A 99,826-nucleotide genomic window follows, 5' to 3' on the forward strand; every position below is an offset into this window, starting at 1 on the left:
CTGCAGCCCGACTTCGGTCAGGCGGCGCTGGTGCTCTTTGCCTGGGGCGTCATGTATTTCGTCGCCGGGGCGCCGATCACGCTGATCGTCATCATCGGCGGCATCGTCGTCCTGGGCGGCACCTTCGCCTATGGCGCCTCCGAACACTTCGCCCGCCGGATCGACGGCTTCCTCACCCCCGATCTCGATCCGCGCACCCAGCTCGGCTATGCCGCCAACGCCATCCAGGAGGGGGGCTTCTTCGGCGTCGGCGTCGGCGAGGGGCAGGTAAAATGGTCGCTGCCCGACGCGCATACCGACTTCATCATCGCCGTCGCCGCCGAGGAATACGGGTTGATCCTCGTCCTGTGCATCATCGGCCTCTACGGCACGGTCACCGTGCGCAGCCTGTTCCGGCTGATGCGCGAGCGCGATCCCTTCATCCGGCTCGGCGGCACCGGGCTCGCCTGCATCTTCGGCGTGCAGGCGATGATCAACATGGGCGTGGCGGTGCGTCTCTTGCCCGCCAAGGGCATGACGCTGCCCTTCGTCAGCTACGGCGGCTCGTCGGTGATCGCGGCGGGCATCACGCTCGGCATGCTGCTCGCCTTCACCCGCTCGCGGCCGCAGGGGCAGATCGGGGATATCCTCTTCAAGCGGGGTCGCTGAGATGGGCCAGCGCGTCGGATCGGGGCCGCTGCTTCTGATCGCGGCGGGGGGGACCGGAGGACATATGTTCCCGGCGCAGGCTCTGGCCGAGGCCATGGTGCGGCGCGGCTGGCGGGTGAAGCTCTCGACCGATGCGCGCGGCGCCCGCTACGCCGGGGGCTTTCCCCATGTGGTGAAGGTGGAGGAGGTCGCCTCGGCCACCTTCGCGCGCGGCGGTCTCCTGGCCAAGGGTCTGGTGCCCCTGCGCATCGGCGGCGGGGTGATGGCGGCGGTGGGACAGTTCCTGCGCGACCGGCCCGCGGTGGTGGTCGGCTTCGGCGGCTATCCCTCGATCCCGGCGCTGGCGGCGGCGACGCTCCTGCGCCTGCCGCGGATGATCCACGAACAGAACGGCGTCTTGGGCAAGGTGAACACCGCCTTCGCCCGCCGGGTGCAGGCCGTGGCCTGCGGCACCTGGCCCACCGATCTGCCCGTGGGCGTCGAGGGCTGGCACACCGGCAATCCCGTCCGCGCCTCGGTGCTCGAACGCGCCGGCGCCCCCTATATTCCGCCCGGCGACTATCCGATGAGCCTGCTGGTGATCGGCGGCAGCCAGGGCGCGCGCATCCTTTCCGACGTGGTGCCCGAGGCCATCGCCGGCCTGCCCGAAGAGCTGCGCGGCAACGTCCGCGTCGCGCATCAGGCAAGGGCCGAGGATCTCGACCGCGTGACCCGCGCCTATGCCGAGGCGGGCATCCTCGCCGATGTGCAGCCCTTCTTCGCCGACATCCCGCGCCGCCTCTCCGAGGCGCAGCTGGTGATCTCGCGCTCCGGCGCCTCCTCGGTCGCCGACATCTCGATCATCGGCCGTCCCTCGATCCTGATCCCCTTCGCCGCCGCCACCGGCGACCACCAGAGCGCCAATGCGCGCGGGCTGGTGGAGGCCGAGGCCGCGATCCTGATCCCCGAATCCGCGCTTGACCCCGAGACGCTGAGGTTGCACATGACCGCCGTGCTGACCCAGCCCAAGGCGGCGCAGCAGATGGCGCGCAACGCGCTGGCGCATGGCCGCCCCGACGCCACCGAAAGGCTGGTCGAGGTGGTCGAGCACCTTGCAAGGAAAGAGACCACATGAACGCCGCGACCAAACTGCCGGGCGAGCTCGGCCCCATCCATTTCGTCGGGATCGGCGGCATCGGCATGTCGGGAATCGCCGAGGTGCTGATGACGCTGGGCTACCGGGTGCAGGGCTCCGACGCCAAGGCCTCGAAGATCACCGACCGGCTGGTGCAGCTGGGCGCGACCTTCTTCGAGGGCCAGAAGGCCGCGAACCTCGGCGAGGCGGCGGTGGTGGTGATCTCCTCCGCCATCAAGAAGGGCAATCCCGAACTGGAAGAGGCCCGCCTGCGCGGCCTGCCGGTGGTGCGCCGGGCCGAGATGCTGGCCGAGCTGATGCGGCTGCGCTCCAACATCGCCATCGCCGGCACCCACGGCAAGACGACGACGACCACCATGGTCGCCACGCTCCTGGACAAGGGCGGCTTCGATCCCACCGTCATCAACGGCGGCGTCATCCATGCCTACGGCTCCAACGCCCGGGCCGGGGCAGGGGAGTGGATGGTGGTCGAGGCCGACGAATCGGACGGCTCCTTCAACCGCCTGCCCGCGACCATCGCCATCGTCACCAACATCGACCCCGAGCATATGGAGCACTGGGGCACCTTCGACGCGCTCAGGAAGGGCTTCTACGACTTCGTCACCAACATCCCGTTCTACGGTCTCGCCGTCTGCTGCACCGACCACCCCGAGGTGCAGGCGCTGGTCGGCCGGGTCACCGACCGCCGCATCGTCACCTTCGGCTTCAACGCGCAGGCCGACGTGCGCGCCATCAACCTGCGCTACGAGAACGGCTCGGCCCATTTCGACGTGGCATTGCAGGGCGAGGGCGAGGGCGCGGTGATCGAGGGCATGGTTCTGCCGATGCCGGGCGATCACAACGTCTCGAACGCGCTTTCGGCCATCGCCGTCGCCCGCCATCTCGGCATGAAGAAGACCGAGATCCGCGAGGCTCTGGCGGCCTTCGGCGGCGTCAACCGCCGCTTCACCAAGGTGGGCGAGGTGAACGGCGTGACCATCATCGACGACTACGGCCACCACCCGGTCGAGATCGCCGCCGTGCTGAAGGCCGCGCGTCAGGCCACCAAGGGCCGGGTCATCGCCGTGCACCAGCCGCACCGCTACACCCGGTTGCACTCGCTGTTCGATGATTTCTGCACCTGCTTCAACGAGGCCGATGTGGTCGCCATCGCCGAGGTCTATGCCGCTGGCGAAGAGCCGATCCCGGGCGCAAGCCGCGACGATCTGGTGGCGGGTCTGATCGCCCACGGCCACCGCCACGCCCGCGCGATCCTGTCCGAGGAAGACCTCGAACGGCTGGTGCGCGAGCAGGCGCGGCCCGGCGACATGGTGGTCTGCCTCGGCGCGGGCACCATCTCGACCTGGGCCAACGGCCTGCCCACCCGGCTCATGGGGGCCGCCGCGTGATGCGGGCCCTCTGATGAGCCCGCCGCTCGTCCTCAGCTGCGTCTGGGTGCTTGCGGCCACCGGCACGGCGCTCCTGCCGATGCGGGCACAGATAATCCCCGGCCTCGCCCTCCTTGTTGCAGCACCGCCGCTGCTCTGGGCGATCGCCGCCTCCCACGGCCTGCTTCCCACGCTGGCCGCCCTGTTCGCCGTCCTGTCGATGTTCCGTCGCCCCCTGTTCTTTGCCACAAGCCGTCTCATGCGCGCCGCCGCCGCGCGGGAGGATGACCGATGAGCCCCTCACTGATCGCCGCCTGCATCTGGGCCGTCGTCGCCTCGGTGGCGGCGATGCTGCCGCAGCGCACCCACTGGCCCGCGGCCTTCCTGCTGATCGCCTGCGGCATCCCGCTGATCGGCTGGGTCACCTACCAGAACGGCCCCTACTGGGGGATGATCGTGCTCGCCGCCGGGGTGTCGATCCTGCGCTGGCCGGTGATCTACCTGATCCGCTGGCTGCGCCGCCCCGCGGAGCGTCCTGAATGACCGACCTGTCCCTCCCCCCCGTCCGCGGCACCCTCACCGCCAACCGCCCCCTGGCCGATCTCACCTGGCTGCGCGTCGGCGGTCCCGCCGACTGGCTGTTCCAGCCCGCCGACGAGGCCGATCTCTGCGCTTTCCTCGCAGCCCTCGACCCCGCCATCCCGGTCTTCCCGATCGGCGTCGGCTCCAACCTCATCGTCCGCGACGGCGGCTTGCGCGCCGTGGTCATCCGCCTCGGCCGCGGCTTCAACGCCATCCGCGTCGAGGGCGACCGCGTCATCGCCGGGGCCGCCGCGCTCGATGCCCATGTCGCGCGCAAGGCCGCCGAGGCCGGGCGCGACCTCACCTTCCTGCGCACCATCCCCGGCGCCATCGGCGGCGCGGTGAAGATGAACGCAGGGTGCTACGGCAGCTACACCGCCGACCACCTGATCGAGATCCGCGCCGTGACGCGCGAGGGCAGGGCGGTGACGCTCTCCGCCGCCGACCTGCATCTGGCCTACCGCCAGAGCCGACTGCCCGAAGGCTGGATCATCACCGAGGCCAGCTTCCGCGCCGCCCCCGGCGATCCCGCCACGCTCGAGGCGCGGATGGCCGACCAGATCGCCAAGCGCGACGCAAGCCAGCCGACGAAAGAGCGCAGCGCCGGCTCCACCTTCCGCAACCCGGCGGGATTCTCCTCCACCGGACGGGCCGACGACGTGCAGGATCTCAAGGCCTGGAAGGTGATCGACAACGCAGGATTGCGCGGCGCCCGCCTGGGTGGCGCGCAGATGAGCGAGATGCACAGCAACTTCCTGATCAACACAGGCGGCGCAACCGCCGCAGATCTGGAAGAATTGGGCGAGCAGGTCAGAAAAAGGGTTTTCGAGACCGCCGGAATAAGGCTAGAATGGGAAATCATGCGGGTGGGCGAAGCACCCGTAACAAAACAAGAATAACGCAGCCGACAATCGGCGCGATGAGGCAGTAAATGGCGGGAATGTCTGGCAAGGCATCCCTCCGGGTGGCAGTGCTGATGGGTGGACCCTCCGCAGAACGCGAGGTTTCGCTCGTCTCCGGGCGTGAATGCGCCAAAGCCCTGAGGGACGCAGGCTATGAGGTGGCGGAGGTCGATGCCGGCCCCGACCTCGCGCAGACGCTTGTCCAGCTGAAACCCGATGCCGTCTTCAACGCGCTGCATGGCCGCTGGGGCGAGGATGGCTGCGTTCAGGGCCTGCTCGAATGGCTCCGCATCCCCTACACCCATTCCGGCGTGCTGGCCTCGGCGCTGGCCATGGACAAGGCCCGCAGCAAGGAAGTCTTCGCCGCCGCCGGTCTGCCGGTTGTGACGAGCGTGCTCGCCTCCGCCGAGGAGGTGCGCCAGCGCCACGTCCTGCCGCCGCCCTATGTGGTCAAACCCAACAACGAGGGCTCCTCGGTCGGCGTCTATCTGGTGAACGAGGCCGCGAATTCCCCGCCGCAGCTCTCGCCCGAGATGCCCGCGACCGTCATGGTCGAAACCTACGTCCCGGGCCGCGAGCTCACCGTCACCGTCATGCAGGACCGCGCGCTCTGCGTCACCGACATCGTGACGACCGGTTGGTATGACTACGACGCAAAATACAAGGCGGGCGGCTCGCACCACGTCCTCCCCGCCGACCTGCCCGCCGAGATCACCGCGGCCTGCCTCGACTATGCCGAGCGCGCCCACAAGGCGCTCGGTTGCCGCGGCATCAGCCGCACCGACCTGCGCTGGGACGAAAGCCGCGGCCTCGACGGGCTGATCCTTCTTGAAACCAACACTCAGCCCGGCATGACGCCGACCTCGCTCGCCCCCGAGCAGGCGGCCCGTGCCGGACTGTCCTTCGCGCAGTTCTGCGCCTGGATCGTGGAGGATGCATCGTGCAATCGCTGAGCGCCATTCCACCCCGGCGCGACCCCGCGCCGAGCCGTGCCGCCTACCGCATGCAGCGGCTCTGGCTGACGCCGCTGTTCCGCGCCCTCATGCGCATCGGCCTGCCCGCCTTCGGCATAGCCTTCCTCGTCGGCATCTATCTGGCCAGCGACACCCGCCGCGAGGCGCTGGCCGGGGGGCTTGCCTCGATGGTCGATGCCGTGCAGCAGCGCCCCGAGTTCATGGTCTCGCTGCTCTCGGTCGAGGGCGCCTCGCCGGGTCTGGCCGACAGCATCCGCACCGCCATGGCGCTGAAACTGCCGGTCTCCTCCTTCGACATCGACCTCACCGCCGCCCGTGCCCGGATCGAGACGCTCGACGCCGTGGCCTCGGCCGATCTGCGCGTCCGCTCCGGCGGCGTGCTCGAGGTGAAGGTGACCGAACGGGTTCCGGCCGTGGTCTGGCGCAACACCCTCGGGGTGACGCTGCTGGACGACACCGGGCGTCGCGTGGCGATGATCCCGACCCGTCAGGCCCGCGCCGACCTGCCGCTGGTGGTCGGCGACGGCGCCGATGTGGCCGCCCCCGAGGCGCTGGAGCTTCTCGCCGCCGCGAAACCCATCCTGCCCCGCCTGCGCGGTCTCGTCCGCATGGGCGAGCGGCGCTGGGATCTGGTGCTCGACCGCGGTCAGCGCATCCTGCTGCCGACCGAGGCCCCGGTGAAGGCGCTTGAACGGGCGATTGCGCTCGATCAGGCGCAGAAGCTGCTCGACCGTGACGTGATTTCCATCGATCTGCGCATTCAGGACCGCCCCGTCCTGCGGCTTGCCCCCTTCGCTCTGGGCGAGCTGCGGCGCTCGCGGGGCATAGATACAAGTGAGAGCGACCTATGACCGACCTGTACCAGTCCCAGCGGGCGATGCGGAACATGCGTCAGGCCGCCATGCAGCGCGGAGTGATCGCCATCCTCGACGTGGGCTCCTCCAAGATCGCCTGCCTCATCCTGCGCTTCGACGGGCCGGAGCGCCTGCGCGAGCAGGACGGGGTCGGCTCGATGGCCGGGCAGTCCTCCTTCCGGGTGATCGGCGCCGCCACCACCCGGTCGCGCGGGGTCCGCTTCGGCGAGATCTCGGTGATGAACGAGACCGAGCGCGCCATCCGCACCGCCGTCCAGGCCGCGCAGAAGATGGCCAACGTCCGCGTCGATCACGTCATCGCCTGCTTCTCCGGCGCCGAACCGCGCAGCTACGGCCTTGCCGGGGAATGGGAGCTGCAGGATTCGGTCGTCACCGAACAGGACGTGGCCCGCGTGCTCGCCGCCTGCGACGTGCCCGACATCGGTGCGGGCCGCGAGGTGCTGCACGCCCAGCCGGTGAACTTCGCCCTCGACCACCGCACCGGCCTCGGCGACCCGCGCGGCCAGATCGGCAACCGTCTGGCCTGCGACATGCACCTGCTGTCGGTCGAGGCCGACGTGATCCAGAACCTGCTCTATTGCATCAAGCGCTGCGATCTCGAACTCGCGGGCATCGCCTCCTCGGCCTATGTCTCGGGCATCTCCAGCCTCGTCGAGGACGAGCAGGAGCTGGGCGCCGCCTGCATCGACCTCGGTGGCGGCTCCACGGGTCTGTCGGTCTTCATCAAGAAGCACATGATCTACGCCGATTCCGTCCGCATGGGCGGCGATCATGTCACCTCCGACATTTCCAAGGGCCTGCAGGTGCCGCTGGCCGTGGCCGAGCGCATCAAGACCAAGCACGGCGGGGTGCAGGCCACCGGCATGGACGACCGCGACATGATCGAGATCGGCGCGGATTCGGGCGACTGGGAGAAGGACCGCCGCACCGTCAGCCGCACCGAGCTGATCGGCATCATGCGCCCCCGCGTCGAGGAGATCCTCGAGGAAGCCCGGGCCCGGCTCGATGCCGCGGGATTCGAACACCTGCCGAGCCAGCAGATCGTGCTCACCGGCGGCGGCAGCCAGATCCCCGGTCTTGACGGTCTGGCGGCCCGCATCCTCGGCCAGCGCGTCCGCCTCGGCCGCCCGCTCCGCGTGCAGGGCCTGCCGCAGGCGGTCACCGGACCGGCCTTCGCCTCGGCTGTCGGGCTCTGCCTCTTTGCCGCCCATCCGCAGGACGAATGGTGGGATTTCGACATCCCCGCCGAGCGTTATCCGGCCCGGTCACTCAAGCGCGCGCTCAAATGGTTCAAGGACAACTGGTAACCCCCATATCCAGCGTTGCCAGCGAAATACCGCCGAAGTCGGGCGGTGCTCACCCATATTTTGTGGGCACCTGATGTTTTTTCGTGACGTTTCCGGCGTGTCCAGATAAACTTCGAGGTAATGCGGGAAAGGCGCTTCCTGAATGCGCCGCGGGACAACAAAAAGCAGGCGGATTGGCAATGGCACTCAACCTTATGATGAATACGCAGCGCGAAGAATTGAAGCCGCGCATCACGGTTTTCGGCGTCGGTGGTGCCGGCGGCAACGCTGTGAACAACATGATCGAGCAGAACCTTGAGGGCGTGGAGTTCGTCGTTGCGAACACCGACGCGCAGGCGCTGCAGCAGAGCCATGCCACCAACAAGATCCAGATGGGCCTCAAGGTCACCGAAGGTCTGGGCGCCGGTGCGCGCCCCTCGGTCGGCGCCGCCGCCGCCGAAGAGACCATCGAGGAGATCGTCGACCATCTCGCGGGCGCCCACATGTGCTTCATCACCGCCGGCATGGGCGGCGGCACCGGCACCGGCGCCGCCCCGATCATCGCGCAGGCTGCCCGCGAGCTGGGCGTGCTGACCGTCGGCGTCGTGACCAAGCCCTTCCAGTTCGAGGGCAACAAGCGCATGAAACAGGCCGAGGATGGCATCGACGCCCTCCAGAAGGTCGTCGACACGCTCATCATCATCCCGAACCAGAACCTGTTCCGTCTGGCCAACGAGCGCACCACCTTCACCGAAGCCTTCGCCATGGCCGATGACGTGCTCTATCAGGGCGTCAAGGGCGTGACCGACCTCATGGTGCGTCCGGGTCTCATCAACCTCGACTTCGCCGACGTCCGCGCCGTGATGGACGAGATGGGCAAGGCCATGATGGGCACCGGCGAAGCCTCGGGCGAGGACCGCGCGGTTCAGGCTGCCGAGAAGGCGATCGCCAACCCGCTGCTCGACGAGATCTCGCTGCACGGCGCCAAGGGCGTGCTCATCAACATCACCGGCGGCTACGACCTCACGCTGTTCGAACTCGACGAGGCCGCGAACATCATCCGCGAGAAGGTCGATCCGGACGCCAACATCATCGTCGGCTCGACGCTCGACACCTCGATGGAAGGCATGATCCGCGTCTCCGTCGTGGCGACCGGCATCGATGCCGCCAAACCCGCCGTCGAGGCGCCGGTGACCCGCCGCTCGATGGCCGCGCCGCTGCCCGCGACCTTCACCGCGCCCGAGCCGGTGACCGAGCGTCCGCTGCCGCGCCGCGAAGCGCCGCGCCCGGCCGCTGCCGAAGCCCCCGCGCCGATGCAGGCCCCGGTGCAGCAATCCGCGCCGAGCCTCTTCGACACGCAGGAAGACACCGGCAGCGAGGACTACGCCGAGGAGCAGGGCTACGAGGAGGCCTCCGACGGTCTGCCGCCGCCGGCCTACCGTCCGCAGCCGGCGCCGCAGCCCCGCACCGCTGCCGCGCATGACAACGACGCCGCCGCCTTCGTGGCGCCGCGTCCGCGCAGCCCCGGCCAACCCTCGCCCGAGGCTCTGGCCCGCCTGCAGGCTGTGGTGAACAAGTCGCCCAACCGCCAGCCGCTCGCGCCGCAGCAGGCCCGTCCCGCCGCAGCCCCGCAGCAGGCGCAGCGCCCGGTCGCGGAAAAGCGGTTCGGCATCGGCTCGCTGATCAACCGCATGGCCGGCCATGCCGAGCCGCAACCCGAGCGGGCGCAGCCGAGCACCCGTCAGCAGCCGCCGGTGACGGCCTATGACGACGAGCCGGAGCTGAGCGCGGATCAGGAGCGGATCGAGATTCCGGCTTTCCTGCGCCGTCAGGCCAACTGAGCGCAATCACATTGTCGATGAAAAGGGCCCGGGCGACCGGGCCCTTTTTTGTTGCGCGATCAATGCCTTGAGGGGCGATCTGCGACATGCTGCCCATGTGTCGCCCCTCTGTTACAAGCGGTCACAAAGAGTGAGTTGAGATAAATCTTCACGCCCCTTACCTCTCCAGCAAGGCAGGACCACCTGTCGGCAGCAACCGGCGTCCATGAACCGGGAAAGGGTCTGAACGTGCAAAGCACCTTGAAATCCGCAGCGTCCTTCTCTGGGGTCGGTCTCCATTCCGGCGCCCCTGTCCACATGGTCGTCAAACCCGCCTCCGCCGATTACGGCATCTGGTTCCGCCGCACCGACATCACCCGCGGCGACGCGCTGATCCCGGCGCGCTGGGATGCTGTGGTGCCGTCCAAGCTCTGCACGCTTATCGCCAACACCTCCGGCGCGACCGTCTCGACCATCGAGCATGTGATGGCGGCCCTCGCCGGCTGCGGCATCCACAACGCCCTGATCGAGATCGACGGCCCCGAAGTTCCGATCCTCGACGGTTCCGCCGTGCCCTTCGTGCAGACCTTCCTCGCCCGCGGCCTCCGTGCGCAGGCCGAGCCTGTCCGCGCCATCCGCATCCTCGAGACCGTCGAAGTACGCGAAGGCGAGGCCGTGGCGCGGCTCGAGCCCTCGGACATGCTCGAGATCGACTTCGCCATCGACTTCGAGGAAGCTGCCATCGGCCGTCAGGCCAAGCACCTCAGCATGGCCAATGGCGCCTTCGTGCGCGAGCTCTGCGACAGCCGCACCTTCTGCCGCCAGTCCGACGTGGACGCGATGCAGGCCAACGGCCTCGCCCTGGGCGGCACCTTTGAGAATGCCGTCGTCTTCGACGGCGACCGGATTCTCTCGCCCGGCGGCCTGCGCCATGCCGACGAGCCGGTGCGCCACAAGATGCTCGACGCGCTCGGCGACCTTTCGCTCGCCGGCGCCCCCATCCTTGGCCGCTACACCGGCATCCGCTCCGGCCATGCGATGACCAACCGGCTGCTCCGCGCGCTCTTTGCCCGGCGCGAAGCCTTCCGCATGGTGGATTGCGGCCTGATGATGGGCTGCAAGCTGCCTGGCGTCGGTGTCCACCGCTCCGATATTCCCGCGCTTTCCTGAAGTCTCGCGCGCCGATAAAGGCGTTTTGCGCCCCGGATTTTTCTGTGCTAGGACACAGGGAAAGCGCCACAGGGCACGGCTCTCGGGTGGCAGAGGCAAGTCAGAGGTAAGCGGAACATGGCAGGCGGAAAGTCAGGCGCGCGATGGCTCGGCACGGCGCTGCTGGTGGCCACGCTTGCAGGCTGTGGCGGCGGCACCAAGGACGAGGCGCCTCTGGACAGCTTCACCGCCGAACAGATCTACCAGAAGGGCGAATTCGCGCTCGAGGCCGAGACCAAGCCCGACGCCGCGATCCGCTATTTCTCCGAGGTGGAGCGCCTCTACCCCTATTCGCAATGGGCCAAGCGCGCGCTCATCATGCAGGCCTTCAGCTATCACAAGGCCCAGAAATACGAAGACGCCCGCGGCGCCGCCCAGCGTTACCTCGATTTCTACCCGGGCGACGAGGATGCGGCCTATGCGCAGTATCTTCTGGCGCTGTCCTATTACGACCAGATCGACGAGGTCGGCCGCGATCAGGGCCTGACCTTCCAGGCGCTGCAGGGCATGCGCACCGTGATCGAACAATATCCCGACAGCGAATACGCGCGCTCGGCCATCCTGAAGTTCGACCTCGCCTTCGACCATCTCGCGGCGAAGGAGATGGAGATCGGGCGCTTCTATCTCAAGCGCGGCAATTACACCGCGGCGATCAACCGCTTCCGCACCGTGGTGCAGGATTTCCAGACCACCACGCACACCGCCGAGGCGCTGCACCGGCTGGTCGAATCCTACCTCGCCCTGGGCCTCACCGACGAGGCGCAGACCGCCGGCGCAATTCTCGGCTACAACTACCAGTCCAGCCCCTTCTACGACGACAGCTACCGCCTGCTGACCGGGCGCGGGCTGAGCATGGAAGCCAAGGGCGACAGCTGGCTCAGCCAGGTTTATCGTCAGGTGATCCGCGGCGAATGGCTGTAACGACGGGACGGAGCGCCGACGCGCATCCGACGGGGGCAATCCGTGCTGCGTTCGCTTGATATCCGCGACATGCTGATCATCGATCGGCTCTCGCTCGCCTTCCAGCCCGGGCTCAACGTGCTCACCGGCGAGACCGGGGCCGGCAAGTCGATCCTGCTCGACTCGCTCGGCTTCGTGCTGGGCTGGCGGGGCAGGGCGGAGCTGGTCCGTTCGGGCGCCGAACAGGGCGAGGTCATCGCCGTCTTCGACCTGCCGCCGGGCCATGCCGCCCGCGCCGTGCTGGAAGACGCCGGGATCGAGGCCGAGGACGAGCTGATCCTGCGCCGGGTGAACTACACCGATGGCCGCAAGACCGCTTGGGTCAACGACCGCCGTGTCTCGGGCGAGGTGCTGCGCCTCCTCTCCGACGCGCTGGTGGAACTGCACGGCCAGCATGACGACCGCGGCCTCCTGAACCCGCGCGGCCATCGCCAGATGCTCGACGTTTTCGCCGGGCTCGACCTTTCGACCTCGCGCCAGGCCTGGACGGCGCTCGCCGCCGCCCGCAAGGCACTGACCGAGGCCGAGGCGGCGCTGGCCGTGGTCAAAGCCGAGGAGGACTTCCTGCGTCACGCCGTGGCCGAGCTCGACAAGCTCGACCCGCAGCCCGGCGAGGAGGCGCTGCTCGACGCCCGCCGCCGCGCCATGCAGGGGGCCGAGCGCATCCGCGACGATATCGCCCGCGCCCATCGCGCCCTGTCGCAGGAGGGCGCCGAGACCCTGCTGATCGACTCGGTCCGCTGGCTCGAAGCCGCTTCCGACCGCGCCGAAGGCCGTCTCGAGGCGCCGCTCGCCGCCCTCGGCCGCGCGCTGATCGAACTCGGCGAGGCGCAGGAGGGCGTCGAAACCTGCCTTGCCGCGCTCGATTTCGATCCGACCGAACTCGAACATCTCGAGGAACGGCTCTTCGCCATCCGCGCGCTGGCCCGCAAGCATTCCGTGCTTCCCGACGAGCTCGGCAATTTCGCCGACGACCTGCGCGCCCGGCTCGGCGCGCTCGACGGCGGCGAGCGTCACCTGACCGATCTCGCCCGCGCCGTGACCGAGGCACAGGCCCGCTACGATGCCGAAGCCGCCGCCCTGACCACCGCCCGGCGCGAGGCCGCGCAGCGGCTCGATACCGCGATGGCCGCCGAACTGGCCCCCCTGAAGATGGAACGCGCCGTCTTCGCCACCGAGATCACCGCGGGCGATGCGGGCCCCGAGGGCCGCGATGCCGTGGCCTTCACCGTGGCCACCAACCCCGGCGCCCCGGCAGGCCCCTTGAACCGCATCGCCTCGGGCGGCGAGCTTTCGCGCTTCCTTCTGGCGCTGAAGGTCTGCCTCACCGGCGACACGCCCGGCCTGACGCTGATCTTCGACGAGATCGACCGCGGGGTAGGGGGCGCCACCGCCGATGCCGTGGGCCGCAGGCTCAAGGCGCTGGCGGGCACGGCGCAGGTGCTTGTGGTGACCCACTCGCCGCAGGTGGCCGCCCTTGGCGCGCATCACTGGCGTGTCGAGAAGCGGGTGCAGGACGAGATGACCACCTCCACCGTCACCCCGCTCGACAAGCCCTCGCGGGTGGAAGAGATCGCGCGGATGCTCGCGGGCGACACCGTCACGGATGCCGCGCGCAAGGCGGCGCGGGTGCTGCTCGCAGGCTAGCCTTCGACGGCGGTGAACTGCACGTTCAGCGCCTCCCAGTTCCGCCCGCGCGCCACCATCACCGCCGTCAGCACCGTGGCGATCCGCCCCGACTCGCGGCCCTCCTCGTCGACGATGCCCGACAGCACGTAGCGCTGGTGCAGAAGCGCCGCCTCGGCCCCGAGGGGCCGCAGCTGCATCCGCCCCGTCACCAGCCGCGAACGCACGCAGGCCCCCGCCATCTCGGCCCGCAGCCCTGTGGCAATCGCCCGCCGCCCCTCGCACCAGAGCCCGGTGATCGTCAGCATCGAGCCGTCCACGGCCAGCATCATCGCCAGCCCATCCGCCTCGCGCGCGGCCCAATGGGCGGCGAAGAGCCGGGGAAAATCTTCGGGGATCACGCTTGCGGAACCAGCTTGCCGGGGTTGAGGATGCCGCGCGGGTCGAGCGCCCGCTTGATCTCGCCCATCACCTGCCAGCCTTCGCCATGCTCCGCCGCCATGTAGCCGAGCTTGCCGAAGCCGATGCCATGCTCGCCCGTCACCGTCCCGCCAAGCGCCAGCGCCCGCTCGGCCATCCGGCCCGACAGTCGCTTGGCTTCGGCCAGCTCCGCCTCGCTCTCGGGATCGACCAGCAGGATCGCGTGGAAATTGCCGTCGCCGACATGGCCCAGAATCGGCCCCGGCACGATGCTCCCGGCCAGATCCGCCTGCGTCTCCTCCACCGCCTGCGCCAGTTTCGAGATCGGCACGCAGACATCCGTCACCCAGCCCTTCGCCCCGGGCCGCGAGGCGAGGCACGCGCGATAGGCGTTGTGCCGCATCTTCCACAGCCGCGCCCGGTCCTCGGTCTGCGCCGCCCACTGAAACCCGAGGCTCCCCAGATCGCCCGCAATCTCGCCGAACCGCGCCGCCTCCTCGGCCACACCCGAGGCCGAGCCGTGGAACTCCACCATCAGATGCGGCAAAAGCGGCATCTCCACCCCGGCGAAGGCATTGCAGGCCGCCACCGAGGCCGCATCGAGAAACTCGATCCGCGCCATGGCAATCCCGCTCTGGATCGTGGCGATCACGCAATCCACCGCCGCCCCCATGTCGGGAAAGGCGCAGACCGCCGCCGACACCGCCTCCGGCTGCCCCTGCAACCGCAGCGTCAGCTCGGTGATCAGCCCCAGCGTCCCCTCGCTGCCCACGAACAGCGCCGTCAGATCATAGCCCGCCGAGGATTTCGGCGCCGCCGTCCCGGTGCGGATCACCCGCCCGTCGGCCATCACCACCTCCAGCCCCAGCACATTGTCCCGCATCGTGCCGTAGCGCACCGCCGTCGTCCCCGAGGCCCGCGTCGCCGCCATCCCGCCAAGGCTCGCATTCGCCCCGGGATCGACCGGAAAGAACAGCCCCGTATCCCGCAGCGCCAGATTCAGCGCCTCCCGCGTGATCCCCGGCTGCACCACCGCCAGCATGTCCTCCGGCTGCACCCGCAGCACCCGGTCCATCCGGCCGAAATCCACCGTCACCCCGCCCCGCAGCGCCAGCGCATGCCCCTCGAGCGAGGTGCCGGCCCCCCAGCCGATCACCGGCACATCCTCCGAAGCGCAGGCCGCCAAGATCGCAGCCACCTCCGCCGTGGTCTCGGGAAAAGCCACCGCATCCGGCAGCCCGGCGCCCAGATGGGTCTCGCTCTGCGCATGTTCCGCCCGCACCGGCCCCGAGAGGCTCAGCCGTTCGCCCAGAAGTTGCCGTAGACTGTCCAGTGCCATCATCTGCCCTCCGGGATCGACGCCGAAGCTCTAGGTCATTCCGCGGGCCCGGAAAACCCCCCGGCAACACCCGCCAGCACCGGCGCCAGATCGCCATAGCCGGTGAAGCGCCGCTCATAGGCCAGCCCCAGCCGTGCCGCACAGTCCGCGGCCTTCAGATCCAGCGCCGCATCCTCGGTCTGCGCCTGATAGACGAGCTTGGTGTAATTGCCGAAATACATGTCGCGCAGCTCGGGGTGCCGGTCGAGCCCCATCGGCCGCCAGACGAAGGCATCGAACTGCCGCACGAGGAAATCGGTGAGGTAGAAGGCGGTGAACTCGCGCTCCGCGCCTTCGGCGAAGGCCGCATTGCCTTCGAAAAACGAATAGCAATGCGGGCCTTCCACCATGCCCACTCCCAATTCCTTGCACTTTTCCAACAAGGCGCCGCCCGTGCCGCAATCGGCATAGACCACGAAGACCTCGTCGTAATCCGCCCGCCGCTCGGCCACCGCCTCCTCCACCGCCGCGACGATCCGGTCGGGCCAGAGATGCAGCTTGGCCGGCAGGCATTGCAGATCCAGATGCTCCCAGCCATTCGCCCGCTTCAGCGCGAGGATCTCATGCGCCAGCGCGCCGCAGGCGATCAGCAGCACCCGCCCGGCGCGGGCAGGGGCCAGCCCCTCCTCGGTCAGGATCCGGTCATCCAGCCTCATCGCCACAGCCTCACGACCACGGCGGCCAGCAGCGCCACCACCCCGAAAGCGGCCATCGGCAGGCCCGCGGCGCTCACCGCCGCCACCGTCAGCGCGGCGGCGCCGATCACCGCGCAGAGAAGCATCGCATAGGTCTTGGGCGGCATGGCAGATCTCCTTCCCCCAAAGATGCATACCCGGCGCAGGCTTTCCAACCCCGGGCATGAAAAAGCCCCGGCGCGAGCCGGGGCCTCTCCGTGCCGAAAAAACCCCTGTCAGCCGTTCAGCTGGTTGTGCTTGCGCGCCACATAGACCTTGGCCGTCTCCACCGCCACGGCGGCATCGCGGCAATAGGCGTCGGCGCCGATCGCCTTGCCGAACTCCTCGTTCAACGGCGCGCCGCCGACCAGCACGATGTAGTCGTCGCGCATGCCCTTTTCCTTCAGCGTGTCGATCACGACCTTCATGTAGGGCATGGTCGTGGTCAGCAGCGCCGACATGCCGAGGATGTCGGGCTGTTCGCGCTCCAGCGCCTCGACGTATTTCTCGACCGAGTTGTTGATCCCGAGATCCAGCACCTCGAAACCGGCGCCTTCCATCATCATTGCGACGAGGTTCTTGCCGATGTCGTGGATGTCGCCCTTCACCGTGCCGATCACCATCTTGCCCATGCGCGGCGCGCCGGTCTCGACCAGCAGCGGCTTCAGGATGAACATCCCGGCCTTCATCGCATTGGCTGCCAGCAGCACTTCCGGCACGAAGAGGATGCCGTCGCGGAAGTCGGCGCCGACGATGGTCATGCCCGCGACCAGCGCCTTGGTCAGCACGTCATAGGGCGTCCAGCCGCGCGCGATCAGCAGGTTGACGCCTTCCTCGATCTCCTCCTTCATCCCGTCGTAGAGGTCGTCATGCATCTGCAGGACAAGCTCGTCGTCGGAAAGCTCGGAAAGGATGATCTCGTCGTTGTCGTCAGCCATGGCGGGCTCCTGCGGGTATGGGTCTGGACTTGCATGGGGCGAAAGCGGGGCGGGCACTATTCGGATTGCGACACGGCGCAGGTGAAAGCCGACGCGGCCCTGTCGGCCCCGGATTTCCTTGCCTGATGTTCCTGCTCCGTTCTATACTGGGCCGATGAAGAAAGACGAAACCCTGCTGCCCGGCCAGCGCCTGCGCGCCCGGGGTGCCTCGGGCAATGCCTCGGGCCGGTTCGAGCCGCAGGCCCGCGTCGCGCATCACGACGGCTGGGACCTGCCGGAGGAGGAGCGCCTCTTGCGCACCGAGGTCCGGCTGGAGCGGCCGCGTTCGGCGCTCAGCTACAACCGCTCGCCGGATCTGCCCTTCGACCGCTCGGTGAACCCCTATCGCGGCTGCGAACATGGCTGCATCTACTGCTTCGCCCGTCCGAGCCACGCCTATCTCAACCTTTCGCCCGGTCTTGATTTCGAGACCCGGCTGATCGCCCGCCCCGGCATCGGCGCGGTGCTCGACCGCGAGCTGCGCGCCAAGGGATACGAGGTCGCGACCATCGCGCTCGGCACCAACACCGACCCCTATCAGCCGATCGAGACTGAGCATCGGGTGATGCGCGAGGTGCTCGAGGTGCTCTCGGCCTTCAACCACCCGACCGCCATCACCACCAAGGGCACGCTGATCGAGCGCGATCTCGACATCCTTGCCCCGATGGCGGCGCAGGGCCTCGTCCGCGTCGGCCTGTCGATCACCACGCTCGACCCAGGGTTGTCGCGCAGGCTCGAGCCGCGGGCGCCGCTGCCGGCCCGCCGCCTCGCCGCGATCCGTCGCCTGACCGAGGCCGGCATCCCGGTGCGCGTCATGGTCGCTCCGGTGATCCCCGGCCTCACCGATCCCGAGCTCGACGCCATCCTCGCCGCGGCCGCCGAGGCGGGGGCCTCTGCCGCCAGCTGGATCATGCTGCGCCTGCCGCTCGAGGTCTCGCCGCTGTTCCAGGACTGGCTCTCCGAACATGCGCCCGACCGCGCCGCCAAGGTGATGGCCCGGGTGCGGGAGGTGCATGGCGGCCGCGATTACGACCCGGCCTGGGGCAAGCGGATGCGCGGCGAGGGCCAGTGGTCCACACTCATCGACCAGCGCTTCAGACTGGCGCTGGCCCGCACCGGCCTCAGCCAGCCGCAACTGCCGCTGCGCTGCGACCTCTTCCGCCCGCCGCCCCGCGCCGGAGACCAGCTTTCGCTGTTTTGACCCCTGTCCAAGGCTCATGCGAAAAGATTGGCAAAAGATTGACGCCAACGCGATTTCCGTTGCTTATCAGCGGCTTGCGCGGATTTTCACGCGTGAAAACCCTTATTTTCTGTCGAAAAATATCCTCGGGGGTGGGGTCCGGGGAGGGGGCAGACAGCCCCCTCCCCGTCGTCCGTCACCCGCGCCGACGCTTCCGCACCGGCCCGCCCGCATCGTCCCCGGTCCCGTCCGTGGCCGAGGAAAAGCCCCCCATCGCTTGCGACACCGTCTCCAGCGAGGGCCGCGCTCCTCGGGGCCGGGTTTCCAGCGCCTCGCGCATCGCCTTCAGATGCTCCGGCATGGTTCCGCAGCACCCGCCGATGATCTTCGCCCCGGCATCCCGCGCCAGCACCGCGTAATCGGCCATCAGCGCCGGGGTGCCGTCGTAATGGATGTGCCCGTCGTGATACTTCGGAATGCCCGCATTCCCCTTGGCGATGATCGGCCGCTCCGTCCCCTGCGCCGAGAACCCGAGCACGGTCCGCAGCAGGTCCGAGGCCCCGACGCCGCAATTCGCCCCGAAAGCGAGCGGCGGGTTCGGCAGTTTCTCCACCAGATCGACCAGCGAGGCCGAGGTGATCCCCATCATCGTCCGCCCCGCGGTGTCGAAGCTCATCGTCCCGCACCAGGGCATGTCGGCCAGTCGCGCCGCCTCCGCCGCCGCGCGGAACTCCTCCGCCGCCGAGATCGTCTCGATCCAGAGAACATCCGCCCCGCCGGCCTTCAGCCCCTCGGCCTGCTCGTGGAACATCTCCACCGCCCGGGCATGGGTCAGGCTGCCCATCGGCTCGAAGATGTCGCCCGTCGGCCCGACCGAGCCCGCCACCACCACCGTCCGCCCCGAGGCGTCAGCAATCTCGCGTCCCAAGGCCGCCGCGACCCTGTTCAGCTCATGCACCCGGCCTTCCGCCCCGTGCAGCTTCAACCGGCTCGCGTTGCCGCCGAAGCTGTTGGTCAGGAAGATGTCCGATCCGGCCTCGACCGCGCTGCGGTAGAGCGCGCGGATATTGTCGGGTTGGTCGATGTTCCACAGCTCCGGCGGCTCGCCCGAGGAAAGGCCCATGTTGAACAGGTTGGTTCCGGTCGCGCCATCGGCCATCAGCCAGTCGCGGGTGGACAGGAGGCGGGACAGCGCGTCGGTCATCATATCCTCATCGGTCAGAACTCGGGGGCCGCTGACAGCGGCTGTTCTCCAAGCTCTGCCATGCGGGGCGGGCTGGCGCAAACGCATATTCTTCATGATCGTCTTGCGACGGGGGTCGGTTCTCTTTCGTTTTTGCGCGGGGGCGGGCGCGGCGCGTGGATCTCGCGGGCGATCTCCACCCCCGCCAGCAGCAGCGCCGCGCGCGAGGGGGCGGCAAGGTAGAGCCGGTCCCATTGCGGCGCGAAGCCCGCCTTGAACTGCTCCAGCCCGCGCTTCTCCAGCCCCAGAAGCCGATGCGCCTGCCGCGCCACCGGGCCGGGCATCGCCAGCGGCAGCGGCACCGCGGCAAGCGAGAGCCGCCCGATGCCCACGGCGGCCGCCTCGGCGATGGCATGGACGATCAGCGCCTGCATCGTGCCATCCGGCGCCGAGGCAGAGTGGCGCATCAGGTCGAGCGCCCATTCGCCACCACCCCTGCGCCCCGGCCCCTCGTGGAAGCTGACAAAACTCAGCAGCCGCGCGCCCTCCCGCGCCAGATAGACCCGCTGCCCCGCCACATAGTCCGGGCACCAGCGCCCCATAGAAAAGCCGCGCTCGCCGCCATGGCCCCGGGCCCATTCCTCGGCGACGTGCTGCATCTCGTCGAGCGGCAGCGCGGCGGCGCGTTCGATTCGCACTCCGGCAGCCTTGCGCAGCTTGCGCCGCAACCCGGCGAGGCCGGGCCGCTCAAGCCGGAAGTCGCCGGGCACCAGCCAGGCCTCTCGCGCCACGGGCAGCACGGAAAAGCCCGCGCGGCGCGCCATGACGGCGGTGCGGGCGCTGCATTTGTAGAGACAGGGTAGCCGCGCTTCGGCCCCTGCCTGAGCGATGAGGGCGGGCAAAGCGGCCTCGTCGGGGCGGAAGGGATCGAGCAGCGCGACCAGCAGATGCGGTGTCCCGCCTGCGAGCCATTCCGTCTCGCCGACCTGGAGCCGCGACAGCCTGCCCTGTCGCGCCAGCCCGGCTTCGGCGGGGCCGTGGCTTGCCGGAGGCAGCGGCAGAGCCCGGGGTGCGGGCCGCGCTCCGCGAGCAAAGGCAGCGGCGCCGAGCAGCGCGGGCAGGGCGTAGTAGACCCCGCGCCAGGCGAGCACCGCCGCCAGCAAAGGCGCCTCGGGCGCGGTGGGCAGAAGCACAAGCAGCGTCATCTCGAAGGCGCCGACCCCGCCGGGTGTGCCCGAGACCAGCCCCGCGCCGAGCGCCAGCAGGAAGGCAGGCAGGAAGGCCGCGAGGGGCGGTGCCGCCCCCGGCGGGCAGAGCAGCCAGAGCGCGCCCCCCGCCGCCAGCGTGTCCAGGGCGGCCAGCGACAGCAGCGCGCCCAGCGTCAGCCCGTTCGGCCAGCGCAGTGGCTTGCCGCGGAACGACAGGCGCGGCGCGGCGAGGCTGGTCAAAGCAAAGCCCGCGCCGCCGAGCGTGACGGCGATGGCCTCGGCCCGGAAGGGGGCGCCGGGCAGGGCCAGAAGCACCAGCGCCGTCACCATCGCCCAGCCGCCGAGGAAGGAGAGCGCCACGAGGGCCGAGAGGCGCGACGCCTCCCACAAGGTCGTGTCGCGCAGCATCCGCCAGCGCACCAGCCCGCCGGTGACGATGCCTAGGCCGAGGGTCTGGCTGACGGCGATGGCTGCCATGCCCGCCCGCCGCGCCGCCCCCGGGTCGGCGCCGGTGCCGAGATGGCGGTGCAGCACCAGATCGTAGCGTCCGACGGCATGGAAGCTGAGCCCGGTGAGGGCGAGGGCCGCAAGCCACTGCCAGGTCTCGACCGCCGCGAAAGCCGCGCGCACGGCGGCGAGGTCGAGACTGTCGAGCCGGAGTTGCAGCAGCCGGAGCAGGAGCCCCGCCAGCAGCAGCGACACCGCAGCCCGCGCCAGGATGCGCGAGACCGAACTGCGCAAGCCCCGATCGCGCGATGCCCCGGCGATCACGCCTGCCTGTTCTGCCATGCCCTTCTCCCTCTTGCCCGGGGCGAGGGTAGGGGGAGGAGGTGGACAGGGCCTTAACGGCTAAAATGCCGCAGAAAGCAAAAGGCCGCCCGAAGGCGGCCCTCGTTCGATCTGCGGCAGGCTCAGGCCTCGTCCATCAGCTGCGCCTTGGCAACGGGCAGCATCTCGGCGAGCTTGGCGCGGATCGTGTCGGCCCCGGCCTTGTCGCCCAGATCGGCCGCGATCTTGCGCACGACATCCTCGGTGCCCGGCTCCTGGAAGTCGGCCTGGACCACGCTCATCGCATAGCTTTCGGCGTCATCGCCGGATTTGCCGAGCAGCCCGGCGGCCCAGAGGCCGACCAGCTTGTTGCGCCGGGCCTCGGCGCGGAACTGCATGTCGGCGTCATGGGCGAATTTCGTCTCGAATGCGCGTTCGCGGTCTTCGAAGGTCGTCATGGCAGGAGCCTCCCTGGTTCTACCTCTGGTCCGACATATGCCCTCCCGTCCGGGCGCTCGCAAGGGCCTGCGCCGCCGCATCGCCGCGGGTCTGCGGGCGGGGGCGGGCATGTCGACGCCTTGCGACAGGGCACGGCTTGGCTTATAGGCCTTCACAACTTGAACGGGGTGCCATTGCGCGCGCCCGTTTCGTCGTTCGATCGGAGAGTTCATGGCACGGCGCAAGAAGGTCTACGAAGGCAAGGCCAAGATCCTCTACGAAGGGCCGGAGCCGGGCACGCTGATCCAGTACTTCAAGGACGACGGTCTCGCGGGGGCGACGCCGCCGCAGGCGATGGTCGAGGGCAAGGGCGTGCTGAACAACCGCCTGTCGGAGTTCTTCATGGCGGGGCTGAACGGCATCGGGGTGCCCACGCATTTCATCCGCCGGCTGAACATGCGCGAGCAGCTGGTGCGGATGGCCGAGATCATCCCGCTGGAAGTGGTGGTGCGCAACTATTCCGCCGGCGAGATCGCGACCCGGCTGGGGATCCCGGAGGGGACGGCGCTGCCGCGGCCGATCGTCGAATATTACTTCAAGGACGACAAGCTCGGCAATCCGATGGTGGCCGAGGAGCATGTCATCGCCTTCGGCTGGGCCAGCCAGCAGGATCTGGACGATATCGTGGCTCTGGCGCTCCGGGTGAACGATTTCCTGTCGGGCGTGATGATGGGGGTGGGCATCCGGCTCGCCGACTTCCGGCTGGAGGTCGGGCGGATCTGGGAAGGCGACTTCATGCGGCTGATCGTGGCCGACGAGATCTCGCCGGACAGCTGCCGCCTGTGGGACACCCGCGGGCTGGAGGCGCCGGACCGGGAAGGGCTGGCGCGCGAGCCGGGGCCCTTGGCCGACGTCTATACCGAACTTGCCCGGCGTCTGGGGGTGCTGCCCTCGAACGTCACCCATACAACCAAGCCCACGCTGATCAACTGAGAGGTCGTCCGATGAAAGCCCGCGTCCATGTCATGCTGAAGGATGGTGTTCTCGATCCGCAGGGCGAGGCGGTGAAACACGCGCTGGGAACGCTCGGCTTCGCCGGTGTCGAAGGCGTGCGGCAGGGCAAGGTGATCGAGCTCGATCTGGCCGCCGGCGACCGGGCGGCGGCGGAGGCCGAGGTGCGGGCGATGTGCGAGAAGCTGCTCGCCAATACGGTGATCGAGAAGTATTCGGTCGAGATCGTCTGATTTTCACACGTGAAAATCGGGGTAAGTTTTTGGATTTGTTGTGAGTTTTTGGTTGCGTTAGGGGTTTGTTAGGTGTTTGCGCGAGGGTGCGCGATGAATGCGCACCCTACGGGTTCGGCGTGGGGGGGTGCCCTTACCGTGCGCGAGAGGTGGGGTGGAACCCCACCCTACGAGATGGACGCCCCGCCGGGGGTGACGCGCCGGAGCGCAGGGTGGGGTTTTGCCCCCCAGTGCGCGGCGGGTGGGGTGGAACCCCACCCTACGGGGACGCGTCTGCGGCGGCTCCCCCCCAAAAGACATTCGGCCAAGGTGAGAGAACCGGCGTGGGGGGACGTTTTGCGTTGTTTCTTGGGCTGGAGTTGGCTGCGGGATCGCGGTATGAGGCGGCATTCCCCCTGTCCCTTGCGGAGAGCGCCATGAAAGCCGCCGTCATCACCTTTCCCGGGTCCAATTGCGACCGCGATCTGGCCGTGGCCTTCGAGGCGGCGGGTGCCGAGGTGGTGCGGGTCTGGCACAAGGACACCAGCCTGCCGGAGGGCGTCGACGTCGTCGGCATCCCGGGCGGCTTTTCCTTCGGCGACTACCTGCGCTGCGGCGCCATCGCGGCGCGCTCGCCCATCGCATCGGCGGTGGCCGCCCATGCGGCGCGCGGTGGCTTCGTGCTGGGGATCTGCAACGGCTTTCAGGTGCTGACCGAGACCGGGCTGCTGCCGGGGGCGCTGATGCGCAATGCCGGGCTGAAGTTCATCTGCAAGACGGTGGAGCTCGAGGTTGCCACGGCTGACAGCGCCTTCACCGAAGGCTGGACAAAGGGGGCGGTGATCCGCTTTCCGGTGGCGCATCACGACGGCAATTACACGGCGGATGCCGAGACGCTGGCGCGGCTCAAGGGCGAGGACCGGGTGGCCTTCCGCTACCGGGCCAACCCGAACGGCGCGATGGACGACATTGCCGGTGTCCTGTCCGAGAACCGCCGGGTGCTGGGGCTGATGCCGCATCCCGAGCGGGTGGTGGAGGCGGTGCAGGGCGGCAGCGACGGCATGGGGCTGTTCCGCTCGCTGCTGGGCAGAATGGCGCTTGCCTGAGCGTCTGCGGCTTGTTGTGACAGGGCCCTGCGCGTAACTTGCGCGGCATGGATGGGGCGTTCCACAGTGACGAGACGAACGAGGCCGCGCCGGGGATCTCCTGGCGGGTGCGGCTGACCATCACCGCGCTGGTGCTGGTGGCCATTGCCGTCGTGCTGGTGACGAACCGCTGGATGAGCGAGCGTTTCACCGAGACCACGCGCAACCGTTCCGAAGTCAGGCTCGCGCTTTATTCGGGCAACATGCTGAGCGAATTGCAGCGCACCTCGGTGGTGCCCCTGCTGCTGGCGCGCGACCCGGCGCTGATCGGGGCGCTCGGCTCGGGCGATTTCTCGGCCACCTCGCAGCGGCTGATCTCGTTCCAGACCGAGATCGGCGCGGCCTCGATCCTGCTTCTGGACAAGGACGGGCGGACGGTGGGGGCGACGAACCGCAACCTGCTGGGCACGTCACATCGGCCCGCCCCCTATTTCGTCGATGCGCAGCGCACCAAGGAAACGGTGTTCTCCTCGGCGCAGCGCGAGGAGGGGATGTTCGACTTCACCTATTCCCGCGCGGTGCTGTCCGACAACCGGGTGATCGGGGTGATCGTCGTCGCGGTCGATCTGATGAAATACGAGCGCGCCTGGGCCGGGCTGCAGGATGCCGTTCTGGTGACCGACAGCCAGGGCGTGGTGATCCTTGCCACCGAGCCGCGCTGGCGCGGGCTGACCATCGACGAGGCGCTGGCGGTGCGCGATGCGCCCTCGGCGATCCGGCGGGCGCTGCAGGTGACCGCCGACTGGGCGCAGACCCCGCCCGACGCCTATCTCAAGGGCGAGGCGGTGATGAAGACCGAGGCGCGGGTGCCGTTCCGCGGCTGGCGCATCGTCACCTTCACCGCCTATGATTCCGTGCGCGAGCGGGTGAACGGCATCCTTGCGCTGGAGATCATGGGTTTTGCCATCCTGCTTGCTCTGGCTTTTTATCTTTTGTCCCGGCGGGCTTGGTCGCAAAGCATGTCCTTTCAGCGGGAATCGGCGGAACTTCGCCTTCTCAACGCGCGTTTGCAGCGGGAGATCGCCGAGCGGGAGAAGGTACAGAAGGATCTGGCCGTGGCTGAGCTGACGCTGGCACAATCCTCGAAGCTCGCAGCCCTGGGCGAGATGTCGGCCGCGGTGAGCCATGAGTTGAACCAGCCCCTCGCGGCGATGAAGACCTATCTGGCGGGGGCGCGGCTTCTGCTGCAACGGCGGCGGCCGGACGAGGCGATGAGCTCGTTCCAGCGGATCGACGATCTGATCGAGCGGATGGGGGCGATCACGCGGCAGCTGAAAAGCTATGCGCGCAAGGGCGGCGAGGCTTTCGAGCCGGTGGATGTGCGGCTCTGCGTTTCGGCGGCGCTGTCGATGATGGAGCCGCAGCTGAAGGTCCGGGTGGTGCGCATCACCCGCACGCTGCCGCGCCAGCCGGTCATGGTGATGGCCGACCGGCTGCGGCTGGAGCAGGTGATCATCAACCTGCTGCGCAATGCGCTCGATGCAACCAAGACGGTAGCCGCCCCGCAGATCGATATCCTTCTGTCTGCAGGCGAGACCGCGACGCTGACCGTGCGGGACAATGGTCAGGGAATCAGCGATCTCGACAACCTGTTCGAGCCTTTCTACACCACCAAGAAGCCCGGCGAGGGGGTGGGGCTGGGCCTCGCGATTTCGTCAGGCATCGTGACTGATCTCGGCGGTCGGCTGACGGCGCGGAATGCGGATGGCGGCGGGGCTGTATTCGAGGTTCAGCTGCCCATATTGGGCAAGGAAGTGGCAGCAGCCGAGTGAGGATTCTATGGCCCGTGCGATGAAGGTGGCGATCGTTGATGACGAAGCCGACATGCGGCAGTCGATCAGCCAGTGGCTGGCTTTGTCCGGTTTCGACACCGAGACCTATGCGAGTGCGGAAGAGGCCCTGAAGGGGATCGGCGCGGAATTTCCCGGCGTCGTGGTGAGCGATATCAAGATGCCGGGGATGGACGGGATGTCCTTCCTGAAGCGGCTGATGAGCATGGATTCGGGCCTGCCGGTGATCCTGATCACCGGGCATGGCGATGTGCCGATGGCGGTCGAGGCGATGCGCGTCGGGGCCTATGACTTCTTGGAGAAGCCGTTCAACCCCGACCGGATGACCGAGCTCGCCAAGCGCGCCACCCAGGCGCGGCGGCTGACGCTGGACAATCGCGCTTTGCGGCGCGAGCTGTCGGATGGCACCGTGCTGATGAAGAAGCTGATCGGATCGTCGCCGGTGATGGAGCGGCTGCGCGAGGATATCCTCGACCTCGGGCAGGCCGACAGCCATGTGCTGATCGACGGCGAGACCGGGACCGGCAAGACGCTGGTGGCCCATGCGCTGCATGCGGTGGGGGCACGGGCGGGGCGGAAGTTCGTCACGATTTCGTGTGCGGCCTGGGGCGAGGACCAGCTTTCGGCCAAGCTGTTCGGCCCGTCGGAGGAGGGCACGCTGCCTCTGGTCGAGGAGGCGCGGGGCGGGACGCTCTGCCTCGAGGACATCGAGGCGCTGAGCCATCCGCTGCAATCGCGGCTCTTGACGCTGATCAACGAGCAGGGCACGCCGCCCGAGACGCGGATCATCGCGATCTGCAACGAGCACGCGCCGGATACGACGCTGGAGAACGTGCTGCGCTCGGATCTCTATTACCGTCTCGGGGCGATGACGATCGTGCTGCCGCCGCTCAGGACGCGGGGCGAGGATATCCTGACGCTCTTCACCCGGATGTCCGAGCAGTTCGCCGAGGAATACGGCTGCGAGGCGCCGCAGGTGACGGCACAGGAGGCGGCGCAGCTGTTGCAGGCGCCCTGGCCGGGCAATGTGCGGCAGCTGGTGAATATCGCCGAACGCGCCGTGCTGCAGAACCGGCGCGGCTCGGGCTCGATCGCGTCGCTGCTGATGGCCGACAACGAGGCCTCGGGTCCGGCGCTGACCACCGAGGGCAAGCCGTTGAAGGACTATGTGGAAGCCTTCGAGCGGATGCTGATCGACAACACGATGCGCCGCCACAAGGGCAGCATCGTCGGCGTCATGGAAGAGCTGTGCCTGCCGCGCCGGACGCTGAACGAAAAGATGGCGAAATACGGGCTGAGCCGGGGCGATTACGTCTGAGCGTCAGCGCGCGTGTGATGGGGAAGGGGGCGGCCGGATTGGCTGCCCCTTTTGCCATTTCCGGACATCGGAGCGTGCATCCCCGGGTCTTCGGGGACAACCGCAGGTAAGCCTGACCCCTTGACCCGGGTTCCCGTCGCCGGAAAATAGACCATTGTCTTTTGCCCACCCGTGCCGCTAATGTCGCACTACGCGGATATTTCGTCCTTCGGACATCTTCCCGCGCATCAGTTTCGCTGCCGTGCGCGCAGACCGGGCGACCAGCCCGAAAGCGTTGACCCGTGCAGATCGTCAGGCCGAAAGGCCTCCAGTTTGCCCGCCAAGTCCTTGACGCAACGGGCTTTTCAAATGGATGCCACACGGCGTCCGGGATAGAACCGCGATGAGCCGCGCCAGATTGACGGGAAGACGCGCGAGGGGCCCGATGGGCACCGCGCCGCTTTGCCCGCAGCGCAGCCCCGCCCGAACAAGCCGCCACGTTCACTTGGACCGACCAGCCGGAGCTTGCTCCGGCCCGGTGCGATTGTCCGGGCGCCATGGATTCCAATGGTCAAGAAAATGCTTATCGATGCCACCCACGCTGAGGAGACTCGGGTCGTGGTGGTCGACGGAAACAAGGTCGAGGAATTCGACTTCGAGACCGTCAACAAACGGCAGATTGCCGGAAACATCTATCTCGCCAAGGTAACGCGGGTCGAGCCCTCGCTGCAGGCGGCCTTCGTCGATTACGGCGGCAACCGGCACGGCTTCCTCGCCTTCGCCGAGATCCACCCGGACTACTACCAGATCCCCGTCGCCGACCGGAAGGCGCTGCTCGAGGAAGAGCGCGCCTACAACCGGGCCGAGGATGAGGAGGACAGCCGTCCGCGCCGCAAGCCGCGCCCGGCGCCGCGCGCCGAGGCCGTGCAGAGCGGCGACGCCGTGCAGAGCGGCGACGCCGTGCAGACCGGCGAGGCTGGCGCGACCGGCGAAGTCGGCGGCATGGATGTCGTCGATCTGGGCGAAGAGACCGGCGCCGACGCGCTGTTCCTGTCCAAGCGCAGCGAAGAGATGCCGCAGCCCGAAGCGGAAGAGGCCGAGAAGCCCTACCGCGCGATGGACCATGCCTCGGACACCGATGACGAGATCGAATCCGTCGCCGAAGAGGATGTGGCCGAAGAGATCCGCGCCCCGCGCAAGCCGCGCGCCCGGCGCTACAAGATCCAGGAAGTCGTCAAGGTCCGGCAGATCATGCTGGTGCAGGTGGTGAAGGAAGAGCGCGGCAACAAGGGTGCCGCCCTGACCACCTATCTGAGCCTTGCCGGCCGCTATTGCGTGCTGATGCCGAACACGGCGCGGGGCGGCGGGATTTCCCGCAAGATCACCCAGGCTGCCGACCGCAAGAAGCTGAAGGAGATCGCCTCGGAGATCGAAGTGCCGGAAGGCGCGGGGCTGATCATCCGCACGGCGGGCGCCAAGCGCACGAAGCCGGAGATCCGGCGTGACTACGAATACCTGATGCGGCTCTGGGAGCAGGTGCGCGAGCTCACGCTCAAGTCCATCGCCCCGGCGCCGATCTACGAAGAAGGCGACCTGATCAAGCGGTCGATCCGCGATCTCTACAACCGCGAGATCGAGGAGGTTCTGGTCGAGGGCGAGGCGGGCTATCGCACCGCCAAGGACTTCATGCGGATGATCATGCCGGCGCATGCGCGGCAGGTGATGCGCTATGATGAGCCGATGCCGCTCTTCGCGCGCTATCAGGTGGAAAGCTATCTCGGCGGCATGTTCAACCCGACGGTGCAGCTGAAATCGGGCGGTTACATCGTGATCGGCGTCACCGAGGCGCTGGTGGCGATCGACGTGAACTCCGGCCGGGCGACCAAGGAAGGCTCCATCGAGGAGACCGCGCTGAAGACCAACCTGGAGGCCGCCGAAGAGGTGGCGCGCCAGCTGCGTCTGCGCGACCTCGCCGGGCTGATCGTCATCGACTTCATCGACATGGAAGAGCGCAAGAACAACGCCGCCGTCGAGAAGCGCCTGAAGGACAAGCTGAAGACCGACCGCGCCCGCATCCAGGTGGGCCGCATCTCGGGCTTCGGCCTGATGGAGATGAGCCGCCAGCGGCTGCGTCCGGGGATGCTTGAATCGACGACCCAGCCCTGCGCGCATTGCCATGGCACCGGGCTGATCCGGTCCGACGATTCGCTGGCGCTGCAGGTGCTGCGGCAGCTGGAGGAAGAGGGCACGCGGAAACGCTCGCTCGAGGTGCTGCTGCGCGCCCCGGTGGCGGTGGTGAACTTCCTGATGAACCAGAAGCGCGAGCATATCGCGCTGATCGAGGCCCGCTATGGCATGGCGGTGCGGATCGAGGCCGATCCGTCGCTGGTCAGCCCGGATTATGTGATCGAGAAGTTCAAGACCGCGACGCGCGTCGTGCCGAAGGCGGTCTCGGTGATCTCGGGCAATGCCGATCTGATGGGCGCGCCGGTGGACGAGGACGAGGACGACTACGTCGAGGAGGAGATCGACGAGGTCGAGGAGGCGGAAGAGGTCGCGGAAGCGGCGCCTGCCGCTCCGGCTGCCGAAGCCTCGGGCGAGGGATCGCCGAAGAAGAAGCGCCGCCGTCGTCGTCGTCGTCGCAATGGCGCCGGGCCGAATGGCGAGAGCGCGGAGCAGGATGCCTCCGATCAGGATGGCGATGACGAGGGCGAGGACGACGGCGAGACCGATGCCGCTGCGGACGGAACGGTTGAGGCCGAAGTGGTGGCGGAAGCCGCTGCCGCGCTGCCGGTGACGGAAGCGGTCGAGCCCGCGGCGCAGCCCGAGCCGGTGGCCGAGGCCGAGCCCGAGGCGCCGAAGAAGCGCACCCGCAGCCGGACGCGCACGCCGAAGGCGGCGGCTCCGGTCGAGGCGCCTGCCGCGGATTCGGTGGTTGCCGAGCCGGTGGCTGCCGAAGCGGATGAGCCGGTGAAGGCCAAGCCGAAGCCGAAGCCGCGCACCCGCAAGCCCAAGGCGGCCCCGGTCGAGCCGCAGATGGCCGACCTGCCGGTTTCGGACCCGGTGGCGGTGGAAGCTCCGGCCGAGGCGCAGGCTCCGGCGGGGACCGAGGCTCCGGCTCCGGTGGCCGAAGCTCCGGTGGCCGAGGCGGCGCCCGAGGCACCGGCTGAAGCTCCGGCTCCGGCTCCGGCTCCGGCTCCCGAAGCCGAGGCTCCGGCTGAGGCTGCCGATGCCGAGGAAGAGACGCCGAAGCCCAAGCGCAGGGGCTGGTGGTCGCTGGGCCGCTGAGGCGCAGCGCATAACGATCGGAAAAACCCGGCCTCTGGCCGGGTTTTTTCATCTGGAAGCGGTGGGAAGGATCAGCCGCGGCGGATCAGGTAGCGGCTGACGGGGCCGTCGCGCTCGGTGGCAAGCAGGCTGTGGCCGCCTTCGGCGCAGAAATGCGGCAGGTCGATCGCGGCCATCGGATCGGTGGCGCTGATCCGCAGCACGGCACCCGGGTCCATCGCCGCCAGCCGCTTTCTCGCGCGCAGCACCGGGAGCGGGCAGAGCAGCCCCTCGCAATCCAGATCCTCGTCGAATGCCTGTGCCATGCGGCGCGGCGTAGCGAAGCCGTCGCGGCTTGTCCAGCGGTCGCGGGGCCGCAGCCCGGCCCGTCCCTCGAGACGTCCCCGGCACGTCAATGTGACATCGGAAACCCGTGACGCGGCGCGAGGATTTGGCTAGGACGGTCCGGAAGGGGAAAGCGCATGTTCGGATTGGATCTTATCGACGCCGGTCTCTTGCCCGCGATGCTGATCGCGCTGGTGGCGGGGGTGCTGTCGTTCCTCAGCCCCTGCGTGCTGCCGATCGTGCCGCCCTATCTCGCCTATATGGGCGGGATCAGCATGGGCGAGCTTTCGGGCAGCACCGCCGAGCGGCGCAGCCCGCTGCTGGCGGCGATGTTCTTCGTCTTGGGTCTGTCGACGGTCTTCCTGTTCCTCGGTTTCACCGCCTCGGCCTTCGGCGCCTTCTTCCTGTCGAATGCGGATCTGTTCAGCACGCTGGCCGGGATCATCGTCATGGTGTTCGGCGCGCATTTCGTCGGCGTCTACCGCATCCCCTTCCTCGACCGCGAGGTGCGGATCGATGCGGGCGACCGCGGCGGCTCGGCCTTCGGCGCCTATATCCTCGGCCTCGCCTTCGCCTTCGGCTGGACGCCCTGCATCGGCCCGCAACTGGGCGCGATCCTGTCGCTGGCGGCGTCGGAGGCCAGCATCGCCCGCGGCACCACGCTGCTCGCGGTCTATGCGCTAGGGCTCGGCATTCCCTTCCTGCTGGTCGCCGCCTTCTTCCCGCGGCTGACCGGGGTGATGGGCTGGATGAAGCGGCACATGGAGAGGATCGAGCGGATCATGGGGCTGCTGCTCTGGACCATCGGGCTTCTGATGCTGACGGGTGGGTTCTCGAGCTTCTCCTACTGGCTGCTGGAGACCTTCCCGGCCCTCGCGGCGCTGGGGTAGGGTCGGGAAAACAGGAGGGGCGGGGTGCTGGACATCGGCTCGGGCGGGGGAACAGGCGGCACGGCGGCCTTCCGGCGGCAGGTGTTCTACATTCCCGGCTTCGACCCGTTCCACCCGCGCCGCTACCGCGAGCTCTACCGCAAGCATGGCGCGGCACAGGCCGAAATCTCGGGCTATGCGCTGAGCCTCAGGCCGATGCCGGGGCGGGGCCGCTATGGCTGGCATGTCTCGGCGGGGATGCAGGGCGGCTTTGCCGAGACCGAGCTGGAGGTGCTGGTCTGGTCTGACATCGTGCGCGGCACGATGGGGCGGGGGATCCTCGGCACCTATCTGCAGCTTCTGCGCACCGTCTGGATCTATGTCGCGAGCGGCGCGCTGTTCCGGCTGATGCGGCTGCGGCGCGGGCCGGTGCTGGCGGCGCTCTATCCGGTGGCGATGCTGCTGGGGCAACTCGGGCTCGCCGTGGCGCTGGGGCTGCATCTGTCGGGTCTGGTGGCGCGGCTGCTGCCCGCGCCGGTCGGCTGGGGCGCGGGTGCGCTGGCGGGGATCGGGCTGCTGGAGCTGTTCCGCAGGCGCGACACGGCGCTGCTCGCCTATTACCTGATGCATGATTTCGCCTTCTCCGCCACCGGGCGCGGGGCTTATCCGGCCGCGCTGGAGCAGCGGCTCAGGGCCTTCCGCAGCCGGATCGCCGAGGCGCTGGCGAGCGATGTCGACGAGGTGCTGGTGGTCGGCCATTCCTCGGGGGCGCATCTGGCGGTCTCGGTGCTGGCCGATCTTCTGCGCGGGCCGCTGCCGGGCCGACGGCCTGCGCTGGGGCTGCTGACATTGGGGCAGGTGGTGCCGATGGTGTCCTTCCTGCCCGAGGCGAAGCGGCTGCGGGCGGATCTGCACGATCTGGCGGCGCGTGACGATCTGACATGGCTCGATGTCTCGGCGCCGGGCGATGCCTGCGCCTTCGCGCTCTGCGATCCGGTGGCAGTGAGCGGGGTGGCGCCCGCGGACAAGCGCTGGCCGCTGGTGATCTCCTGCGCCTTTCGCCGGACGCTCTCGCCCGAGCGGCTGCGGGCGCTGCGCTGGCGCTTCTTCCGGCTGCACATCCAGTATCTCTGCGCCTTCGACCGCCCGGGGGATTACGACTATTTCGCCATCACCGCCGGGCCGCTGACACTGGCGCGGCGCTTTGCCGGGCGGGGGCCGTCAACGAGCCGCATTGACCATGCGGTCTCGGGCTACGTAAGCCGGGGGGCATGAGCCCGCCCAAACCCGCCAGTCGCCCCGAAGATGTGCCGTTCTGGCGGCATATCCTGCTGTTCCGCAAGGACATCCTCTCGGCCCAGCCAGCGCGGCTCTACCGGGCCTGGATGGCCGAATACCGCACGCCCTTCTTCCGCAGCTATGTCTGCAACGATCCCGCGCTGGTGCGGCGGGTGCTGGAGGAGCGGCCCGCGGATTTCCCGAAATCCGAACGGCTGCGCGAGGGGCTGGCGCCGCTGCTGGGTCGGTCGGTCTTCGTGACCAACGGCGCGGACTGGCAGCGGCAGCGCCGGATCATCGACCCGGCCTTCGAGGGCGGACGGCTGCGCGAGGCCTTTCCGGCGATGCGGGCGGCGGGCGAGGCGGCGGTGGTGCGGCTGCAGCCCGGGGTGACGGAGGTCGAGGCGCTGATGAGCCATGCGGCGGCGGATGTGATCTTCCGCACGCTGTTCTCGATCCCGATCGAGGATGCGGTGGCGGCGGCGGTGTTCGCGGCCTTCCGCGACTACCAGCGCAGCCAGCCGCTGCTGAACCTCGCGGCCTTCCTGCCGCTGCCGCGCTGGATGCCTCGGTTTCGCGGGCGCCGCGCCCGTCGCACGGCGGCGACGATCCGGGCGCTGATCGCGGGGCTGACCGAGGACCGGGCGGCGGCGATTGCGGCGGGAACGGCACCGCAGGATCTGGCAACCAAGATCATGACGACGGCCGATCCGCTGACCGGCGCGTGCTTCGGGACGGAAGAGATGGTCGATCAGGTGGCGATCTTCTTTCTGGCGGGGCACGAGACCAGCGCCTCGGCCCTGGCTTGGGCGCTCTATCTGCTGGCGCTGCATCCCGAGGCGCAGGAGCGGGTGCGCGCGGAGGGCGAGGCTTTGGGCGAGGCGGTGGAGTTCGGCGCGATGACGGGGCTGAAATTCACCCGCGACGTGTTCCGCGAGGTGCTGCGGCTCTATCCGCCGGTGCCGATGCTGGTGCGCGAGAACGCGCGCGCCGAGGTGATGCGCGGGAGGAGCGTGGCGCCGGGGGCGCAGATCGTGGTCTCGCCCTGGCATCTGCACCGGCACGAGCGGATCTGGGAGCGGCCGGACGAGTTCGACCCCGACCGCTGGGCACGGGCCGAGACCAGGGCCTGCGCGCGCGAGGCCTATATCCCTTTCTCCAGCGGGGCGCGGGTCTGCAGCGGAGCCGGGTTTGCCATGGTGGAGGGGCCGCTCCTGCTGGCGCTCCTGGTGCGGCAATTCCGCTTCGCGCCGGTCGAGGGGCGGGAGCCGGTGCCGGTGGCGCATCTGACGGTGCGGGCGCGGGACGGAATCTGGCTGCGCGCGGAACGGCGGGAGGGCGAAGACTTTTCAGAAAAGTCTTCGCAAATTCCTTCTGAAGGAATTTGCCGCGCCTAGCAGACCACGTGCACAGTCTGGTTGTTGCAGAAGATCACGAACTGACCGGCGTTTTCCACCGCATGATAGCCGCGGCGGCGCAGCTCGGTCTCGAAGGCGGCGCGCCCGACGATGCGTTCGACGTCGCGCACCTGTCGCCGCACGATGCCGCCTTCGCGGGCGGCACGGGCGCTGAAGAGTTGCAGGAGCCAGACATCGGCGGGCAGGAGGGCGAGCGTTTCGGTCATCGGGCACCTCGGATCGGGTGCCGCGAGCATCCTCCGTTCCGGTAAAGCCCCGGTTAACCGCGATAGCGTTCCAGCACGAAGACCCGGATCGCCGAGGCGAGGCCGACATCGGCCTCGCGGCCCTCGTCGATCTCCACCGCCAGCGCGTTCACCGGGAGGCCGCGTTCCGTCGCGATCTCGCGAAAGGCGCGCCAGAAGGCCTCTTCCAAGGAGACGCTGGTGCGGTGGCCGCGCAGGGTGAGCGAGCGCTTGACCGGGCGCCCGCTCATTCGGGGTCGCGCTTGTGCGCGTCGAGCGCGGCGCGGGCCTTTTCGGCCTCGGCCTCTTCCAGCGCGCGCTGCGCCTTGCTGCGGCCGAACTTCGCGGCATTGGCGTCAGCCTCGGCCCGCTTCGTCGCGCGGTCGCGCGCCTTGCGGGCCTGGGTGAGGTTGACGACCTTGGCCATCAGCCCTTCGGGCCGATCATGTCTTCGGGCCGCACCACGCGGTCGAAGGTCTCGGCATCGACATAGCCGAGCGCGATGGCCTCCTCGCGCAGCGTCGTGCCGTTCTTGTGCGCGGTCTTGGCCACCTTGGTCGCCGCGTCATAGCCGATGGTCGGCGCCAGCGCCGTCACCAGCATCAGCGATTCCTTCATCAGCTTGTCGATCCGCGCAGTATTGGCCTGTGTGCCGACCACCATGTTGTCGGTGAAGCTGCCCGCCGCGTCGCCCAGAAGCTGCATCGACTGCAGCACGTTGTAGGACATCATCGGGTTGTAGACGTTCAGCTCGAAATGGCCCTGCGAGCCGGCGAAGCCCACGCCGGCATCGTTGCCCATGACCTGTGCGCAGACCATGGTCAGCGCCTCGGCCTGGGTCGGGTTCACCTTACCCGGCATGATCGACGAGCCCGGCTCGTTCTCGGGCAGGATCAGCTCGCCCAGACCGGAGCGCGGGCCGGAGCCGAGGAGGCGCAGGTCGTTGGCGATCTTGAAGAGCGAGGCGGCGACGGTCTTCAGGGCGCCCGAGAACATCACCATGGCGTCATGCGCGGCCAGCGCCTCGAACTTGTTCGGGGCGGTGACGAAGGGCAGCGAGGTGATCTCGGCGATCTTGGCGGCAACGCGGCTGTCCCAGCCGACGCGGGTGTTGAGCCCGGTGCCGACGGCGGTGCCGCCCTGCGCCAGTTCGTAGACGTCGGGCAGGCACATCTTTACCCGGGCGATGCCCTTCTCTACCTGCTTGGCATAGCCGGAGAATTCCTGGCCCAGCGTCAGCGGCGTCGCATCCTGCGTGTGGGTGCGGCCGATCTTGATGATGTCCTTGAACTCGTCCGACTTCGCCAGCAGCGCCGCATGCAGCTTTTCCAGCCCCGGCAGCAGCACGTCGCGGGCCATCATGCCGATGGCGACATGCATCGCGGTGGGGAATGTGTCGTTCGAGCTTTGGCCCATGTTCACATGGTCGTTCGGGTGCACCGGCGTCTTCGAGCCCATGGTGCCGCCCAGCATCTCGATCGCGCGGTTCGAGATCACCTCGTTGGCGTTCATGTTCGACTGGGTGCCGGACCCCGTCTGCCAGACCACCAGCGGGAAGTTGTCGTCGAAGCGGCCGTCGATGACCTCGGTGGCGGCCCTGGCGATGGCTTCGCCCAGCTCGGCCGAGATGTCGCCCTGGTCGATGTTCACCAGCGCGCAGGCCTTCTTGATGACGCCGAGCGCCCGGACGATGGCCACGGGCTGCTTTTCCCAGCCGATGGGGAAGTTCTGGATGGAGCGCTGGGTTTGCGCGCCCCAATACTTGTCGGCGGGAACCTCCAGCGGGCCAAAGCTGTCGGTCTCGGTGCGGGTTGCGGTCATCGGCAAGCTCCTTGATGTCTCGCCGCCGTCTTAGGGGGGACGGCAGGGAAAATCAATCGGCATACCGTCGCATACCGGCCTGGCCTATTTGCGGAACTTGTCCAGGCTGACCACTTGGGCGTCGTGGCGCGGCGGCTCGTCGTCGCCGTCGTCCTCCTCCAGATCGCCCTCGTCATCCTCGGCTTCCTCGTCATCCTCATGCGTCTCGAAGCGCAGGCCGAACTCTACCGACGGATCGACGAAGGTGCGCACCGAGTCGAAGGGGATCACCAGCGGCTCGGGCTGGTTGCCGAAGTTCAGCGTGACGGTGAAACCCTCGTCGGTGACGACGAGGTTCTCGAACCAGTGCTGGATCACCACGGTCATCTCGGTCGGGTAGCGCTGGCGCAGCCAGTCGGCGATGGCGACATCGGGATGGTTGGTGTCGAAGGTGATGAAGAAATGATGCGCCCCCGGAAGCCCGTGTTCCGAGACATCCGTCAGCACGGACTGGATCAGCCCGCGCATCGCGCGATGCATGAGGTTGCCGTAGTCGATGGAACGCGCCATGCCCAATCCTTTCCAATTTCCGGCCAGCATAGGGGATTTGCTTCCGAAGGGAAGGGGGCGCCCCCCGGCTTTTTCGCCCATGACGGGAGTTCGCGGTCAGAGCCACGCAAGAGCCGCCGAAGCGCCTGCACAAAGGGCAAGGACCAGCGGCAGGGGTTGATGCAGACGCAGCAGCAGAAGTGCCGCGGCGAGCCCGAGGACGAGCGCCGTCAGGTCGAGGCTGGTCCAGTCGGGGCGCAGCAGGCGCAGCGGCCCGGCCTGCCAGAGCCCGACGCGGTCGAAGAGCACATGGGCGGCGAACCAGAGGCCGAGATTGGCGATCACACCGACCACCGCTGCGGTGATGCCCGAGAGTGCCGCCGAGAGCCGCGGGGCATGGGCGAGGCGGTCGATCCAGGGCGCACCGGCGAAGATCCAGAGGAAGCAGGGGGCGAAGGTGGCCCAGAGCGCGACGAGCGCGCCGGCGACGCCCCAGAGGAGGCCGCCTTCGCGATGGGCGGCGAGGTAGCCGACGAATTCGGTGACGAGGATCAGCGGCCCCGGCGTGGTTTCGGCCAGCCCCAGCCCGTCGATCATCTGCGGCAGGCTGAGCCAGCCCTTCTCCTGCACCACGGCCTGCGTCATCCAGGCCAGCACCGCATAGGCGCCGCCGAAGGTCACGACAGCGAGCTGCGAGAAGAAGACGCCGATCTGCGTGAGAAGCCCGCCCTCCAGCAGCGCCAGGAGGGCGAGGGGGGCGAGCCAGATCGCGCCCCAGAGCGCGGCGCTGCGGAAGGTGGTGCGGATCATGTTGGGCGGCGGGGGGCTGGCCTCGGTCGTGGCGCCGGTTGCGGTCAGCGCGCCCCAGAGCCCGGCGGCGAGGATGATGACCGGGAAGGGGAGGTTGAGGGCGAAGAGGCCGAGGAAGGCCGCGAAGGCGATCAGCGCATGGCTGCGGCGGGTCAGGGCGCGGCGGGCGACGCGCAGCAGCGCCTCGAAGACGATGACGATCACCGCCGCCTGCACCCCTTCGAACAGCGCCCGCACCAAGGGCACGCTGCCGAAGCTGGCGTAGATCATCGCCAGCGCCAGCACCACGGCAGCCCCCGGCAGCACGAACAAGAGCCCCGCGATCAGCCCGCCCGCCGTGCCGCGCTGCTTCCAGCCCGCCCAGGTGGCCAGCTGCATCGCCTCGGGGCCGGGCAGCATCATGCAGAAGGAGAGCCCGCGCAGGAATTCTTCCTCGGTGAGCCACTTGCGTTCGTCGACCAGCTCGCGGTGCATGAGGGCGATCTGCGCGGCGGGGCCGCCGAAGGAGAGGATGCCGATCCGGGCAAAGACGCGGGTCAGGTCGGTGAGGCTGGCTTGCATGGGGGCTCCGGCTGGCTGGGGGCGGAGACTAGCGGCGGATTGTGACAGCGCAAGCTCAGCTTGCCGGCTTTTCCAACTCGCGCAGGATCTTGGCGCGGATGGCCCGCGGATAGTCCTGCAGGCCGCGGGCGGTCATCACGAAACCGCCGCGCGTGACGACGAGGCGGCTGTAGAAGGCGGTGATCGGGGCGGAGGGCCCCATGTCCTCGATGGCGATGGCGTTGATCTCGACCCCGGCGGCCTGCGCGGCGCTGCGGGCGCGGCCGACGGTGTAGCCCGCATTCTCCGGCCCGTCGCCGGAGATGTCGATGACGCGGCGCTTGCAATCCGCGACGGCGTCGAACTGGTCGAGGGAGAAGCCGATCGCCTCGCCCACTGCCGTATCCGAGGCGGTGAAGGCGCGGGGCAGGCCGCGGGCGGCCTCGGCGAAGCGCGCGATCTCGGCGCCCGACAGCATCCGCCGCCAGGGCAGCACCAGCGCCTGCCGCCCCACGCCCGACCATTGCACCACGGCCAGCGCCACCTGACCCCGCTGCAGCACCTCGGCCACCTCGGGGTCGTCCAGCGCATCGGCAAGACCCTCTACCTGCAGCGCATATTCCCCCGCGTCGATCGAGCCGGAGATGTCGATGGCCAGAAGCAGCGCCGTCTCGCAGGCGCGGGCGGGGTGGGCCAGGCAGAGGGCGAGGGCGAGACAGCGCAGCATCGCGCCAGCCTGCGGCTGAAGCCTGCGCAAGGCAAGTGCGGTCAGTCGCGGGAGAGGAAGGGGCGGGCGCTGCGAAGGCGCGAGGGCTGCCCGAAACGGGCTGCGCGACCATCCGGGAGAAGGGGGATTTAGTGCAGGTTTCTGTTGCCAGGTACCTGCGAACCCCGCCTTACGCGGCTAAGCGCAAGGGCTTAAGTTTCGATAACTCGAACTGCTTACGCAGCCAGAGCCATCGGAGCACGGTTGTCGTTGGCAACTGTACTTGCGGACCGATAACGGTGGTACCTCACCGAGCAAAAGCTGGCCCCTTTAGACGTTCGTCGATCCTGTTTCGGCCCCCTCCGCCCCCAACGCGGGGAAAGTCTGGTGGAGCCGCCGGGTACCGCCCCCGGGTCCGATCCGTTTATTACGGGTGCGTTTATCGCCATAGTCACGGTTGCCCGTGACAGGCTGAATGTAGGTCGGGGGCGGGGCGGGCGCAAGGGGAGTCCGTCTGGCCTCAGCCGCGGGCGTTCTGCCATTCGGGCAGCGGGAACAGCCGGTCGTAGGCCCAGTTGTAGACCAGCGCATAGACCATGTAGAACAAGGCGAAGGCCGCATCCATCACCAGCGCCTCCCAGAGCGTGATGCCGAGCCACCAGGCGATCACCGGCAGCAGCACCAGCAAAAGCCCCAGCTCGAACAGCACCGCATGGGCGATGCGCTGCGGCAGGGTCTTCTGCGTGCCGCCCGTGAGGCGCTGCATCAGATGGTCGAAGCCGATGTTGTAGATATAGGTCCAGAGCATCGCCAGCGTCGCGCCGATCACGGCGATGGCGCCGATCTCGTGCAGCGGCTTGCCGAAGGCGATCATGCCCAGAGGGGTCACGAGGGCGAGGCCGATCAGCTCGAAGCCTGTGGCGTGGCGGATGCGGTCGCGGGTGGTGCGCATGGTTTGGCCCTTCCTTTGCAGGTCCGGGCCGTCCCGAGCGGTGCCCCGTGGCGGGGGGAGGTCGTCCTCTCCGCCCCAGATATGGGATTGCGGGGGAGGGTGGCAAGGGTGCAGGCGCAAAACGCCGCCCCGGTGAGGGGCGGCGCATCGGTGGATTGCGTCGATCAGAAGCCCGACTTGATCATCTCGAATTCCTGCAGCATCCGGTCGCGCATTTCCGGCGCGATCGGGGTCTGGGCCAGCAGGGTGGTGTCGATCGGGTTCACGTCGGCCGCGACCAGTTCCTCTTCGGAGATCTCGGCCATGGCGGCGTCATTGGCATGGGCATAGCCGAAGCCCTCGAGCAGGCCCTTGGCCGAGGGATGCGCAAGCCAGGAGTTGATGAAGTCGTAGGCCTTGTCCTCGCTGCCGGGCGCGTCCTTGAAGTTGACGTAGCCGCAGAACCAGGTCGCCGCGCCTTCCTTGGCCTGACGCTGGAAGCCGACCGGGAAGCCCTCGTCCCGCATCAGCGCGATCGAGTCGTTCCAGGACCAGGCCACCTGCACCTCGCCCGTCGCCATCAGCTGCGCCAGCTCCGACGGGTCGGCCCAATAGGCGCGGACATTGGCATGCGCCTGACGCAGCCAGTCGGCGGCGGCGGTGAACTGCTCGTCCGTCACGTTGGTCCAGTCGGTGACGCCGGTGGCCAGCAGGGCCAGCGACCAGATGTCGTCGGTGTTGTCGGGCAGCGAGATCCGGCCCTGGTATTTCGGGTCGAGGAAGACCTGCAGGGTGGAGACCTCCTCGGCCGGGACGGCCTCGGTGTTGTAGGCGATGGCGGTGTAGGCGTAATCGGTCGGGATGTACCAGACGCCGGTATCATCCTTGAAGATCTCGGAGTCGGTGAAGCGCGGCGCGATATTGGCGTATTCCGGGATCTTGCTCACGTCCCAGGGCTCGATCAGCCCCGCATCGCGGTATTTCGACACCATCTGCGAGCAGGGATGCGCCACATCGGCCTTGAAGCCGGAGGAGACCTTCTGGAAGGCCTCGTCATCGTCGCCGTAGAAGGCATAGGTCGGCGTGTCGTTGTGCTTCGCGATGTAATCCGCGAGCAGGTTCTTGTCCTCGAACCCGGCCCAGTCGAAGACGATCAGATCGGAATCCGCGGCGAAGGCGGGCAGGGTAACGGCAAACGCGGCGCTGGCCAGAAGGGACGTGCGGCGGATCATTGGGGCTCCTCGTATGATTGCAGACACCGGCCTCGCATCGCCGCGCTGGCCGGGGGGTAAGAGGACGCTAGAATAGCACTGGTGCTGTCTCAAGCACTTATTGCACAGTCGGCCTCGCGCCATGGCCCGGCGATGCGCAAGAGCCGGGATCACGACGGCTTGAAGGCCGCGCGGAGGAAGTGCCCAAATCTTGGGCGGAAGACGAAGGAGGATGCGATGTTCAGGGCACTGCTGGTCGAGAAGGATGCGGAGGGTGTGGCGCAAGCCAGCCTGCAGGATCTGCCGGACGACCGGCTGCCCGAGGGCGGGGTGACGGTGGCGGTCGAATATTCGACGCTGAACTACAAGGACGGGCTCTGCCTAGGCGCGGGCGGCGGGCTGGTCAAAAGCTGGCCGCATGTGCCGGGCATCGATTTCGCCGGCGTGGTGGAAAGCTCGGACGACGCCCGTTTCGCGCCGGGCGACCGGGTGGTGCTGACCGGCTGGCGGGTGGGCGAGACGCGCTGGGGCGGCTATGCCACCAAGGCGCGGGTGAAGGCCGACTGGCTGGTGAAGCTGCCCGAGGCGCTGAGCACCCGCGCCGCGATGGCGGTGGGCACGGCGGGCTTTACCGCGATGCTGGCGGTGCTGGCGCTGGAGGATCACGGCCTCTCTCCTGACCAAGGCGAGGTGCTGGTGACGGGGGCTGCGGGCGGTGTCGGCTCGGTTGCCACGGCGCTGCTGGCCTCGCTCGGCTACGAGGTGGCGGCGGTCACCGGGCGGCCCGAGACGGAGGCCTATCTGCGCGATCTCGGCGCCGCGCGCATCGTGCCGCGCGCCGATCTGGCCGAGACGGTGAAGCGCCCGCTGGAAAGCGAGACCTGGGCGGGCTGCGTCGATGCCGTGGGCGGGGCTATGCTGGCGCGGGTCTTGGGGCAGATGAAATACGGCGCCTCGGTCGCTGCCGTCGGGCTCGCGGGCGGCACGGCGCTGCCGGCCTCGGTGGTGCCCTTCATCCTGCGCGGGGTGAACCTTCTCGGCATCGACTCAGTGATGAAGCCGATGCCGGGCCGGGTCCGCGCCTGGGAGCGGATCGCCCGCGACCTGCCGCTCGACCGGCTGGAGACGATGATCCGGCCCGCCACGCTGGCCGAGCTGCCGGCACTCGGCGCCGCGATCCTGAAGGGCGAGGTGCAGGGCCGCGTCGTCGTGGACGTCAGGGCCTGAGACACCCGCCCCTGAGCGCGGCGCTTGTCATCCTCCGGGCGGCTGGCTAGCGTTTGCCGGTCGCCCCCGCGACGCCTGCCGCCGCAGCCTGCCCCCGCGCGGCCCCTTCCCGGAGAGTCCATGACCGTCCTCGACACCGATTTCGTCCGCGCCCAGTTCCCCGCCTTCCAGGAGGCCGCCCTCGACGGGCAGGCCTTCTTCGAGAATGCCGGGGGGTCCTACACCTGCCGGCCGGTGATCGACCGGCTGTTCCGCTTCTACCGCCAGCGCAAGGTGCAGCCCTATGCGCCCTACGAGGCCTCGCGGCTCGGCGGCGAGGAGATGGATCAGGCGCGGGCGCGGCTGGCGGCGCTGATGGGGGTGGAGGCGGAAGAGGTCTCTTTCGGGCCCTCGACCAGCGCCAATACCTTCGTGCTGGCGCAGGCGGTGCGCAAGTGGCTTGCCGGGACCGGCGGTGCGGTGGTGGTGACCAATCAGGATCACGAGGCCAATTCCGGCGTCTGGCGGCGGCTGGCGGAGGAGGGGATCGAGGTGCGCGAATGGCGCATCGACCCCGAGACGGGGCATCTCGACCCGGCGGCGCTGGGTCGGGTGCTGGAGGACGGGCGGGTGAAGCTGGTCTGCTTCCCGCATTGCTCCAACGTGGTGGGCGAGATCAACCCGGTGGCCCGGATCTGCGGCATGGCGCGGGCGGCGGGGGCCTTCACCTGCGTTGACGGGGTGAGCTACGCGCCGCATGGTTTCCCCGACATGGCGGCGCTCGGGGCCGATGTCTATCTCTTCTCGGCCTACAAGACCTACGGGCCGCATCAGGGGATCATGGTGATCCGCCGCGGCTTCGGCGAGCTCCTGCCCGCGCAGGGTCACTGGTTCAACGCGGGCACGCTCTCCAAGCGTTTCACCCCCGCCGGGCCGGACCATGCGCAGATCGCGGCCTGCGCCGGGATGGCCGATTACATCGACGACGTCCACGCGCATCACTTCGCGCCCGAGCCGGATGCGACGGCGCGCAACCGCGCGGTGCACGGGCTGATGCGGGCGCAGGAGGTGCGGCTGTTGCAGCCGCTGCTCGACCAGCTCGCCGCGCGCAACGACCTGCGGCTGATCGGCCCGCGGCAGGCCGAGAGCCGCGCGCCGACGGTGGCCGTGGCGCTCGATGGCCCGGCCGAGCCGGTGGCGGCGGCGCTGGCGGCCAAGGGCATCATGGCGGGAGGCGGCGATTTCTATGCCGGGCGTCCGCTCGAGGCGATGGGCGTCGATCTGGGCCGGGGGGTGCTGCGGCTGAGCTTCGTGCATTACACCTCGCAGGCCGAGGTGGCCAAGCTGATGCTGGCTCTGGACGAGGTGCTGTCGGCCTGAGCCGGGCAGGGGGCCTGCCACCCCCCTCGCCGCGATACGGCTCCCCTGCGAGTATTTGCGCCAAGAAGACGGCCGAGTGATCCGCGACGGGCAATGCTGCGTAAGTCTTGTGAAATTTCGAGAGTTCCCCGATCCATGCCCGACCAACCGCTGCTTCTCTGGTTCCGACGCGATCTGCGGCTGGCCGACCATCCGATGCTCGCTGCCGCTCTCGACAGCGGCAGGCCGCTGCTGCCCGTCTTCATCCTCGACCCCGAGACCGAGGCGATCGGGGCGGCGGCGAAATGGCGGCTGGGCGAGGGGATTGCAGCTTTTGCCCGCGCGCTTGAGGCGCTGGGCAGCCGGCTGGTGCTGCGGCGCGGCCCGGCGCTGGAGGTCCTGCAGGCATTGGCGCGCGAGACCGGGGCCGAGGGCGTGCGCTGGTCGCGGCTCTACGATCCGGCCTCGGTGGCACGCGACCGGCAGGTGAAGGCCGCGCTGCGGGCCGGGGGGCTCTCGGCGGAGAGCCATGCCGGGCATCTGCTGCACGAGCCCTGGGAGGTGCAGACCGGGCAGGGCGGGTTCTACAAGGTCTACACGCCCTACTGGAACGCGGTGCGGCAGCGTCCGGTGGCCGATGCGCTGCCCGTGCCGAAGCGGCTGCCCGCGCCCGCCCAATGGCCGGAAAGCGATCGGCTGGAAGACTGGCGGATGGGCGCATCGATGCAACGCGGCGCAGCCGTGGTCGCGCGCTATGCCAGCGTCGGCGAGGCGGCGGCGCAGGCGCGTCTGCGGGGCTTTCTCGACGCGCGGCTGGAGCGCTATGCCGAGGCCCGCGATCTGCCGGGGGTCGAGGCGACCTCGCGCCTCTCCGAGCATCTGACCTATGGCGAGATCACGCCGCGGGCGATCTGGCACGCCGGGATGCGGGCGCTGCACGAGGGCGTGCCGGGGGCGGAGAAATTCCTCAAGGAAGTGGTCTGGCGCGAGTTCTCCTATCACCTGCTGCACCACACGCCGCAGATCGCCAGCGAGAACTGGCGGAACGACTGGCAGAGCTTCGCTTGGCGCGGCGACAGCGACGATGCCGAGCGTTGGCGGCGCGGCATGACCGGCGAGCCCTTCGTCGATGCGGCGATGCGCGAGATGTTCGTGACCGGCACGATGCACAACCGCGCCCGGCTGATCGCGGCGAGCTATCTGACCAAGCACCTGCTGACCGACTGGCGCGTCGGGCAGGCCTGGTTCGAGGAGTGCCTGATCGACTGGGACCCGGCCTCGAACGCGCTGGGCTGGCAATGGGTGGCGGGCTCGGGGCCCGATGCCTCGCCCTATTTCCGCATCTTCAACCCGGCGACGCAGGCCGAGAAGTTCGACCCTGACGCCGCCTATCGCCACCGCTTCATCGCGGAGCTGGCGCGGCATCCGGGGCGCGAGGCGCTCGACTTCTTCGAGGCCGCGCCGCGGCGCTGGGGGCTCTCGCCCAAGGCCGCCTATCCTGCGCCGATGATCGGTCTGGCCGAGGGCCGTGACCGTGCGCTGGCGGCCTATGCCGCGAGAAACGCTTGAGAAACACCGGCGCTTTGCGCCAGAATGACCGAAACACCGGGGATCCCATGACCATCCTGACAAGCACCAAGGGCCAGAGCAACCTGCCCCGCTACTTCCACGCCGTCTTCGACGTGATGCAGCGGCTGGAGCATGGCCGCATCGACTTCGTGCTGGACGACGGGCGTCGTTTCCGGGTGGAGGGCAAGCATCCCGGCCCAGTGGCGGATCTGGAGATCCACAACCCCGACCTCTTCGCCCGGCTGATCCGCGAGGGCGATCTGGGCTTTTCCGAAGCCTATCTCGAGGGCTGGTGGTCCACCTCGGACCTGCAGGCCTTCATGGATCTCGTGCATGTCGGCAACAACACCGTCTACGACGCCTTCCCGGGCATGCGTCTGGTGCGCGCCTTCGAGGGGCTGCGCCACTGGCTGCGCGGCAATTCGCGGCGGCAGGCCAAGAAGAATATCGCCAGCCACTACGATCTGGGCAACGCCTTCTACTCCCTCTGGCTCGACGAGAGCATGACCTATTCCTCGGCGCTGTTCCGCACCGGGCAGGAGAGCCTCGAGGGTGCGCAGCGGCTGAAATATGCCAGCATGGTCGATCAGATGGGCGCGCAGCCCGGCGATCATGTGCTTGAGATCGGCTGCGGCTGGGGCGGCTTTGCCGAATATGCGGCGCGCGAACGCGGGCTGCGGGTGACCGGGCTCACCATCAGCCAGGCGCAATACGACTATGCCGTGGCCCGCATCGCCGAGGCCGGGCTGTCGGATCTGGTCGAGATCAAGCTGCAGGATTACCGCGACGAGCGCGGCACCTACGACGGCATCGCCAGCATCGAGATGTTCGAGGCGGTGGGCGAGAAATACTGGCCGGTCTATTTCTCCACCCTGCGCGAGCGGCTGAAGCCCGGCGGCAAGGCGACGCTGCAGATCATCACCGTGCCGGATGCGCGCTGGGAGGTCTACAAGCGCGGCGTGGATTTCATCCAGAAATACATCTTCCCGGGCGGCATGCTGCCCTCGCCCGGCGCCCTGCGGCAGGAGGTGCAGCGCGCGGGCCTGCGCGTCGCCCATTCGATCGAGTTCGGCGACAGCTACAGCCTGACGCTGCGCCGCTGGCACGAGACCTTCAACCACCGCTGGTCCGACATCGCCCGCATGGGCTTCGACGACCGCTTTCGCCGCATGTGGAATTTCTACCTCACCTCTTGCGCGGGGGCATTCCAGGGCGGTAACTGCGACGTGACGCAGATCACGGTAACCCGCGCCGACTAGGCCGCCCGGACAGGACGAAGATGCCGACAGCCGCCAAACTGTTCGCCGCCGTGGCCTTTGCCGCTGTCGCCTATCTCGCCGCCGGCATCTACCGCCAGTATCTGCCCGAGGGCACGCCGACCGGGCTGCTCGGGCCGGTCTGTGCGGCGCTCGGGGTGATCTGCGGCTGGCGCGTCTCGGGCGCGCTGGCGGGGCGGGGCACGATGGCCTCGATGGGGACGGGGGTGCGGACCTCGGTCACCATCACCTTCTGGGCGCTTCTGGTGTTCTCCGTCTACCGGATGCTGCGCGAGTCGACGCGGATGGTCTATGACGGCCCGATCGAGGCGCTGCAGTCGGTCTTTTCCTGGATGCTGAGCTATGGCCAGCTGGTGCTGATGCCCGAGGTTCTGGCGGCCTTGCTGCTGGGCGGGATCTTCGGCGGCTGGCTGGCGGAATGGGCCAGCCAGAGGTGGCGCTGATCGCATGACACAGGTGTTTCTCTACGGGCCGCTGGTCGAGGACCGGCTGCGGCAGGTCGTGCTGGGGCGGGCGCTGCCGGGCGTTCCGGCGCGGCTGGCGGATCACGGGCTGCGGGAGCGCGGCGCGGTGGTGACGCTGGTCGCCGCCCCGGGCGAGACGGTGGAGGGGCTCAGCCTCACGCTCGATGCCGCGGCGCTGGCGCGGCTCGACTTCTACCAGAGCGTCTGCGGGCTCTCGCCGCTGACGGTCGTCCCCGGCCTCACCTGGGGCGGCGGTGCGGGCGAGCCGTGGCAGGCCGAGGTCTGGCAGGCGACATGGGGGCCGACCGTGCTTGCCACCGCGGGCGACGTGATGCGGCTTTACGGTCAGGCCCCCGCCGAGGAAGTGGCGCCGCGCTACAGGCTGATGCTGGTGCGGGGCGGCAGCCGCGCCCGGGCCCAGAGCGAAGCCCCGCCCGCCACGCTGCGCCGCACGACATCCTCCGACGATCTCGCGATCACCGCGCATCGCCAGCCCTATGCGCATTTCTTCGCGGTCGAGGAATACGACCTCGCCTTCCGCCAGTTCGACGGCGGGCTCAGCGAGACGGTGACGCGGGCGGTGTTCCTCTCGGGCGACGCGGTGACGGTGCTGCCCTACGACCCTGCGCGCGACCGGGTGCTGCTGGTCGAGCAGTTCCGCCCCGGCCCCTTCGCCCGCGGCGACCGGCAGCCCTGGCTCCTGGAGGCCATCGCTGGCCGGATCGACCCGGGCGAGACGCCGGAACAGGCCGCGCGCCGCGAGGCGGTGGAGGAGGCGGGCGTGGCTCTGGGCGCGCTGCTGCCGGTCGGCAACTACTATCCCTCGCCGGGGGCCAAGGCCGAATACCTCTATTCCTTCGTGGCGCTCTGCGACCTGCCCGACGATGCGGCGGGGGTCTTCGGCGTAGAGGGCGAGGCCGAGGACATCCGCGGCCATCTCCTGCCCTTCGAGCGGCTGCGCGCGCTGATGGACAGCGGCGAGATCTGCAACGCCCCGCTCATGCTCAGCGTGCTCTGGCTCGAGCGCGAGCGGGCGCGGCTGCGGCCCGGTGCGGCCTGAGCATTGGCGGGCTTCGGCCTTGGCATGGTGCGGGTTCTTGAGTTCCCGCTCCGGCCCCCCTACACAGAAGGCCAAAGCTCGGAGGACGCGCCCATGCGGGTATTCAAGGATCTAGCCGAAACCATCGGCAACACGCCCCTCATCCGGTTGCGGAAGGCGTCGGAGATGACCGGCTGCGAGATCCTCGGCAAATGCGAGTTTCTCAACCCCGGCCAGTCGGTCAAGGACCGCGCGGCGCTGCACATCATCCGCGACGCTGTGGCCAAGGGCCTGCTGAAACCGGGCGGCACCATCGTCGAGGGCACGGCCGGCAACACGGGCATCGGTCTGGCGCTGGTCGGCGCCTCGATGGGCTTCCGCACCGTGATCGTGATCCCCGAGACGCAGAGCCAGGAAAAGAAGGACATGCTGCGCCTCGCCGGGGCGCATCTGGTGCAGGTGCCCGCCGCGCCCTACAAGAACCCCAACAACTACGTCCGCTACTCGGGCCGGCTGGCCGAGGCACTGGCGCGGACCGAGCCGAACGGCGCGATCTGGGCCAACCAGTTCGACAACGTGGCCAACCGCCAGTCGCATATCGAGACCACCGGCCCCGAGGTCTGGGAACAGACCGGCGGCAAGGTCGATGGCTTCATCTGCGCCGTGGGCACCGGCGGCACGCTGGCCGGCATGGGCATGGCGCTGCAGCCCAAGGGCGTGAAGATCGGTCTCGCCGATCCCGAAGGCTCGGCGCTGCACGCCTTCTACACCGAAGGCAAGCTCGAGGCGCCCGGCAACTCGATCACCGAGGGCATCGGCCAGGGCCGCATCACCGCCAACCTCGAGGGCTTCACCCCCGACTTCAGCTGCCGCATCCCCGATTCCGAGGCGCTGCCCCTGGTCTTCGAGATGCTGGCCGAAGAGGGGCTCTGCCTCGGCGGCTCCTCGGGCGTCAACATCGCCGGCGCGATCCGCATGGCGCAGGAGATGGGTCCGGGCCACACCATCGTGACCATCCTCTGCGACTACGGCAACCGCTACCAGTCCAAGCTGTTCAACCCGGCCTTCCTCAAGGAGAAGGGTCTGCCTGTGCCGCACTGGCTCGACGACGCGCCGCAGGCGATCCCGGCGGTCTTCGAAGACGCATGAGCCGCCCCATGTGCGCGGTGCGGATCGGGCGCTTCGTCGCCCTTCTCCTGCTGTCGTTCTGGCTGGCGCTCGGCGCCGCCCCGATGGCGCAGGCCCAGCTCGCCTCGGGCCCGGCGGAAAGCACCGACACGCAGGAGCCGCCCGACTACAAATCCTACGAGCGCACCGCCGCCCGCGCCGAGAAGATGATCGCCGACCCGGCGATCGTCACCCCGGCGCTGGAGAAGATGCGCGGCTATCTGGTCGAATGGCGCGCCACGCTCCTGTCGGCGCAGGACATCAACGCCACCCGCATTGCCACGCTCAAGCAGCAGATCGAGGCGCTGGGCCCGGCGCCCGCGGATGGCGCGACCGAGGATAGCGAGATCGCCACCCGGCGCAGCACGCTCACCGCCCAACTGGCCGAGCTGCAGGCCCCGGTGATCGCCGCGCAGGAGGCGCATCGCCGCGCCGACGGTCTGATCCGCGAGATCGACCGCGTGCTGCGCGAACGCCAGACCAAGGAGCTGCTGCAGCTCTGGCCGACCCCGCTGAACCCCGCCAACTGGACCGAGACGGCGGGCGCGCTGTCGGGGCTGGCGGTGGAGCTCTATGCCGAGAGCGAGGCGCGGGCGATCAATCCCGACGCGCGGCGCCAGTTCGGCAACAACCTTCCGCTCATCATGGTGCTGCTCGTCGTCGGCATCGCGCTGCTCTGGCGCGGGCGCGGCCTGATGGAGATGCTGACCACGCGGCTGCAGGAACATACCTCGGCGCGCGGTGGCAAGGTCTGGGCGCTTCTGGTCTCCATCGGCCAGATCCTGCTGCCGGTCGGCGGCATCGTGGCACTGTCGCAGGCCATCGGGCTCTCGGGCATGACCGGCACCCGCGGCACCGCCATCGTCGAGGCGCTGCCCGCGCTCGGCTTCTTTATCTTCGCCGCCAACTGGATGTCGCTCCGGGTCTTCCCCAAGATCGACGGCCAGAGCGCGCCGCTGAAGCTCTCGCCCGAGCGGCGCAAGGAGGGGCGGTTCTACGTCGTCACCTTCGGCTGGATGATCGCGCTCGACGGGCTGCGGCTGACCGTCTTGGAACCGGCGGAGACGAGCAATTCCGTCACCTCGGTGCTGGTCTTCCCGGTGCTCGTGGTGGCGGGGCTGCTGCTGGTGCGGCTGGGCCAGCTCTGCCTCCTGCACAAGAGCAACGACACCGAGGCGGACGAGCCCACGAGCTACCGCAACCGCCTGATCGGGCTTCTGGGGCGCGGGGCCATCGCCATCGGCGTGGTGGGCCCGCTGCTGGCCGCGATCGGCTATGTCTCGGCCTCGACGGCGCTGGTCTATCCGGCGGCGGTGTCGATGGGGCTCTTCGGACTGCTCTTCGTGCTGCAGACGCTGATTGGCGATGTCTACACCCTCGCCACCCGGCGCGAGGACAGCCGCGACGCGCTCTTGCCGGTGCTGGTGGGCTTCCTTCTGGTGCTGGCGATGACCCCGCTCTTCGCTCTGGTCTGGGGCGCACGGATCTCCGACCTGACCGAGATGTGGACCCGCTTCAGCGAGGGCTTCCAGCTTGGCGCCACCCGGATCTCGCCGTCGAACTTCCTGTTCTTCCTCGTGCTCTTCGCCCTCGGCTACGGCGTCACGCGGATGCTGCAGGGGGCGCTGAAGGTCTCGATTCTGCCCAAGACCAAGGTCGATCTCGGCGGGCAGCGCTCCATCGTGGCGGGGGTCGGCTATCTCGGCATCTTCCTCTCGGCGCTCATCGCGATCAAGTCGGCAGGCATCGACCTCTCGGGCCTCGCCATCGTCGCCGGTGCGCTGTCGGTCGGTATCGGTTTCGGCCTGCAGAACATCGTGTCCAACTTCGTCTCGGGCATCATCCTGCTGATCGAACGCCCGGTGTCCGAAGGCGACTGGATCGAGGTCGGCACCACACAGGGCATCGTCAAGTCGATCTCGGTCCGCTCCACCCGGATCCAGACCTTCGACCGCACCGACGTCATCGTGCCCAATACCGATTTCGTCGCCGGTCGGGTGACGAACTGGACCCGCTTCAACCTGCTCGGTCGCCTGATCGTGCCGGTCACGGTGCCCTTCACCGCCGACAGCCGCAAGGTGGAGAAGATCCTGCGCGACATCGCCGAGGCGCAGCCTCTGGCGCTGCTCAACCCGCCGCCCGTGGTCGCCTTCGCCGGTTTCGGCGGCGAGACGATGAACTTCGAGATCCGGGTGATCCTGCGCGACGTGAACTTCTCGCTGCAGGTGAAATCCGAGATCAACCACCAGATCGTCGAGCGCTTCGCGCGCGAGGGCATCGGCTTCTCCAACGCCCACCGCGACTATCTCGCCCGGATCGCGGGCGAGGCCGATGCCGCGCGGCTGGCCGAGGAGGAGCAGGCCGAGGTCATGGCAGCCCTGCGCGAAGGCTTCCTCGTGCAGGGCCTGCCGCCGCCCGATCCCGCCAAAGCCCCGCCCACGCCAGATACGAAGGACACCACCGGATGACCCGTCTCCTGTTCCGCGACGACGCCTATCTGCGCGAGGCCGAAGCCACCGTGACCGGCCACACCGCCGAGGGCGGCATCCTGATCGACGCCTCGATCTTCTACGCCACCGGCGGCGGCCAGCCCGGCGACAGCGGCTGGCTGCATTGGGAGGGCAAGCGTCTGCCCATCGCCACCACGGTGAAATCCGGCGCCGACGTGGCGCTCGTTCCCGCCGAACCGCTGGAGATGCCGCCGGTGGGCGCCAAGGTGCAGCAACACCTCGACTGGGACCGCCGCCACCGCCACATGCGGGTGCACACCGCGCTGCATCTGCTGTCGGTCGTCATCCCGCTGCCGGTGACCGGCGGCCAGATCGGCGCCGAGCGGGGAAGGCTCGATTTCGACATGCCCGAGCCGCCGGAAGACATCACCGGGCTGGAGGAGGCGCTGAACGCGCTGATCGACCGCGACCTGCCGGTGAGCGACAGCTGGATCACCGACGAGGAGCTTCTGGCCAATCCCGGCATCGTCAAGACCATGTCGGTCATGCCGCCCACCGGGCAGGGCCGCGTGCGTCTGGTGCGGATCGGCGAGGGCGCGGGCCAGATCGACCTGCAGCCCTGCGGCGGCACCCATGTTGCGCGCACCGGCGAGATCGGCCGCGTCGAGATCGGCAAGATCGAGAAGAAGGGCCGGCAGAACCGCCGCGTCACGCTGCGGCTGGCCGACTAAGCCTCAGCGGTGCCGCCAGACCTTGACGGCCGAGATGAGCAGGATCGCCACCAGCACCGGCAGCAGCACCGCCTCCGGCACCCGCCCCAGAAGCCGGGCCCCCAGCGCCACGCCAAGGACCGAGCCCAGCGCCATCAGCGCGATGAAACCCCGGTTGCGCCCCAGCACCGAGAAACTGTCGTCGAGACTGTAGCGGGCAAAGCCCACCAGCATCGTCGGCAGGCTGATCGCCAGCGACAGGCTGCCCGCCAGCTTCAGCTCCACCCCGAAGAGGAGCACCAGCGTCGGGATGAGCAACTCGCCCCCGGCGACCCCCATCAGCGCCGCGACGATGCCGATGCCGACCCCCGCCACCAGCCCTGCCAGCACCTGCGCCCAGCCGATCAGCAGCGCAGGCGCCGCAAGCGTCGCGCCATGGCTCAGCCCCAGCACCAGCGCCATCAGCACCAGAAGCCCCGCCAGCACCCGGTAGAGACTGCGCGAGCGCATCCTGACCGCCATCCCCGCGCCGAACCACGCCCCGGCCAGACTGCCCGCCAGCAGGTTCAGCAGGATCGGCCACTGGGCAAGGACTTCCTCCAGCGGCACGCTGCCCGCGCGGAAGGGCAGGGCACAAGCCACCACGATCAGGCTCGTCGCCTTGTTCAGGATCACCGCTTCCAGCGCGGCAAAGCCGAAGAGCCCGATCAGCAGCGGCAGGCGGAACTCGGCACCGCCGAGCCCGATCAGCCCGCCGACGAGGCCCACCGCCGCCCCTGCCAGCACCACGCGCATCGCTGTCCACATCCCGCTCACCCCCGCGGGGCCAAGCCTGTCCGACCCGCGGCGCCGCGGCAAGCCCGCGCCCTGCGGCACAGCCGCTCAGTGCCGCAGGGCAAGGCCGCTCAGAGCTTGGCCAGCCGCCGCGCCGCGAGCCAGCTTGCCAGCGCCATCACCCCCGCCGTGCCAAGGCACAGCGGCAGTCCGCCGATCTGATAGCTGATGCCCGACAGCAGCGTGCCGACCAGCCGCCCCGCTGCATTGGCCATGTAGTAGAAGCCCACGTCGCGGGTGATCCGCTCGGCGGCGCCGAAGGCGAGGATCAGGTAGGAATGCACCGAGGAGTTGATTGCGAAGACGAAGCCGAAGACCAGCAGCCCGCCGACCAGCGTCGTCGTCAGCCAGCCCGAAGGCTCGCCCCCGAGCCACGCCGCCCCGGCCAGAAGGAAGGGGATCGGCACCAGCAGCCCCGACCACAGGATCGCCTTGCGCACCGTCGCGGTCTCCGGCTGGCCCTTGCCGCCGAGGATGCGCGGCGCAAAGGCCTGCACCGCGCCATAGGCGATGATCCAGAGCGCGAGGAAGCTGCCGATCAGGAAGAAGGCCTCGCGCCGCCCCTCCGCCGTGCCATCCGACAGCACCGACTGGAAGTAGACCGGCACGCCGACCACGAACCACACATCCCGCGCACCGAACAGGAACAGCCGCGCAAGGCTCAGCCGGTTGACCCGCGCATCGGCAGAGCGCCAGCCGCCCCAGCCTTCCTCCGATTTCATCCGCCCCGGCAGCCCGGCAGGCAGGAACAGCACCACCGCGATCAGGATCGCCGCCAGCACCCCCGCCATGCCCCAGACCGCCGCCTGGAACCCGGCGCGCGCCAGCAGCGCCGCGCCCAGAAAGAAGCCGAGCCCCTTCACCGCGTTCTTCGAGCCGGTCAGCACCGCGACCCAGCGGAACAGCCCGCCTTCCTCTTTCGGGGCCAGCAGCTTCACCGCCGATTTCGACGACATCTTGGCCAGATCCTTGGCCACGCCCGAAACCCCCTGCACCGCCATCACGAAGGCGACCGAGGCCGCCACGCTCCAGCCGGGGTTGAGCTGCGCCAGCGCCACCAGCGCGCCGATCTGCAGCGCCAGCCCGCCATAGAGCGTCGCCGCCAGCCCGAAACGCGCGGCCAGCCAGCCTGCGGCAAGGTTGGTCACGATGCCCGCCACCTCGTAGAGCAGGAAGAGCCAGGCGAGTTGCACCGGGGTGAAGCCGAGCGCGTTGAAATGCAGCAGCACCAGCATCCGCAGCGCGCCGTCCGACAGCATGAAGGCCCAGTAGGCCGCGGTGACGGCAGCATAGGCGCGCAACGGGTCGGGCAGCGGGCTGCTGGGGGCGAGCGTCTGTTTCACAACGACCCCGCCACCATGCGGGCAATATCTGCCAGACGGCAGGAATAGCCCCATTCATTGTCATACCACGCATAGATCTTCACCTGCGTGCCGTTGATCACCATGGTCGAGGGTCCGTCGACGATGGCCGAGCGCGGATCGTTGGTGAAGTCGCAGGAGACGAGCGGCCGGGTCTCGAAGCCGAGAATGCCTTTCAGCGGCCCCTCGGCGGCGGCCTTGAACAGCGCGTTCACCTCCTCCGCCGTGGTCGCCCGCTCCACCTCGAAGACGCAATCGGTCAGCGAGGCATTGAGCAGCGGCACCCGCACCGCATGGCCATTCAGCCGGCCCTTCAGCTCGGGGTAGATCAGCGTGATCGCCGTGGCGCTGCCCGTGGTGGTCGGGATCAGGTTCATCAGCGCCGACCGGGCGCGCCGCATGTCCTTGGCAGGACGGTCGACGATGGTCTGGGTGTTGGTCACGTCATGGATCGTGGTGATCGACCCGTGCCGGATGCCCAGCGATTCGTGGATCACCTTGACCACCGGCGCCAGACAGTTCGTGGTGCAGGAGGCTGCCGTCACCAGCGCCTGCGACCCGTCATAGAGATGATGGTTCACCCCGTAGACGAGGTTCAGCGCGCTCGCCTCCTTCACCGGGGCGCTGACCACCACCTTCTTCACGCCCGCCGCGTAATAGGGCGCGACCTTGGCCGCCGTCTTGAAGACGCCGGTGCAGTCGATCACCAGATCGACGCCCATCTCGGCCAGAGGCAGCGCCTCGATCACCTTGGCGTGGCTCAGCCGGACAGTCCGGCCATTCAGCACCAGCGCATCCGTTCCCGCCGCGACCGGGGTGCGCCAGCGGCCATGCACGCTGTCGAACTCCATCAGCAGCGCATGCTGTTCGGCATCGCCGACAGGATCGTTCAGCAGCACGATCTCGCCGCCCGCGCCCGTGTCGATCAGGTCGCGCAGCACCAGTTTTCCGATCCGGCCAAGGCCGTTCAAGGCAATCCTCGGCATCAGCGGCCATCTCCCGGCACGGCATCGGCGCCCAGCTCGTCGACCCGGGCCTGCAGCGACAGCCGCCCGAGGCTGTCGAAGGGCAGCTCGACGAAGGCCATGATCCGCCGCCGCAGCGCCGCATAGGTCTGTGCGAAAACCAGCGCCTTCTCGGCATCGGTGCCGGTGGCCTTCACCGGGTCGGGCAGGCCCCAATGTCCGGTGATCGGCTGCCCCGGCCAGGGCGGGCATTCCTCGGCCGCCGCGGTGTCGCAGACGGTGAAGACGAAATCCATCACCGGCGAGTCCGGCTGCTGGAACTCGGTGATCGACTTCGAATGCAGCCCCTCGGTGTCATGCCCGTTCCGCGCGAGGATATCGAGCACGAAGGGGTTCACCCCGCTCCCGGGCCGGGTGCCCGCCGAGAAGGCCTGGAACTTGCCCTTGCCCAGATCGCGCAGCAGCGCCTCGGCAAAGATCGAGCGGGCGGAATTGCCCGAGCAGATGAAGAGCACGTCGAAGTCGGTATCGCGCATGGCAGTATCCTTTTGCGAAGCGAGCAGGGGGGCGAGAAGATCGGGCCGGGCACGGCCCACGTCGAGGGCGAGATAGCCGATCAGCGCCTCGGTCACGTCGAGATCGGCGGAATAGTAGAGCGACCGCCCCTGCCGCGTGACCTGACAGAGGCCCGAGGCGCTGAGATCGGCCAGATGATGCGACAGCGTGTTCTGCTTCAGCCCGAGCGCCTCGGCGATCTCGGTCGGCCGCACGCCCCGCGGGGCGAAGCGCATCAGCAGACGAAATACCGCCAGCCGGCCGGGATGGCCGAGCGTGGCGAAGGCATGGGCGGCACGGTTCTGTTCCATATTTCCCGAATGCCGGAATAATGACTCCCCGTCCAGTGAAGCTTTCATGACAGCCGCCCCGCCCGCCGCATCCGCAGGATCTGCCGCAGCAGCTCGCCCGGCGGCACGGCGCGGAAGATGTCGCGCAACATGCCCGCATCGCCCGCCAATCCGCGCCAGACCCCGTGCTTGCGCATCTTCGCCGGGCTCGCCACCTCGGGCCAGCGCACCACCGCCACCCGGCAGCGCTCCGCCAGCCACAGCCGGTTGAGATGGACCTCCAGCCCGAAGCGCGGCAGCCGCCGCAGCGCCGCCGCATCCGCCAGCATCCGCCGCGGCAGCACCCGCTCGCCCGAGATGTAGTCGATTCCCAGCGCCCGCCACGCCAGCGGCGCATTGCCCCGCAGGCTGATCGACACCTCCGCCCGCCCCGCCAGCACCGGCTCCAGCAGCCGCGTCACCGCCTCCGCCGTCAGCCCCAGCAGGTCGCTGTCGAGCATCAGCACCAGATCGCTCTCCAGCCGCTCCGCCCCGGCGGCGATGGCAGCGGTCTTGCCGCCATTGCGCTCCAGCCGCAGCACCGGCGCGCCGAGGCTCGCCGCCCGCGCCGCCGTGCCATCGGTGGAGCCGTCATCCACCACCAGCACCTGCGTCAGCAAGGGATGATCCAGCACCGCCTCCAGCACCCCCGCGATCCGCGCCGCCTCGTCATGCGCCGGGATCAGGCAGGCGACCGTGGGCCGCGTCATGCCCGGCCCCGCCGCAGGAGGTAGATCGTCAGGATCGCCAGCGCCAGGAGCCCCAGCGACAGCAGGATGATCCAGCCGCCCATCTCGGCATAGGCCTCGCCGAACCACCAGCCCAGCATGATGAAGACCAGCGTCTTCGGCACGGCGGCGGCGAAGTTGCACAGCATGAACCACCAGAACGGCACCCGCGCGGCGCCGGCGGCGAAGAGCACGGCCGCCCCCGCGGCATGGGTCAGCTTGCCCGCGACGATCACCCCCGCCGCATTGCGCCGCAGCCGATCGGCCAGCGCCTCCACCCGGTGTTCGCCCACGCGGAGCAGCCGCATCACCCGCCGCCCGCCCAGCCGTCCCAGCAGATAGAGCAGCGCATCCCCCACCAGATCCGCCGCCATCACGGTCAGGAACACCGCCTTCACGTCGAGCAGCGATTGCTGCGCCAGCCAGGCCGCGACCACGGTGATGATCGGCCCCTCGATCAGCGCCAGCGGCGCGATCAGCGCCACGCCATGTGCCGTCAGCAGCGAGAGGGCAAGTTCGGCGTCGATCATGCGCCCAGGGCCGACAGATCCGCCGAGGCATCCGCGCCCATCGCCGTGCCGCGCCATTCGAAGCCCGAGCGCGCGAAGGTGGCAAGCCAGAGCACCGGCAAGAGCAGGTCGCGCAACACCCAGGCCGTCATGTCGCGCAGGCCGCGCGGCCAGCCCATCACCCGGGCCAGCGCCCATTCCGCGCCATACCACAGCGCCAGATGTCCCGCCGCCAGCAGGGGCGAGACGGCCGCCAGCACCAGCGCGGGCAGCACCGGGCCGATCAGCGGCTCCAGCCGGAACAGCCGCGGAAAGCCCTGCCGCCGGATGCGCGACCAGCGCAATTGCCGCTGCCAGACCGCCGTCAGGCTGCGCCGCCCGACTGGCTGGCCGAAGGGCTGCGGCACCAGCCGCACCTTCAGCCCGGCCTCGCGCACGATCTTCGTGGCGGCGACATCCTCGGCCAGATCGCGCCCCAGCGCCGCCAGCCCGCCCTGCCGCTGCAACAGCTCGCGGCGCAGGAACAGCGTCTTGCCCTGGGCAAAGCCCCAGCCCACCTGATCCGCCGCCAGCTGCCAGCGCGCCTGACACGTGTTGAGGAAGGCCGCCTCCAACGCACCCCACAGCCCCTCCACCTCCGACCCCGAGGGCGGCGAGGAGACGAGCCCGGTATCCTCGCGCCAGCTGGCCAGCAACTGCCGCAGATAATCGGGCGGCAGCGCCAGATTGGCGTCGGCGATGGCGATCCACTCGGCGTCGCTGGCATCCCAGCCCTTCGCCAGATTGTTGAGCTTGGGGTTGGCGCTGATCCGCCGTTCGCCGATCAGCAGCCGCGCCCGCACGCCCGGATGGCGCGCGATCATGGCGCGCAGCGGCGCCACCGCGGCATCGGCCTCATGCGCGGCGCAGAACAGGATCTCGAAATCCGGGTAATCCAGCCGGAAGCTCGTCTCCAGCGTCGCCAGATCGTGCCGGTCCAGCCCGCAGACCGGACGCATGAGGCAGACATGCGGTGTCATGCGCGCCGGGGCAGGGCGGCGGGCATGGCGCCCGGCCAGAATCGCGGTTGCCAGATGAAGCGCGAGCAGCGCCAGCGCGAGTAGGGCGAGCAGGTTCAGCATCCCGGCCTCCGCAGGCTCTCTTCCGGCACGGGGCGGCGCGGGGGAAGGAGGGCGTGGTGCATGTCGGGCTCCCAGGCAGCCGGTCATCGCGTGACCGTTCCCGAGCCTATGCCCGGGGTTGCACACGGTTTTATGAAACTCCGCCCAATCCGCCGCGCGCTCCCTGCGGCATGACGCGCCGAGCTCCGCTCAGCGCCGCGCGCTGTCAAGAAACCTTCATCACCATGAGCGCAACCTGTCACATCCCGGGCTTAGGACGGGCCCCGAATTGAAGGGAGACGCCATGCTGCTCGGCGCGAAAAATGTCACTTGCCGCTTCGGCACAAGAACCGCGGTGGACAAGGTCAGCTTCACGCTGGACAAGCCCGGCTTCATCGGGATCATCGGCCGCTCCGGCGCCGGGAAATCGACGCTGCTGCGGCTGATCAACCGCATGACCGATGCCACCAGCGGCGAGCTGCTGTTTGAAGGCCGCAACGTCCTCGGCCTCACCGGCGGGGCCAAGCGCGCCTGGCAGAGCCAGTGCGCCATGATCTTCCAGCAGTTCAACCTCGTCCCGCGGATGGACGTGGCCTCGAATGTGCTGCACGGCATCCTGAACCGCCGCTCCACCATCGCCACGATGTTCAACCTCTGGCCCGAGGCCGACATCACCCGCGCCATCGACATCCTCGATCGGCTCGGCATCGCCGAACAGGCCCCCAAGCGGGCCGAGGCGCTCTCGGGCGGCCAGCAGCAGCGCGTGGCCATCGCCCGCGCCCTCATGCAGGACCCCCGGATCATCCTCGCCGACGAACCCATCGCCAGCCTCGACCCGATGAACGCCCAGATCGTGATGGACGCGCTGCGCCGCATCCATGACGAGGACGGGCGGCTGGTGATCTGCAACCTCCACACGCTCGACACCGCCCGCCGCTACTGCGACCGGGTGATCGGCATGCGCGACGGGCGCATCGTCTTCGACGGCACGCCCGCGCAACTCACCACCGGAGCCGCGCGCGACATCTACGGCGCGGATGCGTCCTTCTCCGAGGCCGCCACCTCCACCTCCCTCGAAACACTCGACGCGGCCTATGCCGAGTCGATGCTGACCTGATCCCTTACAACCGGAGCGACCCCATGAAACTGCTGATCGCCGCGCTTGCCGCCACGACCGCCCTCTCGAGCCTCGCCCAGGCCCAGGAGCTCACCGCCTTCAACATCGGCATCCTCGGCGGCGAGAACGCCCAGGACCGCATGACCTCGAACGAGTGCTACCGCGCCGCCATCGAGGCCGAGCTCGGCGTGCCGGTCAAGGTCTTCACCCCCGCCGACTACGACGGCGTGATCCAGGGCCTGCTCGGCGGCACGCTCGACATGGCCTGGCTCGGCGCCTCGGCCTATGCCAAGATCTACCTGACCGACCCGGAAGCCGTCGAAGTGCGTCTGACCAAGCAGAACGGCGACGGCTCGACCGGCTACTACTCCATCGGCTTCGCCCGCACCGACAGCGGCATCACCACGCTCGAGGAAGCCAAGGGCAAGACCTTCGCCTTCGCCGAGCCGAACTCCACCTCGGGCTACCTGATCCCGGCGGTCGAGATGATGGAAAAGGTCGGCATGCCGCTGGAAGAGTTTTTCAGCGAAGTGAAATTCTCGGGCGGTCATGAGCAGAGCATCGTCGCCGTCGCCAACGGCGACACCGGCGCCGGCGTGGCCTGGTCCGACGGTCTGGGCAACTGGGAAGACGGCTACAACTCCGGCGCCTTCCGCAAGGCCGCCGACGCGGGCCTCGTCGACATGAACGACATCGTCGAGATCTGGCGCTCCTCGCTGATCCCGGAAGGCCCGATGGTGGTGCGCAAGGCGCTCCCCGCCGACGTCAAGGACAAGGTGACCCAGCTCACCGCCGACCTGCACGAGACCGACAAGGAGTGCGCCTACGGCGTCGCCGCGGGCGAGGCCAAGGACTTCGTGCCGGTGACCCACGAGGCCTTCAACACCATCGTCGAAGCCCGCAAGCTCTCCGGTCAGTAATCCAACCCACCCCCCGCGCCGGGCTCCTTCGGGAGCCCGGCGTTCTTTTGGAGGCCGCATGGTCGACATCGCCTACGGACCGGACCCGGGCCCCCGCCTCGATCCCTCGCGCCGAGACACCGCCTATCTGCAGATGGTCCGCCGCAAGCGGATGTATGGCGGCATCCTTCTGGTGCTCTTCGTCGCCCTCATGGCCTCCGGCTTCGGCGTCGCCGAAAGCCGCAACGCCGGCGGTTTTCTCGACGGCCTGCGCCAGCTCGACGACTTCCCCGCCGAGGTGATCTCCGAGGCCTGGCGCAACCGCGCCGCGCTCCCGGGGCTCGCGCTGCAATTCCTGCCCTCGCTGATCGAGACGGTGAACATCGCCGCCGTCTCCACCCTGATCGGCGCGCTCCTCGCCAGCGCGCTCGCGCTTCTCTCCACCCGCGATCTCGCCCGCTGGCCGCGCCTCACCCCGCTGTTCCGCCGGATGATGGACGGGATGCGCGCCATCCCCGAAATCGTCATCGCCCTCGTGCTGATCTACATCCTCGGCGGCGGCCCGGTTCCGGCGATGATCGCCATCGCCTTCCACACCTCCGGAGCGCTGGGCAAGCTCTTCTCCGAAGTGGCCGAGAATGCCGATCTCAAGCCGGTCGAGGGCCTGTCCTCGGTGGGCGCCAGCTGGTTCCAGCGCATGTGGCTCGGCATCCTGCCGCAGGTCGCGCCGAACTGGACGAGCTACGCGCTGATGCGCTTCGAGATCAACATCCGCGCCTCGGCCATCCTCGGCTTCGTCGGCTCGGGCGGCATCGGCTATGACCTGAAGCTCGCGATGCAATGGGGGCAGGGGCGTTACGATCAGGTCGTGGCGATCTTCCTCCTGCTCTTCGCCACCATCGTCCTGGTCGACCAGCTCTCCGACCGTTTCCGCAACCGTCTGGTGAAGGGCGCAAGATGACCGCCATCGACATGACCCTGCGCCACGACGTGAGCGCGCTCTTCGCCCGCAAGCGTCGCATGGCTTTCCTCGTGCCGCTGCTGCTGGTGGTCTATCTGGCCTATATCTTCGTGGCCTTCGACCTGCCGGGCCTCGCCTCGCGCGCCCGGATCGACAATGTCGGCATCCTCCTGTCCGATTTCTGGTCGCACAAGACCCATGTCACCCGTGACAACCGCTCTGGCGACGTCACCGTCGCCGTCGAGGGCGAAAGCAAGGGTGAATATCCGCCCGGCCTCTCGCCCGACTGGGTCAGCCAGCAGGGCGATGCCACGCTGATCGACCTCGGCGCGGGCCACCTCGTGACCTACACGCCCGATGCCGCCGCCTACGAGATCCCGGGCTACGGCACCGTCGCCGTGCGCCCCGAGGGCAACGCCCTCGCCGTCGATCTGCCGCCCGGCCCGGTGCCCGACTGGATCAACCAGAGCGCAACGCGCATCTCGGTCACCACCGATCAGGGCCGCTTCGCCTATACCCGCTCCAAGGTCGAGGTCTTCCGCTACGAGGCAGGCTGGGAGCTGTTCTTCTTCACCCTCGACAGCCCCTTCTACGGCAAGGGCCCGCTGGAGCTGGCCGGCATGGCGCTCTGGGGCGAGCGGGTGGACCCCGAACGCAGCAATCTCGGCTACATGCTGTCCGAGTTCTGGACCAACAAGATGTGGCACCACGGCGATGTCGCCTGGGCGCTGTTCGAGACCGTGCTGATGGCCTTCCTCGGCACGATGGGCGCGGGCATCGTGGCGCTGCCCCTCGCGTTCCTCGCTGCCTCCAACTTCACGCCGCTGCGCAGCATCCGCTTCGCCTTCCGCCGGGTCTTCGACTTCGTGCGCGGCGTCGACGCGCTGATCTGGACCATCATCCTCAGTCGTGCCTTCGGCCCCGGCCCGATGACCGGCGCGCTGGCGATCCTGATTACCGACACCGGCTCCTTCGGCAAGATGTTCTCGGAAGCCTTGGAGAACATCGATGAGAAGCAGGTCGAGGGCATCCGCTCCACGGGCGCCAATTCCCTGCAGCGCGCCCGTTTCGGGGTGATCCCGCAGGTGACGCCGGTCCTGCTCAGCCAGTTGCTCTACTACCTCGAAAGCAACACGCGCAGCGCTACCGTGATCGGCGCCATCGTCGGCGGCGGGATCGGTCTTCTGCTGACGCAGGCGATCATCACCCAGAAGGACTGGGAGGAAGTCGCCTATTACATGGTGCTGATCGTGCTCATGGTCATGGCGATGGACACGCTCTCGGGCTGGCTGCGCCGCAAGCTGATCAAGGGCGACCAGAGCCGCTGAGGCCTTTGCAGCACCCGGTTTCCTTCTGGCGAAACCACTCCTGCCGGAGGCGTCTACCGACGCCCCCGGCGCACCGCGCAAAGGTTGAGACTTTCCTAACGCCAACCGTGAAGTGACGTGAAATCAGCGGCTTGCCCGCTGTTTCACGCGTGAAAATCCAAGGACCGCCATGCCCTCCCTCTCCCCCGACCAGCCCTTCCTCCACCCCGGCTGCGAGATCGTGAACAGCCGTTTCGGCGCCTATGTCGAGATCGGGCAGGGCGCGCGGGTGCAGAATTCCGAGTTTCAGGACTACGCCTATTGCGACCGTCTGGCCGATATCGCCAACACCACCGTCGGCCGCTTCTCCAACATCGCCGCCCTGACCCGGATCGGCCCCACCGACCACCCGCTCGACAGCGCCGCCCTCCATCACTTCACCTACCGCTCGTCCTACTACTTCGAAGACACCCCCGACGACGCCGCCTTCTTTGCCCACCGCACCTCCCGCCGCACCGTCCTCGGCCCCGACTGCTGGATCGGCCACGGCGCGATCATCCGCCCCGAGGTGACGGTCGGCGCGGGAGCCGTGGTCGCGGCGGGGGCGGTGGTCACCCGCGACGTGCCCGCCTTCACCATCGTCACCGGCGTCCCCGCCACCCCCCTCCGCCCGCGCTTCCCGGAAGAGATCTGCCAGCGCCTCCTCGCCCTCGCCTGGTGGGACTGGCCGCACGACCGGCTGCGCGAGGCCCTGCCCGACTTCCGCAGCCTCGGCGCCGAAGCCTTCCTCGACCGCCGCGGCGGCTAGCTCAGCCCTCCTCCGGCGTCACCGTCAGCGTCACCCGGTCGCCCGCGAACCAGGTCTTGCCATATTCCACCGGCACCCCCCCGGCATCGACATTGATCGCCACCGACCGCAGGATCGGCGCCCCCTCCTTGATCCGCAGCCGCAGCGCCAGCGTGGCGGGGGCGGCCTTGGCGGTGATCCGGGTCGAGGCGCGGGTGTAGTCCGACACCCCCATCCGGCCCAGAGCCGCGGTGATGGACCCGGTCTCGGCCAGCGCAGCCGGGAGCCCCGGGAAGCGGTCGGCGGGAAAGACCGAGCGGAAGGCTGCAAGCGGCGTGCCGTCGGCCAACGACAGCCCCTCGAAGACATGCACAGCCGCCCCCGGCTCCAGCCCCAGCGCCGCGGCCTCGGCGGCATCGGCGCGGCGGGTTTCGGTGACCAGCGCCTCGCGGGTCGGGGTGCGGCCGCTGGCGGCGATGTTCTGGTGGAACCGGACGCGGCGGGTGAGGGGGTAATCCGACGCCGCCTCGGCCACAAACACCCCCGACCCGCGCCGCGCATGCACCCGCCCCAGATCGGCCAGCGCCGCCAGCGCGTGCCGCACGGTGTGGCGGTTCACGCCGAAACGGGCGGCGAGCTGCGCCTCGGTCGGCAGTTTGTCGCCGGGGCGGTAGTGGCCGCCGGCGATCTCGGCGGCGATCGTGTCGGCGATGGATTGCCAGATCGGGCTGCGGGTCATGGTGTCACCGAAATTTCACGAAAGTCAGCTTGCGGCGCCCGCCTCGCGGACGCTATGATTTGTCTAGTTGTATAGAGCAGCAGACAACTTGGCAAGGTGTCCATATGGCAGAACTCTCGGCTGACAACAGCGCCCGGCAAGGCTGGATGGGCCTTCTGGCACGGGCTCCCGCGGCGCGGCTGAAGGGGCTTCTGCCCGAGCTGCCGCCGCATGACGTGGTGCGCCAGCCCGAGGTCGGCGCGGTCATGCTGCGCGGACGGACGGGGGCTACCGGCGCGCCCTTCAATCTGGGCGAGATGACGGTGACGCGCTGCACGGTGCGGCTGGCCTCGGGCAAGGTCGGGCATGGCTATGTGCAGGGGCGCGACAAGGACCATGCGCTGCGCGCGGCGGTGATCGACGCGCGGATGCAGGGCAACGAGGCTGCCGAGGTGCAGCCGGTGCTGGAAGAGCTGCGCCGTCTGGAGACGGAGCGGCAGGCGCTGCGGGCCCGCAAGGCGGCGGCGACCAAGGTGGAATTCTTCACGCTGGTGAGGGGAGAGGATTGATGGACGCTCTGAGCGGCGGCTTCGCGGATTACCCGGTCACATCGGCCCAGTCCTTCCGGGCGGCGTTGGATGCGCTGTCGCGCCCCGGGACCATCGTCACGCTGGAGGGCGCCGCGCCGCCTGCGCCGGTCTCGGTGGCGGCAGGAGTTCTGCTTCTGACGCTGGTGGACGGCACGACGCCGCTGCATCTGGCAGGAACCTGCGACACGCAGGCGGTGCGCGACTGGGTGGCCTTCTATTGCGGTGCGCCGCTGGTGGGTCCGGAGGAGGCGGCCTTCGCGCTCGGGCGCTGGGAGGATCTGCCGGTGAAAAGGTTTTCCATCGGCACGTCGGAGTATCCCGACCGCTCGGCGACGCTGATCGTGGAGATGCCGGAGCTGTCGGCCGAGGGCAGCACCCTGCGGGGCCCGGGCATCCGCGAGAGCGCGACGCTTGGCCTGCCGGATGCGGCGGTCTTCGCCGCCAACCGCGCCCTGTTTCCCCTTGGGCTCGACTTTTTCCTGACCTGCGGCGACCGGCTGGCCGGTGTGCCGCGCAGCACGGAGATCTGCTGATGTATGTGGCGGTGAAAGGCGGCGAGAGGGCGATCGACAATGCCCATCTCTGGCTGGCCGAAGAGCGGCGGGGCGATGCCGCGCTGGCCGAACTGACGGTGCCGCAGATCCGCGCGCAGATGGCGCTGGCCGTGGATCGGGTGATGGCGGAAGGCTCGCTCTATGACCGCGATCTGGCGGCGCTGGCGATCAAGCAGTCGCGCGGCGATCTGATCGAGGCGGTGTTCCTGATCCGCGCCTATCGCACGACGCTGCCGCGCTTCGGCGCCTCGCGCCCGGTCGAGACGGCGCAGATGGCCTGCAGCCGGCGGATCAGCGCGACCTTCAAGGATCTGCCGGGCGGGCAGCTTCTGGGGCCGACCTTCGACTACACGCACCGTCTGCTGGACTTCAAGCTGATGGCCGAGGGCGAGGCCCCGGTGGCGGCTGAGACCGAGGCGCGTCCGGCGCCGGTGCCGCATGTCACGGGCTTTCTGAACCGAGAGGGGCTGATCGAGGAGGAACCCGCATCCGACGCGGTGCCCGAGGATCTGACGCGCGAACCCCTGGAGTTGCCCGCCTCGCGCGCGCTGCGGCTGCAGGCACTGACGCGGGGCGACGAGGGCTTCGTTCTGTCGATGGCCTATTCCACCCAGCGCGGCTACGGCCGGACCCATGCCTTCGTCGGCGAGCTGCGCATCGGCAGCGTCGCGGTGGAGATGGACATCCCCGAACTGGGCTTCGCGGTGGAGATCGGCGAGGTGGAGCTGACCGAATGCGAGACGGTCAACCAGTTCAAGGGCTCCAAGACCGAGCCGCCGCAGTTCACCCGGGGCTACGGGCTGGTCTTCGGCCAATCGGAACGCAAGGCGATCTCGATGTCTCTGGTGGACCGGGCGCTGCGCTGGAAGGAGCTGGGCGAGGAGAACATCGGCGCCCCGGCGCAGGACGAGGAATTCGTGCTCTATCACTGCGACAACATTCAGGCGACCGGCTTTCTCGAGCATATCAAGCTGCCGCATTACGTCGATTTCCAGTCCGAGCTGGAGCTGGTGCGGCGGCTGAGGGCCGCCGGGGCCGAGCAGAGTGAACCCCTTGCGGAGGCTGCGCAATGACCGGGGATGCCTACAACTTCGCCTATCTCGACGAGCAGACCAAGCGGATGATCCGGCGGGCGATCCTGAAGGGCGTGGCGGTGCCGGGCTATCAGGTGCCCTTCGCCAGCCGCGAGATGCCGATGCCCTATGGCTGGGGCACCGGCGGTGTGCAGGTGACGGCGGCCTGTCTCGTGCCCGAGGACCGGCTGAAGGTCATCGATCAGGGGGCGGATGACACGACGAATGCCGTGTCGATCCGCAAGTTCTTCCAGCGCACCGCGGGTGTCGCGGTGACCGAGGACACGACGCGGGCGACGATCATCCAGACCCGGCACCGCATCCCGGAGGCGAAGCTGGCCGAGGGGCAGATCCTCGTCTATCAGGTGCCGATCCCTGAGCCGCTGCGCTTTCTCGAGCCCCGCGAGACCGAGACGCGCAAGATGCATGCGCTCGAGGATTACGGGCTGATGCATGTGAAGCTCTATGAGGACATTGCCCGGCATGGCGAGATCGCGACCTCCTATGCCTATCCGGTGAAGGTGGAAGGGCGCTATGTGATGGACCCCTCGCCGATCCCGAAGTTCGACAACCCCAAGCTCTCGGGTTCGGCGGCGCTGCAGCTGTTCGGCGCGGGGCGGGAACAGCGGATCTATGCGCTGCCGCCCTATACCGAGGTGGTGAGCCTCGATTTCGACGACCACCCGTTCCAGCCCGGCAAGGCGGATCACGCCTGCGATCTCTGCGGTGCTGCCGAGAGCTATCTGGACGAGGTGATCGTGGATGATGCCGGGGGGCGGATGTTCGTCTGCTCGGACACCGATTTCTGCCGGGGACGGCGCGAGGCCGGGCATGTCGGGCGGCTGGGCGAAGCAGAGAAGGGGGCCGCGTGATGGAGGTCGGGATGGACAGCATGACGGCGGAACGGCCGCCTCTGCGGCCGCTGCTGCAGGTCGCGGGGCTGACGAAACGCTATGGCGGGCGGATCGGCTGCGCCGATGTGGGCTTCGACCTCTGGCCGGGCGAGGTGCTGGGGATCGTGGGCGAGAGCGGGTCGGGGAAATCGACGCTGCTCTCCTGCCTCGCGGGGCATCTGGTGCCGGACGAGGGGCAGGTGGTCTTCGACACGGCAGCGGGGCCGCGCGACGTGCTGGCGATGAGCGAGCCCGAGCGGCGGATGCTGGGGCGCACCGACTGGGCCTTCGTGCACCAGAACCCGCGCGACGGGCTGCGGATGGGGGTTTCGGCCGGCGGCAATGTCGGCGAGCGGCTGATGGCGGTCGGCGCGCGGCATTACGGGCAGATCCGCGAGACGGCGACCGACTGGCTGGGCCGGGTAGAGATCGCCGCAGACCGGATCGACGACCGGCCTGTGGCCTTCTCGGGTGGGATGCAGCAGCGGTTGCAGATCGCGCGCAACCTCGTCACCGGGCCTCGGCTGGTGTTCATGGACGAACCGACCGGCGGGCTCGACGTGAGCGTGCAGGCGCGGCTGCTGGATCTTCTGCGCGGGCTGGTGCGCGACATGGGGCTTTCGGCCATCATCGTCACCCATGACCTCGCGGTGGTGCGGCTGCTGGCCGACCGGCTGATGGTGATGAAATCCGGCCGGGTGGTGGAGCAGGGCCTGACCGATCAGGTGCTCGACGATCCGCAGCACGGCTATACCCAGCTTCTCGTTTCCTCTGTCCTGCAGGTGTGAAGATGATCGACGTTCAGAACGTGGCAAAGACCTTCACCCTGCACAATCAGGGCGGCGCGATGATCCCGGTGATGGAAGGGGCGGGGCTGAGTGTCACCCCCGGCGAATGCGTGGCGCTGGTGGGCGCCTCGGGAGCGGGCAAGTCGACGCTGATGCGGATGATCTGGGGCAACTATCTGGTGGCTTCGGGCAGCATCATGGTCGGCGGGCTCGACGTGGCCCGGGCCGCCCCGCGCGAGATCATCGCGCTGCGGCGCCGGACGCTCGGCTATGTCAGCCAGTTCCTGCGGGTCGTGCCGCGGGTGCCGACGATCGAGGTGGTGGCCGAGCCGCTTCTGGTGGTGGGCATGCCCGCCGCGGAGGCAAGGGAGCGGGCAGGGGCGCTGCTGTCGCGGCTCAATGTGCCGGAGCGGCTCTGGTCGCTGTCGCCCACCACCTTCTCGGGCGGTGAGCAGCAGCGGGTGAACATCGCACGGGGCTTTGCGCATGACTACCCGGCGCTGCTGCTGGACGAGCCGACGGCCAGCCTCGACGGGCGGAACCGCGCGGTCGTGTTGGCGCTGATCGAGGAGGCCAAGGCGCGCGGCGCGGCGATCCTCGGGATCTTCCACGACGAGGCGGCGCGGCAGCAGGTCTGCGACCGTGAGGTGGACGTGACCGGCTTCTCGCCCGCGGGCACGGCATGAGCGGGCGGCTCTTCGCGGTGGTCGGGCCCTCGGGCGCGGGCAAGGACACGCTGATCGAGGCGGCGCGCCCGGCGCTGCCCGATCTGGTTCTGGTGCGCCGGGTCATCACCCGGCCCGAGACGGCGGGGGGCGAGCGCTTCGAGGGGGTCAGCGAGGCCGAGTTCGAGCGGCGCCGGGCGAGCGGCGCCTTCGCGCTGGACTGGGAGGCGCACGGGCTGCGCTACGGCATCCCCGCCGACACGCTCGCCCGCCGCGCCGAGGGTCGGGACGTGTTGTTCAACGGTTCGCGCGCGGCGCTGGAGCGGGCGGCGGCGCGCTTTCCCGAGTTAACGGTGATCCGCATCGTCGTGCCGCCCGAGGTGCTGACCGAGCGGCTGGTGCGGCGCGGGCGCGAGACGCGCGACCAGATCGCTGCCCGGCTGAGCCGCAGCCCCGATCCGCTGCCCGCCGGTCTGCGGGTGATCGATGTCGCCAATGACGGCTCGGTCGCCGAGGGCGCCGGACGGCTGGTAGCCGCGCTGACCGCAGAAAGTTTGACCCGATGACCGAAGGCCCCGATCCTCTTTCCACCCGAAACACACGGAATCCTGTCATGCCCGAACTCGTCCTTGCCAATGCGCGGCTGGTGCTCGCCGATGAAGTCGTCACCGGCAGCGTCACCCTGCGCGACGGCTGCATCGCCGCCATCGCTCAAGGCAGCGCCGTGCCTGCCGGGGCCGAGGACATGGGGGGCGACTTCCTCGCCCCCGGCCTGATCGAGCTGCACACCGACAATCTGGAGCGCCACATCGAGCCGCGCCCCAAGGTGGACTGGCCGCATACCGCCGCGATCATCGCCCATGACGCGGAACTGTCGAGTGTCGGCATCACCACGGTCTTCGATGCACTGCGGGTTGGGTCGGTGCTGTCGAAGAAGCGGGCGAATTACGGCGAATATGCCCGGGTGCTGGCCAACGAGATCCTTGCGTTGAGGGCGGCCGGGGTGCTGCGGATCAGTCACCTGATCCACCTGCGCGCCGAGATCTGCTCGGAGACGTTGATCGAGGAGCTGGCCAAGTTCGGCCCGGAGGACGGGATCGGCATCGTCAGCCTGATGGACCACACGCCGGGCCAGCGCCAGTTCCGCGATCCGGTGCAGCTGAAGCATTACGTCTGCGGCAAGCATGGCTATACCGACCGCGAGTTCGACGAGCATGTGGAGAATCTGCAGGCGATGTCGGCGGCGCGGGGCGTGGCACATGAGGCCGCCGCCGTGACAGAAGCCCGCCGCTTCGGCGCGGTGCTGGCCAGCCATGACGACACCTCGGCAGAGCATGTGGTGCAATCGGCGCGGCATGGTGCGCGCTTTGCCGAGTTCCCGACCACGATCGAGGCCGCCGAGGCCTGCCGCGCGGAGGGCATCGCAGTGATGATGGGGGCGCCGAACCTGATCCGCGGCGGGTCGCATTCGGGCAATGTCGCCGCCGGGGTGCTGGCCGAGGCCGGGCTGCTCGACATCGTGTCGTCGGATTATGTGCCCTCGTCGCTCCTGTCGGCGGCGCTGCTTCTGGGCGATCTCTGGGACGACATGGCGCGCGGCATCGCGACGGTGACCCAGGCGCCGGCGCGGGCGGCGGGGCTGGCTGACCGCGGCGAGATCGCGCCGGGCAAGCGCGCCGACCTGATCCGGATCGCCCGCTTCGGCGCGACCGGGCTGTTGCGCGGCACCTGGGTTGCGGGGCGCCGGGTGGCCTGAGGCCGCTGCCACGGCCGACGGGCGGGCCGCTCCGGCAGGGGCGGTCCGTCGCGTTTCCGGCCCCTGAGGGGCAGGGCGGAAACCTGCAGCCAGGGGGCGCAGTGCGGCACGGGAACAACCTAGAATTGCTTAAGATGTCTCTCGTGTTCACATTTTAGCGATAGTGGTGTAGGAAAACGGGACGACCTGAAGTTCAGGCTCCCGCCCGATTGCTCGCGCGCCATCGACGGTGACAGAGACGGCGGCGAAGCTTCCTTCGGACCCCAGAAACGAGGACAGCAATTTGACCGATACATCAGAGGAGCGGCTGGACCCCGCGACACCCGAGGCCATCCCCGCGCCCGAAGGCGCGACGCAGATCATCGAGACCGACTACGAGATCGGTCAGGACAACCTCAACTACCGGCGCCGCTTCGTCTTCGAGATGGACATCCACAACGTGGTGTTCAGTGTGTCGGCGATCAGCATCGTGGCCTTCACCCTTCTGACGCTGATGTTCCAGTCGACGCTCGACCCGTTCTTCGCGGCTCTGCGCAACTTCCTGACCGGCAATCTCGACTGGTTCTTCCTGCTTGTCGGCAACATCTTCGTTCTGCTCTGCGCGGCGCTGATCGTGCTGCCGCTCGGGCGGATCCGGCTTGGCGGGCCGGATGCGACGCCGGACTTCAGCTATCTGTCGTGGTTCTCGATGCTCTTCGCCGCGGGCATGGGCATCGGCCTGATGTTCTACGGCGTGTCCGAGCCTCTGGGCAACTACACCGCCGCCTTCGGCGGGCCGGTGATCGGCGAGGACGGGGTGCGGACCGACTGGGCGCCGCTGAACGGCGCCGTGGGCGATGCCGAGGGCGCGCGCAGGCTGGCCATGGCGGCGACGATCTTCCACTGGGCGTTGCACCCCTGGGCGATCTATGCGGTGGTGGCGCTGTCGCTGGCTCTCTTCGCCTATAACAAGGGCCTGCCGATGACGCTGCGCTCGATCTTCTATCCGATCTTCGGCGAGAGGGTCTGGGGCTGGCCGGGCCATGTCATCGACATCCTCGCGGTCTTCGCCACCATCTTCGGTCTCTCGACCTCGCTCGGGGTCGGTGCGCAGCAGGCGAGCGCGGGGCTCGACTTCCTCTTCGGCATCCCGGCGACCACCGGCACGATGATCTTCCTGATCATCATCATCACCGGCATTGCCATCAGCTCGGTCGTGGCGGGGATGGAAAAGGGCGTGAAGCTTCTGTCCGAGATCAACATGGGTCTTGCGCTGCTGCTTCTGGTCTTCATCATCGCCGTCGGCCCGACGCTGCAGATCCTCACGGGCGTGCTGAAGAACCTGCGCGCCTATGTCGAATACCTGCCCGCGCTCTCCAACCCCTTCGGACGCGATGACGACAACTTCCGTCAGGGCTGGACCGCCTTCTACTGGGCGTGGTGGATCAGCTGGTCACCCTTCGTCGGCATGTTCATCGCCCGCGTGAGCCGGGGCCGCACCGTGCGCGAGTTCCTGATTGCGGTGCTGCTCATCCCATCAATCGTCTCGACGATCTGGATGACGGCGCTCGGCGGCACGGCGATCAGCCAGGTGGTGGTCGAGCAGCTGACCTCGGTGCAGGATGCGGCGCTGGAGATCCAGCTGTTCGAGATGCTCGACCATCTGCCGCTGACCCAGATCACCTCGCTCATCGGCATCGTCCTGGTGGTGGTGTTCTTCGTCACCTCCTCGGACTCGGGCTCGCTGGTGATCGACACGATCAGCGCCGGCGGCAAGATGAACGCGCCGACGCCGCAGCGGGTGTTCTGGGCCTCGCTCGAAGGTCTGGTGGCCATCGCGCTGCTTCTGGGCGGAGGACTGGCGGCGCTGCAGGCGATGGCGGTCTCGACCGGCTTTCCCTTCGCGATCGTGCTGGTCGGGGCCTGTTTCGCGCTGGTGAAGGGGTTGATGGCCGAACCGCGCTGAGGCACGGACGCCTTGCCTTGAGGGCGCGCCATCCGACTGGGTGGCGCGCCTTTTTCTTTGGACCTCGATGAAGAGGGGCTGCCCGGCGGTGGCGGCGATGGGGGTGTCAGCGGGGTTGCGGCTCGGGCGTCTCGAAGACCTCCTGCAGGAAATCGAGGAAGGCCCGCACTGCCGGGTTGGCGCGGCGGCTTTCCGGCCAGAGGGCGGTGACATTGTGCCGCTCGACGGCGAAATCGGCCAAGACCGGGACGAGGGCGCCGCGCGCGACGTGCGGCTGCGCGAGGAAGGTCGCGGCAATGCCGATGCCGCCACCCGCGGCGAGCGTGGCGACCAAGGCCTCGCTCACATCGACGACCAGCCCCGAGGCGGGCATGATCTCCACCACGCGCCCACCGATGCGGAACGGCCAGCGCAGGGTATGGCCGGTGCTCTGATAGCGCAGGGTGACGGTGTCATGGCCCGCCAGCTCGTCGGGATGCAGCGGCGTGCCGCGTTCGGCCAGATAGGCGGGTGAGGCGAAGCAGCAGAGCCGGTGCGGCGTCAGCCTGCGCGACAGCAGCCGCGAGTCCGCCAGATCGCCGATGCGCACCGCCACGTCGATGCCCTCGGCGACCAGATCGACGAGACTGTCGCTCAGCCGCAGATCGACCGTGACCTTCGGGTGGCGCCTGCGGAACGCCGGGAGGGCAGGGGCGATCAGGTGGATGCCCAGCGGCAGCGAGGCGGCGATGCGCAGGGGCCCCGAAGGCTCCGCCCGCGCCGCCATCGCCATCTGCTCGATCTCCTCGGCGGCGCGCAGCAGGGCCAGCGCGCGCTCGTGCAGCGCCCGACCCTCGGGCGTCAGCACCAGCGAGCGCGTGGTCCGGGTGAAGAGCGACAGTCCCAGCTGCCGCTCGAGCCGCTGCACGCTCTTGCTCACCGCCGAGGGCGAGATCGACAGCGACCGGGCCGCGGCGGTGTAGCTGCCGAGCGACCCCGCCCGGGCGAAGGCGATGAGGCCGGTGAGCCGTTCCAATCCGATCTGTTCCATCATGGCATGAGTAAAGCGACTTAGGGCGGGATTATCAACTCCGGTAAGTGGCGTTACCTCCATGGCAGCAAGACGATGGAGAAATACGATGACCGACCAGATGAAGGCGATCCGCCTGCACCGCTTCGGCGGCCCCGAAGTGCTGCGCTACGAGGATGCGCCGATCCCGGCGCTCCGCCCCGGCGAGCTGCGCATCCGCGTGCAGGCGGTGGGCCTCAACCCGCCCGACTGGTATCTGCGCGAGGGCTACCGGATGCTGCCGCCGGAGTGGCAGCCGCAGGTGAGCTTCCCGGTGATCCCGGGCACCGATGTCTCGGGCACCGTCGAGGCGGTGGCCGAAGGCGTCGAGGGCTTCACCGTCGGCGACGAGGTCTTCGCCATGGTCCGCTTCCCTGAGGGGCTGGCCGGTGAGAGCCGCGGCTATGCCGAATATGTCACTGCCCCGGCCTCCGATGTCGCCCAGAAGCCGGCGGGGATCGACCATCTTCAGGCCGCCGCCGCGCCGATGTCGCTGCTGACCGCCTGGCAGTTCATGGTCGATCTCGGTCATGCGCAGCAGAACCCGCTCCAGCCGGAGCAGCATGTGCCGGTGCCGCTGGCGGGCAAGACGGTGGTCGTCAACGGCGCTGCCGGCGGGGTCGGGCATTTCGCGGTGCAGATCGCGCGGATGCAGGGCGCGCGGGTGATTGCCGTTGCCTCGGGCCGCCACGCCGCGCTGCTGCGGGATCTCGGCGCGGAGGAGGTCATCGACTACACCGCCACCGCGCCGGAAGAGATGATCCGCGACGCCGATCTGGTGATCGATGCGGTGGGCGGCGCCGGCTCCAGCCGGTTCCTGCGCACGCTCCGCCGCGGCGGCGCGCTGTTCCCGATCTTTCCGCTGGGCGTCGCCGGCGCTGAAGAAGCGAGGGAGCGCGGCGTGACGGTCTCCGCGACGCAGGTCCGCTCGAACGGCACGCAGCTGGAGGAGCTGGCGCGACTGCTCGCGGAGGGCACGATCCGCGTGGTGATCGACAGCCGATTCACGCTGGCAGAGGCGCGCCAGGCTCACGAACGCGCGGCGCGGGGGCATATCGGCGGCAAGATCGTGATGGCGGTGAGGTGAGGGGGGGCGGGCTCACGGCCGGTGCCGGAAGCACCCGCCCGTGAGCTTACCGCCCATCCGGTCGGATCGAGATCAGATGCCGGACGGTCGGACGTGTTCCGCTGCTGTGGATCGCCATCAGGGAGGCGTGCAGGTCCGCATCGGAATGTGTTGCGCGGCGGTGCTGGCGCAGGTGTTCGGCCCAGGAGTCGATCATGAACCATTCCAGGATCAGATCCGGATCGGCGGCATCCTCGACCACGCCCCAGTTGAAGGCGCCATCCCGCCGTCGGGTCGGTGCGTGGCGGTGCAGCGCCGCCACGAGCGGCGCGCGTTGCGCCGGGTCCACCCGGTATTCGAGCATGACCAGCACCGGACCGCGATCCGTCCCGACGGGGGCGGCGACAGCCGGCTCGGGCCAGTGGTTCGAGGGGCTCAGATCCGCCTCGCCGGAGGGCAGCGGCAGGCGCCACAGGATCAGGCTGACGAGGCCCAGACAAGCCGCCGAGGCCAAGAGCGCCGTGGGGATGCCGGTCGCCTGTGCCAGAAGGCCCCATGCCAGACTGCCGACCGCCATGGCCCCATTGAACACCGTCAGGTAGATCGCGAGCCCGCGGCCCCGGACCCAGTTCGGCAGCACCCCCTGCGCGGTCGCGTTCAGCGTGGTCAGCGCGGCGATCCACGCGAGCCCGACCACCAGCAGAATGAGGATCGCGGCCCCGCGGGACAGCTCCAGCGCGAAGGACCCGATCGCAACGGCAATCACCAGCGCTGCGGCAAGCATCACGCCGTCCGGCCCCAGACGCCGGCGGATGCCCGGCAGGACGACCGCCCCCAGGATCGCACCCGCTCCGACCGCCCCCAGCATCACCCCGTAGAAGGCCGCATCTCCGCCCAGCCGGCTGCGGGCGATCAGCGGCAGGAGGGCCCAGAGGGCGCTGGAGAAGGCAAAGAAGAAGAACGCGCGCCACAGGACGACATGCAGCTCGTGGCTGTGGCGGGCGTAGCGGAAGCCTGAGCGGAGCGCCCCGCCGAAGCCTTCGGCGAGGGTGTCGGTGGGGGCCTTGGCTCTGGGCCACCACAGCAGGGCTGCGATCACCAGAACATAGCTCGCCACATCGACCCCATAGGTGACGGCCGCGCCGAAGCCGGCGATCAGCACGCCCCCTGCAGCCGGGCCGATGGACCGCGAGATGTTGATGCCCAGCGAGTTCAGGGCGATGGCGTTTTTCAGGTCTGGCCGCGGCACGAGATCGGGCACGATGGATTGCCAGGTCGGCCCCATCAGGGCTGCCCCGATGCCCCCGATGAAGGTCAGACCCAGAAGCAGGGGAATGGTGACGGCGCCCGCATAGGCCAATGCGCACAGGGTGGCACTGACGCAGAACAGCAGGAGCTGGATCGCGATCAACAGTTTGCGCCGATCCAGCACGTCAGCCAGCACCCCCGCCGGGATGGCGAAGAGGAAGATCGGCAAGGTTCCGGCGGCCTGGATGGCGGCCACGGCGGCGGGGGAGGTGGAGAGATCGGTCACCAGCCACGCGCTGGCCACGTCGCGCAGGAAGGTTCCCGTGTTGCCGAGCACGGTTGCCGCCCAGAGGACGGCAAAAACCGTGTGGCGCATGGGCGAAAAGACCCCGGCTTGCGGCAGAGGAGCTGTGGCTTGCGTCATGGCTGCTGCTCCGGCTGCTGCGAAAGGTCGAACCACCCCACCAGAACGAAGGCACCGGCCAGCCCGAGATGTTCGAAGAACGCGTTGGTTGCGGCAAACCGCTCTGTTCCCGCCATGTCCCAGAACCGGTTGGCCAGCAGCGTCGCCATCAGGGTGAAGGCGGCAAGCGCCAGCGCTCCCGCCCAGCGATGCCAGCCGGTGAGGACCAAGAGGGCAGCCCCGATTTCCAGCGCGATCGTTGCGCCGGCAAAGACGGGGGCGGGCGCCAGCCCGAAGTGGCGCATCTCGGCCAGCGCGGCGGGCCAGTCGAGGAGCTTGGTCAGCCCGCCCTGCAGGTAGGCGCTGCAGAGGGCCAGCAGGGCCAGCCAGACGACAACTCGGGAGAGCAGGATATCGCGCGCCGCGTTCCCGGCTGCGGTCGGGAGGGTGAGCCGCGCCCGCATCACACGGCCCAGCAGGCGCAGCCGAGCGCCCCCCAGAAGGACCGGGCGTCCGAGACCGGGACTCCCGCCCCCCAAGCCCGGGCATGGCCGTGTCCGTGGATGCCGCAGGACTTGGCGCAGCCGCAGGTCAGCGAAAGCCTTTGCCGGCTGTCCTGCGCCGGGTCCGGGGCCCGAAACCCGCCGAAGGTTCGCACCGGAGACCAGTCGGGCATCGCGGGGGGCAGATCGGGGGCAAGGCCCGCGAAGTCGCCGGAACCATGCACCGGCTTGCCACCCAGAAGGGTGAGGACCGAGGTGATGTCGCGGATCGCATCCTCCGGCACGGCGAAGTAGTCGTCCGACAGCACCGCCAGATCGGCGAGTTGCCCGACGGCAATGCGTCCCTTCTTGCCGACCTCGGTCGAGAACCAGGCGTTCTCGTGCGTCCAGAGCCGCAGGGCGGCTTCGCGGTCGAGACGGTTGGCGGGGGGGTAAAGCGACAGCCCGCCCACGGTGCGCCCGGTGACCAGCCAGGCCAGCGATACCCAAGGGTTGTAGGACGCCACCCGGGTCGCATCGGTGCCGGCGCCCACCGGCAGCCCGGCCGCGATCATCCGGGCAATGGGCGGCGTGTGTTCGGCGGCGCGGGCACCGTAGCGTTCGACGAAATACTCACCCTGAAATGCCATGCGGTGCTGCACCGCGATGCCGCCGCCCAGGCGTGCGACCCGGTCGATGTTGCGCTCGCTGATCGTTTCGCAATGGTCGAAGATCCAGTGCAGCCCATCGAAGGGCACGTCGCGGGCGACCTTCTCGAACACGTCGAGCGCGCGCGTGATCGTCTCGTCATAGGTCGCGTGCATCCGCCATGGCCAGCGGTTCTCGGCGAGCAGGCGCACGACCGGCTCCAGATCGGCCTCCATCTCGGCAGGCATCTCGGGCCGGTCGACGCGGAAATCCTCGAAATCGGCGGCGGAATACACCAGCATTTCGCCAGCGCCATTGGCCCGGTAGAGGTCGTCGCCCTGACCGGGTCTGACCTGTCCGGCCCAGCCCGCGAAATCCGCGAGCTCGGCTTTCGGCTTCTGGGTGAACAGGTTGTAGGCGATGCGGAGGGTCAGCAGGTCTTCACGGTGCAGCTCTTCGATGATGGCGTAATCATCGGGGTAGTTCTGAAACCCGCCTCCCGCGTCGATCACCCCGGTGACGCCGAGGCGGTTCACCTCGCGCATGAAGTGGCGGGTCGAGTTCTTCTGATACTCGGGAGGCAACTTCGGACCCTTGGCCAGCGTCGCGTAGAGGATGGTCGCATTGGGCTGCGCCAGCAGGAGACCGGTCGGGTTTCCGGCGCTGTCGCGCTGGATTTCGCCGCCGGGCGGGTTCGGCGTCTCTCTGGTATAGCCGACCACCCGCAGCGCCGCCGCGTTCAGCAGCGCCCGGTCATAGAGGTGCAGGATGAACACCGGCGTGTCGGGCGCGACGGCATTGATCTCGTCCAGCGTCGGCAGCCGTTTTTCGGCAAACTGATGCTCGGTGAAACCGCCGACCACCCGCACCCATTGCGGGGGTGGCGTGACGGCGACCTGACGGCGCAGCATCGCCATCGCATCGGCCAGCGACCAGACCCCGTCCCAGCGCAATTCCATGTTGTAGTTCAGCCCGCCGCGGATGATGTGCATGTGGCTGTCGATCAGGCCGGGGATCACGCGCCGCCCGCCCAGATCGATCTGCGGCACCTGCTGCCCGGCCAGCGCCATGATCTCGCGCGTGGTGCCGACCTGAAGGAAGCGGCCGTCACGGATCGCCACCGCCTCGGCTTGCGGCTTGCTTCGGTCCAGCGTGGTGATCTTGCCGTTCAGCAGGAGAAGATCGGCGGTCTGGTCCATGGTCTGGCCTCTTGTTGCAGCGCTGCCTCGCCCGCTGGCCGCGGTCGGCCCGGCCGGAAGGCGACGGCGGGTGAGCCCGTGGCCCTAGGGTCCGCCGGGCGAAGCGCGATCGTTTGCGGTCGTGTTGGACGGAAGTTGCCCCAGCAGGTGCTCGCGACAGTCGGCCTCGGCAACCGCGGCGCGCAGGCCGCACCCGGCGAGCATGTGCCGCGCGACGGGGATGATCTGTTCCCCCAGCAGGATGCCGAACAGGCCGACAAGAGCCACGACCGGCGGGGCCGGGGACCGGACATTGATCAGGCTGTAGATGGCCCCGACAAGCAGCCCTGCAGCGAGCGAGCCGATGTAGATCTTCATTCCCGACCCTCCTTGTTCTCCATGGCTCAGGCGGCGCTGACACAAGCGACCGCTTCGGAAATCGCGTTCGCGGCGGCCTTCGGTTGCGAAAGGATCGACCCAGGCAGCGATGACCGTCACGTCGTTCCGACGCGTGTTGTTCATGGTCCGACCCCTTGAGATCGGGCGGTCCCGGCCCGCGTGCGGGCCGAGACAGGTCAGGCCTTGATGAAGGCCAGGAGATCGGGATTGATCACATCGGCGTTCGTGGACAGCATTCCGTGCGGGTAGCCCGGATAGACCTTCAGCGTGCCGTTCTGCAGCAGCTTGACCGACAGCAGCGCCGCATTGGCGATCGGAACGATCTGGTCGTCATCGCCGTGCATCACCAGTGTCGGCACCGAGATTGCCTTCAGATCTGCGGTCTGGTCGGTCTCGGAGAAGGCCTTGATGCCGTCGTAATGCGCCTTCGCGCTGCCGGTCATGCCCTGACGCCACCAGTTCTGGATGACTCCGGGCGAAACCGTGGCGCCCTCGCGGTTGAAGCCGTAGAACGGCCCCGCCGCCACGTCGAGGAACATCTGCGCGCGGTTGTCCGCGACGCCCTTGCGGAAGCCATCGAAGACCTCGATCGGAAGGCCGCCCGGATAGGCGGCGGTCGCCAGCATGATCGGGGGCACCGCGCTGACCAGAACGGCCTTGGCCACCCGGCCCGCAGGTTCGCCATGGCGGGCGACATAGCGCGCCACCTCGCCGCCACCGGTGGAATGGCCGATGTGGACGGCGTTCTTCAGGTCGAGATGTTCCACCACGGCAAAGGCGTCGGCGGCATAGTGATCCATGTCGTGCCCGTCGCTGACCTGCGCCGAACGGCCATGGCCGCGCCGGTCATGCGCCACAACGCGGAACCCGTTGGCGAGGAAGAACAGCATCTGCGTGTCCCAGTCGTCGCTCGACAGCGGCCAGCCGTGGTGGAACATGATCGGCTGGGCGTCCTTCGGACCCCAGTCCTTGTAGAAGATTTCGACACCGTCGTTGGTCGTGACGTAACCCATGGTCTGTCGTCCTTCGATGAGGGGGGATGTGGTAGCGCCTGCCAGATGCGGCCAGGCGCCGAGGGTGGCCAGCATCGCCACACCCGTCGTGAAGACGTCGCGGCGCGTCGGCAGGAGAACTGGGCCGTCCGGGAGGGGATCGCTGGACATGACGCTGCTCCGCTCAATGGCCTTCCGAGGCGCCGAACATCGACTTGGCATAGATGATGCCCAGCCCGTAGCCGCCGCTATGTACCTTGGCGATCCCGGTCGTCAGATCGTAGGTTTCCGCGCGCGCCCAGTCGCGTTGCAGTTCCAGCAGGTATTGCAGCGAGGTCATCGGCGCGGCGCCGGCCTGCACCATCCGGTCCATCGCGCGGTCGTGCGCCTCGGTCGAGACATCGCCGCAGGCATCGGCGATGACGCAGACCTCGAAACCCTCTTCGATGGCCGACAGCGCCGGGCCGACGATGCAGACGCCGGTCCACAGGCCCGCGAGAACGATCCGGCTCTTGCCGTGGCGGTTCACCGCGTCGATGACCTGGGCGTCTTCCCAGGAGTTCATCGAGGTGCGGTCGAGCATCGCCTGACCCGGGAAGGGTGCCGTCACTTCGGAAAACATCGGGCCCGAGAACGAACGCTCCGCCACGGTGGTGAGGATGGTCGGCACGCCGAACCCTGCCGCCGCCTCGGCCACCAGCCCCGCGTTGTTGCGCAGCGACACGGCGTCGATCGACTGGGTGGCGAAGGCCATCTGCGACTGGAAGTCGATCATGATCAGAGTGTGGTTGGACGGTGAGAGCAGCTTCTTGCCCGGGGTGGGGGTGGCCGTGATCATCTGGTGTCCTTTCGCCATGCGGTGTCAGCCGCCCCAGGGGGCGGTCGGACCATCGATCTCTCGGAGCGCTGGGGGCCGGACGGTTGCGCCAGCCTGTCCTCCATGCCGAGACGATACCGACCAGCGGCGGCCGCCGGCAATTATGCGCCATGGTAGGCAGACTATACCTCGGCATAGTCGGCGGAGACTTTGGATGGGGGCGGCTAGTCCGACAAGCCGTGCCGCTGGATGCTGTCCGCGATGCGCACGAGATCGGCCAGGGTCCGCGCGCCAAGCTTCTGCATGATCTGCGCCCGGTGGACCTTGACGGTGACCTCGCTCAGCGACAGGTGGTTTGCGACCTGCTTGTTCATCAGGCCCGACGCGACCAGCAGCATGACCTGCCGTTCCCGCGGACTGAGCGCCGCGTGGCGGGTGCGGATATCTGAGAGGCTCGCGGCCTCGTCGCGCCGCTGCCGGGCGCGTTCGATCCCGTCGCACACGGCATCGAGCAGATCCTGGTCGCGAAACGGCTTCATCAGGAATTCGATCGCCCCCGCCTTCATCGCCGCGACCGACATCGGCACATCGCCGTGCCCGGTGATGAAGATGATCGGAAGATCCGAGCCTATGCGCACCAGTTCGCGCTGAAATTCCAGCCCGCTCTGACCCTGAAGCCGCACATCGAGGATCAGACAGGCCGGAGCGTCATCGTGCGGGCGCTGCTGGAAAGCCGACGGCGAGGCGAAGGTGCGGGTGTCGTAACCGACAGAGGCCAGGAGGCTGTGGAGCGACGCGCGCATTCCGGGGTCGTCGTCGACGACATAGACGACGGCATCATCGATCATCGACGGTGGCCTCCTGTGGCGGTCTGTCGGGGGCAAGCGGCAGGGAAAACTGGAAGACCGCGCCTCTGGGCCTGTTGGGGGTGAACCAGATCTTGCCGCCATGCGCCTCGATCACCGTCCGACAGAACATCAACCCCATGCCCATGCCATTGGGCTTGGTCGAAACGAAGGGCTGGAAGATGCGCTGTCCGATCTCGACGGGCACGCCCGGACCGTCGTCGATGATGCTCGTCTCGACTTCGTGCCGGTCCGGGCAGCAGATGCGGATCGTGACCCGCCGCGTTTGCGCCTGACCCGGCTGCGGCCCGTCGATCGCGTTCTCGATCAGGTTCAGACACACCTGCAGCAGTTGGACGGGGTTGCAGGTCACGAACGTGCCATGCGGCGGGTAGTCCCGGATGATCACCACCGAAGGGCTGGCGCGCTCTGCCTGAAGGCGGGCAACCGCCTCGTCCAGCACGCCTTGCAGATCGACCGGGCTGCGCTCCTGCATGCCGGTCGCGAACATTTCCCGGATGCCCGCGATCACCTTGCTGGCGCGGTGGCCGTCCTCGACGATCCGGATGAACGCGGCATTGGCTTGCCGGATGTCGGGCGTGCCGTGGGCCAGCCAGCGCAAACCGGCGTCCGCGTTGGTCACCATGCTGGCGAGCGGCTGGTTCACCTCATGAGCGATGGTGGCCGAAAGCGCCTCCATCGCGGTCAGGCGGTTGCGCTTCGCGCTGAGTTCGGCCGCGACCGAGCCGGCCAGACGCACGTAGTTTCCCGCGGTCTCCGTCAGCAGGACGATCAGGATGATCGCCCCCGCGGCCAACCCGAAGACCCGGCCCGACCACCAGCCGACGCTCAGCCGGACACCGTTGGCCATGTAGGACAACAGCACGATTTCGAAGAGCAACGAGAAGATGCCGACAGCAATCCAGATGTCCAGGCTGCCGCTGCGACGTCGAAGCAGCGCGAGGATGGCCATCACATAGAGCGCGATCGCGATAGGGGGGACATAATTCCAAGCCGGCGCCGCGCGACGGGTGTCGGTCATCAGTTGGGGCAGGGCTTCAGCCTGCCCGAAGGCGATCCACAGGCTGACGGCGACGCATGCCGCTGTCGCGCCCAAACCCCACAGCATCCAGCGGCCGGGCGTATGCAGCTTGACGTCCATGCGGCACAGCGCAAACCCCAAAGCCGCCGCGGCAAAGCCGATCCTGCGGATCGCCGCAATCCAGGCGGTGGCCTGCAGGCTGGTGCTCACCTGCAGATCGCCGAAGATCCCCGGGAAGGACAGAACCCAAGCCGGAACAAGCAGCCCGGAAAACAGGTAGCCAAGGCTCAGCAGGAGCAGCGCGACCGACCGCTGCACACGGAACGTCGCAAGCAGCAAGGCTCCCGTCGTGATCTCGATCACGCAGACCGCCGCGGCATAGGCGGGCAGGAAGCTCTCCGTACCCGTCGTCGACTGCCGCGCATGGGGTGCTATGGCTGCCAGCGCAATGATCAGCAGGACGACAACCAGGAAGATCGCCTTGAGCTGCCGTCTTCCCGGAAGTGAATTGATGGCCAGATCGGGAACGTCAGGCTGGGTCACGGCAATGGATCCATTACCTTTCGATGGCTGGCTGCATGTCGGTCGACCCTGAGAACTGCTGTCCGTGGAGGTGCTGGACATCCACCTTGTATCGCGGAAGGAGATCGGAAGAAACGAGCAACGGAACTCCGCCTTGGGCGCGCGACGCGTCAGGACGCGTTGAGCGCGGGCCAGTCAGATCCCCGGCGAGCGCGGCTGGCGCGCCGCCCGCTCCTTGACGTTCAATCACATAACGCGAAATCTTCCTTGGGCCGGAGCGTCGCCGGTGCTGCTCCGGTTGCGATGTAGACCGCCTGCTCGGCAATGCTGGTGGCATGATCGCCGATCCGCTCGAGGTTCTTGGTGATGAATTGCAGATGGACGAGCACAGTGACGTTGGCGGGATCTTCCATCATGTAGGTCAGGAATTCGCGGAACAGCGCGTTGCACATGTGATCCACCTCGGAGTCGCGGTGCCAGACGTCCAGGGCAAGCTGGACATCGTGGCGCGCGTAGGCATCCAGCGCATCTGCCAACCGCTGGTCCACACAGCGGGCTATCCGCTGGATCGAGGCGGCGGAATCGTCCACCGAAGCCATTCGAGACAGGAGCGTGGATCTCCTGCCCGTGTTCTTCGCGAGGTCGCCGATGCGTTCCAGCGCGGAGGCAATCTTGATGACCGCAAGAATGCTGCGGAGATCACCGGCTGTAGGGATGCGCAGGGCGATGAGCCTGGCGCAGGCCTCGTCAACCTCTGCCTCGAGGGCGTCGATCATGGCGTCGCGGCGCAGGAGAGTGTCCGCAAGCCGGTCGTCGCGGGAGCCGAGCGCCTGTGCTGCGTCGCCGACTCTGGCCCGGACCATTGCGCCCATCTTCAGCACGGTCTGCTTGATCGCCGCAAGGTCCCGGTCAAAGGCAGTCATGATGTGGGGTTCGTGGTTCATGCGATGCATCCTCGTCCATCACCACCGGGTGCCGGCCCTGCTTTCGAGGACCCGTCGGATGAAGCATACCACGCCTTGAGGATCGGCCCTACCATCTGTTGGTCGAGCCATCGCATCGCGCGGCTACGTCATTCGGTTCCGGAGCGGGCGGGACGGGGGGCCGAACCGCAAACTTGCGCGGCCAGACCCCCCGCAGGTCAGTACTTCGGCGGAACGTACAACTCCGGCGGCAGGACGGCGCGTTCGTAGTCGGGGTTGAAGACGCGGTCCGGCAGGGTGACTTCTTCATGCGGAACGGGCTCGTAGGGGATCAGCGACAGCAGATGGTCGATGCAGTTCAGCCGCGCCCGCTTCTTGTCGTTGCCCTCGACGATGTACCACGGCGCCTCGGGGATGTTGGTGCGGGCCATCATCTCCTCCTTCGCCTTGGTGTACTGCTCCCAGCGCACGCGGGATTGCAGGTCCATCGGGCTGAGCTTCCACTGTTTCATCGGGTCATGGATCCGCATGAGGAAGCGCATCTGCTGTTCCTCGTCGGTGATCGAGAACCAGTATTTCACCACCATGATGCCGGAGCGGACCAGCATCCGCTCGAATTCGGGGACGTCGTGGAAAAATTCCTCGACCTGATCCTCGTCGGCAAAGCCCATTACCCGCTCGACCCCGGCGCGGTTGTACCAGGAGCGGTCGAACAGCACGATCTCGCCGCCAGCCGGCAGATGCGGGACGTAGCGCTGGAAATACCACTGGGTCTTCTCGCGGTCGGACGGCGCGGGCAGGGCGACCACACGCACGACGCGCGGGTTGAGCCTCTGGCTGATCCGCTTGATCACGCCGCCCTTGCCCGCCGAGTCGCGCCCTTCGAACAGCACGACCACCTTCTTGCGGTGATAGGACACCCAGTCCTGCAGTTTGATCAGCTCGGATTGCAGCCGGATCAGGCTGTCGAAATAGACGCGGCGGTCGATCGTGTCGGGATGCCGGGCGCGGTAGATGCGGGCGATCTCGCGCGACAGCGCGGCATCCTCGAGCTCGAGTTCATAATCCTCGTCGATCATGTCGGCGAGTTCGGCTTCCAGCCAATCGGACGGTCCGGAATTCTGCATGCGCGGCTCCTCTTTGCTCTCCGTCAACCACAGGTTTGTCACTGGCGCGTGACGGTCACCTGCATTTCCACGGCTCGCCGGAGCCCGCGCAGCACCGTCCTTCGATAGGCGGTGCTGCCACTATGGGCCATCCCGTCTACAATCGCAGGCGCCGAACGGCGGAACATCGGTTGCCCTGCAGGGGTTCGGCAGCATCAGCAGCGAGAAGCCCACCCGGCCTCGGCACTTCAGTCGCAAGAGAGGATCATGAAGAAGACTCCCAAGACTTCGGCGCGGCTCCGGCCCGGACAGGCAAGCGAGCTCGCCTTTGATCACGTCATGCTCAAGCATTGCGCCAAGCTTCGCAAGCAGCTTGTCCGCTATCAGGAGACCAACTCGGAAGACGCGGTCCACAAGTCCCGGGTGGCACTGCGGCGGCTGACCACGTCTCTGGACGCCTTCCGCGCGCTGCTGAGGAAGTCGCAGTTCAGGGCTTGGCGGTCCGAGGCGAAGGCCCTGTTCCGCGCTCTGGGAGAGGTGAGGGACGCGGACGTGTATCTGGCTGCCTTGCCGGACGAGGAACGCAGCAAGAAGCTCATCACCCGGACGGCTTGGCTCCGCGAGAAAACCTGGCAGCATCTGAGGCGGAAGGACGCCGCGGGCTTTGCATCGAGACTGGAACAGGCCGTTCGCGACAAGGCGATGTTGCGCAGGAGCCGCGACGGCATGCTGCTCCGCGGGCGCGCGATCGAGATGCTGGCCGGGGAGGCGATGGATGGGATCTGGGCGGATCTCAACGGTCACGGAACCGACCTCGCGGCGATGTCGGCGAAGGAACGGCACCAGTTCCGGAAGGACATGAAGACGTTTCGCTATCTGACCGATGATCTTGCGCCTCTTTGGCCCAAGGAGGGCAGGGAGGAGGCAGAGGATCGTATCCGGGCCTTGCAGGAAGACCTTGGAACTTTGAACGACATGGCCAATGCCGCCAGTCTGGGGCGGCCGCTCACCGGGGGTGAGAAGGAGGATACCATCCTCGCCCGGGCAAGCAGCGTCTGGAGCGAGGTGTCGGGCCTGCGCCCTTGGTGGCGGCAGGACAGCCTCCCTGCCGCTCCCGACAATGAGGATGCCGACACGGAGTGAGGGCCGAGCAGCCGCAGGCTGCCCGAGGCGTCACGCGGGAACAGGCCATGCGAGGGGTCATCAGCCGCCTGCCGGTCCGCATCAGGACGAGAGGGGACGCGGGCGCTGCCGCCCGCGCCGGGGGCTCACTTGGCCGACAGGAGTTCCGGCACGCTCAGGAGAATGAACTCGTTCTGCGCGGCGGCGTCGAGATCGCGCCCCGAGGAGTAGGGCAGGTTGTTGTCGTTCGCGACAAGGATATGCGTCTCGTCCACCTTCATCACATCCTCGATGGTGAAGAAGGGGAAGGTCATCTTCCCGGCCAGATCGCGGCTGGCAGTGGTCGCAAGGCGGTTCAAGCCTTCGGGGTCCTGGATGTCCATCAGGTCGATATGCCCGATGCGGCGCACGAAGCCGTCCGCGTCGCGTGTCGCGGTGTCGATCAGCACCACGCGCTTCAGCATCGCCGGCTCCGGGAAGCAGTCCGGTGCAGGCTCCCCGGCGCATTTCAGGCTGGGATCGCCCTCGCCATTGTCGCGCTCGATGACCAGCGCCCGGGTCTCGTCGATGAAGTTGAAGTCGCCGATCGCCGTCGCCCCCTCGGCCAAAGCGAACTTGAAGCTGTCGCCGGTCCAGTCCTCCTTCGCCGGGTCGAAGGCCAGCACGGTCAGGAACTTGCCCTCAGGCTCGCCATCCGCGCCCATGAGCGGCTTCTCCAGCATGGCCCAGAGCAGATCGGTGCCCGGCTGGAGCGCCATGCCCTCGAAGCCACCGGAGCGGGCAACGGTGTAGTCGGTGCCTGCAACTGCCGGGATCTTCAGCGCGGCATTGTCGGGCGAGCGCAGCTCCGCGCCGTCGCGCCGGGTGGCGTAGACGCCGGTCACGCGACCGTCGAGCGTGGCGCGGATTAGCCAGGGCCCGAACTCCTCGCCGATCCACAAGGCGTCACCCACGAGCTGAATGCTTTCCGGATCGAAATCGGCGCCGGTCAGATAGCGGCTGTCGGTGCCCTCATAGGCGATGCGGAACGGCACTTTTCGGTCGGGGTCATGCAGGAAGACGGTCTCGTGCAGTTCGACGGTGCCCGCATCGAAATCCGGCGTCAGGCGGTGGAAGAACAGCAGCGCATCCGGGCTGTTGGCCTTGGTGCCGAAACCGTTGTCGGTCAGCGCATAGATCGAGCCATCCTCGGCCTGCTGCATGGCAAAGCCGGAGAACCCCTGCAGCGGCTGGCCGAGGAAGGGCAGGCTGATGCCGGTCTCGCGCTTGCCATGCGAGGCGCCGGTATCGCCCATCACGGTCATCGGCCGGTCGTTGCGCGCCATGCCGGTGAACTTGCCGCTGGTCCAGGCATCCCGCGGCGCATCGGCCGGCGGGGCGACGAGGGTCAGCGCGGGGAGGACCGCGTGACCGGCGAGCCGCGCCGGGAGCTGCTCTTCAGCCTGAACCGCACCGGCCAGCGGCAGCAGGAGGAGAGTGGAGAGAAGAAGACGATCACGCATGCGTTGACTCCATTCGCAAGACACACCGGATCTGTCGGGTCCTCCGGCGACGGTGCAGTGACGGCAGGCACAATTTTCAACGACAGTCAGTTGCTGGACGGAGGAGCGGGAGGCTCTCTGCGATTCAGATATCGATCTCGACCCACAGCGCTGCGTGATCTGACGCGGCCTGTTCCGGGCGGGTGAGCTCCGGGTAGACCTCCCACTTCCTCGGCCGCACGCCGGGCCAGACTCCACGCCGGAAGATGCCGCACGCAGTCACCTTCTCCAGCAGCATCGGTGACAGCAGCAGGTAGTCGATCTTGTTCGCGGCCGTCGAGGCGCCATAGGTGCCGGGAAAGCCGCCGTCGTCGAAGGCCGGATGCCGCTGGGCATCGACGAGATCGGTGGCCTTCAGGAGGGGTGCCAAGGGAGCGCTGTCCGGCGTGTCATTCAGGTCGCCGATCACCGCGACGTGGGTTTCGCATTCGCCGGTCAGGCGGGCGTAGATTTCGGCCACGCGCGTCGCCTGCAGCTTGCGGCGGGCGTCCGACGCTGCCTTGCCGCCGAAGCCCTTGCTCTTGAAATGGTTGACCAGCACGATGATCCGGCCACCCGAGGGCGTGGTCACCTCGAACTCCGGGCAGTCCCGCGAGAAGATTGGCTGGCCATTCTCTGCCAGATCGTCGACGTGACTTCGAAGCCTGCCGATGGGAAACCCGTCGCGGCACATCAGGCCGACGTCGATGCCCCGCTCGTCGTTGCCGTCGATCACCATCACATGCCGGAACGGGACCGCGCCGACGGCCGGCAGGATCTCGCGGCTGAAGGCGTGGAGCACCGGCCGGCTTTCGGCCTCGACCACGCCCAGCACGTCCGCATCGAGGTCGCGCATGACCTGGGCCGTGTTGCGCATGGCCTGTTCGTTGATCGGCTCGTCGCGCAGTTCCAGCGAGCCGACCCAGTCGATGCGGCCACTCGCCACGATCTCGATCCCGCCCTCCCGCGGGCGGCGCAGGAGACCCCTACGGTTGCGCCTGAGGAGAACGAAGGGCCCGGTGTCGGATTTCTCGAGCCCGAGGTCCATCATCAGGCGCGCCATCTCTTTCCGTTCCGCCTCGGTGTAGCTCACCTGTCCCAGCAAAGCGCTCAGCCGGGCGAACTGATCCAGGATCGTCCGGCCCTCGTCCCAGGTTGCAAGGTTCATCGCCTTGGCGCGGTCGAACAGGTTCTCGACGTTGAAGACTGCCAGTTTCAAGGGGTGCCTCCTTGTGCGTGAGTTGCCGTGGCTTGGGCCTACCCGCTTGGAGCAGGGGACTTCGCGGCCCGAGCCACGCAAACTTAGACCGGTGTCTCCGAAGCCGGCAGAAGGCTACGCCCAGCGGCCGGTCATGGCGGCGACCTGTTCATCGCGTCTTGGTGGACCCTACAGGACGTTCACACAAACACCATGTCATCGACGCTCAGCAAGACGAGCTGGCCGCCCTCGACGAGGTCGTCGTCGGTGATCCGGCTGTCGGGGTTGACGTCGGCCTGATCGACGATCCCATGAGCCTGAACCGTCACCAGGAACAGCTCTCCACCTGCTTCGCCGAACAGGGAGGAGACGTCGAGGATGCCCGAGGATTCCCAGTCGCCCACCTCCCCGGCGCCGGTATCGACAGCCAGCGTCGGGTCGGAGAGCGATCCGTCCAGTACCGCGGAACGGTCGATGTTCGCGATCCGCACGATCTCGCCGGTTTCCGGGTCCACCATGACGATGCCGGCCTCGTTCGGATTCACCGCGGTGGGACCGAACAGGAACTCGTCACCCGAGGCGGTGTCGGTTTCGGCCTTGTCTTCCTGCACATAGATCAGACCGTCATCCGCCCAGTCGAGATTGTCGGGCGAGCGCAGGGCGCGGTCGGGATCGCCGTCGCCATCGTAGAGGATGGCCAGCCCCGCTGCCTTCGGCTGGCCGTTCTTGAAGTCGATCTCCATGGTGTAGAGCGTGCCGAAGGTATCCACGCCATTGCCGGTAGCGGGATCGATGTCGTAGGTGTCGACGCCGGTCGAGGCGAGGACGAACTCGGCGCCGTTCTTCGGATTGGTCGCAACGTCCTCGGGCCGCGAGAAGCCGAAGGCACCGAGGGCAGCAGCCTGCAGCCAGAGGTTTCCTTGCGTCGGATAGCCGTATTCGTCGAATCCTGTCGTGCCATCCTCGGAGGCAAGATCGGGCCGCGGGGTGTTGTCGATCGCGAGCCACCGACCGTTTGCCGACCGGCCGCTTCCGTTGAACTCGGCCGGGCTGTCGATCGGGTCGCCCGTCAGGTCCACGTCCAGCCGGTCGGCGATGAATTCGACGACGCTTTCCTCATCGGCGCTCTGCTCCAGAAGCCGGTCAAGGAGCTTGAGACGGGCCTCCTCAATCCAGCGCAACCCGCCTGCGGCAAGCGCGTTATCTATATGGGCGTCGACCCGGTCTGCCTTTGCCTCGAGGCTGAGCTCCGCCGGTTCCGCCACCCAGACATAGAGCTTTCCATCCGTCAGACCGTTGCGCGCAAGGAAGTCCCCCGAGCCCTTGTCCTTTTCCCCGACATAGAGCAGCAGCGGGGCCGCCTCGTCCGTGCCATCGCCGTCGAAGTCGAAGGGCGCGCTGTCGTCGGCGAGGATGAAGGCGACGTGCTTGCGGTCGCCCGTGTCGATCTGGGTCACGTTTTCCCAGCTGCCCCGACCCAAGGCCGGAACCTGATACATGGTGCCGGTTTTCACATCCAGCGCCCATTCCGCGCCCCCGACCGAGTTGAAGCCGGTCCCGTCCTCTTCACCGGCGAAGTAGATGGTGTCGGTCAATCCGCGACCCTTGCCGAACTGTTCGGCCTCGACAAGAACGGAGGAGCAGAAGCGCGAGAAGCCCTGCCACTGGGTGGCGGTCTCCGGGCCGCCGAAGGCGGGAGCATAGGCGATGGGCAGGAACGTGTTGTCCGTGGCGACATCGCCGTTGGCGTCGACGATCTTGTTGTAGGCCAGTCCGCCGTCGATGATCTCGCGGGTGGCGATGTCAAAGTCGAAGTAGGAGACCCGTGCGCCGCGAAGTTCGAAGCTGCCGCCTGCGCCATCCGAGACTTCATACGCGCTGCCGGCAGATTGCTGCAACTCGTGGTTCGCAAAGACGCGGACGGCATCGGACTGTCCGTCCCCATCGAGATCCACCCGCATCGCGCCCAGACCGTCCAGGACACCGACGGGCGTGTAGGTCTCCGCCGAGGTCGGATTGTAGGTGCCGGTCGTGCCATCTATCGTCTCGCCGATCGTCAACGCCACGTCGACGCCATAACCCTCTTCCGGCGCGATCATCGCGGCCGTTGGGGCCTCCTCCAGCGGCTGCGCGTTGACGACGAACTGGCTGACGATCATCAGTTTGTCGGCGACTGCACCGGCCGTGTCGGCGCTGTAGCCGGGGATGCCGTAGGTGGTCACGGTCAGCGCCTGCGTCGCGGCGTCGATATCGAATTGGGTCCAGCCATAGGTGTGGGCCGACACCCAGCCCCCCTGCAGCAGCGTGGCGTCGATCCTGCCCTCTGCCTGCGCCAGGTTCTCGTCAAGCCCGAGCCGGTCGAGGCCCAGCGGATCGATCGCCAGCGTATTGAAGGCATTGCGGATGAAGTCATCCTTGTCGTCGAGCAGCCCGTCGCCGTCGGGCGCGATCGGCAGCGCGTTGTAGAGGGCCTCCGCCTCGGGCGAGAGCAGGGGCGTGCCCGAGATGGTCTCGATGACGGAGGGACCGAAGGGCGGGTCGAAGGCGACCGAGCCGGTGGTGATCTCGAAGGCCGAAGTCGCGATCTGCGGGCCAAGCGGACTTTCGGCATAGGTGAGGTTGTTGACGAAGGTCGCGTGGATGTCGGCGGCGACGAAGACCACGTTGTCGATGTCGTTGTCCTCGATGAATTTCAGCAGCTCGGTCCGCTCGGCCTTGTAGCCTTCCCAGCTGTCGGCGCTGTTCAGCCCCAGATCCTGGATCGGTTCGGGCGCGTAGACGAACTTCCATGTGGTGCCGCCTGCCTCGGCAGCCAGGAGATCGGCTTTCAGGCGCGCGAGCTGGTCCGCGCCCAGAAGCGTTCGGTCGGCAGCGAAACTCTCGGTCTGGAAGCGGACCACGTCGGCAGTGTTCGTGGGATCGGGCACGCCGGCGATCTGCTGGTCGCGGAAGCTGCGCTGGTCGAGGATCATGACGGCCGCGTCCTGACCGAAGCGCTGCGAGCGGTAAAGGTCGCGCTCCCCGGCAGTGACGGCATCGCCGGTGTCGCCGTTGAAACGGTCCTCGACGGGATGGTATTCTTGGAAGGCCTGCAGGCCCTCCTCATAGGCTTCGGTGTCGTTGACCAGCCCTTCGGTTTCGCCCAGCCGGGGGTCGTCCGCCGCCAGGCCACCGCCAGCAAAGTCGTTGGCCACCTCGTGATCGTCGATGGTCACGAGAAGTGGCGTCGATGCCTTCAGGTCCCCGAAGAAGTTCTCGCCGGAGCGGGTGCCGTAGACTTCCTGATACTTCGTGCGGAAGCCGTCGAGGTCCATCGTTGCCGGCAGGGCAGGGGAGTCGTAGTCGGCGTAGATCGTGTCGCCGCCGAGGATCATGAAGTCGAGAGCCGCATCATCGGCATTGGCAATGGCCGGATAGGGGGCCAGATCGCCGCGCCAGTCGCCGGTGACCCCGAAGGTCACACCGTGGTAGCCCTCGTCATGGGCTGTGCTGAAGACCCCGCCCTTGACGGCACCTGCCGCGTCCTCGACCTCGTAGACATAGTCCGTGCCGGGATCGAGACCCTCGAAGCTGACCTTCACCGGCACGTCGGTATCGGTCACCGCGGCGGTTTGCGAGCCGACCCTTGTCAGCAGGTCGCCGTCCTTCCGGTAGACCGTGAAGGTGACGTCACCCAGGGCGAGCGAGCGCGTCCAGAGCACGATGCTGTCCTCGCTCACATCACCGGAGGCGACGCCGTTCGGGAGCGTCTGCGGGGTCAGGTCGCGCGGATCGAAATCGGGGTTCGCCGCCTGGCCGAACAGCGCCAGCACCTGGCCGAGATCGGTGAACTTGAAGTTGGTGTTCCAGTTCTGGACCTCGCCATCCTCGCGGTCGGGAAAGACCACCTGGTATTCGTTCGAGCCGTCCTGCGTCACGAACAGGCCATTCTCGAATCCGGGGAGCGCGCCGGAGTAGATATCCGCGCCGTCGGATTCCTCGACACCGTCGATGCCGCCCGCCGCCCGGACCGCGAAGGAGCCGAGATAGCCGTGATCCGCCCGGTCGTAGACCCGGAAGGTCGAGTCGCCCTGGCTGGAGACGACGATCAGGCCCGCCCCGTCATCCCCGTAGTGGATGCTGACCCCCTCAATATCGTGTTCGAAATCGTCGATCGGGGCGAGCAGGGTGAAATCGTCGGAGCCATCCGGGTCGGCTTCGAAGCTCAGAAGACCAAGGGCGTTCTCGACCGCGACATAGCCGATGCCGGTTTCGCGGTCGATGGTGATGCCTTCGGCCTGAAAATCACCGGCGTCCCCACTGCCGATGGGCAGCTCGAGCATCCGGACGGTCTCATAGCTGACCTTGTTGCCGTGGGCGATCAGCTGGAGCTGAGCAATCCTGTTGCCGTCGGCCTGCGTGACGAAGACATAGTGCCTGCCATCCACCGGCGAGGTATAGGCCGCAAGCCCGTAGGCCGTCGCCTCGCCGTCGTCCACGCCGAAGATCGAGCCGGGGATCTTGCGCGAGGTGATATCGTCGAGCGTGCCGTCCGCCTTGATGCGAAAGATGGCCAGGGTGTCATTGGCGCGGTCCGAGGCGATGGCGATATCGGGGAGTTTCCTGCCATCGCGGACGTCGTAGAGGACATCGACATTGTTGTAGCGGATGCCCTCGGCCTCGATCCGTTGCAGCTCGTTGCCGGCAAGGTCGAAGACGCGCAGGCCGCCGGTCTTCATCGCCGTGATGACGGTGCTGTCGCCCGCGTCCTTCGGATTCAGCCAGATCGCCGGGTCATCGGAATCGCCGCCTTCGGTAGTGTCCGACGGACCGTCGTAACGCGCTTCGTCCGGCGTCTCGAGCGCCGGTGCGATGGTCGGCACCTCACCGAGGTCGAGCCCCAGCGCGATGACCTGGTTTGCCTGCGGACCGAAGCCCGAAAAGTTGTCGTCCGACACGATGATGAGCGATTGTCGTCCGTCGGCCAAGACCGGGCCCAGTGTCATGCCTTCGATGTTGTCGAGCACGATGCCGTAGTCCGAAAGATCCGCCAGCAGCGTCTTCTTCACCGGCGCGTCGACATTGATCTCGAGCGCACCGTCATCGAGGCCGATGGGGATCGAATCTTCGCCGATGACGTTGGTCGCACCGCGCGTGTCGACGAGATAGAGCTTGCCGGTGTAGCCCCGACCCTCCGCGCCGGTCGAGAACGACCGTTCCAGCGCCAGCAGCGTGCCCTGATCGTCGAGCGCCAGCAGTTCGACCAAGCCACTGTCGGCGAAGGCATCGGCAGGGTCGGGTGTCGCGGCGATGGCATCGACCTCGTAGACATATTCCGCGACAGCCAGTCCGGTCGCGAGATCGTAGCGGATGATCCGCGCCGCTGAACCCGTCGCGAGGGTGGCCGGGCTGCCGTCCTGCACGAGGGCGCTTTCGGTGGCGGTCCACAGGGTCGTCTGGTCCGGCGAGATGGTGAGGCTTTCAAAGCCCAGATTGCTGCGCACGCCCTGGCTTCCGCTGGCATTGGGCAGGAACTTCGTGTCGACAGGCAGCGTGCCGTCGATCAAGCCATCCTTGCCTGCCGTGTAGATTGCCGGGTTGCCGAACAGATCCCGTTCCGAGGAGATGTAGAGCCGGTCACCCAGGAGAGCGATGCCCTCGGGATCGGGCGCCAGCGCATCGAAGGTGGCACCTCCCGGCAGGGTGAGCGCGGTCACACCTTCCACCGCCACATCACCGTCGTCCAGCGTGCCATCGGAGAGATCCACCGCGATGTCGTAGAACCGTGGCGTCCCGTCCTCGCCCGCGCCGCGATCGTCCGAAATCGCCAGATAGCTGCGCGTGGTCGGGTCATAGGCGATCCCCGAAAGACCGCCGAGGGTCGTGCCATCGAACACGAAAAAGCTGGGGATCTCGACGGCGCCGAGGAATGCGACGTTCTCGACGGTCGTGCGGTCGTCATCGGTGATCCGCAGGTCCACCGAGACCAGCCGATGATCGGACGTGGGGAATTCGGCCAGCGGGTACGGCTCCTCTCCCGGCGGCTGCCAGAAGACGGAGCCGCCCTGGTAGGTCAGGCCCGCGACAGAGGGCAGCGCATAATCCGCGCGCAGGTTGCCGGGGGCCGCATCCGGGTTGCCCGCACCGGCAAAGCCGAAATCCGCCGTGTCGAAGGCGGGGTTGCCCGTCTGGCTGTCGTTGGCCCCCGCCTGTCCATCTGCCGCGGCAGGCCCGCCTTCGGAGCCAGGTGTGATGGAGGCATCGGTGCCCGAGCCGAGGATCAGCGGGTTGTCGAGAAGCTGGTTGATCGCGCCGTCGTAGCTGTCGCCGTCGAAGGGATCGGCGTTGTAGTCGCCGAGGATGACGAACCGCTCGCCGGCACCCAGCCCGCCGGAGGTGCCGGCATCGTCGTAGATGTAATCGGCCCCGTCGACATAGTCCGACCAGAACCGGATTTCGTCATGGTTGCGTTTGCCGTTGCGGTCCTCGACACTGTCGAAGGTCGGCGGCGTCGGGTGCGCTGCCAGCACATGGACCACCTCGCCACCGACGACAATCGGCACATCGACATGGTTTTTCGAGGACAGACGCAGGACCTCGATCTCCTCGGGGCTGTAGAAATCGGTCAGGGCGTCGGCCGTCGGATCCTCGGTCAGAAGGTTGCCGGGCATGTCCTTCCACAGGAACTGCTGGAAGGTGCGGACATTCTCGGTGTCGATCGGGTATTTGGAGTAGATGACAAACCCGTATTGCCCCGGAAACTGGCCGAACCCCTGGCTGTCGTCGGCATAGGCGGAAGACCCCAGGTCACCTTCGGTTGCGGTCACGCCGTCGTTGTTCAGGTCGAAGCCGCTGAGCTGCCCGGTGTTCGAGGAGGCGACATAGCTGTAGGGGTAGGTGATCGCGGGCTGGCCGTTCTGGCTGACGCCGAGATAATTCGCGGCAAACAGCCCGGCGGCCTCGCCGGCGGCGTCGAAGTCGAACTCGTTGACGAGGATCACATCCGCATCCGTCCGCTGGATGATCTCGGCGACAGACTGCGCCTGCGCATTCGCGCCGGTGCTCAGATCGGCTGCGAGTTGCCCCTCGGCCCCCCGGTTCAGAGATGCATTGAATGTTGCGATGCGAACATGCATTTCGAATCTCCCTGACTGACACATTTCCCTAATGCTCAGTCAGGTTGGCCGCACTTTTTGTGACCGCTTCGGGCCAATCCCCCCGAAAGCGGGGGATTGTTTCGTCATCCACGTTTGTGAGCGGATTTCCGCGCGGCCGCTTCCCGTCATCCGATCGCAGGTCGGTGCCGCGGCGGCCAACGCGGATCTGATCCTGCCGCACAAGGTCTTGACCAAACGGCCTTGCCGCGGACCTCTATCGAATATACAATGTATATACAATTATTGGTGGTATCATGAGCAAGCACAAGACCTCCGGAAAAGAACACAAGAAGGGCAGCCAACTCGTTCTGCGGGTGGACAAGGCCGAGCGCGACGCGTTCGTCACGCTCTGTGACAGGCTGGACACCAGCGCCGCCCGCGAGCTTCGCCGCTTCATGCGCGGGTTCGTCGCGGCACATTCCGCAGAGGAGACCGTGCCGCGTGACGCCAAGGACGTTGCCGAAGGCGAGGCGACGACGGCAGACGTTGTCGCAGAGCCGTCGGACGCCGTGGCGGAAGACCAGCGCTCGGGTGACGCGGAGCAACCCAAGAAGAGCAAGAAGCGTAGCCCGAAATAGGGAGTGCCTCGGACCCTTGACCGATACGCGGTGCGGCACCCCATCCGAACTGCGCTCGTGAAAGCGAGCGCAGGACCATGTGGCTGATCGCGATCCGTGGCAGTCTGGTTGCGGCTCAGGCTCGACCAAAGCGCCCCCATTCCCCTTGAAGACCCATATCGCCGTCTGACGACGGAGACAGCAACGCAAGCACGATCGAAAGAAGTCACTATGTCTCAACCGGTAATCGAGCGTTACCGCATGTCGGCCAAGGCTGTCGATGCCCTGGCCAAAGGCCCCATCGGCGAGCTGACGCCAGTGCTGACGCTGGACGAAGCCACCGCACCCTACACGCTCCTCGATACCTTCGATCAGTCGTTGCGGCTCTCCGGCCGGGTGCTCCTGGAGAGTGCGGGGTTGCTCGACCTTCTGCTGGCTGACGGTCGGGTCCTGTCGCAACCCGCGAGGCGCAAGGGGAATTTCATCCCCGATCTGCAGGAAGGGCCCGTCAAGACGGCGCTGTCCGACCTGTCGTCGCTGCGTAGCCTGCTGCCGATCGGATCGGGCACGTCGCGCCGCGGCGGTCTCGCGCTCTTGGATGAAGAGCAGAAGACCCACTGCCGCGCGTCGGTCCTGACGCTGACAGGGGCGGAGGGGAAGGGGACGGCCATTCTCACGCTGCACGGGCTGCGCGGCTTTGATGCGTCGCTCGCGGCGCTGCGCAAGCATATCGAGGCCTGTGGTGGGACCGCCCTCCATCAGGGGAGGGATCTTGCTGCGGTCGCTCCCGAACAGGATGCCTATGAGGCAAAACCCACCGTCGTCATCGCTTCGGACGACAGCGTGTTCGATGCCGCGACGGCGATCGTCTCGGCCTATATCCCGGTGGCGCGTGCCAATGAAGCTGGGATCATTGCCGATCACGATACGGAGTTCCTCCACGATTACCGGGTGGCCCTGCGCAAGATCCGGTCGGTGCTGAGCCTGTTCAAGGGCGTCTATGGCAGGCACCAGACCCCCGATCTTAAGGCCCGGTTTTCCGCCCTGATGGCTCCGACCGGACGCCTGCGCGATCTGGATGTCTATATGCTCCAGCGGCAGGATTTTTACGGCCACCTGCCCAAATCCCTGCACGGCGGGCTGGACAGGTTGTACGGGATGTTCGCCGAAGAGAGGGCACGCGAACTGGCTGCCCTGAAGCGGCATCTGAAAAGCAAGCGCTACAATGATGAAATCGCGGCGCTTGCCAGACTGTTTCACAAGCGGAAAAAGCTGCAATCAGGGCCATCGGCAGAGCTGGAAGCCTATCCCTATGCCAGCGACCTGATCTGGCGCCGCTACCGCAAGATCTGCAAGCTCGCAGGCGAGATGGGGCCCGAGACGGATGACGCCGAGGTGCATGCGCTTCGCATCCATTGCAAGAAACTGCGCTATCTGATGGAGCTCTTCCGTCCGCTCTATCCCAAGGCCGAGTTCAAGGCCTTGCTCGGACCGCTGAAACAGCTGCAAGACGTCCTTGGGCTTTTCAATGACTATGCGGTTCAGCAGGTCAGCCTTCAGGCGTTTCTTTCCGAAGGTCGCGATCGGGCCGATGATGTCACCGTCGAGATCGCCCAGAGCGTCGGCGCCTTGACGGCCGTGCTGCATCGGCAGCAGGCCCAAGAGCGCGCAAAACTGGCCGAGCGCTTCGCGCAGTTCAGAAGCCTGCCGACTCAGGCGGCCTTTCGAGACCTCTTTCACCAGCGGAAGGACAAGAAATGAAGGTCATAGCCTGTTATTCCAACAAGGGCGGTGTCGGAAAGACGGCAGCTTCGGTGAATCTGGCCTATGCTTTTGCCGCCGCCGGGACCCGCACGCTGTTGTGCGATCTGGACCCGCAGGGGGCGTCGGGCTTCTACTTCAGGGTGAAGCCGTCCGAGAAGCTGACCGAGGCAAGCTTCTTCGAGGATGTCTCGAAGTTCACCAAGGCCATCCGGGGCAGCGATTACGACAATCTGGATATCCTTCCGGCAAACATGAGTTTCCGGGATTTCGATATCTTCCTGTCGCATATGCGGGACACGAAGAGCCGCCTGAAGAAGGCCCTCAAGGCGGTCAAGAGCGACTACGAGGTGATCATTCTCGACTGCCCGCCCAACATCTCGGCCCTCTCCGAAAACATCTTCCGCGCCGCGGACGCCATTCTGGTGCCAGTCATCCCGACGACCTTGTCGGAAAGGACGTTCGAGCAGCTGATCGACTTCTTCAAGACCTACGACCTGCCGATCAGGAAGCTGCACGGGTTCTATTCGATGGTGCAAGGTGCAAAGAGCATGCACACCGACACGATGCGCGAGATGACAAGCAGCTATCCGAAACGCTTCATGACGGTCCATATACCGTTCGCGACGGATGTCGAACGCATGGGCATCCGCCGCGCGCCCGTCATCGCAAGCGTTCCGAAAGGCATGGTGAGCAAGCGCTATCAAGGACTGTTCGAGGAACTGGTTCAGCGGCTGGCCGACGACGGGTAATCCTCCTCGTAGTTAAGGGGATGTGAACATGGGATTTCTCAGCAAGATGCACCAAGAGAATTCGATGAAAGAGCCGTTTCACCGAAGCCCGGATCACGGGCATGCCGCGTCAGGCTAAGGCGGTTTGGCCGTGCCCGGGCGGTGCCCCGAGCACGACATCAGCAGCGCGACGTCCTACGTCTATGGACGTTTCTCCCCTTGCAAGGTTTTCGCCGCGATGCTGTGACACCCGCGTCGCTGTCAGTGAAAACTCGCCTGAAAGGACGTCGCGGTTGACGTTGCCCCCAACTTTTATCCAGCGTGAGCGAGACTCTGAGTTTGAGTTTTGCCCATTCGGGCGGTTTGGGCAACGGGGGCTGGCGCGGAGCTTTGC

The 99,826-nt window shown here is 68.0% G+C and carries 91 protein-coding genes and 1 other RNA gene (1 of these 92 running past the window's edge); 51 read left to right on the forward strand and 41 right to left on the reverse strand.

Going from position 1 to position 99,826, the window contains the following annotated elements; all coding sequences use genetic code 11:
- From AC3A5Z_RS19050 to recN, 13 genes are all read left to right on the forward strand, one after another.
- Positions 1 to 648 carry the 3' portion of a peptidoglycan glycosyltransferase FtsW gene (locus AC3A5Z_RS19050; RefSeq protein WP_487520885.1) on the forward strand. Its footprint begins 519 nt before the window's first position, so 648 of the gene's 1,167 nt are visible here — the last part of the coding sequence; the start codon falls outside the window, past its left edge; its stop codon occupies positions 646 to 648.
- Between the two features lies 1 nt (position 649).
- Positions 650 to 1,762, forward strand: a complete 1,113-nt coding sequence (locus AC3A5Z_RS19055) for a UDP-N-acetylglucosamine--N-acetylmuramyl-(pentapeptide) pyrophosphoryl-undecaprenol N-acetylglucosamine transferase (RefSeq protein ID WP_487520886.1) — start codon at positions 650 to 652, stop codon at positions 1,760 to 1,762.
- Entirely contained in the window at positions 1,759 to 3,171 is a 1,413-nt protein-coding gene (gene murC, locus AC3A5Z_RS19060; protein ID WP_136792169.1) for a UDP-N-acetylmuramate--L-alanine ligase, read from the forward strand. Before AC3A5Z_RS19055 ends, murC begins: the two co-directional genes overlap by 4 nt.
- 13 nt (positions 3,172 to 3,184) lie before the next feature.
- Complete coding sequence (locus AC3A5Z_RS19065) at positions 3,185 to 3,445, forward strand: DUF2484 family protein (RefSeq protein WP_181247673.1); 261 nt, start codon at positions 3,185 to 3,187, stop codon at positions 3,443 to 3,445.
- Positions 3,442 to 3,693, forward strand: coding sequence for a DUF2484 family protein (locus tag AC3A5Z_RS19070; protein WP_487520887.1), 252 nt, complete (start codon positions 3,442 to 3,444; stop codon positions 3,691 to 3,693). Before AC3A5Z_RS19065 ends, AC3A5Z_RS19070 begins: the two co-directional genes overlap by 4 nt.
- Positions 3,690 to 4,631: a UDP-N-acetylmuramate dehydrogenase gene (gene murB, locus AC3A5Z_RS19075; RefSeq protein WP_487520888.1), complete on the forward strand. Its 942-nt coding sequence runs from the start codon at positions 3,690 to 3,692 to the stop codon at positions 4,629 to 4,631. Before AC3A5Z_RS19070 ends, murB begins: the two co-directional genes overlap by 4 nt.
- 32 nt (positions 4,632 to 4,663) lie before the next feature.
- Positions 4,664 to 5,587, forward strand: a complete 924-nt coding sequence (locus tag AC3A5Z_RS19080; protein ID WP_487520889.1) for a D-alanine--D-alanine ligase — start codon at positions 4,664 to 4,666, stop codon at positions 5,585 to 5,587.
- The gene (locus tag AC3A5Z_RS19085; protein ID WP_487520890.1) at positions 5,575 to 6,459 is read left to right on the forward strand and encodes a cell division protein FtsQ/DivIB; all 885 of its coding nucleotides are present in this window, start codon (positions 5,575 to 5,577) and stop codon (positions 6,457 to 6,459) included. Before AC3A5Z_RS19080 ends, AC3A5Z_RS19085 begins: the two co-directional genes overlap by 13 nt.
- Positions 6,456 to 7,790, forward strand: coding sequence for a cell division protein FtsA (ftsA, locus tag AC3A5Z_RS19090; RefSeq protein WP_487520891.1), 1,335 nt, complete (start codon positions 6,456 to 6,458; stop codon positions 7,788 to 7,790). The genes AC3A5Z_RS19085 and ftsA overlap by 4 nt, the downstream gene beginning before the upstream one ends.
- A 179-nt stretch (positions 7,791 to 7,969) precedes the next feature.
- A complete protein-coding gene (gene ftsZ, locus AC3A5Z_RS19095; protein ID WP_487520892.1) occupies positions 7,970 to 9,610 on the forward strand; it encodes a cell division protein FtsZ in 1,641 nt (546 codons plus the stop codon).
- 228 nt (positions 9,611 to 9,838) lie between these two features.
- Positions 9,839 to 10,759, forward strand: coding sequence for a UDP-3-O-acyl-N-acetylglucosamine deacetylase (lpxC, locus tag AC3A5Z_RS19100; RefSeq protein ID WP_487520893.1), 921 nt, complete (start codon positions 9,839 to 9,841; stop codon positions 10,757 to 10,759).
- Positions 10,760 to 10,876: 117 nt separating this feature from the next.
- Positions 10,877 to 11,719 (forward strand): outer membrane protein assembly factor BamD, encoded by an 843-nt coding sequence (locus AC3A5Z_RS19105; RefSeq protein ID WP_487520894.1) that lies wholly within the window; start codon positions 10,877 to 10,879, stop codon positions 11,717 to 11,719.
- A gap of 42 nt (positions 11,720 to 11,761) precedes the next feature.
- Complete coding sequence (gene recN / locus AC3A5Z_RS19110) at positions 11,762 to 13,405, forward strand: DNA repair protein RecN (protein ID WP_487520895.1); 1,644 nt, start codon at positions 11,762 to 11,764, stop codon at positions 13,403 to 13,405.
- Here recN and AC3A5Z_RS19115 read toward each other — a convergent pair.
- From AC3A5Z_RS19115 to AC3A5Z_RS19135, 5 genes are all read right to left on the reverse strand, one after another.
- On the reverse strand, positions 13,402 to 13,785 hold the full coding sequence (locus AC3A5Z_RS19115) for an SgcJ/EcaC family oxidoreductase (protein WP_487520896.1): 384 nt from the start codon (positions 13,783 to 13,785) through the stop codon (positions 13,402 to 13,404). The two genes, recN and AC3A5Z_RS19115, sit on opposite strands and share 4 nt — an antisense overlap.
- Positions 13,782 to 15,146 (reverse strand): FAD-binding oxidoreductase, encoded by a 1,365-nt coding sequence (locus AC3A5Z_RS19120; RefSeq protein ID WP_487520897.1) that lies wholly within the window; start codon positions 15,144 to 15,146, stop codon positions 13,782 to 13,784. The genes AC3A5Z_RS19115 and AC3A5Z_RS19120 overlap by 4 nt, the downstream gene beginning before the upstream one ends.
- Positions 15,147 to 15,178: 32 nt before the next feature.
- On the reverse strand, positions 15,179 to 15,838 hold the full coding sequence (locus AC3A5Z_RS19125) for a DUF1638 domain-containing protein (RefSeq protein ID WP_487520898.1): 660 nt from the start codon (positions 15,836 to 15,838) through the stop codon (positions 15,179 to 15,181).
- Positions 15,835 to 15,984: a hypothetical protein gene (locus tag AC3A5Z_RS19130; RefSeq protein ID WP_487520899.1), complete on the reverse strand. Its 150-nt coding sequence runs from the start codon at positions 15,982 to 15,984 to the stop codon at positions 15,835 to 15,837. The genes AC3A5Z_RS19125 and AC3A5Z_RS19130 overlap by 4 nt, the downstream gene beginning before the upstream one ends.
- A 108-nt stretch (positions 15,985 to 16,092) precedes the next feature.
- Positions 16,093 to 16,794: a corrinoid protein gene (locus tag AC3A5Z_RS19135; protein WP_487520900.1), complete on the reverse strand. Its 702-nt coding sequence runs from the start codon at positions 16,792 to 16,794 to the stop codon at positions 16,093 to 16,095.
- Positions 16,795 to 16,948: 154 nt separating this feature from the next.
- On the opposite strand from AC3A5Z_RS19135, the gene AC3A5Z_RS19140 reads away from it, so the two are divergent.
- Positions 16,949 to 18,034, forward strand: a complete 1,086-nt coding sequence (locus AC3A5Z_RS19140; RefSeq protein WP_487520901.1) for a PA0069 family radical SAM protein — start codon at positions 16,949 to 16,951, stop codon at positions 18,032 to 18,034.
- Between the two features lie 175 nt (positions 18,035 to 18,209).
- On the opposite strand, the gene bmt is transcribed toward AC3A5Z_RS19140, so the two are convergent.
- From bmt to AC3A5Z_RS19155, 3 genes are all read right to left on the reverse strand, one after another.
- On the reverse strand, positions 18,210 to 19,217 hold the full coding sequence (bmt, locus tag AC3A5Z_RS19145; RefSeq protein WP_487520902.1) for a betaine--homocysteine S-methyltransferase: 1,008 nt from the start codon (positions 19,215 to 19,217) through the stop codon (positions 18,210 to 18,212).
- A 92-nt stretch (positions 19,218 to 19,309) separates the two neighbouring features.
- Entirely contained in the window at positions 19,310 to 21,193 is a 1,884-nt protein-coding gene (locus tag AC3A5Z_RS19150; protein ID WP_487520903.1) for a phosphatidylglycerol lysyltransferase domain-containing protein, read from the reverse strand.
- 122 nt (positions 21,194 to 21,315) lie between these two features.
- Positions 21,316 to 21,630 carry a DUF1476 domain-containing protein gene (locus tag AC3A5Z_RS19155; RefSeq protein ID WP_487520904.1) on the reverse strand — a complete coding sequence of 105 codons (315 nt, stop codon included), beginning with the start codon at positions 21,628 to 21,630 and terminating at the stop codon, positions 21,316 to 21,318.
- A 211-nt stretch (positions 21,631 to 21,841) separates the two neighbouring features.
- On the opposite strand from AC3A5Z_RS19155, the gene AC3A5Z_RS19160 reads away from it, so the two are divergent.
- From AC3A5Z_RS19160 to AC3A5Z_RS19185, 6 genes are all read left to right on the forward strand, one after another.
- Positions 21,842 to 22,603 (forward strand): phosphoribosylaminoimidazolesuccinocarboxamide synthase, encoded by a 762-nt coding sequence (locus AC3A5Z_RS19160; RefSeq protein WP_487520905.1) that lies wholly within the window; start codon positions 21,842 to 21,844, stop codon positions 22,601 to 22,603.
- Positions 22,604 to 22,614: 11 nt separating this feature from the next.
- Positions 22,615 to 22,854 carry a phosphoribosylformylglycinamidine synthase subunit PurS gene (purS, locus tag AC3A5Z_RS19165; RefSeq protein ID WP_107663044.1) on the forward strand — a complete coding sequence of 80 codons (240 nt, stop codon included), beginning with the start codon at positions 22,615 to 22,617 and terminating at the stop codon, positions 22,852 to 22,854.
- 416 nt (positions 22,855 to 23,270) lie between these two features.
- A complete protein-coding gene (gene purQ / locus AC3A5Z_RS19170) occupies positions 23,271 to 23,939 on the forward strand; it encodes a phosphoribosylformylglycinamidine synthase subunit PurQ (RefSeq protein ID WP_487520906.1) in 669 nt (222 codons plus the stop codon).
- A 47-nt stretch (positions 23,940 to 23,986) separates the two neighbouring features.
- Positions 23,987 to 25,750, forward strand: coding sequence for a sensor histidine kinase (locus AC3A5Z_RS19175; protein WP_487520970.1), 1,764 nt, complete (start codon positions 23,987 to 23,989; stop codon positions 25,748 to 25,750).
- Positions 25,751 to 25,757: 7 nt separating this feature from the next.
- Positions 25,758 to 27,086: a sigma-54-dependent transcriptional regulator gene (locus AC3A5Z_RS19180; RefSeq protein WP_487520907.1), complete on the forward strand. Its 1,329-nt coding sequence runs from the start codon at positions 25,758 to 25,760 to the stop codon at positions 27,084 to 27,086.
- 546 nt (positions 27,087 to 27,632) lie between these two features.
- Positions 27,633 to 30,353, forward strand: coding sequence for an Rne/Rng family ribonuclease (locus tag AC3A5Z_RS19185; protein WP_487520908.1), 2,721 nt, complete (start codon positions 27,633 to 27,635; stop codon positions 30,351 to 30,353).
- 71 nt (positions 30,354 to 30,424) lie between these two features.
- On the opposite strand, the gene AC3A5Z_RS19190 is transcribed toward AC3A5Z_RS19185, so the two are convergent.
- Positions 30,425 to 30,658 carry a sulfurtransferase TusA family protein gene (locus AC3A5Z_RS19190; RefSeq protein WP_487520909.1) on the reverse strand — a complete coding sequence of 78 codons (234 nt, stop codon included), beginning with the start codon at positions 30,656 to 30,658 and terminating at the stop codon, positions 30,425 to 30,427.
- 156 nt (positions 30,659 to 30,814) lie between these two features.
- Here AC3A5Z_RS19190 and AC3A5Z_RS19195 point away from each other — a divergent pair, with 156 nt between their 5' ends.
- Genes AC3A5Z_RS19195 through AC3A5Z_RS19205 form a run of 3 tightly spaced genes read left to right on the forward strand, consistent with a single transcriptional unit; the run spans position 30,815 to position 34,221 of the window.
- Positions 30,815 to 31,567, forward strand: coding sequence for a cytochrome c biogenesis CcdA family protein (locus AC3A5Z_RS19195; RefSeq protein ID WP_487520910.1), 753 nt, complete (start codon positions 30,815 to 30,817; stop codon positions 31,565 to 31,567).
- 27 nt (positions 31,568 to 31,594) lie between these two features.
- The gene (locus tag AC3A5Z_RS19200; protein WP_487520971.1) at positions 31,595 to 32,821 is read left to right on the forward strand and encodes a hypothetical protein; all 1,227 of its coding nucleotides are present in this window, start codon (positions 31,595 to 31,597) and stop codon (positions 32,819 to 32,821) included.
- Positions 32,818 to 34,221 carry a cytochrome P450 gene (locus tag AC3A5Z_RS19205; RefSeq protein WP_487520911.1) on the forward strand — a complete coding sequence of 468 codons (1,404 nt, stop codon included), beginning with the start codon at positions 32,818 to 32,820 and terminating at the stop codon, positions 34,219 to 34,221. The genes AC3A5Z_RS19200 and AC3A5Z_RS19205 overlap by 4 nt, the downstream gene beginning before the upstream one ends.
- Here the strand turns inward: AC3A5Z_RS19205 and AC3A5Z_RS19210 are convergent.
- The 10 genes from AC3A5Z_RS19210 to AC3A5Z_RS19255 form a co-directional block, all read right to left on the reverse strand.
- Positions 34,218 to 34,448, reverse strand: a complete 231-nt coding sequence (locus tag AC3A5Z_RS19210; RefSeq protein ID WP_487520912.1) for an N-(5'-phosphoribosyl)anthranilate isomerase — start codon at positions 34,446 to 34,448, stop codon at positions 34,218 to 34,220. The two genes, AC3A5Z_RS19205 and AC3A5Z_RS19210, sit on opposite strands and share 4 nt — an antisense overlap.
- A gap of 53 nt (positions 34,449 to 34,501) precedes the next feature.
- Positions 34,502 to 34,717, reverse strand: a complete 216-nt coding sequence (locus AC3A5Z_RS19215) for a ribbon-helix-helix domain-containing protein (RefSeq protein ID WP_487520913.1) — start codon at positions 34,715 to 34,717, stop codon at positions 34,502 to 34,504.
- Positions 34,714 to 34,893 (reverse strand): DUF4169 family protein, encoded by a 180-nt coding sequence (locus AC3A5Z_RS19220; protein ID WP_487520914.1) that lies wholly within the window; start codon positions 34,891 to 34,893, stop codon positions 34,714 to 34,716. The genes AC3A5Z_RS19215 and AC3A5Z_RS19220 overlap by 4 nt, the downstream gene beginning before the upstream one ends.
- Positions 34,893 to 36,287: a class II fumarate hydratase gene (fumC, locus tag AC3A5Z_RS19225; RefSeq protein WP_487520915.1), complete on the reverse strand. Its 1,395-nt coding sequence runs from the start codon at positions 36,285 to 36,287 to the stop codon at positions 34,893 to 34,895. The genes AC3A5Z_RS19220 and fumC overlap by 1 nt, the downstream gene beginning before the upstream one ends.
- Positions 36,288 to 36,371: 84 nt before the next feature.
- Complete coding sequence (locus tag AC3A5Z_RS19230) at positions 36,372 to 36,836, reverse strand: SspB family protein (protein WP_107664993.1); 465 nt, start codon at positions 36,834 to 36,836, stop codon at positions 36,372 to 36,374.
- Positions 36,837 to 36,932: 96 nt separating this feature from the next.
- The gene (gene chrA, locus AC3A5Z_RS19235; protein WP_487520916.1) at positions 36,933 to 38,186 is read right to left on the reverse strand and encodes a chromate efflux transporter; all 1,254 of its coding nucleotides are present in this window, start codon (positions 38,184 to 38,186) and stop codon (positions 36,933 to 36,935) included.
- Positions 38,187 to 38,241: 55 nt separating this feature from the next.
- Positions 38,242 to 38,892, reverse strand: coding sequence for a DUF1194 domain-containing protein (locus AC3A5Z_RS19240; RefSeq protein WP_487520917.1), 651 nt, complete (start codon positions 38,890 to 38,892; stop codon positions 38,242 to 38,244).
- A gap of 130 nt (positions 38,893 to 39,022) precedes the next feature.
- Positions 39,023 to 39,378: a transfer-messenger RNA gene (gene ssrA / locus AC3A5Z_RS19245) on the reverse strand.
- A 13-nt stretch (positions 39,379 to 39,391) separates the two neighbouring features.
- The gene (locus AC3A5Z_RS19250; RefSeq protein ID WP_487520918.1) at positions 39,392 to 39,823 is read right to left on the reverse strand and encodes a PACE efflux transporter; all 432 of its coding nucleotides are present in this window, start codon (positions 39,821 to 39,823) and stop codon (positions 39,392 to 39,394) included.
- A 164-nt stretch (positions 39,824 to 39,987) separates the two neighbouring features.
- Positions 39,988 to 41,034: an ABC transporter substrate-binding protein gene (locus tag AC3A5Z_RS19255; protein WP_487520919.1), complete on the reverse strand. Its 1,047-nt coding sequence runs from the start codon at positions 41,032 to 41,034 to the stop codon at positions 39,988 to 39,990.
- 216 nt (positions 41,035 to 41,250) lie between these two features.
- On the opposite strand from AC3A5Z_RS19255, the gene AC3A5Z_RS19260 reads away from it, so the two are divergent.
- From AC3A5Z_RS19260 to AC3A5Z_RS19300, 9 genes are all read left to right on the forward strand, one after another.
- Complete coding sequence (locus AC3A5Z_RS19260) at positions 41,251 to 42,240, forward strand: MDR family oxidoreductase (protein WP_487520920.1); 990 nt, start codon at positions 41,251 to 41,253, stop codon at positions 42,238 to 42,240.
- Between the two features lie 120 nt (positions 42,241 to 42,360).
- Positions 42,361 to 43,599, forward strand: coding sequence for an aminotransferase class V-fold PLP-dependent enzyme (locus tag AC3A5Z_RS19265; RefSeq protein ID WP_487520921.1), 1,239 nt, complete (start codon positions 42,361 to 42,363; stop codon positions 43,597 to 43,599).
- Between the two features lie 135 nt (positions 43,600 to 43,734).
- Positions 43,735 to 45,147, forward strand: coding sequence for a cryptochrome/photolyase family protein (locus tag AC3A5Z_RS19270; RefSeq protein WP_487520922.1), 1,413 nt, complete (start codon positions 43,735 to 43,737; stop codon positions 45,145 to 45,147).
- A 47-nt stretch (positions 45,148 to 45,194) separates the two neighbouring features.
- Entirely contained in the window at positions 45,195 to 46,406 is a 1,212-nt protein-coding gene (locus tag AC3A5Z_RS19275; RefSeq protein ID WP_487520923.1) for a class I SAM-dependent methyltransferase, read from the forward strand.
- A gap of 20 nt (positions 46,407 to 46,426) precedes the next feature.
- Positions 46,427 to 46,867 carry a TrgA family protein gene (locus tag AC3A5Z_RS19280; RefSeq protein ID WP_487520924.1) on the forward strand — a complete coding sequence of 147 codons (441 nt, stop codon included), beginning with the start codon at positions 46,427 to 46,429 and terminating at the stop codon, positions 46,865 to 46,867.
- A 4-nt stretch (positions 46,868 to 46,871) separates the two neighbouring features.
- Positions 46,872 to 47,948, forward strand: a complete 1,077-nt coding sequence (locus AC3A5Z_RS19285) for an NUDIX domain-containing protein (protein WP_487520925.1) — start codon at positions 46,872 to 46,874, stop codon at positions 47,946 to 47,948.
- Positions 47,949 to 48,041: 93 nt separating this feature from the next.
- Positions 48,042 to 49,076, forward strand: coding sequence for a cysteine synthase A (locus tag AC3A5Z_RS19290; protein WP_487520926.1), 1,035 nt, complete (start codon positions 48,042 to 48,044; stop codon positions 49,074 to 49,076).
- Positions 49,073 to 51,562 carry a DUF3772 domain-containing protein gene (locus AC3A5Z_RS19295; protein WP_487520927.1) on the forward strand — a complete coding sequence of 830 codons (2,490 nt, stop codon included), beginning with the start codon at positions 49,073 to 49,075 and terminating at the stop codon, positions 51,560 to 51,562. Before AC3A5Z_RS19290 ends, AC3A5Z_RS19295 begins: the two co-directional genes overlap by 4 nt.
- The gene (locus AC3A5Z_RS19300; protein ID WP_487520928.1) at positions 51,559 to 52,275 is read left to right on the forward strand and encodes an alanyl-tRNA editing protein; all 717 of its coding nucleotides are present in this window, start codon (positions 51,559 to 51,561) and stop codon (positions 52,273 to 52,275) included. Before AC3A5Z_RS19295 ends, AC3A5Z_RS19300 begins: the two co-directional genes overlap by 4 nt.
- Before the next feature lie 3 nt (positions 52,276 to 52,278).
- On the opposite strand, the gene AC3A5Z_RS19305 is transcribed toward AC3A5Z_RS19300, so the two are convergent.
- The 7 genes from AC3A5Z_RS19305 to AC3A5Z_RS19335 form a co-directional block, all read right to left on the reverse strand.
- Positions 52,279 to 53,061 (reverse strand): sulfite exporter TauE/SafE family protein, encoded by a 783-nt coding sequence (locus AC3A5Z_RS19305; RefSeq protein WP_487520929.1) that lies wholly within the window; start codon positions 53,059 to 53,061, stop codon positions 52,279 to 52,281.
- 98 nt (positions 53,062 to 53,159) lie between these two features.
- Entirely contained in the window at positions 53,160 to 54,347 is a 1,188-nt protein-coding gene (gene arsJ, locus AC3A5Z_RS19310; protein ID WP_487520972.1) for an organoarsenical effux MFS transporter ArsJ, read from the reverse strand.
- Positions 54,348 to 54,427: 80 nt separating this feature from the next.
- Positions 54,428 to 55,435 (reverse strand): ArsJ-associated glyceraldehyde-3-phosphate dehydrogenase, encoded by a 1,008-nt coding sequence (locus tag AC3A5Z_RS19315; protein WP_487520930.1) that lies wholly within the window; start codon positions 55,433 to 55,435, stop codon positions 54,428 to 54,430.
- On the reverse strand, positions 55,435 to 56,280 hold the full coding sequence (locus AC3A5Z_RS19320) for a metalloregulator ArsR/SmtB family transcription factor (protein ID WP_487520931.1): 846 nt from the start codon (positions 56,278 to 56,280) through the stop codon (positions 55,435 to 55,437). The genes AC3A5Z_RS19315 and AC3A5Z_RS19320 overlap by 1 nt, the downstream gene beginning before the upstream one ends.
- 44 nt (positions 56,281 to 56,324) lie before the next feature.
- Positions 56,325 to 57,008 carry a glycosyltransferase family 2 protein gene (locus AC3A5Z_RS19325; protein ID WP_487520932.1) on the reverse strand — a complete coding sequence of 228 codons (684 nt, stop codon included), beginning with the start codon at positions 57,006 to 57,008 and terminating at the stop codon, positions 56,325 to 56,327.
- A complete protein-coding gene (locus AC3A5Z_RS19330) occupies positions 57,005 to 57,556 on the reverse strand; it encodes a VTT domain-containing protein (RefSeq protein WP_487520933.1) in 552 nt (183 codons plus the stop codon). The genes AC3A5Z_RS19325 and AC3A5Z_RS19330 overlap by 4 nt, the downstream gene beginning before the upstream one ends.
- Positions 57,553 to 58,656 (reverse strand): glycosyltransferase, encoded by a 1,104-nt coding sequence (locus tag AC3A5Z_RS19335; RefSeq protein WP_487520934.1) that lies wholly within the window; start codon positions 58,654 to 58,656, stop codon positions 57,553 to 57,555. Before AC3A5Z_RS19335 ends, AC3A5Z_RS19330 begins: the two co-directional genes overlap by 4 nt.
- 283 nt (positions 58,657 to 58,939) lie before the next feature.
- Here AC3A5Z_RS19335 and phnC point away from each other — a divergent pair, with 283 nt between their 5' ends.
- The 5 genes from phnC to AC3A5Z_RS19360 all read left to right on the forward strand — a co-directional run bounded on the left by phnC (position 58,940) and on the right by AC3A5Z_RS19360 (position 63,727).
- The gene (gene phnC, locus AC3A5Z_RS19340) at positions 58,940 to 59,752 is read left to right on the forward strand and encodes a phosphonate ABC transporter ATP-binding protein (RefSeq protein WP_487520935.1); all 813 of its coding nucleotides are present in this window, start codon (positions 58,940 to 58,942) and stop codon (positions 59,750 to 59,752) included.
- A 23-nt stretch (positions 59,753 to 59,775) separates the two neighbouring features.
- Positions 59,776 to 60,672 carry a phosphonate ABC transporter substrate-binding protein gene (gene phnD / locus AC3A5Z_RS19345; protein ID WP_487520936.1) on the forward strand — a complete coding sequence of 299 codons (897 nt, stop codon included), beginning with the start codon at positions 59,776 to 59,778 and terminating at the stop codon, positions 60,670 to 60,672.
- 58 nt (positions 60,673 to 60,730) lie between these two features.
- Positions 60,731 to 61,612: a phosphonate ABC transporter, permease protein PhnE gene (phnE, locus tag AC3A5Z_RS19350; RefSeq protein WP_107662276.1), complete on the forward strand. Its 882-nt coding sequence runs from the start codon at positions 60,731 to 60,733 to the stop codon at positions 61,610 to 61,612.
- Positions 61,609 to 62,940 carry a phosphonate ABC transporter, permease protein PhnE gene (gene phnE / locus AC3A5Z_RS19355; protein WP_487520937.1) on the forward strand — a complete coding sequence of 444 codons (1,332 nt, stop codon included), beginning with the start codon at positions 61,609 to 61,611 and terminating at the stop codon, positions 62,938 to 62,940. The genes phnE (AC3A5Z_RS19350) and phnE (AC3A5Z_RS19355) overlap by 4 nt, the downstream gene beginning before the upstream one ends.
- Positions 62,941 to 63,109: 169 nt before the next feature.
- On the forward strand, positions 63,110 to 63,727 hold the full coding sequence (locus AC3A5Z_RS19360; RefSeq protein ID WP_487520938.1) for an LbetaH domain-containing protein: 618 nt from the start codon (positions 63,110 to 63,112) through the stop codon (positions 63,725 to 63,727).
- A 1-nt stretch (position 63,728) separates the two neighbouring features.
- On the opposite strand, the gene phnF is transcribed toward AC3A5Z_RS19360, so the two are convergent.
- Entirely contained in the window at positions 63,729 to 64,445 is a 717-nt protein-coding gene (gene phnF, locus AC3A5Z_RS19365; RefSeq protein ID WP_487520939.1) for a phosphonate metabolism transcriptional regulator PhnF, read from the reverse strand.
- Positions 64,446 to 64,549: 104 nt separating this feature from the next.
- Here phnF and phnG point away from each other — a divergent pair, with 104 nt between their 5' ends.
- The 9 genes from phnG (at position 64,550) to AC3A5Z_RS19410 (ending at position 72,688) form a co-directional block, all read left to right on the forward strand.
- Positions 64,550 to 64,993 carry a phosphonate C-P lyase system protein PhnG gene (gene phnG, locus AC3A5Z_RS19370; protein ID WP_487520940.1) on the forward strand — a complete coding sequence of 148 codons (444 nt, stop codon included), beginning with the start codon at positions 64,550 to 64,552 and terminating at the stop codon, positions 64,991 to 64,993.
- The gene (phnH, locus tag AC3A5Z_RS19375; RefSeq protein ID WP_487520941.1) at positions 64,993 to 65,547 is read left to right on the forward strand and encodes a phosphonate C-P lyase system protein PhnH; all 555 of its coding nucleotides are present in this window, start codon (positions 64,993 to 64,995) and stop codon (positions 65,545 to 65,547) included. The genes phnG and phnH overlap by 1 nt, the downstream gene beginning before the upstream one ends.
- Positions 65,547 to 66,641, forward strand: coding sequence for a carbon-phosphorus lyase complex subunit (locus tag AC3A5Z_RS19380; RefSeq protein ID WP_487520942.1), 1,095 nt, complete (start codon positions 65,547 to 65,549; stop codon positions 66,639 to 66,641). Before phnH ends, AC3A5Z_RS19380 begins: the two co-directional genes overlap by 1 nt.
- Positions 66,638 to 67,513 (forward strand): alpha-D-ribose 1-methylphosphonate 5-phosphate C-P-lyase PhnJ, encoded by an 876-nt coding sequence (locus tag AC3A5Z_RS19385; RefSeq protein WP_487520943.1) that lies wholly within the window; start codon positions 66,638 to 66,640, stop codon positions 67,511 to 67,513. Before AC3A5Z_RS19380 ends, AC3A5Z_RS19385 begins: the two co-directional genes overlap by 4 nt.
- Positions 67,514 to 67,554: 41 nt before the next feature.
- Positions 67,555 to 68,322: a phosphonate C-P lyase system protein PhnK gene (gene phnK / locus AC3A5Z_RS19390; RefSeq protein ID WP_487520973.1), complete on the forward strand. Its 768-nt coding sequence runs from the start codon at positions 67,555 to 67,557 to the stop codon at positions 68,320 to 68,322.
- A 2-nt stretch (positions 68,323 to 68,324) separates the two neighbouring features.
- On the forward strand, positions 68,325 to 69,008 hold the full coding sequence (gene phnL / locus AC3A5Z_RS19395; RefSeq protein WP_487520944.1) for a phosphonate C-P lyase system protein PhnL: 684 nt from the start codon (positions 68,325 to 68,327) through the stop codon (positions 69,006 to 69,008).
- Positions 69,005 to 69,553, forward strand: coding sequence for a phosphonate metabolism protein/1,5-bisphosphokinase (PRPP-forming) PhnN (gene phnN, locus AC3A5Z_RS19400; protein WP_487520945.1), 549 nt, complete (start codon positions 69,005 to 69,007; stop codon positions 69,551 to 69,553). Before phnL ends, phnN begins: the two co-directional genes overlap by 4 nt.
- A gap of 47 nt (positions 69,554 to 69,600) precedes the next feature.
- A complete protein-coding gene (locus AC3A5Z_RS19405; protein WP_487520946.1) occupies positions 69,601 to 70,743 on the forward strand; it encodes an alpha-D-ribose 1-methylphosphonate 5-triphosphate diphosphatase in 1,143 nt (380 codons plus the stop codon).
- A gap of 283 nt (positions 70,744 to 71,026) precedes the next feature.
- Positions 71,027 to 72,688, forward strand: a complete 1,662-nt coding sequence (locus AC3A5Z_RS19410; RefSeq protein ID WP_487520947.1) for a BCCT family transporter — start codon at positions 71,027 to 71,029, stop codon at positions 72,686 to 72,688.
- 106 nt (positions 72,689 to 72,794) lie between these two features.
- Here the strand turns inward: AC3A5Z_RS19410 and AC3A5Z_RS19415 are convergent, their stop codons facing one another.
- On the reverse strand, positions 72,795 to 73,718 hold the full coding sequence (locus tag AC3A5Z_RS19415; protein WP_487520948.1) for a LysR family transcriptional regulator: 924 nt from the start codon (positions 73,716 to 73,718) through the stop codon (positions 72,795 to 72,797).
- Positions 73,719 to 73,806: 88 nt separating this feature from the next.
- Between AC3A5Z_RS19415 and AC3A5Z_RS19420 the strand changes: the two genes are divergently transcribed.
- Positions 73,807 to 74,823, forward strand: a complete 1,017-nt coding sequence (locus AC3A5Z_RS19420) for an NADP-dependent oxidoreductase (protein WP_487520949.1) — start codon at positions 73,807 to 73,809, stop codon at positions 74,821 to 74,823.
- Positions 74,824 to 74,869: 46 nt separating this feature from the next.
- Here the strand turns inward: AC3A5Z_RS19420 and AC3A5Z_RS19425 are convergent, their stop codons facing one another.
- The 10 genes from AC3A5Z_RS19425 to ppk2 all read right to left on the reverse strand — a co-directional run bounded on the left by AC3A5Z_RS19425 (position 74,870) and on the right by ppk2 (position 85,428).
- Positions 74,870 to 76,474 (reverse strand): MFS transporter, encoded by a 1,605-nt coding sequence (locus tag AC3A5Z_RS19425; protein WP_487520950.1) that lies wholly within the window; start codon positions 76,472 to 76,474, stop codon positions 74,870 to 74,872.
- Positions 76,471 to 76,917, reverse strand: a complete 447-nt coding sequence (locus AC3A5Z_RS19430; RefSeq protein ID WP_487520951.1) for a DoxX family protein — start codon at positions 76,915 to 76,917, stop codon at positions 76,471 to 76,473. The genes AC3A5Z_RS19425 and AC3A5Z_RS19430 overlap by 4 nt, the downstream gene beginning before the upstream one ends.
- A complete protein-coding gene (locus tag AC3A5Z_RS19435) occupies positions 76,917 to 78,782 on the reverse strand; it encodes an amidohydrolase (protein ID WP_487520952.1) in 1,866 nt (621 codons plus the stop codon). The genes AC3A5Z_RS19430 and AC3A5Z_RS19435 overlap by 1 nt, the downstream gene beginning before the upstream one ends.
- 84 nt (positions 78,783 to 78,866) lie before the next feature.
- Positions 78,867 to 79,283 (reverse strand): XapX domain-containing protein, encoded by a 417-nt coding sequence (locus AC3A5Z_RS19440; RefSeq protein ID WP_487520953.1) that lies wholly within the window; start codon positions 79,281 to 79,283, stop codon positions 78,867 to 78,869.
- Between the two features lie 53 nt (positions 79,284 to 79,336).
- Positions 79,337 to 80,323, reverse strand: coding sequence for an alpha/beta fold hydrolase (locus AC3A5Z_RS19445; protein ID WP_487520954.1), 987 nt, complete (start codon positions 80,321 to 80,323; stop codon positions 79,337 to 79,339).
- 13 nt (positions 80,324 to 80,336) lie between these two features.
- Positions 80,337 to 80,990 (reverse strand): hydrolase, encoded by a 654-nt coding sequence (locus AC3A5Z_RS19450; RefSeq protein WP_487520955.1) that lies wholly within the window; start codon positions 80,988 to 80,990, stop codon positions 80,337 to 80,339.
- Between the two features lie 203 nt (positions 80,991 to 81,193).
- Positions 81,194 to 81,817, reverse strand: coding sequence for a response regulator transcription factor (locus AC3A5Z_RS19455; protein WP_487520956.1), 624 nt, complete (start codon positions 81,815 to 81,817; stop codon positions 81,194 to 81,196).
- Positions 81,807 to 83,399 (reverse strand): ATP-binding protein, encoded by a 1,593-nt coding sequence (locus AC3A5Z_RS19460; RefSeq protein ID WP_487520957.1) that lies wholly within the window; start codon positions 83,397 to 83,399, stop codon positions 81,807 to 81,809. The genes AC3A5Z_RS19455 and AC3A5Z_RS19460 overlap by 11 nt, the downstream gene beginning before the upstream one ends.
- 221 nt (positions 83,400 to 83,620) lie before the next feature.
- On the reverse strand, positions 83,621 to 84,322 hold the full coding sequence (phoU, locus tag AC3A5Z_RS19465) for a phosphate signaling complex protein PhoU (RefSeq protein ID WP_487520958.1): 702 nt from the start codon (positions 84,320 to 84,322) through the stop codon (positions 83,621 to 83,623).
- A 197-nt stretch (positions 84,323 to 84,519) separates the two neighbouring features.
- Positions 84,520 to 85,428, reverse strand: a complete 909-nt coding sequence (gene ppk2, locus AC3A5Z_RS19470; RefSeq protein ID WP_136790840.1) for a polyphosphate kinase 2 — start codon at positions 85,426 to 85,428, stop codon at positions 84,520 to 84,522.
- Positions 85,429 to 85,674: 246 nt separating this feature from the next.
- On the opposite strand from ppk2, the gene AC3A5Z_RS19475 reads away from it, so the two are divergent.
- Positions 85,675 to 86,550: a CHAD domain-containing protein gene (locus tag AC3A5Z_RS19475; protein ID WP_487520959.1), complete on the forward strand. Its 876-nt coding sequence runs from the start codon at positions 85,675 to 85,677 to the stop codon at positions 86,548 to 86,550.
- A gap of 125 nt (positions 86,551 to 86,675) precedes the next feature.
- Here the strand turns inward: AC3A5Z_RS19475 and AC3A5Z_RS19480 are convergent, their stop codons facing one another.
- From AC3A5Z_RS19480 to AC3A5Z_RS19490, 3 genes are all read right to left on the reverse strand, one after another.
- A complete protein-coding gene (locus AC3A5Z_RS19480; RefSeq protein ID WP_487520960.1) occupies positions 86,676 to 88,031 on the reverse strand; it encodes an esterase-like activity of phytase family protein in 1,356 nt (451 codons plus the stop codon).
- Positions 88,032 to 88,155: 124 nt separating this feature from the next.
- Positions 88,156 to 89,268: an endonuclease/exonuclease/phosphatase family protein gene (locus AC3A5Z_RS19485; protein WP_487520961.1), complete on the reverse strand. Its 1,113-nt coding sequence runs from the start codon at positions 89,266 to 89,268 to the stop codon at positions 88,156 to 88,158.
- 179 nt (positions 89,269 to 89,447) lie between these two features.
- Positions 89,448 to 96,362: a phytase gene (locus AC3A5Z_RS19490; RefSeq protein ID WP_487520962.1), complete on the reverse strand. Its 6,915-nt coding sequence runs from the start codon at positions 96,360 to 96,362 to the stop codon at positions 89,448 to 89,450.
- Positions 96,363 to 96,637: 275 nt separating this feature from the next.
- Between AC3A5Z_RS19490 and AC3A5Z_RS19495 the strand changes: the two genes are divergently transcribed.
- The 3 genes from AC3A5Z_RS19495 to AC3A5Z_RS19505 all read left to right on the forward strand — a co-directional run bounded on the left by AC3A5Z_RS19495 (position 96,638) and on the right by AC3A5Z_RS19505 (position 99,453).
- Complete coding sequence (locus AC3A5Z_RS19495) at positions 96,638 to 96,961, forward strand: hypothetical protein (RefSeq protein WP_487520963.1); 324 nt, start codon at positions 96,638 to 96,640, stop codon at positions 96,959 to 96,961.
- 210 nt (positions 96,962 to 97,171) lie between these two features.
- Positions 97,172 to 98,701: a CHAD domain-containing protein gene (locus tag AC3A5Z_RS19500; RefSeq protein WP_487520964.1), complete on the forward strand. Its 1,530-nt coding sequence runs from the start codon at positions 97,172 to 97,174 to the stop codon at positions 98,699 to 98,701.
- Positions 98,698 to 99,453, forward strand: a complete 756-nt coding sequence (locus tag AC3A5Z_RS19505) for a ParA family protein (protein WP_487520965.1) — start codon at positions 98,698 to 98,700, stop codon at positions 99,451 to 99,453. Before AC3A5Z_RS19500 ends, AC3A5Z_RS19505 begins: the two co-directional genes overlap by 4 nt.
- The last annotated feature ends 373 nt before the right edge of the window (positions 99,454 to 99,826 follow it).

This window comes from Cereibacter sp. Soil_C_27, assembly GCF_057657095.1.

Coding starts and splice junctions, on each gene's coding strand:
- AC3A5Z_RS19260 (WP_487520920.1), top strand. CDS start 41,251: ATGTTCAGGGCACTGCTGGTCGAGAAGGATGCGGAGGGTGTGGCGCAA.
- AC3A5Z_RS19190 (WP_487520909.1), bottom strand. CDS start 30,658: ATGGCACAGGCATTCGACGAGGATCTGGATTGCGAGGGGCTGCTCTGC.
- phnC (WP_487520935.1), top strand. CDS start 58,940: ATGCTGCTCGGCGCGAAAAATGTCACTTGCCGCTTCGGCACAAGAACC.
- AC3A5Z_RS19425 (WP_487520950.1), bottom strand. CDS start 76,474: ATGACGCAAGCCACAGCTCCTCTGCCGCAAGCCGGGGTCTTTTCGCCC.
- fumC (WP_487520915.1), bottom strand. CDS start 36,287: ATGACCGCAACCCGCACCGAGACCGACAGCTTTGGCCCGCTGGAGGTT.
- AC3A5Z_RS19430 (WP_487520951.1), bottom strand. CDS start 76,917: ATGCGGGCGCGGCTCACCCTCCCGACCGCAGCCGGGAACGCGGCGCGC.
- AC3A5Z_RS19305 (WP_487520929.1), bottom strand. CDS start 53,061: ATGTGGACAGCGATGCGCGTGGTGCTGGCAGGGGCGGCGGTGGGCCTC.
- AC3A5Z_RS19380 (WP_487520942.1), top strand. CDS start 65,547: ATGTATGTGGCGGTGAAAGGCGGCGAGAGGGCGATCGACAATGCCCAT.
- phnF (WP_487520939.1), bottom strand. CDS start 64,445: ATGACCCGCAGCCCGATCTGGCAATCCATCGCCGACACGATCGCCGCC.
- phnH (WP_487520941.1), top strand. CDS start 64,993: ATGGACGCTCTGAGCGGCGGCTTCGCGGATTACCCGGTCACATCGGCC.
- AC3A5Z_RS19295 (WP_487520927.1), top strand. CDS start 49,073: ATGAGCCGCCCCATGTGCGCGGTGCGGATCGGGCGCTTCGTCGCCCTT.
- phnE (WP_487520937.1), top strand. CDS start 61,609: ATGACCGCCATCGACATGACCCTGCGCCACGACGTGAGCGCGCTCTTC.
- AC3A5Z_RS19270 (WP_487520922.1), top strand. CDS start 43,735: ATGCCCGACCAACCGCTGCTTCTCTGGTTCCGACGCGATCTGCGGCTG.
- AC3A5Z_RS19315 (WP_487520930.1), bottom strand. CDS start 55,435: ATGCCGAGGATTGCCTTGAACGGCCTTGGCCGGATCGGAAAACTGGTG.
- bmt (WP_487520902.1), bottom strand. CDS start 19,217: ATGACCGACGCGCTGTCCCGCCTCCTGTCCACCCGCGACTGGCTGATG.
- AC3A5Z_RS19265 (WP_487520921.1), top strand. CDS start 42,361: ATGACCGTCCTCGACACCGATTTCGTCCGCGCCCAGTTCCCCGCCTTC.
- phnG (WP_487520940.1), top strand. CDS start 64,550: ATGGCAGAACTCTCGGCTGACAACAGCGCCCGGCAAGGCTGGATGGGC.
- AC3A5Z_RS19160 (WP_487520905.1), top strand. CDS start 21,842: ATGGCACGGCGCAAGAAGGTCTACGAAGGCAAGGCCAAGATCCTCTAC.
- AC3A5Z_RS19140 (WP_487520901.1), top strand. CDS start 16,949: ATGAAGAAAGACGAAACCCTGCTGCCCGGCCAGCGCCTGCGCGCCCGG.
- AC3A5Z_RS19275 (WP_487520923.1), top strand. CDS start 45,195: ATGACCATCCTGACAAGCACCAAGGGCCAGAGCAACCTGCCCCGCTAC.
- AC3A5Z_RS19220 (WP_487520914.1), bottom strand. CDS start 34,893: ATGGCCAAGGTCGTCAACCTCACCCAGGCCCGCAAGGCGCGCGACCGC.
- AC3A5Z_RS19335 (WP_487520934.1), bottom strand. CDS start 58,656: ATGCTGAACCTGCTCGCCCTACTCGCGCTGGCGCTGCTCGCGCTTCAT.
- AC3A5Z_RS19415 (WP_487520948.1), bottom strand. CDS start 73,718: ATGGAACAGATCGGATTGGAACGGCTCACCGGCCTCATCGCCTTCGCC.
- AC3A5Z_RS19065 (WP_181247673.1), top strand. CDS start 3,185: ATGAGCCCGCCGCTCGTCCTCAGCTGCGTCTGGGTGCTTGCGGCCACC.
- AC3A5Z_RS19215 (WP_487520913.1), bottom strand. CDS start 34,717: ATGAGCGGGCGCCCGGTCAAGCGCTCGCTCACCCTGCGCGGCCACCGC.
- purQ (WP_487520906.1), top strand. CDS start 23,271: ATGAAAGCCGCCGTCATCACCTTTCCCGGGTCCAATTGCGACCGCGAT.
- AC3A5Z_RS19420 (WP_487520949.1), top strand. CDS start 73,807: ATGACCGACCAGATGAAGGCGATCCGCCTGCACCGCTTCGGCGGCCCC.
- phnL (WP_487520944.1), top strand. CDS start 68,325: ATGATCGACGTTCAGAACGTGGCAAAGACCTTCACCCTGCACAATCAG.
- AC3A5Z_RS19455 (WP_487520956.1), bottom strand. CDS start 81,817: ATGATCGATGATGCCGTCGTCTATGTCGTCGACGACGACCCCGGAATG.
- AC3A5Z_RS19230 (WP_107664993.1), bottom strand. CDS start 36,836: ATGGCGCGTTCCATCGACTACGGCAACCTCATGCATCGCGCGATGCGC.
- AC3A5Z_RS19180 (WP_487520907.1), top strand. CDS start 25,758: ATGGCCCGTGCGATGAAGGTGGCGATCGTTGATGACGAAGCCGACATG.
- ppk2 (WP_136790840.1), bottom strand. CDS start 85,428: ATGCAGAATTCCGGACCGTCCGATTGGCTGGAAGCCGAACTCGCCGAC.
- AC3A5Z_RS19360 (WP_487520938.1), top strand. CDS start 63,110: ATGCCCTCCCTCTCCCCCGACCAGCCCTTCCTCCACCCCGGCTGCGAG.
- phnN (WP_487520945.1), top strand. CDS start 69,005: ATGAGCGGGCGGCTCTTCGCGGTGGTCGGGCCCTCGGGCGCGGGCAAG.
- ftsA (WP_487520891.1), top strand. CDS start 6,456: ATGACCGACCTGTACCAGTCCCAGCGGGCGATGCGGAACATGCGTCAG.
- AC3A5Z_RS19480 (WP_487520960.1), bottom strand. CDS start 88,031: ATGCGTGATCGTCTTCTTCTCTCCACTCTCCTCCTGCTGCCGCTGGCC.
- murC (WP_136792169.1), top strand. CDS start 1,759: ATGAACGCCGCGACCAAACTGCCGGGCGAGCTCGGCCCCATCCATTTC.
- phnD (WP_487520936.1), top strand. CDS start 59,776: ATGAAACTGCTGATCGCCGCGCTTGCCGCCACGACCGCCCTCTCGAGC.
- AC3A5Z_RS19490 (WP_487520962.1), bottom strand. CDS start 96,362: ATGCATGTTCGCATCGCAACATTCAATGCATCTCTGAACCGGGGGGCC.
- purS (WP_107663044.1), top strand. CDS start 22,615: ATGAAAGCCCGCGTCCATGTCATGCTGAAGGATGGTGTTCTCGATCCG.
- AC3A5Z_RS19405 (WP_487520946.1), top strand. CDS start 69,601: ATGCCCGAACTCGTCCTTGCCAATGCGCGGCTGGTGCTCGCCGATGAA.
- AC3A5Z_RS19120 (WP_487520897.1), bottom strand. CDS start 15,146: ATGATGGCACTGGACAGTCTACGGCAACTTCTGGGCGAACGGCTGAGC.
- AC3A5Z_RS19255 (WP_487520919.1), bottom strand. CDS start 41,034: ATGATCCGCCGCACGTCCCTTCTGGCCAGCGCCGCGTTTGCCGTTACC.
- AC3A5Z_RS19125 (WP_487520898.1), bottom strand. CDS start 15,838: ATGAGGCTGGATGACCGGATCCTGACCGAGGAGGGGCTGGCCCCTGCC.
- AC3A5Z_RS19080 (WP_487520889.1), top strand. CDS start 4,664: ATGGCGGGAATGTCTGGCAAGGCATCCCTCCGGGTGGCAGTGCTGATG.
- AC3A5Z_RS19195 (WP_487520910.1), top strand. CDS start 30,815: ATGTTCGGATTGGATCTTATCGACGCCGGTCTCTTGCCCGCGATGCTG.
- AC3A5Z_RS19205 (WP_487520911.1), top strand. CDS start 32,818: ATGAGCCCGCCCAAACCCGCCAGTCGCCCCGAAGATGTGCCGTTCTGG.
- ftsZ (WP_487520892.1), top strand. CDS start 7,970: ATGGCACTCAACCTTATGATGAATACGCAGCGCGAAGAATTGAAGCCG.
- AC3A5Z_RS19325 (WP_487520932.1), bottom strand. CDS start 57,008: ATGACGCGGCCCACGGTCGCCTGCCTGATCCCGGCGCATGACGAGGCG.
- AC3A5Z_RS19300 (WP_487520928.1), top strand. CDS start 51,559: ATGACCCGTCTCCTGTTCCGCGACGACGCCTATCTGCGCGAGGCCGAA.
- AC3A5Z_RS19250 (WP_487520918.1), bottom strand. CDS start 39,823: ATGCGCACCACCCGCGACCGCATCCGCCACGCCACAGGCTTCGAGCTG.
- AC3A5Z_RS19450 (WP_487520955.1), bottom strand. CDS start 80,990: ATGATCACGGCCACCCCCACCCCGGGCAAGAAGCTGCTCTCACCGTCC.
- arsJ (WP_487520972.1), bottom strand. CDS start 54,347: ATGCTGTCGGACGGCGCGCTGCGGATGCTGGTGCTGCTGCATTTCAAC.
- AC3A5Z_RS19240 (WP_487520917.1), bottom strand. CDS start 38,892: ATGCTGCGCTGTCTCGCCCTCGCCCTCTGCCTGGCCCACCCCGCCCGC.
- phoU (WP_487520958.1), bottom strand. CDS start 84,322: ATGAACCACGAACCCCACATCATGACTGCCTTTGACCGGGACCTTGCG.
- phnE (WP_107662276.1), top strand. CDS start 60,731: ATGGTCGACATCGCCTACGGACCGGACCCGGGCCCCCGCCTCGATCCC.
- AC3A5Z_RS19130 (WP_487520899.1), bottom strand. CDS start 15,984: ATGCCGCCCAAGACCTATGCGATGCTTCTCTGCGCGGTGATCGGCGCC.
- murB (WP_487520888.1), top strand. CDS start 3,690: ATGACCGACCTGTCCCTCCCCCCCGTCCGCGGCACCCTCACCGCCAAC.
- AC3A5Z_RS19055 (WP_487520886.1), top strand. CDS start 650: ATGGGCCAGCGCGTCGGATCGGGGCCGCTGCTTCTGATCGCGGCGGGG.
- AC3A5Z_RS19185 (WP_487520908.1), top strand. CDS start 27,633: ATGGTCAAGAAAATGCTTATCGATGCCACCCACGCTGAGGAGACTCGG.
- AC3A5Z_RS19500 (WP_487520964.1), top strand. CDS start 97,172: ATGTCTCAACCGGTAATCGAGCGTTACCGCATGTCGGCCAAGGCTGTC.
- AC3A5Z_RS19320 (WP_487520931.1), bottom strand. CDS start 56,280: ATGGAACAGAACCGTGCCGCCCATGCCTTCGCCACGCTCGGCCATCCC.
- AC3A5Z_RS19495 (WP_487520963.1), top strand. CDS start 96,638: ATGAGCAAGCACAAGACCTCCGGAAAAGAACACAAGAAGGGCAGCCAA.
- AC3A5Z_RS19385 (WP_487520943.1), top strand. CDS start 66,638: ATGACCGGGGATGCCTACAACTTCGCCTATCTCGACGAGCAGACCAAG.
- chrA (WP_487520916.1), bottom strand. CDS start 38,186: ATGCAAGCCAGCCTCACCGACCTGACCCGCGTCTTTGCCCGGATCGGC.
- AC3A5Z_RS19175 (WP_487520970.1), top strand. CDS start 23,987: ATGGATGGGGCGTTCCACAGTGACGAGACGAACGAGGCCGCGCCGGGG.
- AC3A5Z_RS19070 (WP_487520887.1), top strand. CDS start 3,442: ATGAGCCCCTCACTGATCGCCGCCTGCATCTGGGCCGTCGTCGCCTCG.
- AC3A5Z_RS19330 (WP_487520933.1), bottom strand. CDS start 57,556: ATGATCGACGCCGAACTTGCCCTCTCGCTGCTGACGGCACATGGCGTG.
- AC3A5Z_RS19155 (WP_487520904.1), bottom strand. CDS start 21,630: ATGACGACCTTCGAAGACCGCGAACGCGCATTCGAGACGAAATTCGCC.
- AC3A5Z_RS19280 (WP_487520924.1), top strand. CDS start 46,427: ATGCCGACAGCCGCCAAACTGTTCGCCGCCGTGGCCTTTGCCGCTGTC.
- AC3A5Z_RS19290 (WP_487520926.1), top strand. CDS start 48,042: ATGCGGGTATTCAAGGATCTAGCCGAAACCATCGGCAACACGCCCCTC.
- AC3A5Z_RS19445 (WP_487520954.1), bottom strand. CDS start 80,323: ATGTCCAGCGATCCCCTCCCGGACGGCCCAGTTCTCCTGCCGACGCGC.
- AC3A5Z_RS19505 (WP_487520965.1), top strand. CDS start 98,698: ATGAAGGTCATAGCCTGTTATTCCAACAAGGGCGGTGTCGGAAAGACG.
- AC3A5Z_RS19210 (WP_487520912.1), bottom strand. CDS start 34,448: ATGACCGAAACGCTCGCCCTCCTGCCCGCCGATGTCTGGCTCCTGCAA.
- AC3A5Z_RS19105 (WP_487520894.1), top strand. CDS start 10,877: ATGGCAGGCGGAAAGTCAGGCGCGCGATGGCTCGGCACGGCGCTGCTG.
- AC3A5Z_RS19150 (WP_487520903.1), bottom strand. CDS start 21,193: ATGGCAGAACAGGCAGGCGTGATCGCCGGGGCATCGCGCGATCGGGGC.
- AC3A5Z_RS19475 (WP_487520959.1), top strand. CDS start 85,675: ATGAAGAAGACTCCCAAGACTTCGGCGCGGCTCCGGCCCGGACAGGCA.
- AC3A5Z_RS19440 (WP_487520953.1), bottom strand. CDS start 79,283: ATGAACAACACGCGTCGGAACGACGTGACGGTCATCGCTGCCTGGGTC.
- AC3A5Z_RS19135 (WP_487520900.1), bottom strand. CDS start 16,794: ATGGCTGACGACAACGACGAGATCATCCTTTCCGAGCTTTCCGACGAC.
- AC3A5Z_RS19435 (WP_487520952.1), bottom strand. CDS start 78,782: ATGGACCAGACCGCCGATCTTCTCCTGCTGAACGGCAAGATCACCACG.
- AC3A5Z_RS19285 (WP_487520925.1), top strand. CDS start 46,872: ATGACACAGGTGTTTCTCTACGGGCCGCTGGTCGAGGACCGGCTGCGG.